We start from the raw sequence: 115,343 nt of genomic DNA on the forward strand, positions 1-115,343 counted from the left end.
GCGCGGCTCGACGCGGATCGCGCCGACGGACAAGCTCATCAGCGAATAAAACACTTTCTTGCCCTGGCGGTCTTCGCTGAGATAGCCGCCGCGCTCGCGGTCCTCGAGGCTGTAGAAGTCCAGCACGCTATGCCCGAACTGCTCCAGCACGGCCTGGCAGCGTTCCTCCCAATCCTCGCTCTGGAACAGCACCATGAAATCGTCGCCGCCGATATGGCCGACGAAGTCGCGGTTGGCGTCGCAGCGCTCGCTGAGCAACTGGCCGGTCAGCTGGATCACGTCGTCGCCGCGGCGGTAGCCGTAGACGTCGTTGAAAGGCTTGAAGTGGTCCAGGTCGAAATAGCAGACCCAGAACCGCGTGCCGCTTTCCAGCAGGCGGTCGATATGCTCGTTGATCGGCACGTTGCCCGGCAACTGGGTCAGCGGATTGGCGTAGCGCGCGGCGTTGATCTGCATCTGCGTGATCTCGCGCATCAGGTCGTGGCCGGTGCCCATGCCCAGGTAGCGGCCCTGGTCGGTGATGATGAAGCCGTTGAACAGGTGGTGGGCGTCGGCCTGCACCATGCGGAAGCTCAGGTCCTGCAGGCTGGTGTCCTTGTCGGCGATCAGCGGCTTGCGGTCCATGAACTGCTTGCACGATTTCTTGCCGTACAGCTCGCGCTGGTAGGGGCGGGCGAAGTGGTCGATCATGTCGAAGCGGCTGATCAGCCCCAGCGGCTCGCCGTCGTCGACCACCGGGATGATCAGCAGCTTGGGCTGCTTGACGAAGATTTCGTAGACGTCGTTGTTGTTCATGGAGGACGGCACGGCATCGACCTGGTTGAGCAGCTTGTAGATGCTGGCCGTGTTTTTTTCGGCGCCGCGCTGCGGATAGACCGCCACGCCGTTGCGCGCCAGCGCCTTGACCACCTCGGCCGGCGCGGTGCGGGCCGGTTGCGCGTTGGGCCGGCCCAGGTGGTAGCCCTGACCGAAGGCGACGCCGACGTCGCGCAGCACCAGCAGCTCGGCCTGGGTCTCGATGCCCTCGGCGATGACCAGCGTGTCGGACTTGTCGGCAATCTCCTGGATCGAGCGCACGAACTGCAGCTTGACCGGGTCGTTGTTGATGCATTGAATAAAATGCATGTCGATCTTGACATACTCGGGACGCAGTTCCGACCACAGCCGCAGGCTGGAAAAGCCTTCGCCAAGGTCGTCGATGGCGATCTGGAAGCCCATGTTGCGGTAATGCAGCACCGCCTCGCGCATCAGGTCGTAGTCGTAGGTCGGCTGGTTTTCGGTCAACTCGATGATCACGCGGTCCGGGTGGATGCCGATCTGGTGGATGTATTCCAGCGTTTCGCCATGCCGCGCGTCGCGCTGCAGCAGGCATTCCGGGCTGACGTTGAGGAACAGCTTGCCCGGCAGTTTGAGTTCGGCAAAGCGCTCCAGCACCACCTTACGGCACAGGTGCTCGACCTGCACCGTCAGGCCGTTGACGCGCGCCACCTTGAACAAGTTCATCGGCGAGTGCAGCGGGCTGTCGGACGGCCCCCGTATCAAGCCCTCATAGGCGATGATTTCGCCGCTCTGCATGTGTACAATGGGCTGGAACAGCGCACTCAGCTGGCGCCGCGCGAGGATGTCGTGCAGATGCGCGCGCAGCACGGCGTCGTCATCCTCTGCCAGAGGCTTGAGATAACTGACGGTAGCGCCTTGCGGCGGTTTGCGGCCGAGAACGGAATTCACGATGGCGGTGCTCAATAGGCTTCAACCGGCAGATCGTAGCGCGCTTTTGTGACCGCATGATGACGTATAGAAACAAATCTATTGCTCCGACGCTACCCCCGGTCGCTACAATCGGTACAATATGTGCTTGTCATAAATAAAGTTCAGGCTCCCCATGCGTCGTTGTGTCCGTCGATCCCTGTTGTTCTGTCTGCTGGCCTGGAGCGCCGCCGGCGCCGGCGCCAGCGGTCTCACCGTGCAGGTGCAGGACGCGACCGGCAAAGCCTTGCCCGACACCGTGATTTATGTCGAGCCCGAAGGCGGTCCGGCGGCCGGCAAGGCGCCCGCCACGGCGGAGATCGAGCAGAAGGGCCTGAAGTTCCTGCCCCTGGTCAGCGTGGTGCAGACCGGCAGCAAGGTATTCTTCCCGAACAATGACAAGGTGCGCCACCACATCTATTCCTTCTCGCCTGCCCATAAATTCGACCAGAAGCTGTATTCCGGCCAGTCGGCCGCGCCCCAGGTGTTCGACAAGGCAGGCACGGTTGTGCTCGGTTGTAACATCCATGACAAGATGCTGGCTTACGTCAAGGTGGTCGACACGCCGTACTTCGCCAAGACCGACGGCGCCGGCGCGGTCCGCATCGAGCTGCCCGCCGGCAAATACGTGGTCAAGGCCTGGCACTACAACACGGTCGGCGGCGCCACCCCCGAACAGCCGCTGACGGTGAAGGCGGGCGACAGCCTGGCGACCGCGGTGTTCAAGCTGCCGATGAAGGCGGCGTCGGCCGAAGACGCATCCTCGTCCAATTACTGAGGGATGGCCTGAGCATGCGCATTCGTTTTCGCAGCCTGGAAAGCCGGATCGTCACGCTGTTCCTGGTGTTGATCATCGCCGTGCAGGTGGCCGGCCTGCTGGTGATCCAGCGCGGCATCGACAACAACGCCCGGCTCAGCATCGGTAGCGAACTCAGCAACGGCGCCAAGGTGTTCCGCCGCCTGCTGGACCAGAACGCGCAAAGCCTGCGCTTCGGCGCCCGCCTGCTGGCGCGCGACACCGCCTTCGTGGCCGCCATCGGCAACAACGACGAGAGCGACCGCGCCACCATCGAGTCGGCGCTGGCCAACAGCGGGCGCCGCATCAAGGCCTCGCTGACGATGCTGATCAGCGCCGAGCGCAAGATCAGCGTATCGACCAACAACAGCCAGTCGGCCGGGCTGGAAAAACTGGTCGACAGCATGCTCGACGCCGCCGAAGCCTCCGACGGCGCCAACGGCATCGCCATCGTCGACCGCCGGCCGTACCAGATCGTCGTCATGCCGGTCAAGGCGCCGATCACCATCGGCTGGATCGTGATGACCTTCCCGATCGACCGCCAGCTGGCCACCGACATGCGCGAAGTCAGCTCGCTGCACACCACCGTGCTGACGCGCGACCCGCAAGGGCGCTGGATGGCCGTGGGCTCGACCTTCCTCGGCGCGTCGGCGCAAACCGTGGTCGACCAGCTGCAGGCCTTGCCGTCCACGCCGGAAGGGCCATTCGACATGACGGTCGAGAGCAGCCAGTACAGCGCGCGCCTGCTGTCGATCGGCAGCGACAACGGCCAAGCCGCCAGCGTGCTGCTGGCGCGCTCCATCGACGAGGCGACCGCCGAATACACCCGCCTCGAACACTGGCTGATCGGCCTGACGCTGGCCGGCATCGCCGTCTCGGCGCTGGCCATCGTGTTCACCGCCAAGCGCATCGCTCAGCCGATCAGCTCACTGGCGGAAACCGCCAAGCGTCTGGAACAGGGCGACTACAAGGGCCAGATCGACACCAGCCGCGAAGACGAAATCGGCGCGCTGGCGCATGCCTTCGACGCGATGCGCGAGGGGATCGCCAAGCGCGAACAGGAAATCCGCCGGCTGGCGTATTGGGACACGCTGACCGGGTTGCCGAACCGCGCCCAGTTCCTGCTGCTGCTGAACGACGCGCTGGCCGACGCGGGCAAGCGCGATGAAGCGGTGTTCGTGCTGATGATGGACCTGGACCGCTTCAAGCACGTCAACGACGTCATGGGCCACAACTTCGGCGATGCGCTGTTGCGCCAGGTGGCGGGCCGCCTGCAGCTGCTGCTGGCGAACCGGCGCCAGTCGTCGGCGCAGGTGGCGCGGCTGGGCGGCGACGAATTCGCCGTGCTGCTGCCGGCCTCCGACCTCGATTCGGCCCAGCGCATGGCTGCCGAGATCCTGCAGACGCTGGAGACGCCGCTGTCGCTGGAAGACCAGACGGTCGACATCGGCGCGGGTCTGGGCATCGCCGGCTATCCGGCCCACGGCAGCGACGGCGTCGCCTTGCTGAGCATGGCCGAGGTGGCGATGTACGCGGCCAAGCAGCGCAACGACGGCGCCGTGGTCTACGACGTGGCGATGGACAAGTCCAGCGAGAAGAGCCTGTCGCTGCTGACGGAGCTGCGCAACGCCATCGAGCGCAACGAGTTCCGCCTGCACGTGCAGCCGAAGATCATGCTCGATACCGGCAAGGTGGTGGGCATGGAGTCGCTGGTGCGCTGGGTCCATCCCGAGCGCGGCAACGTGTTCCCCGACGAGTTCATTCCGTTCGCCGAGCAGACCGGCTTTATCCGCGTTCTGACGCGCTGGGTGATGGAGAAGTCGGCGGAGTTGTGCCAGGAGCTGGCGGCCAAGGGCTATCCGCTGAAGGTGTCGGTCAACCTGTCGACGCGCGACTTGCTGGACCAGGACCTGCCGGCCAAGTTTGCCGACCTGCTGGAGCGCCACAAGCTCGCTCCCGGCTCGTTCTGCCTGGAGATCACCGAGAGCGCGATCATGGACGATCCGGTGCGCGCCCAGAACACGCTGGAGCGCCTGAGCGCGATGGGTGTGGACCTGTCAATCGACGATTTCGGCACCGGCTATTCGTCGCTGGCGTATCTGAAGCGGCTGCCGGTCAATGAACTGAAGATCGACAAGTCCTTCGTGCTGAACATGGAGAACGACATCGGCGACACCAAGATCGTGCGCTCGACCATCGACCTCGGTCACAACATGGGCCTGCGCGTGGTGGCCGAGGGCATCGAGAGCGAAGCCGTATGGCGCCTGCTGGCCGAACTGGGGTGCGACCAGGGGCAGGGTTACTTCATGAGCCGTCCTATCCCCGGCGACCAGCTCATTTCCTGGCTGGAGACGTGGCAGGCGCCGGCCGCCATCGCCGCCGACGACGTCAGCTACGCCAAATAAAAAATGTCCTGGCTTCCGGCCTAACGTTTCAAATTTGCTAAACTTCACGTTATGATCTGTGTTCCTGAACCTTACTTCGATACGGATCACACATGCAACGACGTTTATCGCTATTGGCCTCCCTGATATTGTCGCAAGCCGCCGCCCTGGCGCAAACCTGCCCGGTCCCCGGCGCAACGCTGAACTACCCGATCACCCGCACCGTGGACCAGCAGGACAACTACCACGGCACCACCATCGCCGATCCCTACCGCTGGCTGGAAGACGCCAACAGCGACGAGACCCACGCCTGGGTCGAGGCGCAGAACAAGCTGACGCAGGGCTACCTGTCGCAGATCCCGGGCCGCGACGCGATCAAGTCGCGCCTGACCAAGCTGTGGAACTTCGAGCGCTTCAGCGTGCCGTTCAAGGAAGGCGGCCGCTATTTCTACAGCCGTAACGACGGGCTGCAGAATCAGTCGGTGCTGTACACGATGAAGACGCTGGCCGACGTGCCGCGCATGCTGCTCGATCCGAACACGCTGGCCGCAGACGGCACCGTGGCGCTGGCCGGCCTGGCCGTCAGCCCGAACGGGCGTTACCTGGCCTACAGCACCGCGGCATCCGGCTCCGACTGGAACGAGATCAGGGTGCGCGACATCGACAGCGGCAAGGACACCGACGACATCATCAAGTGGGTCAAGTTCTCCAGCACCGCATGGCTGCACGACGGTTCCGGCTTCTTCTACAGCCGCTACGACGAGCCGAAGGAAGCGACCAAGCTGGCCGACGTCAACTACTTCCAGAAGCTGTACTTCCACAAGGTCGGCACGCCGCAAAGCGCGGATACGCTGGTCTACGACCGGCCGGACCACAAGGACTGGGGCTTCGGCGCCGAAGTGAGCGAGGATGGAAAATACCTGGTGATCACCGCGTCGCAGGGCACGGAGAACAAGAACCGCATCTACTACAAGGAGCTGTCGCGCAAGGACGCCAAGGTGGTGCCGCTGCTGGAGGACTTCGACGCGGCCTATAACTTCATCGGCAACGACGGTTCCGTGTTCTGGTTCCGCACCGAGCGCAACGCGCCGCGCGGCCGCATCATCAGCATCGACACCCGCAAGCCGGGCGTGTTGAACTGGAAGCAGATCGTGCCCGAGAGTGGCAACACGATGGTGTCCGCATCCATCGTCAACAACCAGCTGCTGGTTGATTACCTGAGCGATGCGCACAGCCTGGTCAAGGTGTTCGACCTCAAAGGCAAGCCGCTGCACGATATCGAACTGCCGGGCCTCGGCTCGGCCGGAGGCTTCAACGGCAAGCGCGCCGATACCGAAACCTTCTACTCGTACACCAGCTTCACCACGCCGTCGACCATCTACCGCTACGACCTCAAGGCCAACAAGAGCAGCGTGTACCGCCAGCCGAAGGTGGACTTCGACCCGGCTTTGTTTGAGACACGCCAGGAATTCTTCACCAGCCGCGATGGCACCAAGGTGCCGATGTTCATCGTGTCGAAGAAGGGTCTGAAGCTGGACGGCAGCAATCCTACTTACTTGTACGGCTACGGCGGTTTCAATATCTCGCTGACACCGTCGTTCTCGGTCGCCAACCTGGCGTGGCTGGAAATGGGCGGCGTCTACGTGATGGCCAACCTGCGCGGCGGCGGCGAGTACGGCGAATCGTGGCATGCGGCCGGCACCAAGCTGCAGAAGCAGAATGTGTTCGACGATTTCATCGGCGCGGCCGAATGGCTGATCGAGCACAAGGTCACGTCGCCGGCCAAGCTGTCCATCGGCGGCGGCAGCAACGGCGGCCTGCTGGTCGGTGCGGCGATGACGCAGCGTCCCGAATTGTTCGCGGCGGCGATCCCGCAGGTCGGCGTGATGGACATGCTGCGCTTCCACAAGTTCACCATCGGCTGGGCCTGGACTTCGGACTATGGCTCGTCCGACAACGCCGACGAATTCAAGGCGCTGGTCAAGTACTCGCCGCTGCACAACCTGAAGAAGGGCACCTGCTATCCGGCGACCATGATCACCACCGCCGATCATGACGACCGCGTGGTACCGGCCCACAGCTTCAAGTTCGCCGCGACCGCGCAGGCCGATCAGGCGCCGGGCGGCGCGCCCATCCTGATCCGTATCGACAGCAAGGCCGGCCACGGCGCCGGCAAGCCGACCACCAAGCAGATCGAGGAAGTGGCGGACCGCTGGGGCTTCCTGAGCCGCGCGCTGAAGATGGACGCCGCTGCTGAAGGCGTCAAAGCGGCGGGCCAGCAGTGAGGGCCGCGCCAGCCGCCGGGCCGCTGCTGCTCGCCATTTTGATGTCGGGCGCGGCGCCGGTGGTTGGCGCCGCCGCTTCGCCTTCGGCCGTTTCGTCCACGGCGCCGGCTGCCAGGCAGATCGCCGACGTCACGCGCGGCATGCAATCGCAGCCGGGCTTCATCGACGTCTGGCGCGATACCGACAAGGGCAGGGTGCTGCTGTCAGTGGCCGCGTTGAACCAGCCCTTCCTGCTACTGAGTTCCTTGCCTTACGCACTGGGCTCGAACGACGTCGGCCTCGATCGCGGCCAGCCGGGCGAGATGCGCATGGCGCACTTTGAAAAACGTGGCGCCAGGCTGTTCCTGGTCCAGGAAAACACCAACTTCATCGCCGCTTCGCCGGATAAGGACGAACGCGCCGCTGTGCAGGAATCCTTTGCCAGCGCGGTGCTGTGGTCCGGCGACATACTCGCCGCTGACAGTGAACATCATCTGGTCGACTTCTCCAGCTTCCTGCTGGCCGACCGCCACGGCGTCGTCGCGCGCCTGACGGCCGCCAAGCAGGGCGCCTACCAGGTCGATGCCACGCGTAGCGCCGTGCTGGCGGAAGAGGCCAAGGCCTTCCCGGACAACGTCGAACTGGAGTCGCTGCTGACCTTTGCCGGTCCCGGACAGGCCGAGTATGTGCGCCAGGTTGGCGCCGATCCCGCCAGCCTGTCGCTGCGCCAGCGCATCAGCATGGTGCGCCTGCCCGAGGTGGGTGAAAAAGCCGGCGGCTGGCAGCCACGCGCCTACCATCCATATTCCGGTGGCTTCGACACCAGCTACTACGACTTCGCCACGCCGCTCGCCAGCAGCATCGACGTTCACTGGCAAGTACGGCACCGCCTTGAAAAGACCGATCCGTCGGCGGCGGTCAGCACCGTCAAGAAGCCCATCGTCTACTACGTCGACCGCGGCGCGCCGGAGCCCGTGCGCTCGGCATTGATCGCCGGCGCCTCGTGGTGGGCCAGCGCCTTCGAGAAGGCCGGCTTCAAGGACGCCTACCGCGTCGAGCTGCTGCCCGAGGGCGTCGACGCGATGGACATCCGCTACAACGTCATCCACTGGGTGCACCGCGCCACGCGCGGCTGGTCCTACGGGAGCGCGCTGGCCGATCCGCGTACCGGACAGATTATCCGCGGCGCCGTCACGCTGGGTTCGCAGCGCGTGCGCCAGGACATCCTGATCGCCGAAAGCCTGCTTGCCCCGTACGGCAAGAACGCTCCGGCCGACAAGCAGAAGCTGGCCGAGGAAATGGCGCTGGCCCGCCTGCGCCAGCTGGCCGCGCATGAAGTGGGACACACGCTGGGCTTCGCCCATAATTTCGCGGCCAGCCGCATGGGCAACGGCAACGGCTCGGTGATGGATTACCCCCATCCGATACTGAAGCTTGACGCCAGGGGCAATGTCGATCTGGCCGATGCCTATGGCGTCGGCGTCGGTCCGTGGGACGACTACATCGTCAAATACATCTACGGCGACTTTGGCGGCGGCACTCAGGAGCAGTCGGCGCTGGCCAAGTTGCGCGCCGATGCGCGCGGCGCCGGCATGTTGTATTCCAGCGACCAGGACGACCGCTCGCCTGGCTCCAGCCATCCCGACGGTCTGCTGTGGGACTTCGGCCCGGACTCGATCAAGACCTGGGACCAGCTGGGCGCCGTACGCCGGCGCGCGCTGCAAACCTTCTCGGTGGATGTGCTGCCGGACGCCCGCCAGATCGGCGAGCTGGAAGCGCGGCTGGTCCCGGTCTACCTGCTGCAGCGCTACCAGGGCGAAGCGGTGGCGCGCCTGATCGGCGGCGGAGATTTCGATTACACCAGCGCGGGCGACGTCAAGGCCGGCCTGGCCAAGGCCGGCATCAAGGCCACGCCCGCGGCGATTCAGCGCCAGGCTTTGAACCGCCTGGCCGACAGCCTGCGCGCCGAATACCTGGCGCTGCCGGCCGGCGTGCTGGATGTCCTGACGCCGCCGGCGATGGGCCATGAACGCAGCCGCGAATACTTCGCCACCAATATGGGTTCGGTGTTCGACGCCTTCTCGATCGCCGAGGCGGGCGCCGCGCAAACGGCCGGCTTCCTGCTGGACGCCAGCCGCATCAACCGCGTCGCCTGGCAGCACGCGCGCGACGCGCAACAGCCCGGCGTGCAGGAAGTGCTGTCGTTGCTGCTGCAAAAAACCTGGAAGCGCGAGCCGGTGCCGGCCTCGGTCGTCGGCGGCGAAGCGGTGCAGCTGGCCGCAAACTGGGTGCTGGCAGACGCCATGCTGAACCTGCTGGACGGCGGCAAACTGCATCCGCAGGTGGCGGCGGAGGTGCGGCAATCGGTGCGCGAGCTGGCGCAGTGGCTGCAAAAGAACCCGGGCAAAGGTGTCACGGCCGACAGCCGCAAGCAGGCGGCCGAGCTGATCGCCGGCTATCTGGCCGATCCGCGCAGCGTCAAACTGCGGGCTTTGCCTGCTGTGCCTCCGGGAGCTCCGATCTGACCCGCACCAAAATGATGCCATCTTTCGGTGCGCACGACGGTGGTGCGAAGTATTCACCAAAATAAAACCCAGCGAAATCAGTCACTTAAAATTTGCACCAAAGTGGAACGAATATTGCTTTTACTCATATTCGTTTTTAACTTTTGCATTATTTTGGGGAGTAATCTTGATGGGTGGATACAAAGACGGCGCCGACGCATTGTTCATTTTGCTCGGCGCCATCATGATTTTGGCCATGCACGCCGGCTTCGCGTTTCTGGAGCTGGGCACGGTGCGCAAGAAAAACCAGGTCAACGCGCTGGTCAAGATCCTGGTGGATTTTGCGGTGTCGACGATTGCGTACTTTTTTGTCGGCTACAGCATCGCCTATGGCGTCAATTTCTTCTCCTCGGCCGACGTGCTGGCTGCCAAAAACGGCTATGAGCTGGTCAAGTTCTTCTTCCTGCTGACCTTTGCGGCGGCGATTCCTGCGATTATCTCGGGCGGCATCGCCGAGCGGGCGCGCTTCCATCCGCAGCTGATCGCCACCGCGCTGCTGGTCGGCTTTGTCTACCCATTCTTTGAAGGCGTCGTCTGGAACCACCGCTTCGGCGTGCAGCAATGGCTGGCCTCCGCCTTCGGCGCCGAGTTCCATGATTTCGCCGGTTCGGTGGTGGTGCACGCCGTCGGCGGCTGGGTCGCGCTGCCGGCCGTGCTGCTGCTGGGCGCCCGCCGTGGACGCTATATGAAAAACGGCGCCATCGCCGCCCATCCGCCGTCGTCGATTCCGTTCCTGGCGCTGGGCGCGTGGATTCTGACGGTGGGCTGGTTCGGCTTCAACGTCATGAGCGCGCAGGCGCTGGACAAGATGAACGGCCTGGTGGCCGTCAATTCGCTGATGGCGATGGTCGGCGGCACGCTGGTCGCGCTGTTGATGGGCAAGAACGATCCCGGCTTCGCCTACAACGGGCCGCTGGCCGGCCTGGTGGCGGTGTGCGCCGGCTCGGACCTGATGCACCCGCTGGGCGCGCTGGCCACCGGCGCCATCGCCGGCGGCGTGTTCGTCTGGATGTTCACGCTGGCGCAGAACAAGTGGAAGATCGACGACGTGCTGGGAGTGTGGCCGCTGCACGGCCTGTGCGGCGCCTGGGGCGGTATCGCGGCGGGCATCTTCGGCCAGAAAGCCCTGGGCGGCATCGGCGGCGTGTCGCTGGCGGCGCAGCTGGGCGGCACCTTGCTCGGCGTGGCGATCGCCCTGATCGGCGGCTTCGCCATTTACGGCCTGCTGAAAGCCACGCTCGGCCTGCGTCTCGATCCGGAGGAGGAGTTCCAGGGTGCCGACCTGTCGATCCACCGCATCACATCGACTCCGGAGCGGGAGTCGAATTGGTAACCAATTAACGGTGTATCACCACCAGCAGCGCCTTCGCCTCGGTCTTGCCGACGTTGCGGATGATGTGCTGCTGGTCACCCGGGTAGCGCGCCGTGCTGCCCAGCTTGACCTTCTTCTTGTCGGGCCCCACTTCCACTTCCACCGAACCGTGCAGCAGCGTCAGGTGTTCCTGCGCGCCAGGATCATGTCCCTGCGAGGCCAGTTCGCCGCCCGGCACCAGCGTCAGTTCATACCACTCATATTTGCTCGCCAGTTCCAGCGGGCCCAGGATGCGCAGCACGTAGCCGGCGTGATGGCCGGGCAGGGTAGGAATTTCGTGCGCCTCGATCACGCGGACGGTCTCCGTCTCCCGCTCGGCCGTTGCCAGCAGTTCCCCGATCTGCACTCCCAGCGCATTGGCCAGCCGCCAGGTGATGGCGATGGTCGGGTTGGCCTTCTCGCGCTCGATCTGCGACAGCATCGACTTGGAGACCCCCGCGATCCGGGACAGGTCTTCCAGGGTCAGGCCGCGCGCCAGGCGCAGCCGCTGCAGGGCGGCGCCGACTTCCGGTGGGGCGTTTGTCGAAACAGGTGTTTTCATTGTTTTATTCGGCAGATGGACTAAATTTCAATTGAATCGCCGCTGGTGCGCGGCTTGCAGAGTTCACTGGTTCTCTGTAATATTCGATATATTGAATTTGAGTTCGAAATAACGGATTTCGCATAAGGCAGTGTAAACGCGGTGAAATCGTACCACACACAAGGACTATCATGACCATCCAAGCCAAAACCTCCTTCTTCAGCGGCCTGCAGCAAAACCTCGACCAGCTGCGCGAGCAGGGCCTGTACAAGCCCGAGCGTGTGCTGGCGTCGCGCCAGGGCTCGGAAGTGGTGGGCGAGGATGGCCGCACCTTGATTAATATGTGCGCCAACAACTACCTCGGACTGTCCGGCCAGGAGTGGGTGGCCCAGGCCGCGATCGACGCCACCGAGAAATACGGCTACGGCCTGTCGTCGGTACGTTTCATCTGCGGCACGCAGACGGTGCACAAGCAGCTGGAACAGGCGATCTCGAAGTTCCTCGGCACCGAGGACACCATCCTGTACGCGGCGGCCTTCGACGCCAACGGCGGCGTGTTCGAGCCGCTGTTCGATGAAAACGACGCCATCATCTCCGACGCGCTGAACCACGCCTCGATCATCGACGGCATCCGCCTGTGCAAGGCCGCGCGCTTCCGCTACGCCCACAACGACATGGCCGACCTGGAAGTGCAGCTGCAGGCGGCGTCCGACAAGCGCCACAAGGTCATCGTCACCGACGGCGTGTTCTCGATGGACGGCACCATCGCCCAGCTGGACAAGATCTGCGACCTGGCCGACAAGTACGGCGCGCTGGTGATGATCGACGAATGCCACGCCTCCGGCTTCATGGGCGCGACCGGCCGCGGCACGCACGAGCACCACAACGTCATGGGCCGCATCGACATCATCACCGGCACGCTGGGCAAGGCGCTGGGCGGCGCGATGGGCGGCTTCACCTCGGCGCGCAAGGAAGTGATCGACATGCTGCGCCAGAAATCGCGTCCCTACCTGTTCTCCAACACGCTGGCGCCGTCGATCGCCGGCGCTTCGCTGGCGGTGCTGCAGCAGCTGTCGCAATCGACCGAGCTGCGCGACCGCCTGCATGAAAACACCGCTTACTTCCGCAAGGAGATCGAGCGTATCGGCTTCACCATCAAGCCCGGTACGCACCCTGTAGTTCCTGTCATGTTGTTCGATGCGCCCGTCGCGCAGAAATTCGCGGCACGAATGTATGAGCTGGGCGTTCTGCTCAGCGGCTTCTTCTACCCGGTGGTCCCGATGGGCCAGGCGCGCGTCCGTGTCCAACTGTCGGCGGCTCACACCCGCGAACAGCTGGATACCGTGCTCAAAGCATTCGAACAGGCGGGCCAAGAACTGGGCCTGCTGAAAAACTAAACATGAAAATCGTCAGGAACATAAAAATGGAACAACAACGCATCCTCGTTATCGGCGCCAACGGCCAGATCGGCAGTGAACTGGTGGAGGCCCTGGCCGCCCAGCACGGCGCGCAAAACGTCATCGCCAGCGACATCAGCCCGACCAACCTGTACAACGCGGCGCGCTACACGCCGCTGAACGTGCTGGACAAGGAAGCGCTGTCGGCGCTGGTCACGCAAGAGGGCATCACCCAGGTCTACCAATTGGCTGCCATGCTGTCGGCCACCGGCGAAGCGGCGCCGCTGAAAGCCTGGACGCTGAACATGGACGGCCTGCTCAACATCCTGGAAGTGGCGCGCGAACGCGGCGCCATCGGCAAGCCGCTGCGCATCTTCTGGCCGTCGTCGATCGCCGCCTTCGGCCCGAACACGCCGGCCGTCAATACGCCGCAAACCACGGTGATGGATCCGACCACCATCTACGGCATCAGCAAGCTGGCCGGCGAGCGCCTGTGCGAGTACTACTTCATCAAGTATGGCGTCGACGTGCGCTCGATCCGCTACCCGGGCATCATCAGCTTCAAGTCGCCACCGGGCGGCGGCACCACCGACTACGCCATCGCCATCTTCCACTCGGCGCTGCGCGGCGAGCGCTATGAATGCTTCCTCGGCCCGCAGACCACGCTGCCGATGATCTACATGCCCGATGCCATCCGCGCCACCATCGAACTGATGGACGCGCCGGCCGAACAGGTCAAGGTGCGCTCGGCCTACAACGTGGCCGGCGTCTCGTTCAATCCGGAGCAGCTGGCCGCCGCGATCACCCGCGCGCTGCCGGACTTCAAGATCGGTTACAAGCCGGACAGCCGCCAGGCCATCGCCGACACCTGGCCGCAAAGCCTGGACGACGCCACCGCGACCGCCGACTGGGGCTGGAAAGCCCGCATCGGCGTCGAGGAGATGGTGGCCGACATGCTGGCCAACGTCGATGTCCATCTGGGCAAAGCGGCGTAATTCAACACACTATAAAAAAGCGAGACAACTGATGGACATGAGCGTATTCGACCTGTTTAAAATCGGCATCGGGCCGTCGAGTTCCCACACGGTGGGACCGATGGTGGCGGCCCGCCGGTTTCTGCTCGATAGCGCTCCGCTGGACGACGTCACCGGCGTGACCGCCGAGCTGTATGGCTCGCTGGCGCTGACCGGCATCGGCCACGCGACCGACAAGGCCGTCATTCTCGGCCTGATGGGCGAAACTCCGCAGGACGTGGTGCCGACCAGCGTCGATGCGCAACTGGCGGCAGCCGAAGCCGCCGGCGAGCTGAAACTGCTGGGCAAGCACGCGGTGCCGTTCAAGCGCGGCGTCAACCTGGTGTTCCATATGGCCGAATCGCTGGCCGAGCATCCGAACGGCATGCGTTTCACCGTTACGCGCGCCGACGGCAGCACCTTCGGCAAGGTGTATTACTCGGTTGGCGGCGGTTTCATCAAGGAGGAGGGGGAGGCACACGAGGCCGCCCCGGTGTCCGGCAGCGCGCCCGCGTCGGCCATTCCTTATCCGTTCGACACCATGGACCAGTTGCTGGCCCACGGCGAGCGCAGCGGCCTGACCATCCCGCAAATGCTGCGCACGAACGAGAACGTCAAGCGCACCGACGCGGAACTGAACGCCGGTATCGACAAGATCTGGCAGGTCATGCGTGACTGCATCGCCCACGGCCTGGAAACGCCGGGCCAGCTACCGGGCGGCCTGAACGTCAAGCGCCGCGCCGCCAACTTGTGGAAGCAGGCCAGCGACGCCAAGGCGTCCGACAACCGCGCCAACGACTTGCCGCACGACGCGCTGCACCAGGTCAGCCTGTATGCGATGGCCGTCAACGAGGAAAACGCCGCCGGTGGCCGCGTCGTCACGGCGCCGACCAACGGTGCGGCGGGCATCATACCGGCCGTTCTGCGCTACTACGCGGAAGACTGCAAGCCCAGCGACCCGGTCACCGGCGTGCGCAATTTCATGCTGACGGCGGCCGCCATCGGCATGCTGTGCAAGCGTAACGCGTCGATCTCCGGCGCCGAAATCGGCTGCCAGGGCGAAGTCGGCGTGGCCTGCGCGATGGCGGCGGCCGGCCTGGTGGCGGCGCTGGGCGGCAGCAACAACCAGATCGAAAACGCGGCCGAAATCGGCATCGAGCACCACCTGGGCATGACTTGCGACCCGATCGGCGGCCTGGTGCAGATTCCCTGCATCGAGCGCAACGGTATGGGCGCGGTCAAGGCCATCACGGCCGCCTCGCTGGCCTTGAAGGGCGACGGCACCCACTTCGTCAGCCTCGACGAAGTGATCGAAACCATGCGCCAGACCGGCGCCGACATGCAGGCCAAGTACAAGGAAACCTCGCTGGGCGGCCTCGCCATCCACGTCATCACTGTCAATCACGCGGCTTGCTAATTCGGGCGTGCTGCGCCGCAACCAAAATACAACAGACCTTTTTTTCATAGTTGTTTTATGGAAAAGGTTTGTTGTACATATGCATCGTAAACTTTCCCCAAAAAAATTTTCAGGCCGAATTTTCGGCAAAAATTTCCGAGCAGAATCAGAAACTCATGCATTCGAGAAAAATTGTCTTAGGGGAAATTTAAAATTTAAAATTGATAACAAAAAATCTGTCCGCGATGATACATTAATCCTAATTCAGAAATTTTCAGGGCTTTAATATTGGCCGCGGTACTGGCCCCACTACTACTTAAAAGGTGTCTTTATGAAGATGTCGCTGAAAAAAGTCAGTGTTGCAGGCGTGTTGCTTGCGGGTGTGGTGGGATGGTCGGGCGCGCAAGCGACTACCTTGGATGTGAGTGCGCCGCTGGCCCTGACCGGCACCGTAGCGCACAACAGCGTCACTTATGGCCGCACCAGTCCTGCGGAAACCCTGTTCACCGACACCTTTACATTTGCGCTGGCCAGCCCGACCACTTGGTCTACCTTCAGCGATTTCAAGGTGTCGTCGACCAGCGCCACCGGCGGCCTCGACCTGTACTCCTTTACGTTGAGTGGTCCGACTGGCAGTTCCGGCAACCAGGTGCAGACCGGCGTCACCGAGCTCTGGACGCTGCCAACTTTGAACTTGGGCAATGGTAACTACACGATTACCGTGACCGGCAAATTCCACAGCCGCAGTTCGCTGACGCTGGATGGCAAGATCGTCACTGCGGTCCCTGAACCGGAAACCTACGGTATGTTGCTGGGCGGTTTGGGCGTACTGGGCCTGGTGGCCCGCCGCAAGCGCAATGCCGGCAAAAAAACCTGACGCGAGAATTTTCAGCCTCCTCCCATCCAACCTAAAGGCACAAACATGAATATGACCATGAAAGCGGCACTGGCTGCCGTAGCGCTCGCAGCGGGTATGTTTACCTCGTCGGCCCAGGCGACTGACTACGACCTGAATTCACTGGTTGTGGACTGGACCGCCGGTGTCGACAAGGCATTTACCGGTGCGGCGGGTACGTTCGTCGACCACTACACCTTCACCACGGATGGTTCCGGCTACCTGACCGACTCGCTGCTGCAGCAACTGGGCATCTCCATCACATCGTTCTCGATCCATGACGCCGCCAGCAATGCGCTGATCGGCCCGGCCGGATACGAGGTATCGGCCAGCGACTCCTCCGTTCCGCAGGCTGGCTCCGGCTTCTGGTATTTCTCCAATGTCGCGGTGACGGCCAATACCGCCTACTACCTGGAAGTGGCGGGCTCCAAAGCCGCCGGCGATACCACCTATGGCTTTACGGTCAATCTGACACCGGTGCCGGAACCTGAAACTTATGCCATGCTGCTGGCCGGCCTGGGTGTGATGGGCTGGATGCGCCGCCGCAAAAGCGCATAAAAGTGTCTAGGCCGCCAAGGCCGCGCAACGCCCCGGACCGGTTCCGGGGCTTTTTTTTGTGCCATCGGCTTGCTCGCACTATAATAACCGCTCCTTTGCACCGTTCTGCCCTTTAGCCGTCAGCCCAACCGGACTTTTCTAATCTATGCAATACGTGTCTACCCGCGCCGCCGCATCGGCCGCTTCCTCGTCTTCCCAACAATTCTCCGACATCCTCCTGGGTGGCCTGGCCGTCGATGGCGGCTTGTTCCTGCCGTCGGCCTACCCGCAGGTGACCGGTGCCGAGCTCGACGCCTGGCGCCAGCTGTCCTACGCCGACCTGGCGTTCGAGATCCTGAGGAAGTTCGCGACCGACATTCCGGAAGCCGACCTGCGCGCGCTGACCGCCAAGACCTACACCAAGGATGTCTACAGAAACGCCCGCAAAGGCGAGAAGGCCAGCCAGATCACGCCGCTGCGCGTGCTGGAAGAGGGCGACAACGGCACCAAGCTGGTGCTGCAGGCGCTGTCCAACGGCCCGACGCTGGCCTTCAAGGACATGGCGATGCAATTGCTGGGCAATCTGTTCGAATACACGCTGGCCAAGCAGGACGCGCAGCTGAACATCTTCGGCGCCACCTCCGGCGATACCGGCAGCGCCGCCGAATACGCGATGCGCGGCAAGAAGGGCATCCGCGTGTTCATGCTGTCGCCGCACAAGAAGATGAGCGCCTTCCAGACCGCGCAGATGTTCTCGCTGCAGGATCCGAACATCTTCAACATCGCCATCGAAGGCGTGTTCGACGACGCCCAGGACATGGTCAAGGCGGTGTCCAACGACCTGCCGTTCAAGGCCAAACAGAAGATCGGCACCGTCAACTCGATCAACTGGGCGCGCGTCGTGGCGCAGGTGGTGTACTACTTCCGCGGTTACCTGTCGGCCACCACGTCCAACGACCAGAAGGTGTCGTTCACGGTCCCTTCGGGGAACTTCGGCAATATCTGCGCCGGCCACATCGCCCGCATGATGGGCCTGCCGATCGACAAGCTGGTCGCCGCCACCAACGAAAACGACGTGCTCGACGAATTCTTCCGCACCGGCGTGTACCGCGTGCGCAAGTCGGCCGAGACCTATCACACCAGCAGCCCGTCGATGGACATCTCCAAGGCGTCCAACTTCGAGCGCTTCATCTACGACCTGGTGGGCCGCGACGGCGACCGCACCCGCGCCCTGTTCCAGAAAGTCGAGAGCCACGGCGGCTTCGACCTGTCCGGCAAGCCTGGCAGCGATGGTGACGAGTTCAAGCTGGTGGCCAAGTACGGCTTCAAGTCCGGCAAGTCGACGCACGAGGACCGCCTGAACACGATCCGCGACGTGGCCGACGACTATGGCATCGTCATCGACACCCACACCGCCGACGGCATCAAGGTCGCGCGCGAGAATCTGGAACCCGGCGTGACGATGATCGTGCTGGAGACCGCGCTGGCGGCCAAGTTCAACGAGACCATCCTCGATGCGCTGGGCGAGGACGCCGAACGTCCGGAAGGCTTCGAGAACATCGAGGACCTGCCGCAGAAGTTCGTCGTCATGCCGCCGGACGTGGAGAAGATGAAGGCCTACATCGCGGCGAACACTGGTCTCTGAAATGACTGAATACAAGCCCAAGCCGATGCTGGCGGTCAGCGAAGCGCTGGCCCTGATGGACGCCGCCGCGCGTCCATTGGCCGACACCGAAGTCGTGTCGACGCTGTCGGCCAACGGCCGCGTGCTGGCCAAGGCGCAGGTGTCGGGCATGAACGTGCCGGGCATGGACAACACCCAGATGGATGGCTACGCGGTGCGCGCGGCCGATTGCGCCGGCGGCAACGCGGCGCTGACGGTATCGCAGCGCATCCCGGCCGGCCATGTCGGCCAGCCTTTGCTGCCGGGGACCGCGGCGCGCATCTTCACCGGCGCGCTGATACCGGAGGGCGCGGACGCCGTCGTCATGCAGGAGCAGTGCGAGTTGGTCGGCAATATCGTCACCATCAAGCATGCGCCGAAATCCGGCGAGTGGATACGCCGCGCCGGCGAGGACATCACCAACGGCAGCGTGATCCTGCCGGCCGGCACGCGCCTGCGCAGCCAGGAACTGGGTTTGGCGGCTTCGGTCGGGCTGGCGGAGTTGCCGGTCAAGCGCAAGCTGCGCGTGGCCGTGTTCTTCACCGGCGACGAACTGACGATGCCGGGTGAGCCGCTGGCGCCTGGCGCCATCTACAACTCCAACCGCTTCACGCTGCGCGCGCTGCTGGAAAACCTGGGCTGCGAAATCAGCGATTTCGGCATCGTGCCGGACTCGCTGGAAGCGACCCGCTCGGTGCTGCGCGAATGCGCGCGGAAGAATGACCTGATCATCACTTCCGGCGGCGTCTCGGTCGGCGAGGAGGATCACATCAAGCCGGCGGTGGAGGCGGAAGGCAAGCTGAATATGTGGCAGATCGCCGTCAAGCCGGGCAAACCACTGGCGTTCGGCGAGGTGGGGCAGGCGTTCTTTGTCGGACTGCCCGGCAATCCGGTATCGAGCTTCATCACCTTCCTGATGTTCGTGCGCCCGTTCGTGCTGCGGCTGCAGGGCGTGGAGGGCGCGCTGGCGCCGCGCGCGTTTGCGATGCGGGCCGACTTCAACTGGCCGAAGGCGGACAAGCGCAACGAGTTCCTGCGCGTGCGGATCAACGCCGCCGGCGGCCTCGAACTGTTCAGCAACCAGAGCTCCGGCGTGTTGACGTCGACCGTGTGGGGCGATGGCGTGATCGACAATCCGCCCGGCCAGACCATCGCGGCCGGCGACACGGTTCGATTTATACCGTTTAGCGAGTTAATGCACTGATGGCCGTTACCGTAAAATTTTTCGCCAGCGTGCGCGAGGCGCTGGGTGCGTCGTCCGAGACGCTGGAGCTGCCGGCTGGCGTTGCCACCGTCGGCGAACTGCGTGCGCACCTGGCTGCGCGTGGCGAGGCATGGAACAAGGCGCTGGGCAGTCCGGCCCTGCGCATGGCCTGCAACCAGGTCATGTGCGGCGCCGATGCCGCCGTGGCCGACGGCGCCGAAGTGGCGTTCTTCCCGCCGGTCACCGGCGGCTGACCGCCTTCGGTCAGGCGCCCGGTTTTTTCGGCTTGGCGCCGGCGTCGAAGCTGTCGCACACGGCGCAGGCCTGGTTGCTGCGGTAGCGGCGCCAGGCGGCGTAGGTGAAGATGGCGGCGGCAACCAGCGCCCAGACGGCGGCGCTCAGGTAGTCGTCGCGCGAGGTCGAGCCCTTGAACCACTCCACGGCCGCCAGTATCGCAAACAACGGCACCGCCGCCAGCAGATAGCGTTTAATCCAGAATAGCGCGCCCATTTTGTCTCCTGTAATGAGTATCGGATCGAGTCCATGCAGTCTAGTTTGACACCTTTTCGCGTCGCCGTCATCGGCGGCGGTCCCGCCGGCCTGATGGCCGCCCAAACCCTGGCGCAGGGCGGGGCGCAGGTGGACCTGTATGACGCGATGCCTTCGGTCGGCCGCAAGTTCCTGCTGGCCGGTCGCGGCGGCATGAACATCACGCACGCCGAGCCGTATGCCGATTTCGTCACCCGCTACGTGGCGGAAGGAGGAGTGCCGGCGTTGCGCGGCATGCTCGACGCGTTCGACCCGCAGGACGTGCGCGACTGGGTGCACGGGCTGGGCGTGGACACCTTTGTCGGCACCTCGGGCCGCGTGTTCCCGACCGATATGAAGGCCGCTCCGCTGCTGCGCGCGTGGCTGCACCGCCTGCGCGAAAGCGGCGTGCAATTCCACATGCGCCACCGCTGGCTGGGCTGGCGCGACGACGCGCTGCTGTTGCAAACCCCGGACGGCGAGCTGCTGGTGCGCGCCGACGCGCTGGTGCTGGCCCTGGGCGGCGGCAGCTGGGCGCGGCTGGGCTCGGACGGCGCGTGGCTGCCTTTGCTGGCGGCGCGCGGCGTCGGCGTGGCGCCGCTGGTGCCGGCCAATTGCGGCTTCGACGTGGCGTGGAGCGAGCATTTCAGCAGCCGCCATGCGGGCGAGCCGCTGACCACGGTCGCCATCATCTCCACCGGCGCGGACGGCAAGCCGTTCCGCAAGCAGGGCCAGTTTGTCGTCACGCAGGGCGGCGTCGAGGGCAGCTTGATCTACGCCCTTTCGGCCGCCTTGCGCAACCAGATCGCCGCCGACGGCAGCACCATCATCCACCTTGACCTGCTGCCGGACCTGCCGGCGCAGCGCGTGGCGGACGAGGTGGCGCGGCCGCGCGGCGCGCGCTCGATGGCGAGCCATCTGCAAAGCCGTCTTGGCATCAAGGGCGTGAAAGCGGGGCTGCTGCGCGAGTGTTTGAGCAAGGAACAGTACGGCGACGAAGAGGAGCTGGCGCGCGCCATCAAGATGCTGCCGGTGCGCCTGCTGCGTCCCCGGCCCATCGATGAAGCGATCAGCAGCGCGGGCGGAGTGCGTTGGGAGGCGCTGCAGGGAACGATGCTGAAGGCTGCGCCGGGCGTGTTCGTCGCTGGCGAGATGGTCGACTGGGAAGCGCCGACCGGCGGCTATCTGCTGACAGCCTGCCTGGCCGGCGGCCAGGCGGCGGGGCGCGATGCCCTGGCCTGGCTGGCGGCTGGCTGAATTATTCCCAGGTCACGTCGCCCGAACCGGTGCGGCTGACGTTGCGGTTGTCCGGATTGCCGGACACGCGGATGTCGCCGCTGCCGCGCAGGGTCAGGTCGGCCGACTGCTTGGCGAACACCTGGCTGGTGCCCGAGCCCTTCAGGTTCACGGTCACCTTTTCGGATGCCAGGTGGCGCGCATCGAGGTCGCCGGAGCCGGTCAACTCCGCGTTCAGCGTCTTGCAGCTGCCCGACGAGGTGATCTGCCCCGAACCCACCATTTCCAGCTCGACGTTCTCGCTGCTGCCGGAGTTCAGGGTCAGGTGTCCGCTGCCATGGGTGCCGGCGCTCAGCTCGCGGTAACGGCCGTTGAAATTCAGATTGCCCGAACCGTGCAGCTGCAGGTCCAGCTTGTCGCCGTTGAAGCCGCTGACTTTGGTGTCGCCGCTGCTGCGCACCACCAGCTCCTCCAGCTGCGGCAGCACCAGCTCCACCTGCAGCGGATGGCGCGGGTTGAGCAGCATCCCCTTGGTGCCGATGTGCAGGTCGCGGCCATCCTGGATGGTCTCGATATTGGCCAGCGAGCGCTGCTCGCCGCGCACCTTCAGCGACGCCACCGGACCCTGGGTCAGCGTCAGGTCGATCGGTCCGCTCAACTCGATGGCGGTGGCCATGGCGTCGACCTTGCGCGTCTCGCCGCCCAGCGCTCGGCCGGCCGAACTGGTGGGGCTGGTGCTGCCGTAGGCTTTCAGCATGCTGTAGGACACGCCGATCAGCACAAACGACAGCACCAGCAGGCTGGTTCCGATTTTCAGTAAAGCGCGCATGTTCAAACCTCCTTAACGGCCGCGCAGCAGCGATACATTCATCGCCACGTAGCGTTTGATGCCTATCATCGTGTAGCGGGTCAGCACGATGCTGACCAGGCACAAGCCTATGCCGCCCAGGATCATGCCGAAGCCGATCAGCGACTGGCTGGTGCGGGCGCCGTTGTCAAAATCCGTGGTGATGTGCAGGTCGCCGCCGGCCACCGCCTCGGCGCGGTTCAGCAGGCGTCCGCTGCGGCTCAGGCCGTCGTCCTCGGCGGCCGCTTCCGGGCTGACCGGGTCCTTGCTGACCTGGAAGCCCATGCTGTTGATCGCCAGCCGCCAGCCTTCGGCCGCCTGTTCCTCTTCCTGGGTGTCGAAGCGCGAGTTGGTGAATTCGATCACGTGGCGCAGCGGGCCTTCCAGCGCCAGCTCGTTCTGGCCGGACAGGCCGCTGGCGACCAGCGCCACGCCGCCGATGTAGAACGCGAAGGCCGAGGCATACACCGCCGCCAGCAGGCAGCCGTACACCATCGCCGGGATTACCATGAACAGGTTGAAGATGGCCAGGCCGATGAAGGACACCACCACGCGGGCGGCGTTGACGGGGGTCTTTTTTTGCTCGAAGGCGGACAGGTGGGCGTTGGCGCGCAGCGTCATGGCGATCTTGCGCGGCTCGTCGAGCTCCTTGTAGACCTCTTCCTCGCTGCGGCCGGCCACCAGGCCGTCGATGAAGCGCTGCTCGTAGTAGGCCAGGGTCTTGGCCACCGTTTCCGGCGGCAGTCCCTGCATGGCCTGCTTGAGCGCGTCGAGGTATTGCTGCTTGTTCATGATGTCAAATGCCTAATGTTTCTACGGTTGCCACAGTGTGCGCCATGGCCATCGCGCTGTCGGCCACCGGCGTCGTCTTGACGATGGCCACCGTGCTGGCCACCACGAAGGCGACCAGGGCGAGGGTTTTAAGGCTGAGAGCGAGGTTCATGTTGATTCCAATATATTGCTTTTGTCGATGGTGCTACTGTACGCAGACGCTCGTCCAGATGCCACCGGCATGTGACAGGCTGCATAAATAGCGGATCAGGCGACAAAAACGGGGGACTAGATGGTAGTCCTCCTGAGCACGCCGGCGGCGGCGACGCCGCTGCGCACCGCCGATTCCAGCGTGGCCGGGTAGTCGCCGGCCGTGTAGTCGCCGGCGATGGCCAGTCCCGCCAGGCCGCTGGCGTTGCCCGGGCGAACCAGTCCCGGCGTGCAGGCGTAGGTGGCGCGCTTCTCGGTGATGACCTTGAACCACTCGGGCCGGCCCAGCTCCGGCCGCTGGAACACGGCCGCCAGCTGCACCGCGACCGCCTCGGCCAGCAAATCCTGGCTCTGGCCGGCCGCCTCGCCGGAGGCGCTGACGACCACCGCCAGCAGGCCGGCCTGGGCCTCGTCTAGCTGGCCGCGGTCGAACACGAACTGGCCCCACTGGTAATTGTGCGGATCGTCCAGCAGCGCGTAGAAGGGCAGTTCCAGCCGGGTGGCGCGGTCGTATTGCAGGTAGCAGGTGGTGATGGCTTCCGGCTCGAACGCGGTCAGCTGCCGGCACAGCGCGCTGGTGTCGGCGCCGGGCATGTCGTGCAGCAGCGTGGCGGCCTGGCTGGCGCCGGTGGCCAGCACCACGCCGCTGAAATAGGTGCTCCATTGTCCGCCGACCGCCGCGCCGCTCACTTCCAGCTGCCACAGGCGGTTTTCGATCGGGCGTATCGCCTGCACCTTGGCGCCGCCGCGCACCGAGCCGCCATGCGCCTCGACAAAGGCGCCGGCCGCTTCCGGCAGCAACGCGGACAGGTCGGCGCGCGGCAGCAGCATGTCCGAGGCGCTGCGTCCGGCGCCCAGGCTGTCGCGCAGCACGTTGAGGAAGATCTGCGCCGAGGCGCGTTCCGGCGGCGTGTTCAGCGCGGCCAGGCACAGCGGGCGCCACATCAGCTGGATCAGGCGCGGCGTCTGGTCGAAGCGTTGCAGCAGCTCGCTGACGCTGCAATCGGTGTGCAGGCGCCAGCCCATCCAGCGCGCGGTGGTCGAGAAGCGCGCCAGGCTGAGCTTGTCGTCCCGCCGCAGGCCCTTGGCGCGCAGCAGCGCCAGCGCCAGGTGCAGCGGCGCCGGCAGGCGCAGGGCGACGAAATCCATGCCGCCGCTGCCGGGCGGGTAGCGCATCTGCAGCGGCAGCGACAGCAGGGTCTGGTCGCGGTCGATGCCGGTCAGCTTCATCAGCCGCAGCGTTTCGCTGTAGGCGCCCAGCAGGATGTGCTGGCCGTTGTCGAGATGGGCGCGGTCGGTGTCGACGCGGCGGGCGCGGCCGCCGAGGGTGCGCGCCGCTTCAAACAGCGTGACCTTGTAGCCGGCGCGCGCCAGCTCGACGGCGGCGGCGCAGCCGGCCCAGCCGCCGCCGACCACCGCGACCGAGCGCGACGTCAGGCCCGGCTCGGTCCTGGCGTCGCCGCGCTTGTCCACGCCGTCGTTAGCCACGGATGTAGGTCTTCCACGCCAGCCAGAGCTTGCGGATGGGCGTGAGCGAGATGCGCTGCTTGAGCACGTGGTAGCCGTCGGCTTCCACTTCGGTCAGCAGCGTGCGGTAGATGGCGGCCATCATCAGGCCGGGACGCTGGGCGCGGCGGTCTTCCTTCGGCAGCAGCGCGAACGCTTCGTCGTAGGCCTTCTGGGCGCGGGCGACCTGGAAGGCCATCAGCTTTTCGAAGTTGTCCGTGTGGCGCGCGTTGAGCAGGTCGGCGGCGGTCACGTTGAACTGCTGCAGCTCGTTGATCGGCAGGTAGATGCGGCCCTTGCGCGCATCTTCGCCGACGTCGCGGATGATGTTGGTCAGCTGGAAGGCGTGGCCCAGCTTTTCGGCGTATTGCAGCGTCTCCGGCCGGGTCGCGCCGAAGATGCTGGCCGACAGGATGCCGACCACGCTGGCCACGTGCCAGCAATACGTGGTCAACGCCGGGTAGTCCAGGTAGCGGGTCTGGTTCAGGTCCATCTCCATGCCGTCGATGATGGCTTGCAGATGCTGCTGTTCCAGCTTGTAGACGCTCAGGTGCGGCTGCAGCGCCTGCGTGACGGGATGGGTTTGCTTGCCCTCGTACATGTTGGCGATTTCCTTGCGCCACCAGGCCAGCTTGATGCGGGCCACCGATTCGTCGGTGCATTCATCGACGGTGTCGTCCACTTCGCGGCAAAATGCGTACAGGGCGGTGATGGCGCGGCGACGTTCCGGCGGCAGGAACAGGAAGCTGTAGTAGAAACTGGAGCCGCTTTGGGCGGTCTTTTGCTGGCAGTAGTCGTCGGGAGACATGGATAAAAAAGCAAGGGTTACTCGAAGCCGCTATTCTATAGTGTTCAGTGCACGGATGGGGGCGATGCGGTAGAGTCTCAATTCCTTATTTGACGGTTTATCAAGAGGCAGGTTCAACATGATCCATATCCGGGAGATCGACCATATCGTTTTGCGAGTGAGCGATCTGCAGCGCATGCTGCATTTTTACTGCGAGGTGCTGGGCTGTCCGGTCGAGAAGCGGCAGGAGGAAATCGGCCTGATCCAGGTGCGGGCGGGCAGTTCGCTGATCGACCTGGTGCCGGTGGACGGCAAGCTGGGCAGGATGGGCGGCGCGGCGCCGGGCGCCGAGGGCCGCAATATGGACCATTTCTGCCTGCGCGTGGAGCCGTTCGACGCCGACGCGATCCGCGCCCATCTGAGCGCGCACGGCGTGCAGGCCGGCAAGGTCGAATCGCGCTACGGCGCGGAGGGTGAGGGGCCGTCGATCTACATTAGCGACCCGGAAAACAACGTGGTCGAGCTGAAAGGCCCGCCCGCGGGCAACGCAGCCTGATATTTCGCGACACCCACTGCCGACTTCAATACAATCGGTTGATGATTCCCGGCAGGAGAAGGCTATGCGTATCGAGCAATTCAAGGCCATGACGGTGGCGCAGGTATCCGATTTTGCACTACCCGCCGGAGCCGATCTGCTGCTGGTGTTCGGTGCCCGGGCGCTGCTGCAGTCCGGGGAACTGTTTCCCGTCTTGCGCGCGGCCTGTCCCGACGCGGTGATCGCCGGCTGCAGCACGGCCGGCGAGATTTGCGGTACCGAAGTGCTGGACGGCAGCATCGTGCTGACCGCCGTCAGCTTCTCCGCGACCCGGGTGGCCATGGTGGCGGTGCGGCTGGAACTGGCGGCGGACAGCCGCCAGGCCGGCGAGTCGCTGTCGCGCCAGCTGCTGGGCGAACACCTGCGCCATGTGCTGGTGCTGTCGGACGGCCTGGGCGTCAACGGTAGCGAACTGGTGCAGGGCCTGCGCGCCTCGCTGCCGTCCGGCGTCAACGTGACGGGCGGACTGGCCGGGGACGGCGCCGATTTCGGCGAGACCGTGGTGCTGGCCAATGCGGCCGCCGACGGCCACACCATCGCCGCCATCGGTTTTTACAGCGAGGCCTTGCATGTCGGCTACGGCTCGCTGGGCGGCTGGGATGCCTTCGGGCCGGAACGCCGCATCACGCGCGCCGACGGCAACGTGCTGTACGAACTTGACGGCGAGTCGGCGCTGAGCCTGTACAAGACCTACCTCGGCAAGCAGGCCGACGGCCTGCCTTCGTCGGCGCTGCTGTTCCCGCTGGCGCTGCACCTGCCCGGCACCGACACCTACGTGGTGCGCACCATCCTCGGCGTCGACGAGGCGCAGCAAAGCATGACCTTCGCCGGCGACATGCCGGTCGGTTCGCACGCGCAGCTGATGAAGGCCAATTTCAACCGCTTGGTCGACGGCGCCATCGCCGCGGCCGACGACACGCTGTCGCAGCTGGACGGCCGCGCGCCCGAGCTGGCGATCCTGATCAGCTGCATCGGCCGCAAGCTGGTGCTGCAGCAGCGCATCGAGGAGGAGACCGAGGGCGTGGCCGACGTGCTGGGGCCGCAGGCCACGCTGGCCGGCTTTTATTCCTACGGCGAGATCGCGCCGCACAGCGCGCTGACCCGCTGCGAGCTGCACAACCAGACCATGACCGTCACCACCTTCAGCGAGGATTGAGGCATGCATCCGCTGCTGGCGCGCCAGCTGAAGAAGTTTTGCCGCGACGGCCAGGTCGACCTCGAAGGCCTGAGCAAGGCGGTCGACGATGCCTACGCGGGTTTCGAGAACGACAGGCTGCTGATCGAGAATTCGCTGGAACTCATGTCGCAGGAGCTGGGCAAGCGCAACCGGCAGCTGGCCGAGCAGCTGGAAGACAAGCAGCGGATGATGGACCAGCTCAGCAGCAGCAACACCGAGCTGCGCGAGCTCAACAGCAAGCTGGAGGCGACCCGTAACCAGCTGCTGCAGTCGGACAAGATGGCGTCCATCGGCCAGCTGGCGGCCGGCGTGGCGCACGAGATCAACAACCCGATCGGCTACATCAATTCCAACTTCGCCACCTTGCAAAGCTACGTGGGCCAGCTGTTCGAGATGCTGCGCGCGTATGAGGACGCGGAAGGCGCCATCGCGGCGGCCGAGGTGCTGTCCCGGATCAGCGAGTTGCGTGATGCGATAGACCTCGGCTATTTGCGCACCGATATCCCGCAGCTGATGGCCGAATCGCGCGAGGGGCTGGAGCGGGTGCGCCGCATCGTGCAGGACTTGAAGGATTTCTCGCACGCGGATGCGCAGCGCGAGTGGCAATGGTTCAACCTGCACCACGGGATGGACTCGACCCTGAACATCGTCGCCAACGAAATCAAGTACAGCGCCGACGTGGTCAAGGAGTACGGCGACATCCCGGACATCGAATGCCTGTCCTCGCAGATCAACCAGGTGGTGATGAACCTGGTGGTCAACGCCGCCCACGCGATCCGGCCGGGGCGCGGGCAGATCACGCTGCGCACCGGTACCGAGGGCGACCATGTCTGGTTTTCCGTCAGCGACACCGGCAGCGGCATCGCGCCGGAACACCTGGACCGCATCTTCGATCCCTTCTTTACCACCAAGCCGATCGGCAAGGGCACGGGGCTGGGCCTGTCGGTGACTTACGGCATCGTGCAAACCCATTGCGGACACATCGAGGTCGACAGCGCGCCGGGCCAGGGCACCACCTTCCGCGTGGTGTTGCCGATACACCATCCCGTCCATCCCGCCGACCCGGAAGCGACGGCGGGGTGATACGCCGCACCTGGCACGTCGCCTGCGATACAATATGTGACGTTTTCAGTAGAGCGATTTCTTATGCGTACGTCGAATTTTGCCGCATTGCTGGTCATGCCGCTGTTTTGCGGATGCGATCGTGCGCCGGCGGCAAACAATGTCCAGACGAAGTCCGCCACCTACTACGCCCAGCACCTCGATGAGGCCGCCCGGGTGGCGGCGCATTGCGACCAGTTGAACGCGCAAAAGCAGCATGCGCTCAGTGTGGGGGATTACCAGGAATGGCAGATCTCGAAGGAGTGGGTCAACTGCGAGACCGCGATGTCGGTGACCGAGGCGGCGGCGATCCGCGAGTCGGTGAAGCAGCAGAATTCGGCGCCTTGATGGCGAAGATTTTAGCGGCGTAGCCCAGCGCGGCGGCGCCCGGGCGGGTCGGACAGCACACGGACGATAACGTTGACCGGAATATTCCTGCGCACCAGAAACTCGGACGCAAACGCGCGTCCCCGGCTCTGCGACAGACTCACACCCAGTTCCACCACCTTCGACATTTCCGCATTCGGCCGCAACGACCGCTCTCCCACTAACATGATCTTGCCTTTCAGTTTTCTTGAAAGGTAGCATGAAGAGTAAAAATTGTGCAGAGGCAACGATTTAATCGTGCGCGGCTATTTTTGAGGTGGCGAGGAGGGTGGATGTTCGCGCTCCAGCCGCCGTAACAGCGCCGCCGTGGCCTCAACCTGGCGCTGTACTTCCGCCTGAGTCGTTGCAACGTCTTTGCCAGCCTGAAAGGTGGCTGTCATATTGGACAGCAGCGTGGCATTGAATGTCGCCACACCGAATACGATGGCGATCACCGAGCTGATGCCGGTGACTATGACCGTGGTTTTGAGACTGCCGACGGCATGCTCCAACGCGTCGATGCGCTCCCCATGTCCATCCAGGCGTGCTGCCATGGCGTCAAGCCTGCCGTTCAACTGCGCGGCCATGGCGTCAAGCTTTCCGTTGAACTGGGCGGCCATGGCGTCAATTCTGGCGTTGAAATGGGTTGCTAGGGTGTCAAGTTTTGTGTCGAACTGGGTCGTGACGGCGTCAAGCCTGTCGTTGAACTGGTTTGATACGGCGTCAAGTTTGCCGTTAAATTGAGTTAAGACGGCGTCAAATTTACCGTTTAAGATGGCAAACTGCGTTTGTGATTTCGCTTCTGCCGCAGCGGTCTTCGCGTCGATTTCTTCACGGGTGATATCGGGCATGGCTGTACTCCGGAGCCTATCTCCGAAGTATAGCGCGGCAGAGAGCACTTTCAATTGAGAGGCATCAAGCGGCGCTGAACGCGGCCTTCATCTGCTTTTTCATGCGCACGGCCGCCCAGAAGATGGCCAGCCAGTCGCGCCGGGTCAGCTTGGGGCGGTGCAGGAAGACGTCGTACTCGACCGCCTCGATGGCGTCCAGGATGCGCAGGCCGCCTTGCACCACCATGCGCAGCTCGAAGCCGATGCGGCCGTTGAGCCGCAGGGCCAGCGGCGCGCCGCTCAGCAGCAGCGCGCGGGTGCGCTCCACCTCGAACTTCATCATCGACCGCCAGCGCGGCCGGGCGCTGGCGTGGTCCAGCGCGGCCGGCGAGATCGCGTAGCGGCTCAAATCCTCCAGCGGGATGTAAATGCGCTCCTTGTGGATGTCGATCGCCACGTCCTGCAGGAAGTTGATCAGCTGCAGCGCCGTGCAGATCGCGTCCGAGTCGCGGATGTTCTCTTCATCGGCCGCGCCGTACAGGTGCAGCATCAGGAAACCGACCGGATTGGCCGAGCGCGAGCAGTAGTCCAGCAGCGTGTCGTAAGTCTGGTAGCGGCTCACCAGCACATCCTGCTTGAAGGCCGACAGCAGCTCGTGCAGCGGCTTGACCGGCAGGCCGTGCTCGCGGATCACCTGCGCCAGGCGTTCAAACATCGGGTCTTTCCCGCTGCCGCCGGCCTCGATGTCGGCCAGCTCGGCCTCGTAGGCGTTCAGCGCGGCCAGCCGCTGCTCGGGCGTGGCGTCGCCTTCGTCGGCCAGATCGTCGGCGCTGCGGGCAAAGGCGTAGATCGCTTCTACCGCCGGGCGCAGGCGGCTCGGCAACAAAATTGAGGCGACGGGAAAATTTTCGTAGTGGTCAACCGACATATTACATGTAGCCTAAAAGCATTGTTAAAATTAATGACGCGAAAGTCATTTGCAAACGGATTTGCTCGGCTTATAATTAATTAACGGAAAGTCATTTATTTCCAACCCGTAATAGTAGTGCCATCTACACTCCAGAGCAAGCTAAAGGAATACACCGTGGTCGCCTTGAAAAAACAGCGTCAGATTTCCCCCTTCATATTGAGCCTCCTGGCCGCCGCCGCGCTGGCCGGCTGCTCCAAGCCGGTCGAAAAGACCGAGGACATCCGCCCGGTGCGCGCCATCGTGCTGGCCGGCAGCGACATCGACGTCAACGCCGAGTTTTCCGGCGAAGTGCGTCCGCGCGTGGAATCGCGGCTGGGCTTCCGCGTCGGCGGCAAGATCGTCACCCGCAAGGTCGACGTCGGCACGCTGGTCAAGCACGGCCAGGTGCTGATGCAGCTGGATCCGCAGGACTTGCAATTATCGCAAGCCCAGGCGCTGGCCGGCCTGCGCGCCGCCGAAACCAACCGCGACTTGGCCAAGGCCGAGCTGAAGCGTTATCAGGAATTGCGCAGCAAGAACTTCGTCAGCCAGGCCGTGCTGGACGCCAAGGATTCCACCTACAAGGCGGCGCAGGCCAATGTCGACGCTTCCCAGGCGGCGTACCGCGGCCAGTCCAACCAGGCCGGCTATGCCAGCCTGGTGTCCGATGTGGACGGCGTGGTGACGGCGGTGGACGCCGAGGTCGGCCAGGTGGTGCAGCCGGGCACGCCGGTGGTGCGCGTGGCCAGGCAGGGCGAGAAGGAAATCGTCATCGGCTTGCCGGAAGACAAGGTCGAGACGCTGCGCCGCATCACCGACGTGCAGGTGCGCCTGTGGGCCGACCCGAAAAACGCGGTGGCCGGCAAGATCCGCGAGATTTCGCCGGTGGCCGATCCGTCCACCCGCACCTACACCGCCAAGGTGTCGATCCCGGATTCGGTGGCCGAAGCCAAGCTGGGCATGACGGCCGTGGTGCAGTTCGCCTCGAAGTCGCCGGTGCCGCAGATCAAGGTGCCGCTGACCGCGCTGTACTATGAAAAATCCGCCTCCTCGGTCTGGGTGGTGGAGGGCGGAGCCGTCAAGCTGGTGCCGGTGACCATCGCCGGCGCGGCCGGCAACGATATCGTGCTGGGCAGCGGCGTCAAGGCCGGCCAGACCGTCGTCACGGCCGGCGTCAACCTGCTTAAGCCGGGCCAGAAGGTCAAGATCCTGGGCGATGACCTGCCTGCCGCTCCCGCGCCAGCCCCTGCCATCGCCGGGACCGCCAAATGAAGGGCGGCTTCAATCTCTCACGCTGGGCGCTGGAACACATTCCGCTGACGCGCTACCTGATCGCCGTGCTGCTGATAGGCGGCATGCTGAGCTATTCCAACCTGGGCCAGGACGAGGATCCGCCGTTCACCTTCCGCGCGATGGTGGTGCGGGCCAACTGGCCGGGCGCGACCTCGCTGCAGATGGCCGAGCAGGTCACCGACAAGCTAGAGAAAAAGCTGCAGGAAACGCCGGATATCGACGAGATATCGAGCTATTCCAAGCCGGGCGAGACCACCATCATCCTGAAGCTGCGCGAATCGGCGCCGCCGAAGGAAGTGGCGCAATCGTGGTACCAGGTGCGCAAGAAGATAGGCGACATCCGCGGCACCCTGCCGCCGGGCGTGCAGGGGCCGTTCTTCAACGACGAGTTCGGCGATACCTTCGGTTCGATCTTCGCGCTGTCCGGCGACGGCTTCACTTATGCCGAGATGAAGGACTACGCCGACTTCGTGCGCCAGCAGCTGCTCGGCGTGCCGCTGGTGTCCAAGGTCGAGCTGTTCGGCGTGCAGGACGAGAAGATCAACATCGAGTTCTCGCACAAGAAGTTCGCGCAGCTGGGCATACCGTTCGAGGCCATCGTCAACCAGATCGCCACGCAGAACAGCGTCGAATCGACCGGCGTGCTGGTGACGCCGACCGACAACCTGCAGGTGCGCGTGACCGGCGCGTTGAAGACCGTCAAGGACCTGGAGGACCTGGAGCTGCGCGCCAACGGCACCACCTTCCGCCTGGGCGACTTCGCCGCCATCAAGCGCGAGTACCAGGATCCGCCGGGTAACAAGATGCGCTTCAACGGCAAGGAAGTGATCGGCCTGGGCGTGTCGATGGAAAAGGGCGGCAACATCATCCAGCTCGGCAAGAGCATGGAGAAGACCGTGGCCGCGATGAAGGCCAAGCTGCCGGTCGGCATCGAGCTCGAGCGCGTGTCGGACCAGCCGGAGGCGGTCAAGGCCTCGGTCGGCGAGTTCGTGCACACGCTGATCGAGGCGGTGCTGATCGTGCTGGCCGTCAGCTTCGTCGCGCTGGGCCTGCACAGCAAGCCCAAGCTGCGGCTGGACGTGCGTCCCGGCCTGGTGGTGGCGCTGACGATACCGCTGGTGCTGTCGGTCACCTTCCTGTTCATGCGCATGTTGGACATCGATTTGCACAAGATTTCGCTGGGCGCGCTGATCATCGCGCTGGGCCTGCTGGTGGACGACGCCATCATCGCCGTCGAGATGATGGTGCGCAAGATGGAGGAGGGCATGTCGCGCTTCGACGCCGCCACCTTCGCCTACACCTCGACCGCGATCCCGATGCTGACCGGCACCCTGATCACCGTCGCCGGCTTCCTGCCGATCGGCCTGGCCAAGTCTGCGGCCGGCGAGTACACGTTTTCGCTGTTCTCGGTCAACGCGCTGGCGCTGGTCATTTCGTGGGTGGTGGCGGTGGTGTTCACGCCGTACATCGGCTATGTGCTGTTGAAAGTCAAGCCACACGCGGAGGGCGAATCCGAGCATGACCTCTTCGACACGCCGGGATTCCGAAAGTTCCGCGCCGTGGTCAACTGGTGCGTCGAATACCGCAAGACCACCATCGCGGCGACGCTGGTGATCTTCGCGCTGGGCGTGTATGGCTTCAAGTTCATCGAGAAGCAATTCTTCCCCGATTCCAGCCGTCCCGAGCTGATGGTGGAGCTGTGGACGCCGGAAGGCACGACCTTCGCCGCCAACGAAAAGCAGGTGAAGAAGTTCGAGGCCTTCATCCGCAAGCAGGAGGGCGTGGTCAGCGTGACCAGCTACGTCGGCACCGGCAGCCCGCGGTTCTACCTGCCGCTGGACCAGATTTTCCCGCAGACTAACGTGTCGCAGATCGTCGTGCTGCCGAAGGACCTGCACGCCCGCGGCGCGCTGCGCGACAAGATCGTCGCCATCTTCAAGCAGGACTTCCCCGAGGTGCGCGGCCGCGTCAAGCTGCTGCCGAACGGGCCGCCGGTGCCGTATCCGGTGCAGTTCCGCGTGACCGGTGGCGAGGTGGAGAAGGTGCGCGCCATCGCCGACCAGGTCAAGGACATCATGCGCGACAATCCGAACACGCTGGGCGTCAACGACAACTGGAACGAGTCGATCAAGGTGCTGCGCCTGGACCTGGACCAGGACAAGATGCGCGCGCTGGGCGTCACCTCGCAAACGGTGATGCGGGCGGCCAACACCATCCTGTCGGGCACCACCATCGGCCAGTTCCGCGAGGACATCAAGCTGATCGACATCCAGATCCGCCAGCCTATCGAGGAGCGCAACACGATCTCGATCCTGAACGACACCAACATCCCTACCGCCAGCGGCAAGTCGGTGCCGATCAGCCAGCTGGCCCGCGCGCATTTCGTGTGGGAGCCGGGCGTGGTGTGGCGGGAAGGGCGCGAATGGGCGATCACCGTGCAGTCCGACGTGGCCGACAACATCCAGGGACCGACCGTCTCCGGCCAGATCGAGCCCAAGCTGAAGGCGCTGCGCGACAAGCTGCCGGCCGGCTACGCCATCACCGTCAAGGGCGCGGCGGCCGACAGCGGCACGGCGGAGGCGTCGATCGCGGCCAACCTGCCGCTGGCGATCTTCATCATCTTCACGCTGCTGATGCTGCAGCTGCACAGCTTCTCGCGGGCGCTGCTGGTGTTCCTGACCGGTCCGCTGGGCGTGGCCGGCGCGGCGATGGCGCTGCTGGTGCTGGGCCGTCCGCTGGGCTTCGTGGCCAACCTGGGCATCATCGCGCTGTTCGGCATGATCATCCGCAACTCGGTGATCCTGGTCGACCAGATCGAGCAGGACATCAAGGCCGGCCACGATCCGTGGACCGCGATCGTCGAGTCGGCGGTGCGGCGCTGCCGTCCCATCATCCTGACCGCGGCGGCCGCGGCGCTGGCGATGATACCGTTGTCGCGCTCGGTATTCTGGGGGCCGATGGCGGTGGCCATCATGGGCGGGCTGATCCTGGCGACCGCGCTGACGCTGCTGTTCCTGCCGGCGCTGTACGCGGCCTGGTTCCGCGTCAAAAAACCGCAGGCGTTATGATATGCGCCGAGGACACGCGGGGCCGCGTGTCCAAAAAACTGCTGCTGCGCACGGAGCGTCATCATGCCTGTCTTCACCGCTGATCAACTGGTTACCGAGGTCAATCCGGTGGACGGATCCACCGAGCCGAATCAAACACTGTGGATCAGCGAGGCTGGAGGGCTGACGCAGTTCGGCGCCTTCATCGAAGTGCTGCAGCCCGGCTGCAGCACTTCGATCAAGCATTGGCACAGCGCCGAGGACGAGATGGTTTACGTCCTTGCCGGCGAGATCACCGTGGTGGAGGGGAGCGCCGAGACGCTGGTGCGTGCCGGCGGCGCCGCGACCTTCCGGGCAGGCGTCCAGGTCGGGCACTACCTGGAGAACCGGAGTGCCGGCGCGACGCGTTGCCTGGTGGTGGGAACCCGCGCGCCGGTCGATCACATCACCTATCCAGAGCATGATCGGGTGCGCCTGCGAGACCGCTCGCTGCCCGACGATATATGGACCGATTTGGCTGGACAGCCTGCGTCCAGCCCCTACTAACGGCCCGCTTTGCCGGCTAAATGGGCAAAAACCGCGCTAATGTTGGCGAGAGATTAAAAATCGCCACATTTCGCTAGAAAACCCGTTAGAATATCGCGTTGAAGTTGAAAGCCCCCGCGGGAAAAGTGGGGATAGGGCGACCGTTTTCACTTACGGGTCGCCCTTTGCTTTTGTGCAAACATGCCGCGAGGATGGCGAAATTGGTAGACGCACCAGGTTTAGGTCCTGACGCCAGCAATGGTGTGGGGGTTCGAGTCCCCCTCCTCGCACCAACTGTTTTTCTTATTTTTTGGACGATTTTTACATGGCAACTGCAGTCGAAACCTTAGGCAAACTCGAACGTCGTATCACGATCTCCTTCCCGCTGACCGAGGTCCGCGCTGAAGTTGAGAAGCGCCTGAAAGTGCAAGCCAAAACGGCTAAGGCACCAGGCTTCCGTCCGGGTAAAGTTCCTCTGAAAATGGTCGCGGCACAATACGGTTATCAGATCGAAACCGAAGTGCTGAACGATAAAGTTGGCCGCGCTTTCAACGACGCCGCAAACGAAAACCAGTTGCGCGTGGCCGGCTATCCGAACATCGAGCCCAAGGCCGAGTCGCCAGCCGGCGTGCTGACCTTCGACGCGACGTTCGAAGTCTACCCGGAAGTGGTCGTCGGCGACCTGTCGACGGTGGAAATCGAGACCGTCAAGGCCGATGTGTCGGAAACCGAAATCGACAAGACCATCGAAATCCTGCGCAAGCAGCGCGTGCACTTCCACACCAAGGGCGAAGCCGGTGAACACGGCGACGGCGGCGAGCCGGTTGCCGCCAACGGCGACCGCGTGACCGTGGACTTCGTCGGCTCGATCGACGGCGTGGAATTCCCAGGTGGTAAGGCTGACGACTACGCCTTCGTGCTGGGCGAAGGCCGCATGCTGCCGGAATTCGAAGCCGCCACCGTGGGCCTGAAGGTTGGCGAAGCCAAGACCTTCCCACTGGCTTTCCCAGAGGACTACCACGGCAAGGATGTCGCCGGCAAAACCGCGTCGTTCACCATCACGCTGAAAAAGCTGGAATGGGCGCACCTGCCGGAAGTCGACGCTGAATTCGCCAAATCGCTGGGCGTGGCCGATGGCGACGTCGCCAAAATGCGCGAAGACATCAAGGTCAACCTGGAACGCGAAGTTGCCGGCCGTGTCAAAGCCCGCAACAAGGAAGCCGTGATGGACGCGCTGGTGAAAACCGCGACCCTGGACGTGCCGCAATCGCTGATCGCCCAGGATACCGAGCGCCTGGCCGAAATGACCCGCCAGGACATGGCCAACCGCGGCATGAACGTCAAGGACATCCCATTCCCGCCAGAACTGTTCGCGGAAAAAGCCGAGCGTCGCGTGCGTCTGGGCCTGATCCTGTCGCAACTGGTCGGCGAGAACAAGCTGCAAGCCCAGCCAGAGCAGGTCAAGGCGCAAGTCGAAGACTTCGCACAGAGCTACGAAGACCCGCGCGAAGTGCTGAAGTACTACTACAGCGACCGTCGCCGCCTGGCCGAAGTCGAAGCCCTTGTATTGGAAGAAAACGTCGTCAACTACGTCCTGGGCCTGTCGAAAACTTCGTCCAAGGTCGTGGCCTTCGACGAACTGATGGGAAGCAACGCACAAGCGTAATCCAGCTAGGATAGAATAGAGACGGCGCCGTAGCCGCCGTCATTCCCGCGCAGGCGGGAATCCATACTGAGCATGCGTTCTATGGATCCCCGCTTGCGCGAGGATGACGGCTAAGCGGCAAACGATTTCTGACCCTAGCTGCTTCACAAGGAAATGGAATGACTGGTATGAACCGTAATCCGGCGCTGGACACTGAAATGCTCGGCCTGGTGCCGATGGTGGTGGAACAAAGCGGCCGTGGCGAGCGCTCCTATGACATTTACTCGCGCCTGCTGAAGGAACGCGTAATCTTCATGGTCGGCCCCGTCAACGACCAGATGGCGAACCTGATCGTCGCCCAGTTGCTGTTCCTCGAAAGCGAAAATCCCGACAAGGATATCTCGCTGTACATCAACTCCCCAGGCGGTTCGGTGTCGGCCGGCCTGGCGATCTTCGATACGATGCAGTTCATCAAGCCGGACGTCTCGACGCTGTGCACCGGCATGGCGGCCTCGATGGGCGCCTTCCTGCTGGCCGCCGGCGCCAAGGGCAAGCGCTTCTCGCTGCCGAACTCGCGCATCATGATTCACCAGCCGTCCGGCGGCTCGCAAGGCATGGCTTCGGACATTGAAATCCAGGCCAAGGAAATCCTGTATCTGCGTCACCGCCTGAACTCGATCATGGCCGAGCGTACCGGTCAAACGGTCGAGCAGATCGCCAAAGACACGGATCGTGACCGTTTCATGTCGGCGGAAGAGGCGGTAGAGTATGGTTTGATCGACAAAATGTTGTCAAACCGGGCTTGATGCTTCCTTCGCAGCATTGCTGAAAAAACGCCCGGGCGATTAATCGTTCGGGCGTTTCGTTTTTATTTCGGGTAGCATGTAGTCGTAGGCGGATTTTTCCGGACTCAAATATATGCTTCCTGGCATAGTCTAGCCATTCTGTAACCCAAAGAAAACTGCCCCATGTCAGACAAAAAATCCTCCAGCGGCGAAAAATTACTGTACTGCTCGTTTTGCGGCAAGAGCCAGCACGAGGTAAAGAAACTCATCGCCGGCCCGTCGGTCTTCATCTGCGACGAATGCATCGACCTGTGCAATGACATCATCCGCGATGAAACCTCGGCCATCGAGTCGGTCACGGGCGCCAAGTCGGACCTACCGACCCCGCATGAAATCAAGGACTTGCTGGACCAGTACGTCATTGGCCAGCAAACGGCCAAGCGCATCCTGTCGGTGGCGGTGTACAACCACTACAAGCGTCTGAAGCACCTGGGCAAGAAAGACGACATCGAACTGGCCAAGAGCAACATCCTGCTGGTCGGTCCTACCGGCTCCGGCAAGACGCTGCTGGCGCAAACGCTGGCGCGCATGCTCAACGTGCCGTTCGTCATCGCTGACGCCACCACGCTGACCGAGGCGGGCTATGTGGGCGAGGACGTAGAGAATATCATCCAGAAACTGTTGCAAAGCTGCAACTACGATGTCGACAAGGCCCAGCGCGGCATCGTCTACATCGACGAGATCGACAAGATCTCGCGCAAGTCGGACAATCCATCGATCACCCGCGACGTGTCGGGCGAGGGCGTGCAGCAGGCGCTGCTCAAGCTGATCGAAGGCACGATGGCGTCGGTGCCGCCGCAGGGCGGACGCAAGCATCCCAACCAGGACTTCGTGCAGATCGACACCACCAACATCATGTTCATCTGCGGCGGCGCGTTCGACGGCCTGGCCAAGGTCATCGCCAACCGCTCGGAGAAATCCGGCATCGGCTTCTCGGCCACCGTGAAGAGCAAGAAGGAGCGCAACGCCAGCGAAGTGCTGCTGGAAGCGGAACCGGAAGACCTGATCAAGTTCGGCCTGATCCCCGAGCTGGTGGGCCGCCTGCCGGTCGTGGCCACGCTGTCGGAGCTGACCGAGGAAGCGCTGATCCAGATCCTGGTCGAGCCGAAGAACGCGCTGGTCAAGCAGTACTCCAAGCTGCTGGACATGGAAGGCGCGGAACTGGAAATCCGTCCGGCCGCCCTGCACGCGATCGCCAAGAAAGCGCTGGCCCGCAAGACCGGCGCGCGCGGCCTGCGTTCGATCCTCGAGCACGCCTTGCTCGACACGATGTATGAGCTGCCGAATGAAACCAATGTCACCAAAGTGGTCATTGATGAAAATACGATCACCAGCGGCGCCAAACCTTTATTGATCTATCAAGACCAGGCCAAGGCATCTGGTGAGAATTAAATAACTTGTGCACACTTACCCGGCGGATGAGCAAAATTCATTTCGCATCCGTGGGGCAAGGCGGTACAATTTAAATCAATAAAAGAATGCAGGCTTCATTCGGAAAGCCACACGTGACAGCCTTGTCGCGCGTGGCTTTTTTATTTGATGTATTCTTTTAGAGCAGACTAGCTGGACTGGAAAAAACTCTTTTTTAGGAGAATTATTTCTTGCAGGTCGGTCTTGTGATTTGGCGAAACAGCGCCCACATCATAATCACGCTTTCACATAAGGTACGCCATGACAACTTCCAAATTAACTGAGCAAACTCAACTGCCGTTATTGCCGCTGCGGGACGTTGTAGTTTTCCCGCATATGGTGATACCGCTGTTCGTAGGGCGCCCAAAATCGATCAAGGCGCTGGAAGCCGCAATGGAGCAGGGCAAGAGCATTATGCTTGCCGCTCAAAAAGCCGCTGCCAAGGACGAACCTTCTGCTTCCGATATCTACGAGATCGGCTGCGTGGCCAATATTCTGCAAATGCTGAAGCTGCCGGACGGCACCGTCAAGGTGCTGGTCGAGGGCGCGCAGCGTGCGCGCATCAACCGCATCACCGATGCCCCGACGCACTTCGTTGCCGATCTGACGCCGCTCGATTCCGAGCTGGGCGACGATTCGGAAATCGAAGCGATGCGCCGCGCCATCGTTCAGCAGTTCGACCAGTACGTCAAACTGAACAAGAAGATCCCGCCTGAAATCCTCGCTTCGCTGTCGGGCATCGACGACGCCGGCCGCCTGGCCGACACCGTCGCCGCGCACCTGCCGCTCAAGCTCGAGCAGAAACAGGTGATCCTGGAAATCTTCAGCGTCGCCAAGCGCCTGGAGCATCTGCTGGGCCAGCTGGAAGGCGAACTCGACATTCTGCAAGTCGAGAAGCGCATCCGCGGCCGCGTCAAGCGCCAGATGGAGAAATCGCAGCGCGAGTACTATCTGAACGAGCAAGTCAAAGCCATCCAGAAGGAACTGGGCGAGGGCGAGGACGGCGCCGACCTGGACGAGCTGGAGAAGAAAGTCGCGCTGGCCAAGATGCCGAAAGAGGCGCTGGACAAGGCCACCGCCGAGCTGAAAAAACTCAAGCTGATGTCGCCGATGTCGGCCGAAGCCACCGTCGTGCGCAACTACATCGACACGCTGGTCAGCCTGCCGTGGAAGAAAAAATCCAAGGTCAACAACGACCTGGCCAACGCCGAGAAAGTGCTCGAGGGCGACCACTACGGCCTGGACAAGGTTAAGGAACGCATCCTGGAATATCTTGCAGTCCAACAGCGCGTCGACAAGCTGAAAGCGCCTATCCTGTGCTTCGTCGGTCCTCCGGGCGTGGGCAAGACCTCGCTGGGCCAGTCCATCGCCCGCGCGACGAACCGCAAGTTCGTGCGCATGGCGCTGGGCGGCGTGCGCGACGAAGCCGAGATCCGCGGCCACCGCCGTACCTACATCGGCTCGATGCCGGGCAAGGTGCTGCAGTCGCTGGCCAAGGTCGGCGTGCGCAATCCGCTGTTCCTGCTGGACGAGATCGACAAGATGGGCGCGGACTTCCGCGGCGATCCGTCGTCGGCCCTGCTGGAGGTGCTGGATCCCGAGCAGAACCACACGTTCTCCGACCACTACATCGAAGTCGATTTCGACCTGTCCGATGTGATGTTCGTGGCGACGTCGAACTCGTACAACATCCCGCCGGCGCTGCTGGACCGCATGGAAGTGATCCGCCTGTCCGGCTACACGGAAGACGAGAAGACCAGCATCGCCCAGCGCTACCTGCTGCCTAAACAGATCAAGAACAACGGTCTGAAGGAAGAGGAAATCTCGGTGGCCGAGTCGGCGCTGCGCGACATCATCCGCTACTACACCCGCGAGGCCGGCGTGCGTTCGCTGGAACGCGAAGTGTCGAAGATCTGCCGCAAGGTGGTCAAGATGCTGCTGCTGAAGAAGACCGAGAAAAAGGTCGCCGTCACCAGCAAGAACCTGGACAAGTTCCTGGGCGTGCGCCGCTACGATTTCGGCGTCGCGGAAAAGGAAAACCAGATCGGCCAGGTCGTGGGCCTGGCATGGACCGAGGTGGGCGGCGATCTGCTGACCATCGAAGCCGTGCAGATGCCGGGCAAGGGCGGCGTGATCCGCACCGGCACCCTGGGCGACGTGATGAAGGAATCGATCGAGGCAGCCCGCACCGTGGTGCGCAGCCGCGCCAATCGTCTCGGCATCAAGAACGAAGTGTTTGAGAAGAGCGACATCCACATCCACGTGCCGGAAGGCGCAACGCCGAAAGACGGTCCTTCGGCCGGCGCGGCGATGACGGTGGCGATGGTGTCGGTATTCACGGGCATTCCGGTCCGCGCCGACGTGGCGATGACGGGCGAGATCACGCTGCGCGGCGAAGTGCTGCCGATCGGTGGCCTGAAAGAGAAGCTGCTGGCGGCGCAGCGCGGTGGCATCAAGACCGTGCTGATACCCGAGCAGAACGTCAAGGACCTGGCCGACATTCCGGACAACGTCAAAAACAAACTGGAGATCGTGCCGGTGCGTTGGATCGACAAAGTGCTGGAAATCGCGCTGGAGCGCATGCCTGAAGCGGTGACGGAAACCGCGCCGGTGGAAGCCGTCGCGGCGGCTGCCGCCAAAGCCGACGGCCAGACGGAAGTAGTAAAACACTAACTTTAATTGACCGTTAATCTCCCAAACAGGCGCTTTTATAGCGCCTGTTTGTTATTTCACCCCATTTTTCTAGGGTGCGGTGCTTGACACAGAGGCGGGCTGGCTTGTTTAATACGGCCTGAGATTTTTCTCGGCCCGGTAACGGTATTCAAATACCTTAATTCCCGGGCTAAAACGATATAACCTTTGTGACGGGGAATTGCTTTGAATAAGACTGAATTGATCGACCATATTGCTACTACCGCTGATATCTCGAAAGCGGCTGCTGCACGCGCGCTGGACGCAGTGATCGACGGTGTAACCACCACCCTGCAAAAGAACGACAGCGTCACCCTGGTCGGCTTTGGCACCTTCTCCGTGAGCGAACGCGCTGCCCGCACCGGCCGCAATCCGCGCACCAAGGAAGAGATCACCATCGAAGCAGCTAAAGTTCCTAAATTTAAAGCTGGTAAAGCTTTGAAAGATGCTGTAAACTAACGGACTTCGGTGAGCGGCTCAACGCTTGAGCAGCTCGCCAAAGGCAAAACGGGCGGTTAGCTCAGTTGGTAGAGCGGAGCCCTTACAAGGCTTAGGTCGGGAGTTCGAGCCTCTCACCGCCCACCAGTTTTGCAGTAGTGAGTAGTACCCAGTGTTTTGTTGGAGCGGTAGTTCAGTTGGTTAGAATACCGGCCTGTCACGCCGGGGGTCGCGGGTTCGAGTCCCGTCCGCTCCGCCAACAAAATACAATATTTAGTTTGACCAAGGAGCGGTAGTTCAGTTGGTTAGAATACCGGCCTGTCACGCCGGGGGTCGCGGGTTCGAGTCCCGTCCGCTCCGCCAAGAACAAGATACCCCGCAGCTTATAATGAGCTGCGGGGTTTTTCTTTTTATGGCATATTAATTCCGATTATCTGTATTTGAATATCGGCGGATAGTTTCGCCACCGCCTTATTCAAGCCGGAGCCGCTTATCGACCACAAGTCGGGCAGCCGCCGCCGCGCCGTCCGCCGGCGCCGGCAACGTGTCCGTTTTGCCAATGATTTGCGCTTGCTATAGAGGGGGCCTCCCTGTAAAATCCGGCAACCGGAATCGGCGAACGCGTGTTCGCCTTTTTTGTATGTGCAAGTTCCACTCAATCCGAATTGGCAGACCATGTTTGAATTTATTCGTACCCATCAGCGCTTGATGCAGATTCTCCTGGCGATCATCATCGTCCCATCGTTTGCATTCGTCGGTATCGGCAGTTACAAAAGCTTCGGCGACGACGCCAACACGATCGCCAAGATCGACGGCAAACCCCTGAGCCAGCTCGAGTTCGACAACGCCATCCGCACCCAGCTGGACAGCTACCGCCAGCGTATGGGCGCGCAGTTCGACCAGAAGCTGTTCGATACCCCGGAATTCAAGCAAAACATCCTGGACCAGCTGATCGCCGAGCGCGCAGTGGCGGCGGAAGTGGTGCGTTCGCACCTGAGCGTTTCCGACGCCCAGCTGCAGAAGGCCATCAAGGACCAGTTCGGCGGCGAAGGCGCCTTCGACATGGAGCGCTACAAGGCCATCCTGGCCGCGCAAGGCATGACGCCGACCATGTACGACCAGCGCATGCGCAGCGAAATGACGCTGCTGCAGCTGGGTAACGCCATCCAGAACACCGGCTTCGCGCCGCGCACCGTGGCCAGGACGCTGTCCGACATCGGTTCGCAGGAACGCGAAGTGCAGGAACTGCTGCTGCCGGTGACCGACTTCGTGCCGCAGGTCAAAGTGACCGACGAGATGGTCAAGGCTTACTACGAAAAGAACGCCAAGTTCTTCGAAGTGCCCGAGCAGGCCAAGATCGAATACGTGGTCTTCAACAGCGACGCCGTGATGAGCCAGGTGGCCGTCACCGACGCCGAAGTCGCCGCCTACTACGAAGCCAACAAGGCCGGCTTCACCGCGCCGGAAAGCCGCCGCGCCGCGCACATCCTGATCGCGCTGAAGAAGGGCGCCAGCGCCGCCGACGTGGCCGCCGCCAAGGCCAAGGCCGACGCCATCGTGGCCGAACTGCGCAAGACCCCGGGCGACTTCGCCAAGGTGGCCAAGGCCAAGTCGGAAGATCCGGTATCGGCCGAGCAGGGCGGCGACCTCGACATCGTGACCAAGGGCGCGCTGCCTGCGCCGGTGGAAGCGGCCGTGCTGAAACTGAAGCAGGGCGAGATCAGCGACGCCGTGCAGTCGGACTTCGGCTTCCACGTGCTGACCGTGACCGCGCTCAAGCCGGCCGTCGTCAAGCCGCTGGACGAAGTGAAGACCGAAGTGGCCGACGCGCTGAAAAAGCAGAAGGCCGCGAAGAAGTATTCGGAAATGGCCGAAGCCTTCACCAACACCGTCTATGAACAGTCCGACAGCCTGAAGCCGGTGGCCGACAAGCTGGGCCTGAAGATCGAAAGCGCCGCCAACGTATCGCGCACGCCTTCGCCGATGGCCGGCCCGCTGCCGTACAACAACGCCAAGTTCCTGGCCGCGCTGTTCTCCAACGAATCGATCAGCAGCAAGCGCAATACCGAAGCGGTCGAGACCGCGCCGAGCACGCTGGTTGCCGGCCGCATCGTCGAGTTCAAGCCTGCGTCCAAGCGTCCGCTGGCTGAAGTCGACGCCGCCATCCGCCAGCGCGTGACGATGGAAGAAGCCGCCAAGCTGGCCGCCAAGGCCGGCGCCGACAAGCTGGAAGCGCTGAAGAAATCCGGCGACGCCACCGGCTTCGCCGCCGCCAAGCTGGTATCGCGTTCGAAGACGGAAGGCTTGAACGGCCTGGCCGCGCAAGCCGTGTTCAAGGCCGACGCGACCAAGCTGCCGGCCTACGTCGGCGTGGACGTGCCGGGCATGGGCTACGGCATCTACCGCATCGGCAAGGTGCAGCAGCCTGCGGAGCAAGACGAAGCGCGCCGCAAGTCCGAAGCCGAGCAGATCAACGGCATCGTCGCCCAGCAGGAAATGCACGACTACATCGAACTGCTGAAGCAAAAAGCCAAGGTGAAGATCCTCAAGCCGATCACGAAAACCACCGTGACCGAAGTGAAGTAAAAAGAAGGGCCGCGAAATTCGCGGCCCTTTTTGCATCCACTGATTTTTTAGAACGTGTAGTTCACGCGGCCGTAGTAGTAGCCGCCGTTGATGCCGATCGGCGAGAACGATGGGTATTGCGTCACCGCGGCCGTGTTCAGCGCCGCGCGCGCCGCCGTGACGTAGGCCTGGTTCACCTTGTCCGGATACTTGTTGAACAGGTTGTTGGCGCCCAGCGAGAAGGTGACCGACTTCATCCAGCGGTACGACACTTCCAGGTCGGTGGTGAACAGCGTGTCGATCTTGGTTTCGTAGTAGGTCACGTTGTCCAGCGAGCTGTACGACGACGACGGGCCATACACCGACTCGCGCAGGTTGACCGTCCACGAACCCTTCTTCCACAACGCGCCCAGGTTGATGCGCATCTTCGGCGACGATTTCTCCAGCGAGGCGATGGCCGCCTGGTCCAGCAGCTTTTGCGGCAGCAACTGCGACGGCGCCTGGTTGATCTTGGTCACTTCGACCTTGTTCAGGTTGGCCGAGGCCGACCAGTCGACCTTGCCCAGCTCGTCGAAGTTGCTGGCGTACGAGTACACCGCTTCGATGCCCTGGTCCTTGGTGTTGGCGGCGTTGGAGAAGATGCTGATGCCGGTCTTGGTCACCGTCGGATCAAGCACGTTGCCGTTGGCCTTGATCGCCGCCACCACCGCTGGCGCGTTGACCGCGTTGCCCGAACCGAACACCGTGCCGCTGCCGATGATGCGGTCGTGGATGTTGATGCTGTAGGCGTCGATCGTCACCGTCGCCTTCGGCACCGGATGCAGCACCAGGCCGATGCTGTAGTTCTGCGACTTCTCGGGCTTCAGGCCGTTGATGCCGACCAGCGCGGCGGCCGGCGAGTTCGGCGCCAGCTGCACCGAGGCCTGGGTCGGCGACACGTTGGTGGCCGAGTAGTACTGCTCGGCCATGGTCGGCGCGCGGAAGCCGTTGCTGACCGTGCCGCGCAGCGCGAACGCCGGCGTGAAGTCGTAGCGGCCGGTCAGCTTGCCGACCTTGGCGCTGCCGAAGTCCGAATAGTCCTCGTAGCGGGCGGCGGCGTCCAGCTTCAGGTTGGCGATCGGCGAGCCGGCGATGTCGATGTACACCGACTTGTTGTTGCGGCTGTGGCTGCCTGCGTCGGTCAGCGAGAAGCCCGGATACGATTGCGAACCTTCCTTGTAGCGCGAGGCCGGGTCGCCGGCGCCGATCTCGTAGGTGTCGCGGCGGAACTCCAGGCCCCCGGCCACCGACAGCGGGCTGGCCCAGCCGACGTTGTACTCATGGCTCACGTCGAGCGAGGTGGTCCACTGGCTGGCGGTGAAGGTGCCGGCGTGGAATTGCGTCGGCGTGGCGCCGGTGTCGTTGAACAGCGAGATGTTGCCGGAGTTGACCACGCCGATGTCGGCCTTGTCCTTGCCGTAGGTGGTGCTCAGGTCCCAGTTCCAGTCGGCCAGCACGCCCTTGGCGCCGGCGGTGAAGCCGAAGTCCTTCTCGTCCATCGCCTCCAGCGGGTTGAAGCCGTTCGGGTAGACCTTGGGCAGGCGGCTCGGCACGCGGTAGTTCTCGAACGATTGCGCCTTTTTCTCGCCGTAGGTGGCGGTGGTGTACAGCTCGACGCCGCCGACGTCGATGCCGGCGTTCAGGGCCAGCAGCGAGATGTGGTAGGCGGCGTCGCCGGAGATGTGGTTGGCGTACGGGTAGCCGTCGGCCTTGGTCAGGTTGGGCATCGATGCCAGGTTGGCGGCGCTGGTCACGCGCGGGTCGATGTCGCCGCGGTCGCTGTGGCCGTGGTACTTGTGCTCGCCGCTGACGTTGATGTAGGCCTTGTCGGTGGGTTCGAAGCCGATGTTGAACGAGCCGTCGCCGGTCTTGCCGCCCTGGTCGATATAGGCGCCGCCGGTGCCGGTCAGCGAGCCGCCGGACGAGTCCTTCTTCAGGATGATGTTGATCACGCCGGCGATGGCGTCGGTGCCGTACTGGGCGGCGGCGCCGTCCTGCAGCACTTCGACGTGGTCGATGGCGGACACGGGGATGAAGTTCAGGTCGGTCGCGGCGCCGCCCTGGAACGGTCCGGCCAGCACGGCCAGGTTGGCGGTGGTGTGGCGGCGCTTGCCGTTGACCAGCACCAGCGTGTCGTTCGGGCTCAGGCCGCGCAGGCGGGCCGACAGGGTCAGGTTGGCGGTGTCGCCGCCGAAGGCCTGGGCGGTGAAGGAGGGCAGGTTCTGCGCCAGCGCCTGGATCAGGTCCGGCTGGCCGGTGCGCTCCAGCGAGCCGGAGTCCAGCACCTGGATCGGCGAGGCGCTGTCGACCGCCTTCAGGCCGCTGCGGCGGGTACCGGTGACGATCACGGCTTCGACATTGTCGGCCACGGCGGCGGTGGGTGTGACCGGCGCACCGTCGCCGTCGGCTGCGATGGCGGATACGGCGACGCCGGCCTGCAGGGCCAGCAATACGGCTTGCGTCATCAAACGTCTTTTCATTTGCATCGGATGCTTCATGTGTACCGCTCCCTTAGTTTTTGGTGGATCGCTTGCGCCATGAAACTGGCATAACGATACTTACCTCAACGCAAATTGCATGCCTGAAAGGAAAATGAAAGTTGTGTAAGAACTTTGCGCAAACTGGCGGGGCGGCGGCAGAATGAAATGGGTGCCCAAAAGCAAGCGCCGCCGAATAACAAAGTTATTTCGGCGGCGCCGGGGTGCTGCACTGTTTTGGGTCAGGCGGTGCTGGCGATCAAACTCCGGGCGGCGTCGAGGAAGGCCTGTTCGCCGATGTGGTCCAGCTCCAGCAGCCTGGCCTGGCCGAATTTGACGAAGTTGCGGTCGATCGAACGCACATAGGCGGGGTCGTAGTGATGGATCAGCAGTTCCTCGACCAGCTGCGCCATCGCGCCGCCGCTGGCCATGGCCTGCCAGTGCTTGATCTTCTCGCGGCCGTGCAGTGCCGCCAGGAATTCCAGCTGTTCGTTGAGCGACCCGGGGCTGGCGGTGAAGTGCGCGTAGTCCTCCATCAGCAGCCGCACGCGGTTGGCGCGCGACAAGGTCAGCGAGATGCACTCGGAGGCGCGCATGGCCTCCATCAGCGCGGCCGGCACGCGCAGGTTGCCGACCTTCTTGCTTTCCGACTCGACGAACACCGGACGGGCCGGATCGAAGCGGCGCAGCGTGTCCCAGATGCGCGTCTCGAAGGCTTTCTGGCTGGGCTGCGGCTGGCTGGGCAGGTTGCCCAGCACCGAGCCGCGGTGCGCGGCCAGCTTTTCCAGGTCCAGCACCTGGGCCCCTTGCGCGTGCAGCACTTCCAGCAGGCGGCTCTTGCCGCTGCCGGTGGTGCCGCACATGACCTGGAAGCGCAGCGGCGGCGCCTGCTCCAGCGCGGCGGCGACATGGGCGCGGAAGGCCTTGTAGCCGCCGTCCAGCTGCGCCACCGGCCAGCCTATCTTGGCCAGGATGTGCGCCATCGAGCCGCTGCGGTTGCCTCCGCGCCAGCAGTAGACCAGCGGCCGCCACTCGCGCGGCTTGTCCAGCCACAGCGCCTCGATATGACTGGCGATGTTTTTGGCCACCAGCACCGCGCCGACCTTCTTGGCCTCGAACGAGTTGACCTGCTTGTACATGGTGCCCACGGTGATGCGCTGCGCGTCGTCCAGCACCGGCGCGTTGATGGCGCCGGGCAGGTGGTCGAGCGCATATTCGGACGGGCTGCGCGCGTCGATGATGGCGTCGAAGCTGTCCAGTTGCAGGAGCGCGTCTTCGAAGCTGAGAATTTCCGGATACTTCATTTGGCCTTGATGGTTTTTTGCAGCGTCGGCCAGATATTGGCCAGGATGGTTGGATGGGCTTCGGCCAGCGGATGCAGCCGGTCGGCCTGGAACTGCTTGTCGGCGACGCCGTCAAGCATGAACGGCACCAGCGGCGCCTTGATTTCCTTGCTTAAGGCGCCGTACATGGCGAAGAATTTGTCGGCATAGTCGCGGCCGTAGTTGGGCGGCATGCGCATGCCGATCAGCATGACCTTGGCGTCGGCCTTGGCGGCGGCGTCGGCCATCGCCAGCAGGTTGGCGCGGGCGGCGGCCACCGGCAGGCCGCGCAGGCCGTCGTTGGCGCCCAGTTCGATGACCACCAGCGCCGGCTTGTATTTCTGCAGCAGCGCCGGCAGGCGCGAGCGGCCGCCGCTGGTGGTCTCGCCGCTGACGCTGGCGTTGACGACGGTGGCGTCCATCTTCTGGTCCTGCAGTTTCTTCTCGGCCAGCGCGACCCAGCCGGCGCCGCGCGCCAGGCCGTATTCGGCCGACAGGCTGTCGCCGAGCACCAGCACGGTTTTTGGTGCAGAATAGGCGCTTGCCGCTGCCGACAACAGGAGCAGGGCGAACAGACCGTGTACACTCAGTTTTTTTGATAAATCATTCAACACATTCAGCATGCCCGATTTCCCTAAAGCGTCTTCCAATTTCATACCGGACGGCCCGGCCCTTGCCGCGACGGCGGCGCCCGTGGCGCAGCCAGCCGGGCAGCCGGCCATCGTCGTCAGCGGACTGGCCAAGCGCGTGGCCGACGCCAGCGGCGAACTGACGATTTTGCACGAGGTGGATTTTACCGTGCAAAAGGCCGAGACGCTCGCCATTGTAGGCGCTTCCGGCTCGGGCAAGTCGACTTTGCTCGGCCTGCTGGCCGGTCTCGACACGCCCAGCGCCGGCAGGGTGGTGCTGGACGGCGTCGACATCTATGCGCTGGACGAGGATGGCCGCGCCGCGCTGCGCAAGGAAAAGCTGGGCTTTGTGTTCCAGTCCTTCCAGCTGCTGGCGCACCTGACGGCGGTGGAGAACGTCATGCTGCCGCTGGAGCTGAGCGGCGCCACCCATGCGCGCGAGAAGGCCGAATTCATGCTGGGCAAGGTCGGGCTGTCGAGCCGGCTGAAGCATTATCCCAAATACCTGTCCGGCGGCGAGCAGCAGCGCGTGGCGCTGGCGCGCGCCTTCGTGACGGAGCCGCCGCTGCTGTTCGCCGACGAGCCGACCGGCAGCCTGGACGCTGCCACCGGCGAGGCGGTGATCAAGCTGATGTTCGAGCTGAACCGCGAGCACGGCTCGACCTTGGTGCTGGTCACGCACGACCAGGCGATGGCGGCGCGCTGCGGCCGCACCATCACCATCGCGGCGGGCCGGCTGGTTTGACGTTGCGGCTGAAACGCTAGCGGCCGTGGTGCTGGACCATGCGGTTCAGCGCCACGCGGATGGCCGGTATCAGCTCGCCGGCGGTCAGGCCGATCGGGCCGCTGCCTTCGGTGACCAGCACGTCGGCCGCCATGCCATGCAGCCAGACGCCGGCCAGCGCGGCTTCCCACTGCGGCCAGCCTTGCGCCAGCAGGCTGCCGATCAGACCGGCCAGCACGTCGCCGGTGCCGGCCGTGGCCAGCGCCGGGTTGCCGGTGGTGTTGATGACGGCGTCGCCATTCGGCGCGGCGATCACCGTGCCGGAACCCTTGAGCGCCACCACCGAGTTCAACTTGACGGCCAGCTTGCGGGCGGCGCCGACGCGGTCGGCCTGCACCTCGGCGATGCTCGCGCCCAGCAGCCGCGCCGCCTCCAGCGGGTGCGGCGTGACGACCGCCGTGGCGGCGGCGCCTTCGGCGGAACGCCGCGCCAGCGCCGACTGCAGCCCGGCATCGGCCGCCAGCAGGTTGAGCGCGTCGGCATCGGCCAGCAGCGCGCTGCCGCTGGCGATCGCGTGCGTCAGCAATTCGACGGCCTGGCGCGCGGCGCCGAGGCCGGGACCGATCACCAGCGTCGCCGTGCCCAGGTCGAAATCGCCGGCCAGGCGGCACATCAGTTCCGGTTGGCCGCTGTCGCACGCCGGCGCATCCTCGGCAAACAGCGCATAGACGCGGCCGGCGCCGCTGTGCAGCGCGGCCCGCGCCGCCAGCAGCGGCGCGCCGCCCATGCCGCGCGCGCCGCCGATCACGGCGACGTTGCCGTAGCTGCCCTTGTGCGTGTTGTGCCGGCGCGCGCGCAGATGGCGCGAGAAGAACTTGACGTCGTTCAGGTGCAGCCGCGTCGGCGCGAAATGGGCGGCGTCGATATCGAGCCGCGAGACGTCGACCAGGCCCGCGTAGTCGCGGCCGTCGCAGGTGTGCAGGCCCGGCTTGTCGCCGATGAAGGTGATGGTGTGGGTGGCGTGGATCGCCACGCCGTCCGGCCCGACGATGGCGCCGGTGTCGGCGTCGAGACCGCTGGGCAGGTCCAGCGCCAGCACCTGGCACTTGAGCCGGTTGACGGTTTCCGCCAGCGTGCGCATGGCGCCGCTCAGCGGTCGCTTCAGGCCGATGCCGAACAGGCCGTCGACGACCAGGTTCCATTCCGTGGTGGCGACGGCGGCCTGCTCGAATTCGGCAAAGCGGGCGTCGCTGGTCTGCGCGCGCTGCATGGCGGCCGCGCGTTCGGGCGAAGGCTCGGCCGCAGGCGCATAATGCAGGATGGTGACCTGGGCGCCGGCGTAGGCGAGGTGGGCCGCTGTTTCCAGCGCGTCGCCGCCGTTATTGCCGGGGCCCGCCAGCACCAGCACCTTGGCGTGCGCGGTGGAGAACGGCAGCAGGTCCAGCGCCGCGTTGGCGCCGGCCTGTCCGGCTCTTTGCATCAGGACGCCGTCCGGCAGCGCGGCGGCGGCGGCTTGTTCTATGGCGCGGATCTCGGCGCAGGAGTAGAGTGGGTTCATCGTGTAATTTTAACATTGAAATATGTTGTAAGGCCGCTATGCCACCCGCCATGGAGCCTCTACAATATACGCTTCCGAAAGTTGACGAGGCAGGTATGGATTGGCAGTTCTGGATAGACCGGGGTGGTACGTTCACCGACATCGTGGCGCGTCCGCCCGATGGACGCTTGCGCACCCTGAAGCTGCTGTCCGAAAATCCCGAGCACTACGCCGACGCGGCCATCGCCGGCATCCGCCAGCTGATGGGCGTGGCCAAGGGCAAGCCGATACCCGTGGCGCAGATCGGCGCCGTCAAGATGGGCACCACCGTGGCCACCAACGCGCTGCTCGAGCGCAAGGGCGAGCCGACCGCGCTGGCCATCACGCGCGGCTTTCGCGACGCGCTGCGCATCGCTTATCAAAATCGTCCGCGCCTGTTCGACCGCCATATCCTGCTGCCGGAGCTGCTGTACAGCCACGTCGTCGAAATCGACGAGCGCATGGATGCGCATGGCGACACCGTGATCGGTCTCGACATGGCCACCGCGCGCGCCGGACTGGCGCACGCCTACGACATGGGCCTGCGCTCGCTGTCCATCGTCTTCATGCACGGCTACCGTTATCACGCGCACGAGGTCAAGGTGGCCGAGATGGCGCGCGAGATGGGCTTTACGCAGGTGTCGGTGTCGCACGAGGTCAGTCCGATGATGAAGCTGGTGGCGCGCGGCGACACCACCGTCGTCGATGCCTACCTGTCGCCGATACTGCGCCGCTACGTCGACCAGGTGGCCAAGGAATTGCCTGGCGTGAGCCTGCAGTTCATGCAGTCCAGCGGCGGCCTGACCGACGCGCGCGCCTTCCAGGGCAAGGACAGCATTCTCAGCGGCCCGGCCGGCGGCATCGTCGGCATGGTCCGCGCCAGCAAGCTGGCCGGCTTCGACAAGGTGATCGGCTTCGACATGGGCGGCACCTCGACCGACGTGTCGCATTATTCCGGCGAGTTCGAGCGCGTGTTCGAGACCCAGGTGGCCGGCGTGCGCATGCGCGCGCCGATGATGAGCATCCACACCGTGGCGGCCGGCGGCGGCTCCATCCTGCATTTCGACGGCAGCCGTTATCGCGTGGGGCCCGACAGCGCCGGCGCCAATCCGGGACCGGCCAGCTATCGCCGCGGCGGACCGCTGGCGGTCACCGACTGCAATGTCATGCTGGGCAAGATCCAGCCGCACCATTTCCCGCAGCTGTTCGGCGCGCAAGGCCGGCAGTCGCTCGATGCGCAGGCGGTGAAGGCGAAGTTCGCCGAGCTGGCCGCGCAAATCGGCGCCGCCACCGGCAAGGAGACCACGCCGGAACAGGTGGCCGAGGGCTTTGTCGAAATCGCAGTCGGCAATATGGCCAATGCGATCAAGCAGATCTCGGTGCAGCGCGGCCACGACGTGACCGAATATGCGCTGACCAGTTTCGGCGGCGCCGGCGGCCAGCACGCCTGCCTGGTGGCCGATGCGCTGGGCATGACGACGGTGTTCGTGCATTCGCTGTCGGGCGTGATGTCGGCCTACGGCATGGGACTGGCCGACCAGACGGCGATGCGCGAGGCGGCCGTCGAGGTGCGCCTGTCCGAAGACGCGCACGTGGACCTGGAGGCGCGCCTGCATGCGCTGGGCCGCCAGGCGCGGGCCGACCTGCATCACCAGGGTGTGGACGACGCGCGCATCGCGCTGATCGGCCGCGTGCACCTGCGTTACGAGGGCACCGATTCGGCGCTGATCGTGCTGTTCGATACCGTCGACAGCATGAAGGCGCAGTTCGAAACGGCCTACCGCAAGCGCTATTCCTTCCTGATGCCGTCCAAGGCGCTGATCGTCGAAGCGGTGTCGGTGGAGGCGCTCGGCAAGTCCGATGCGCCGGCGGAGACGGTGGAGCCGGCGCCGCGCCGCATCTCCGGCCTGATGCCCAATGCGGTGGTGCCGATGTACACCGGCGGCAAATGGCGCCAGACCAACCTGTATCAGCGCGCCTCGACCCGCATCGGCGATGTGGTCAAGGGCCCGGCCATCATCGCCGAGGCCAATGCCACCACCATCGTGGAGGCGGGCTGGCAGGCCGAGGTCTCGCTGCATGACCACCTGGTGCTCAGGCGCGTGACGGCGCTGCCGGAGCGGCGCGCCATCGGCACCAGCGCCGATCCGGTGATGCTGGAAATCTTCAACAACCTGTTCATGTCGATCGCCGAGCAGATGGGGCTGCGGCTGCAGAACACCGCATACTCGGTCAACATCAAGGAGCGGCTGGACTTCAGCTGCGCCATCTTCGACGCCGACGGCAACCTGATCGCCAACGCGCCGCACATGCCGGTGCACCTGGGCTCGATGGGCGAGTCGATCAAGACCGTGATGCGCGAGAACGCGGGCCGGATGCGCGCCGGCGACGTCTTCATGCTCAACGATCCATACAACGGCGGCACCCATTTACCGGATGTGACGGTGATCTCGCCGGTGTTCGACGAGGCTGGCGCGCAGATCCTGTTCTACGTCGGCTCGCGCGGCCACCATGCGGATATAGGCGGCACCACGCCCGGTTCGATGCCGCCGGATTCGCGCGTGATCGAGGAAGAGGGTGTGCTGATCAATAACTTCAAGCTGGTGGACGGGGAAGCCGGCGGCCAGTTGCGCGACGCCGAGACGCGCGCCTTGCTGGCGGCCGCGCGCTACCCGGCGCGCAATCCGGAGCAGAACATGGCCGACCTGCGCGCGCAGGTGGCGGCCAACCAGAAAGGCGTCGAGGAGTTGCGCAAGATGGTGGCGCATTTCGGGCTGGACGTGGTGCAGGCCTACATGGGCCACGTGCAGGACAACGCCGAGGAGGCGGTGCGCCGCGTGATCAGCGCCTTGAAGGACGGCAGCTACACGCTGCAGCTGGACAACGGCGCGCAGATCCAGGTCGCGGTGCGGGTCGACCACGCCAGCCGCAGCGCGGAGATCGATTTCACCGGCACTTCGGCGCAGCTGGAGAACAACTTCAACGCGCCGTCGGCGGTATGCATGGCGGCGGTGCTGTACGTGTTCCGCACCCTGGTCGACGACGAGATCCCGCTGAACGCCGGCTGCCTGAAACCGCTGAAAGTCCTTATTCCGCCTGGCTCCATGCTCAATCCGCATTATCCGGCGTCTGTCGTGTCGGGCAACGTGGAGACGTCGACCTGCATCACCAACGCGCTGTATGGCGCGCTGGGCGTGATGGCGGCGGCGCAGGGCACGATGAACAATTTCACGTTCGGCAATGAGCGGTATCAGTACTACGAGACCATCAGCGGCGGCTCGGGCGCGGGGCCGGGCTTCGACGGCACCAGCGTCGTGCAGACCAATATGACCAACTCGCGCCTGACCGATCCGGAGATACTGGAGTTCCGCTTCCCTGTGCGGCTGGAGAGCTACGAGATCCGCGAAGGCAGCGGCGGAGCGGGGCGCTGGCGCGGCGGCGACGGCGGCGTGCGCAAGGTGCGCTTCCTGGAAGCGATGACGGCGGCGATCCTGTCCAACAACCGCATCCACGCGCCGTTCGGCATGGCCGGCGGCGGGCCGGGCGCCTTGGGCCGCAACACCGTGGTGCGCGCCGACGGCAGCGTGGAGGAACTGCCGCACATCGGCAAGACCACCATGCAGCCGGGCGACATGTTCGTCATCGAAACCCCCGGCGGCGGCGGCTACGGACCGCCGTCGGCCTGACGGGCAGGGCTACAGACGCTGCCGATTATGCGGCGGTTCTTGGCAGGCGGATGGTGAAGGTGGTGCCGTCCGCGGCGCTGGAGGCGACGCCGAGCGTGCCGCCGTGCGCCTCGACGATGTCCTGGGCGATGTACAGCCCGAGCCCGATGCTCCTGGACGGCGGCCCGTCGGCGCTGGCTTCGACCGACAGCCTGACCATCGGAGCGAAGATCGCCGCCAGCGATTCGGCCGGAATGACATTGCCCCGGTTGTTCACCGCGATCACCACCTGCCCGGCCGTGCCGCTGGCGTCCATCGTCACCGGACCGTCGTTGGTGCCGTAGCGCGCGGCGTTGTTGAGAAGGTTGGACAGCACCTGCTGCATGCGGTGCTGGTCGAAGCTGATGGTCAGGTCGCCGGAGCCGCTCCAGCGGAACTGGCGGTTCGGATGTGCCGCCTGGGCGTCATCGAGCGCCGTGCGGCAGGTCGCGCCGATGTCGGCCATCACCGGCGCCACCGGCATCTCGCCGTCCAGCTGTGTTCTCGCGTAGTCGAGCAGGTCGTTGACCATGGAACTCATGGTGTCGACGCTGCGCTGTATCCGCGCCGCCGTCTGGTCGATCTTCAGCTCGCCCGGCGGCAAGCGCGCCAGGTAGGCCGCCGCCATCGACATCGTGGCCAGCGGGGTGCGCAGGTCATGGCCGAGTATGGCGAGGAAGGTGTCGCGCGTCTTGGCCGATTTGTTCGAATACGTCAGCACCGATTCGGCCAGCGCCTGGTCGATCGCTTCGTTGAAACGCATCATGTCGCCGGCGATTTCTTCGTTGACCGCCGACAGCTTCGGCAGCCACAGCCGCAGTACCGTGGCGCGCAGCGCGCGGTACTCGGCGGTCAGCTGGATCAGCGTAAAGCCGCTGGTGTGGCGCAGCGTGCCGTGGGTCGCGGCGGCGCTTTCCGGTCCGGTGGCCTCCGGCGCCTCGCCACGCGACTTGTCGTACTGCTCGTCCGGCGTCTCCTTGACATCGATCCCGTCCGCGATCGCCAGCAGTATCAGCTTGGCGTGGTCGCGCAGCGCCAGCGGCGACATTTGCCCATCCTTCGGTTGCAGCGTCCGCGCGAACGATTCCCACTCCACCAGGATGGTTTCTATGTTGCTGCGGATAAAGGTGGAAAGTTTCATTTGTAAGGCCTGTTCGGTAGCGCGCAAGGTGCAGCGAACCATGATAGCTTGCGCCGCTCGCAATAGCCATAGCCGTCCGCCTGCCGATACCTGGGGCACCGGAATCCGGTACCACGGATTCGTCGCTTGTCCGCCATCGGGCCGGCGCGTACAGTCCAGGTTTTCAGGAGGCGGGTGAATCGGATGGAAGGAGAAATCACAATGCGAACGCTATTCAAGCTGCTGCGTGGACGCAAATCGCCCAGCGCGGCGATCTGGTCGGCCTTTCTGCTGTGCGCGCTGTACTTCGTCTCGTGGTACATGATCGCCCACTGGTCCAACTTCCCCGGCTCGGTAATCTGAGCTAGGCGACCGTCGCGATACCGTATTTGCGCTGGGTGTGGGCGTACTGCGCCTGCAGCGCCTCCAGCGATGGATGGGCGGGGTCGATCTTGCGCATGCGTTCCAGCAGGAACGCGCATTGCTCGCCCAGCGGTACTTCCCAGCCCAGGTCGTCGAGCTGCTTGAGGATGGCCGATGTCGCCGCCGGCAGCAGCGCCATGTTGGCCGGCGCCTTGCGCAGGGCCGCGTTCAGCGTATCGACCGCCGCCCGCAGGTCGCCCTGGCTGCGCTGATCGTGCGCATGGGCGATCAACTCGTCCACCTGGTGCTTGATCTGTTCGCCCATGCCCTCGGCCAGGTCGTGGCGGCCGGCCTTTTCAAACACGTCCACCGCGTCGTCCATCGACACGCCGCTGTCGGTGTCGTTCATCAGGTTGAGCATCAATTCCGACGCCTGCTGGTCCAGCTTGACGTTCAGGCAACTGTGCACCAGGCCAATCTTCAGCCCGGTCGACAGGCCGCGCGTGGCGCCGATGGCGTTGACGGCGTTGGTCAGCTCGGTCGCCGCGCCGGCCAGGTTGCCGGCCATTTCCTGCAGCATGCCGGCCGCGATCGCGCGGCAGGCCTCCACGTTGGCGCCGCCGCGCAAGGAGCGTTCCATGTCGCGGATCACGCCGCTGGCCTGGTTGGCGTCGCCTTTCTTGACCAGCGTCTTGACCAGCTTGACGTGATCCTCGGGGTCGCGGAATTCCGAATACTTGGCCTTGGCCACCACCTGCTTGAACGCCTTCTCGGCCATGCCGACGTCGCCGGTCTCGAATGCCACTTCGCCCAGGTGCCGCAGCCGGCTGACCATGTTGGGCGAGATGGCCACCGCGTCCTCCAGGATCTTCTTGGCTTCCTCCTGCTGGCCCATGGCCTCGTGGGTACGCGCCAGCAGGTCGTAGGCCGCCATGAACTTGGGATTGTCGGCCAGCAGTTCCTGCAGGGTCTGCTGCGCCTCGACCAGCTTCTGCTGGCCGAACTGGCAGCGCGCCATGCCCAGATGCGCCCACGCGATCGGCTTGGCCATCAGGATCACCTGGTACACGATCTCGGCCTCGGCCAGCTCGCCGATGGACACCAGCAGCTCGGCGCGCAGGCGGGCGAAGTCGATCGCGTAGCGGGGATTCTTTTCCTCGCCGCCCACGCAGTCGGCGATGGCCTTGCGCACGTTGCCGTTCTCCACCAACTGGTAGACCGGCAGGAACACGTCGCGCTTGTCGACGGCCTTGCGGATGCGCTGCAGCAGCGCGTCGACGGTGAAGGGCTTGAGCACGTAGTCGGTCGGCGTCAGTTCGGCCGCGCCGATCACCTTGCTGTAGACGCCCTCGGAGGTGAGCATGATGAAGATGGTCCACGGCGCGATCAGCTTGTGCAGGCGCAGGTCCTCGAGCAGCTGCTGGCCATCCTGGCCGTTGTTCTCTCCGCTGCCGTTGCCCAGGTCGTACTCGCACAGCACGATGTCGAACGGTTTCTTGGCCAGTTGGCGGATGGCCGTGCCGGAGCTCACCGCGTATTCGATCCTGGTGATGCCCGCCTGGTTCAGCATATTGTGCAGGCTGCCGCGCATCCCAGGGTTCGGGTCGACGATCAGCACCGACAATTCACTATATTCCGCCATGTTACGTGCCTCATCTAAAGTTAAATCTAGGATACTCCATGGAAAATCAAAATGTATGAATTCAAGGCCTTAGGAGACGAAATAGACTGAAAATGTTGCTTCGCCGGCAGTTTTTGGCCGTAATTGGCGCTGTATAGAGACAACGGTAAGGGGTATAATGCGCGCAAAGGAATTCTGCAAGACAAGTATCTCGTGCTCCATCACCCTTTAATCCGCAGCCACGCTGCATCAACCATCCTCCAAATATGTTGATTCTGCCGGGCTCCAACGCCCTGTCCGCATTCCGTAGCCAACGCCTGTTAACTCAACTGCAAGCCGCGCTGCCTGCCGTCGCCGCCGTCCAGGCGCGCTATGTCCATTTCATCGACGCCGCCGCGCCGCTGTCGGCCGACGACACCAGCCGCCTGGGCGCGCTGCTGACCTACGGTGAGCCGGCCCACGCCGACAACACCGACGGCGCAGTCGAAGAGTTCTTCGTCATCCCGCGCTTCGGCACGATCTCGCCGTGGGCCTCGAAGGCCACCGACATCGTCCACAACTGCGGCATGGCGCACGTCAAGCGCGTCGAGCGCGGCATCGCCTTCCGCATCAACCTGAAGACCGGCATTTTGGGCAGCAGCATCGGCGCCGCCAAGAAGCTGTCGGAAGAAGAAGCGCAGGCTGTCGCCGCGCTGCTGCACGACCGCATGACCGAATCGGTGCTGCGCTCGCCGGACGACGCGGCCGGTTTGTTCCGCACGCTGGACGCCAAGCCGCTGGAATCGGTGGACGTGATCGGCATGGGCAAGGCCGCGCTGGAGAAGGCCAACACGGACCTGGGCCTGGCCATGTCCGACGACGAGATCGAGTACCTGGACGCCGCCTTCACCAAGGCCGGCCGCAATCCGACCGACGTCGAACTGATGATGTTCGCGCAGGCGAACTCGGAGCACTGCCGCCACAAGATCTTCAACGCCGACTGGACCATCGACGGCGTGGCGCAAACCAAGTCGCTGTTCGGCATGATCAAGAACACCCACCAGCTGCAGCCGAAAGGCACGATCGTCGCCTACAGCGACAACTCGTCGATCATGGAAGGCGCCGAAGTGATGCGCTTCTTCCCGCAGGGCGACGCGCACCAGTACGCGCCGACCACCGAGTTGACGCACACGCTGATGAAAGTGGAAACCCATAATCACCCGACCGCGATCTCCCCGTTCCCCGGCGCCTCCACCGGCGCCGGCGGCGAGATCCGCGACGAGGGCGCGACCGGCCGCGGCGCCAAGCCCAAGGCCGGCCTGACCGGCTTCACCGTATCGAACCTGATGCTGCCGGGCGCCGTGCAGGCCTGGGAAAACGATGCCGACGTCACCGCGCCGGTCAGCGATTACCGCGACAGCACCAAGGCCTACGGCAAGCCTGACCGCATCGCCTCGGCCTTGCAGATCATGATCGAAGGCCCGCTGGGCGGCGCCGCGTTCAGCAATGAATTCGGCCGTCCGGTGCTGGGCGGTTACTTCCGTACCTATGAACAGAACATCGGCAAGCAGTTCGCCGGCGCGCAGGACACCGTGTTCGGCTACCACAAGCCGATCATGATCGCCGGCGGCATCGGCAACATCTCCGGCCAGCACACGCACAAGAACGACATCCCGGTCGGCAGCCTGCTGGTGCAGCTGGGCGGTCCCGGCATGCGCATCGGCATGGGGGGCTCGGCCGCGTCGTCGATGGCCACCGGCACCAACACCGCCGACCTGGACTTCGACTCGGTCCAGCGCGGCAACCCGGAAATGGAACGCCGCGCCCAGGAAGTGATCAACGGCTGCTGGCAGCTGGGCGCCAAGAATCCGATCATCTCGATCCACGACGTCGGCGCCGGCGGCTTGTCGAACGCCTTCCCGGAAATCACCAACGACGCCAAGCGCGGCGCGATCTTCGACCTGCGCAAGATCCCGCTGGAAGAAAGCGGCATGGCGCCGAAGGAAATCTGGTCCAATGAATCGCAAGAGCGCTATGTGCTGGCGATCGCGCCGGACAGCCTGCCGATGTTCAAGGCGCTGTGCGAGCGTGAACGCTGCCTGTTTGCCGTGGTCGGCACCGCGACCGAAGAGCGCCAGCTGAAACTGATCGATCCTGAACTGGGCAACGAGCCGGTCGACATGCCGATGGACGTCCTGCTGGGCAAACCGCCGAAGATGCAGCGCGACGTACACCACGTGCAGAACGACCTGCCGGCGATCGACCTGACCGGCATGGACCTGGAAGAAGTGGCCAAGCGCGTGCTGCTGCTGCCTACCGTCGGCGACAAGTCCTTCCTGATCACCATCGGCGATCGCACCGTGGGCGGCATGTCGGTGCGCGACCAGATGGTCGGCCCATGGCAGGTGCCGGTGGCCGATTGCGCCGTCACCGCGATGAGCTTCGAGGGCTACCTGGGCGAAGCGATGGCGATGGGCGAGCGTACGCCGCTGGCCGTCATCGACGCCGCAGCGTCGGGCCGCATGGCGGTCGCCGAGGCGATCACCAACATCGCCGCCGCGCCGATCAAGGATATCTCCGACATCAAGCTGTCCGCCAACTGGATGGCCGCCTGCGGCCAGCCGGGCCAGGACGCCGCGCTGTTCGACACCGTCAAGGCGGTCGGCATGGAGCTGTGCCCGGCGCTGGGCATCAGCATCCCGGTCGGCAAGGATTCGCTGTCGATGCGCACCACGTGGAAAGACGAAAGTGACGAGAAGGCCGACAGCTTTGGCATTGCCAAAGCCGTCACTTCGCCGGTATCGCTGATCGTCTCGGCCTTCGCGCCGGTGCACGACGTGCGCAAGTCGCTGACGCCGCAGATCAAGACCGATGCCGGCGACACCGCCATCATCCTGATCGACCTCGGTCGCGGCAAGAACCGCCTGGGCGCCTCGGCGCTGTCGCTGGTCATGGGCCAGCTGGGCAACGAGACGCCGGACGTCGACAGCGCTGAAGACCTGAAAGCCTTCTTCACCGCGATCCAGCAACTGAACAACGACGGCAAGCTGCTGGCCTACCACGACCGCTCCGACGGCGGCCTGTATGGCACGCTGACCGAGATGGCCTTCGCCGGCCGCGCGGGCCTGTCGATCAACCTCGACATCCTGACGCTGGAAGAGGGCCATGGCGCCGACCAGGGCGACGCCAAGAACTGGGCCGGCCAGATCGCCGAACGCCGCAACGAGCAAACGCTGCGCGCGCTGTTCTCCGAAGAGCTGGGCGCGGTGATCCAGGTGCGCGCAGAAGAGAAGTCGCTGGTGATGGACGTGCTGCGCACCTTCAACCTCGGCGCCTGCAGCCACATCATCGGCAAGCCGAACGACCGTGGCGTGATCGAGTTCACCCGCGACGCCAAGATCATCTACGCCAAGCCGCGCGCCGAACTGCACCGCCTGTGGAGCGAGACCAGCTGGCGCATCGCCCGCCTGCGCGACAACCCGGCCTGCGCCGACGCCGAATACGACCGCATCCTGGACGTCACCGATCCCGGCATCACGCCGAAGATCACCTTCGACCTGGCGGAAAACGTGGCCGCGCCGTTCCTGGCCACCGGCGTGCGTCCGCGCGTCGCCATCCTGCGTGAGCAGGGCGTCAACTCGCACATCGAGACCGCGTACGTGATGCACCAGGCGGGCTTCAACGCCGTCGACGTGCACATGAGCGACCTGATTGCCGGCCGCGTCAAGCTGGACGACTTCCAGGGCATCATCGCCGTCGGCGGCTTCTCGTACGGCGACGTGCTGGGCGCCGGCGAGGGCTGGGCCAAGACCATCCTGTTCAACGCCGCGCTGTCCGAGCAGTTCGCCCGCTTCTTCGCGCGCACCGACAGCTTCGGCCTGGGTGTCTGCAACGGCTGCCAGATGATGAGCAATCTGAAATCCATCATCCCTGGCGCACACGCGTGGCCGAAGTTCACCACCAACAAGTCGGAGAAGTTCGAAGCCCGCTTCGCGATGGTGGAGGTGCTGGATTCGCCGTCGATCTTCTTCAACGGCATGGCCGGCACGCAAACCGCGATCGCCATCGCCCACGGCGAAGGCTATGCCGACTTCACGCAGACCGGCAACATCAGCGAAGCCGTGGCAGCGATGCGCTTCGTCGACAATCGCGGCGCCGCCACGGAAGCCTATCCGTACAATCCGAACGGCTCGCCGCAAGGCTTGACGTCGGTGACGACGGCCGACGGCCGCTTCACGGTTATGATGCCGCACGCCGAACGCGTATTCCGCTCGGTGCAGCAATCTTGGCATCCAGAATCGTGGGGTGAGGATTCGCCGTGGATGCGTATGTTCCGCAATGCCCGTAAATTCGTCGGTTAATTTAACGGCGTGCCAAATAAAAAGCCGGAGCGATCCGGCTTTTTATTTGGATAAATGCTTATTGGCCTCTCGGAAGCTAAGTGCGGATAAGCGCGGTTTTACTTTCAAGATAAATTCCCGGACTGCGTCCGGATCGTGGCGTGCATAATCCCTCAACGCCCAGCCAATTGCCTTTTGTATGAAGAATTCTTTTTCGTGCGATAACGTCAGCGCGTAATTGAATAATCGATTCGTGTCGACTTTATCGCGCCAACCTAATTGATGAAGCAAGGCGATGCGCCGCACCCACATATTATCGTGGGTGAGCGCAGCGTCCATTTCATCATGTTTATGTCGCAGCACGTCGCTGATTACCGCGGCCAGCGCGTCCACGGTATCCCACCACGATTTATTCTGTGCCAATGCAAGCAGTCGTGGAATATGCAGGATATCCATTTCTTTCCAGTGCATCGCCAGTAAATCGATCGCCACATATTGATATTCACGCTGCGGCAACTCCCATAATGCGCATGCATAATCCAGCAGATTATCCGGACCTGAGCCTTTTAAAGTCTTTAAAAGCGGCTTGGCCGCCAGCCGGCGTTGCGGCGTGCCGACGCCCAGATAATCGAATTGATCGCGCATGTAGGCGCGCATGGCAGGTGCGCGGGCGGCATCGGTGACGGCGGCGAGGGCCGCTTCAAGGTCGGCCTGGAACTGTGGATTCATGCTGCAGATTATAGCCGACTCCACGTTTTGCCCCGTAGATAAGCCGGTTCCTGGCATGAATAAGCTAAAAATTGGCATATTCAAGGTGTAAAAAAGGCGCCTCAAGAGGCGCCTTTTATAACCGCGAAACCAGTATTACTGGATCTTGGCTTTCTTGCTCAGCTCGTCGCGATAAGCGGCGATTTTGCGCTGTTGCAGGGCTTCTGCAACCTGGCCTTTAACTTCTTCCAGTGCCGGCAGTTTGGTCGCGCGGGATTCTTCCAGCTTGATCACGTGATAGCCGAATTCGGTTTTAACCGGGGTTTGGGTAATCTCGCCGTTTTTCAGTGCGACCATCGCATCAGCGAAAGGCTTGACCAGTTTGCCTGGGGTCATCCAGCCCAGGTCGCCGCCGTTATTGGCCGAACCGTCTTTCGACACTTTAGCCAATTCTTCGAATTTACCGCCGGCTTTCAGCTTGGCGATAATATCCTTGGCTTCCTGTTCGGTGGCGACCAGGATATGACGCGAGTGATATTCTTTGTCGCCCATCGCTGCTTTATACTTGTCGTATTCAGCTTTGATTTCAGTATCTTTGACTGGGTTTTTCTTTACGTAATCAGCCAGCATCGCATTGATGATAATGCTTTGACGGGCGTTTTCAATCGCGGCCTTGACTTCCGGCTTGGTGCCGAAGCCTTGCTTGTCCGCTTCCTGGATCATCACTTCGCGGCCGATCAGTTCTTTCTTGACCATTTCACGCAGTTGCGGGCTGTCAGGCTGCTGGCCTTGGGCGACGACTTGCTTGACCATCTGGTCTACCTTGGAGGCAGGAATAGCCTTGCCATTGACGGTCGCGACGTTTTGCGCGAATACCGGAGCTGCAACGACAGCGATCAGTGCTAACAACAGGCGGGCTGGCTTCAACATCATTATTAAATCCTATAAAAAATCAAGAAATCGCACTCGGGCGGTGCATTGTACCAACGCAAAATCAAAAACGGCGCCCCGCAGGGCGCCGCCTTTTGTAACATTACTGCACTTTTGCTTTCTTGACCAGTTCTTCCTGGTAAGCCTGCAGTTTCTTCTGGGTCAGCGCTTCCGCGATTTGCGGTTTCACTTCTTCCAGGGTAGGCAGCTTGGCTGGACGGATGTCGTCCACTTTGATGACGTGGAAGCCGTTCTGGGTCTGCACTGGTTTCTCGGTGACCTGGCCTTTTTGCAGGGCCACGAAGGCGGCCGAGAACGCTGGTGGGAAGGACGAAGGCGAGGCCCAGTCCAGATCGCCGCCATTGGCTGCCGAACCGGTGTCTTTCGAGGTTTTTGCCAGGTCTTCAAACTTGGCGCCGCCCTTGATCTTGGCGATCACGTCGTTGGCTTCGGCTTCGGTGCCCAGCAGGATGTGGCGGACGTGGTATTCCTTGTCGCCGGCCTGAGCGGTGAAGCGGTCGTATTCAGCCTTGATGTCGGCGTCCGACACCGGGTTTTTCTTGACGTAGTCGCCGATCAGCGAGTTGATGATGATGGCTTGACGGGCGTTTTCGATTTGCGCCTTGACCGCTGCGTCCTTGCCGAAACCTTGTTTTTCCGCTTCCTGCATCATCACTTCGCGGCCGATCAGGTCTTTCTTGATCAGTTCGCGCAGTTGTGGCGAATCAGGCTGCTGGCCTTGAGCAACGACTTGCTTGACCACGGCGTCGACGCGCGACGTTGGGATGGCTTTGCCATTAACTACGGCAACGTTTTGTGCGAAAGCAGGTACGGCGATAACGGCGAGAAGTGCAATCAGCAAACTGGCTGGCTTGAAAGTCATTATTAATTCCTGTAAGGGGAAAGTTTTAGCGAAATTGCCGGGCGGTAGGAGTTGGATCAGCTATCTGTCTTTGTGCTCAATTATTTTCGACGACGCCAACCGTTCCCACACCAAGCGTTACATCATACTTCGGACGGAGCCAATGCGGTAATGGCCAATGCATGAATTTCTTTATGCATCATATCGTGCACGGAATCATACACGAGTCGATGTCTTGTGACGAGTTTGAGGCCCTCGAATTGTAACGAAACAATTCTGACGTTGTAATGACCCCCACCGGAGGCGGCCCCGGCATGGCCGGCGTGCAGGGCGGAATCGTCTTCCAGCGTCAGCTCCACCGGCGTCAAAGCGGCCTCGAAGCGGCTGCGCATGCGCTCCATGCGCGTGTCCTTGGTCAGGTCGCTCATGCTTCATCCTTCATGTGGCGCGACAGATAAATCGTTTGCGCAACAATAAACACAAACATCAGGGCGGTCGAGCCGAAGGCTTTAAAGCTGACCCATGAACTGGTGTCGCCTTTAAACAAGACGAAGGCGACATACCAATTCAGGAAGCCCATTGCGATAAAGAAACATATCCAGGCCAGATTCAGGCGGGCCCAGATCAGGTCCGGCAATTGGATGATTTCTTCCATCGATTTGCGCATCAGGTTCTTTTTAAAGACGAACTCGCTCACCAGCAGGCCCGAGGCAAAGAACCAATACACGATACTCAGTTTCCATTTGATGAAATCCTCGTCGTGCAGGTATATCGTCAGGCCGCCGAAGAAGACAAACATGGCCAGCGAAAACCACAGCACGAAGTCGACCTTGCGGCCGCGCGCCTTGACGTAGCCGATCTGGCCCATCGTCGCCACGATGCCGACCAGCGTGGCGATGACGATCGGCGACTGCTCGGTGGTGACCGTGCCGCCAGAGACGATGCCGCTCAGGTAGGTGTTGATGAAGTGCTGGGCTGCGTCCGCGTTCCAGCCCGACAGCTTGTAGGCGACAAAGAACAGCAGCAGCGGGATCAGGTCGAACAGAAATTTCATAATGTCTTATTAGTCTTGTGGATCAAAGCGTAAAGAGGCGGAATTGATGCAATAACGCAGCCCGGTCGGCGGCGGGCCGTCCGGGAACACGTGACCCAAGTGCGCATCGCAGACCGCGCAAATGATTTCGGTGCGCAGCATACCATGCGTACGGTCGGTTTTTTCAATGACATTGGCCGGATCGAGCGCCTCGAAGTAGCTGGGCCAGCCGCAGCCCGAGTCGAATTTGGCGTCGGAACGGAACAACGGCGTATTGCAGCATACGCAGGTGTAGATGCCGTGTTCGTGATGATCCCAGAACTTGCCGGTGAAAGCGCGTTCGGTAGCCGCGTGGCGCGTGACTTGATATTCCATCGGATCCAGCATGGCGCGCCATTCGGCGTCGGATTTGGTGACTTTATTTGTCATGGCTTAGTGCTCGCTTAAGAGGAACAGCTGACTTCGAGGTGGCTTGCCCAGTCTGGGGGCAAGGCTGCGTATTGTTCGTGCTCGGGCTGTTCGTCGTATGGGCGCTGCAAAACTGACAGCAGGCGCTCAACTTCAGTAAAGTCCTTATTTTGCGCTTTTTCAATAGCCACTTGGGCCAGGTAGTTGCGCAGCACGTATTTGGGGTTGACCCGGTCCATCGCAAGCTTGCGGCTTGCATCGTCGCTGGACTCGGCCTGCAGGCGGGCGCGATATTGCAGCGCCCAGACGTCGAAGGCAGGACGGTCGATGAACAGGTCTCGCAGCGGTTCGTCGCCGCTGGCGTCGGTCGCCTTGATGCCGCTCAAACGACGGAAGAAGAGGGTGAAATCGACGCTGTTGGCGTGCATAAGCGCGAACATGGCGTCGAATAGCGCGCGGTCGGCGTCGGCGTGCTGCTCCAGCGTGGCCAGGCCCAGCTTGGCGTGCAGCAGTTCGTCCATTTTTGCGGCGAACTCGGGCTGGTAAACGTCCAGCGCGGCCTGCGCCGCTTCCACTTCGCCGATCAGCGGCAGCAGCGCCTGGCCCAGCGCGTAGCAATTCCAGTGGCCGACCTGCGGCTGGTTCGAGTACGAATAGCGGCCCTGCTGGTCGGTGTGGTTGCAGATGTGGTCGGAATCGAAAGCTTCCATGAAGCCGAACGGGCCGTAGTCCAGCGTCAGGCCGAGGATGGACATGTTATCGGTGTTCATCACGCCATGCATGAAGCCGACCGCCTGCCATTGCGCGATCATGTGCGCGGTGCGGCGCGAGACTTCGGCCAGCAAGGCCTGGTACGGATTTTCCGCGTCGCGCAGCTCGGGATAGAAGCGGTCGATGACGTAATTGGCCAGTATCTTCAATTCTTCCGGCTTCTTGCGGTAAAACCAGTGCTCGAACGAGCCGAAGCGCACGAAGGTCGGCGCCATGCGCACCACCACGGCCGACGTCTCGACCGTCTCGCGCATCACGCCCTGGTCGGAACCTGCCACCGACAACGCGCGCGAGGTGGGAATGCCCAGCGCATGCATCGCCTCGGAGCACAGGAATTCGCGGATCGACGAGCGCAGCACGGCACGGCCGTCGCCCATGCGCGAGTAGGGCGTCAGGCCGGCGCCTTTCCATTGCAGTTCCATCGGCCCTTCGTTGGTGGCGACGTCGCCAAACAGCATGGCGCGGCCGTCGCCCAGCTGGCCGGCCCAGACGCCGAACTGGTGGCCGGAATACACGGCAGCCAGCGGCAGCGCGCGCTCCGGCGCGGCGTTGCCGATCAGGACGTCGAGGCCGTCGGCGACCTGGGCCGGCGTGAGTCCGATCAAGTCGGCGGCGGGCGCGCTGACGGCGACCAGATACGGCGCCGGCAGCGGCGTCGGCATCAGGCGGGTGTAGAAGGCGGGCGGCAGGGACGCGAAGGAATTGTCCAGCGGCAGTTTTGAGGCAGTAATGGCGGTTCCCGTTCTGTGTAAGGGCGTAAGCCGTCAATTTTACCGCACGCCATGGCTGCTGCAATGCAGCATCGAAAACCATTGACGCTGAGCGCGGCCGCGCCACAAACTTGTTCATATAAAATTAACTTTTCCCGAGGCAGCCATGTATCCCCAGAGTCCATTGATGGGCCAGATGATGAACCAGCCACTGCTGGTGTCCGGCATCCTCGAATTCGCCGCCCGCCACTACGCCAACAGCGAGATCGTCTCGCGGCGCGTCGAGGGCGACCTGCACCGCTACACCTTCCGCGACTGCCACCAGCGCGCCAAGCGCCTGGCCAACGCGCTGCAGGGCCTGGGCGTGCGCATGGGCGAGCGCGTCGGCACGCTGGCGTGGAACGGCTACCGCCACCTGGAGGCCTACTACGGCGTGTCCGGTTCCGGCGCCGTGCTGCATACGATCAATCCGCGCCTGCATCCCGAACAGCTGGCCTACATTTGCAACCACGCCGAAGACCAGTACCTGCTGTTCGATTTTTGCTTCCTGCCGCTGGTGGAAGCGTTCGCGCCCCACTGCAAGACCATCAAGGGCTTCATCCTGCTGGGCGAGGCCGACCGCCTGCCGGCCGACAGCCAGATCCCCAACCTGATGTCCTACGAGGACCTGATCAACGCCCACTCGGACGATTACCGGTGGCCGCTGTTCGACGAGAACTCCGCCAGCACGCTGTGCTACACCTCCGGCACCACCGGCAATCCGAAGGGCGTGCTGTACTCGCACCGCTCCACGGTGCTGCATGCCTACGCGTCGGCGCTGCCCAACGTGCTCAACGTGTCGTCGCGCGACACCGTGATGCCGGTGGTGCCCATGTTCCACGTCAACGCCTGGGGCTTGCCGTATTCGATGCCGCTGTCGGGCGCCAAGATGGTGTTCCCCGGCGGCGCGCTGGACGGCAAGTCGGTCTACGACCTGATGGAAAGCGAAAAGGTCACATTCTCGGCTGGCGTGCCGACCGTGTGGCTGGGCCTGCTCAACTACGCGATCCAGAACAAGCTGAAGTTCTCCACCTTCCGCCGCACGGTGATCGGCGGTTCGGCCTGTCCGCCGGCGATGATGAACACGCTGATCGACGAGTTCGGCGTCGAGGTCATCCATGGCTGGGGCATGACCGAGATGTCGCCGCTGGGCACCACCGGCGGCCTGCTGTGCAAGCACCTGGAACTGCCGAAGGCGGAGCAGCGCAAGATCCTGCAAAAGCAGGGCCATGCGATCTACGGCGTCGACATGAAGATCGTCGACGACGACGGCAAGGAATTGCCGTGGGACGGCGTCAGCTACGGCCACCTGCTGGTCAAGGGGCCGTGGGTGGTGGCACGCTACTTCAAGGACGAGGGCGGCGACGTGCTGGAGGATGGCTGGTTCCCGACCGGCGACGTAGCCACCATCGATGTCGATGGCTTCATGCAGATCACCGACCGCAGCAAGGATGTCATCAAGTCCGGCGGCGAATGGATAGGCACCATCGACCTGGAAAACGTCGCCATGTCGCACCCGGCGGTGATGCAGGCGGCCTGCATCGGCGTCGCCCATCCGAAATGGGACGAGCGGCCGCTGCTGGTGGTGGTGCGCCGGCCCGGGCAGGAAGTAACCCGTGAAGAGTTGCTGGCCCATTTCACCGGCAAGGTGGCCAAGTGGTGGCTGCCGGACGACGTGGTGTTCGCCGATGCCTTGCCAGTCGGCGGCACCGGCAAGATCCAGAAAAACAAGCTGCGCGAGCAGTACCGCGACCACAAGCTGCCCGGCGCCTGATCCAATTTATTTTGCCATCCCGGCGTGCTCCGCGGTGTGGGTCGCCAGCGGCAGCTCGGGCAGGAAATACAGCATCAGCAAGCCCAGCCCGACCAGCACGGTGCCGGTGGCGAAGATGCTGGCGATCGCATGGCGATAGACGTCGGCGGTCGCCGCCTGTCCGTGCAGCCGCTGCGCCAGGATCGCGCCGGACCCCGTCACGCCGACCAGGCCGCCCAGCGAACGGAAGAAGGCCAGCATCGCCGTGCCGACGCCGCGCCGCGTGGCGGGCAGGGCGTTCTGCACCGCCATCGTCATGTTAGGCATCACCAGCCCCAGGCCGGCGCCGAGCACGAAAATGGCCGGCTCCAGCACCATGTAGCCGGCCGAGGTCGAGATGGACCAGGCCAGCACGCCGAACGACAGCGTCGCCAGGCTCAGGCCGATGATTTGCGCCGGCTTGTAGCGGCCGCCCGACTTGGCCAGCACGCGGCCGTTCAGCGTGGACGAGATCACCAGGCCGACCATCATCGGCATCGTCAGCAGGCCCGAGTTGGCGGGGCTGACGCCCATCACCATCTGGAACAGCAGCGGGAAGAACACGCTGGAGCCCATCATGCCGACGAAGGTCAGCGCCAGCACGATGCTGGCCACGTTGAACACGCGGTTCTGGAACAGGTCAGGGGGCAGCACCGGCTCGGGCACGCGGCGCACGTGGGCCAGCAACGCGGCCGCCAGTGCCGCCGACAGCAGGCTCAGGAACTTCACTTCGTGCGAATCCCACGGCCATTCGGTGCCGCCCAGCGCCAGCACCAGCAGCGCAGCCGTCACGGCGCCGGTCATCAGCGCCGATCCCAGGTAGTCGATCTTGTGCGCGTGGTGCGGACGGTCGCCGTGCATGGACTTGGCGATGACGTACAGCGCCAGCGCGCCGACCGGCAGGTTGACGTAGAAGATCCAGTGCCATGACAGCCAGTCGGTCAGCAGGCCGCCCAACACCGGCCCCAGCACGCTGGTCACCGCGTACACGGCGGCGATGCTGCCCTGGCGCTTGCCGCGTTCGGCCGGCGGTATCAAATCGCCGATGACGATCTGCGCCAGCGGCAGGAAACCGCCCGCGCCCAGGCCCTGTATGGCGCGGAAGGCGATCAGCTGGAACATGTTCTGCGCCAGGCCGCACAGCATCGAGCCGGCCAGGAAAGTGATGATGGCGGTGTACAGCAGCGGCTTGCGGCCGTACTGGTCGCTGAGCTTGCCGTACAGCGGCATGGTGGCGGTCGATGCCAGCACATAGGCCGTCACCACCCACGACAGATGGGTCATGCCGCCCAGGTCCGATACGATGCGCGGCAACGCGGTGGCGACGATGCTCTGGTCCAGCGCGGACAGGGCGATCATGATGACCAGCCCCAGGTAGATGACGCGGATTTCTTTTGCCGTGGCAGGTGCGGTGGAAGTGGTCATTCGCCGATCTCGTTGAGGTAAATAAGTGCGTCGCGCAGCGCCTGCGCGCCTTCCGGCGGCAGCTGCGCCAGCTTGCGCGCCAGCCAGTCGCGGCGGCGGTTGCGGATGTCTGCCAGCACGGCGGCGCCGTGTTCGCTCAGCAGCAGGCCGCTGCGGCGGCGGTCTTCCGGATCGGGCGTATCGCGCCGTATCAGTCCGGCCGCTTCCAGTGCCTTGATGTGGCCGCTCATGGTCGGCCCGCGCAGCTTTTCCATGCGCGCCAGCTCGGCCACGCCGATGCCCGGCGTCTGGCTGATGGTCGACAGCAGCATCCTGTGCTGCAGCGACAGGCCGGACGGATCGCTGTCGCCCTCATGGCGGATGCGGCGAAATACGTGATGCAGGACGTTGCGCAACTCGTCGGCCAGCGCGATGGCTTCTTGCGGAACAGGTTTTTCCATGGGATAGAGTAAAGATAGGTAGGTTACCTATCTATCTTAACGCTGACGCCGCCGGATTTCAAGGCAAAAAAAGCCCGGCGGCGGCCGGGCGAGGGGAGGAGACGTTCTTTACTGCTTCATTTGAGGGCGCCGAACACTTTTCCTATGAGCTTGCTGCCCTGTCCGAGAGGATCGGCGCGGATGGCTTTTTCTTCTTCACCTATCATCGTGTACAGGCCGTCCAGCGCGCGCTGGGTGACGTAGCCTTCGACCGTGCTCTGGTCCTTGGCCAGCATGCCCATTTTCGGCGCCAGCGCCATCGTGGCGTTGTACTTGTTGGCCAGGTCGGAGCGGTCGGTGACCTTCTTCACGATCGGCAGGAACTGCACCGCCAGCTTGGGCGAGGTCTTCTCGCGGAAGAAGTCGGTCACCGAAGTGTCGCCGCCGGTCAGGATGTTCTTGGCGTCGGTGACCGTCATCGACTTGACCGCGTCCAGCAGCAGCGGCTTGGCCATCGGCACGGCCGCCTCGGCCGCGTGGTTCATCTGCACCACCAGGTCGTCGAGCTGCTGCCCCTTGCCGGTCATCTTCAGCAGCGGGCGCGCCTGCTCCAGGATCTTCGGCAGCGGAATGCGCACCTTGGCGTTGTTCAGGAAACCCCCGTCCGTGCCGAGCTTGGAGACCGCCATCGAAGAGCCCTGTTCCAGCGCCGCCTTCAAGCCGCCGGATGCGTCCTGGTTGGTCAAATCGGCCAGCGACAGCGCATAGGCGCTGGCGGCCAGCAGGCTCAGGGGAATCAACACGGCGATGGCGCGGCGTGGCATGGACATAGTCAACCTCGGAAAAAGTAAGCCGCCGGCGGCTGCCGGCACGGTCCCACTTTACTCCAGCGGCGCTCATGCCGCCAGCGCCGGAATCTCGCGTGCCAATCGTTGCAGCAGGCGGCCGCACTCGAACACGCTGAGCGTCTGGTGGTTGTCGCCGTCGCCCTCGATATCGATGACTTCCTCCATCTCGCTGCGCGGATCGCCTTGCGCGCTGGTGTTGCGCATCATCTTGGGCGCCGTGAAGCGCCGGCTGTCGTTGACCGTCATGATGTTCTCGACGGCGTCCACCATCAGGCCGTAGAGTTCTTCGCCGCGCTCGATGACCAGGATCTTGGCCTGGCCGCTGTGCTCCAGCGCGGGCATCCGGTACAGGCTGCGCAAGTCGATCACGCTGATCATTTGCTGGCGCAGGTTCAGCATGCCGCGCATGAAGTCCGGCATGCCCGGCGGCCGCGTGATGTCGTCGGAAAAATCGATAATCTCGCGCACCTGCTTGATCTCCACCGCGTAGGTGTTCTCCAGCGCGAAGGTGATGTAGACCTGGCGCTGGCTGCGCTTGGCATCCTGCTGCCGCGCCGGCGTCGTGCCGGTTTGGTCCTTGGGATACAGGTTGGCGTGGCCGGTGCGCATTTCCTGGATCTCGGTGCTGCTGAAGATTTCACGGTGATTGAGGAAGATGATGTCGCCCAGCCCCGGCTTGGCGATGCAGCCGCCGAACATGCCGGCGCGCGCCTTGCTCAGCAGCGGTATCGCCATCAGCTCTTCGCTGTAGAAGTTGACGATGCTGTCGACCGAGTCGACCAGGAAGCCGATGGTTGCGTCGTCGATGCGGGCGATGACGATGCGCTGGTCGGCATGGAGCTCGCGCGTGGTTGGCGCTGCGCTCAGCAGGGCGGTGAAATCGACCACCGCCACCTGGCTGCCGCGAAAATTGATGCGGCCCAGGCACAGCGCGCTGTTCAATATCGACGCCTGCAGTTCCGGCACGCGGATGATCTCCTGGATCGCGCTCATCTCGAACGCGAACGACGACGCGCCGACGCGGAAGCTGACGCACTGGCGCCGCTCGCCCTGGCTGCGCTGCGCCGCCTGCCTGCCGGCTCCCTGCAGCGCCAACACCTGCGGCACGTTCTCGATGCGCACCAGCGCGGCCGGATCCAGCACCTGCACCAGGCGGGCGCCGTCGCTGAGCAGGATGGTGCCGGCCACCACGCCGTGGGCGTCGCCGTTGGCGTAGCTCAGCGTGCTGCGCTGCTCGCGCCGCACGCGCAGGATCTCGCCGGTGGCATGGAACAGGATGCCGACCAGCACGCCCTGGAAGTCGAGGATGGCGATCTTGTCGCTGGCTTCGGCGCCGCGCGCGTCCGCGCTGAACACGCGGCCCAGGTTGACCACCGGGATCACCGCGCCGCGCAGGGTGAACACGCCTTCGAGGAACTTCGGCGACAGCGGCAGCGCGCTGACCTTGTCCGGGAAATTGACCACCTCGCGGATACAGCTGGCGGGCAGCGCGAATTCATCCGCGCCGAGCACAAAGGAGCCGAACAATTCGGTGGCGCTGTCAGTTGCTTGCATGGCGGAGGTCCTGTGGATGGTTGCCGATCTCGCAGATGGCGTAGCTGTGGGTGGCGCAATCGATGGTCATGGTGCGGCCGCACTCGCCGCCGACGCGGCAATAGCGCACGGTCAAGCCGTGCAGGCTCAGGTATTTGTGGGCGGCTGCGGCGTTTTGCGTGCCAATCTGCAAGCGGCTGGTGTAGTTGCCGAGCATGTTGGCACCGCCCGCCACGATCACCTCGATATCGGGATAGTCGGCTTCGGTGGCGCCCATCATCATCAGCAGCGACGGCACCGCCTGGCTGACGTAGCGCGCGCCCAGTTCAGCCTGCAATTCCGGCGCTTCCGGCAGCAGGCAATGGGCCAGTCCGCAGCGGCCGCGCTTTCTCCAGATGAAGCCGATGCCGATGCAGGAGCCCAGCAGGGCTTGCAGCTGGCCGGTGCGGGCGCCTATCTTCAGTTTGCCCATGGTCACCTGCAGGCATTGCGGCGGCACCGCCGGGCCGGGGCCCAGCGCTCCGGCGCGCGGATTGGGAATGATGTGGTGTGTGATCACGGCGTTGCTCGCTTATCCATCGTATAAACCATCGGCCGCTCGCAGTGGTAGGGCAGGTTGAGGCCGCGGATCGACTCGGACTCGCCCAGGATCAGGCGCGAATCGGGCGTCATGCTGTGGCGGACCTGCTGCAACACCGTTTCCTGGTGCTCCTGGTCAAAGTAGATCAGCACGTTGCGCAAGAACACCAGGTCGAATTTCTTGTGCGGCTTGAGCGGCGCCAGCAGGTTGTGCTGCGCCAGCTCGACGTTCCTTTTCAATGCATCCACCACTTGCAGGCCTTTGCTGCCGGGCTTGAAATATTTTTTCACCCAGTCCGGATGCGTGCTGAGGATGCGTTCGACGGAACGCCCGGCATAGTCGCCGGCGCGCGCCTGCTCCAGCACCTGCCGCGAAATGTCGGTCGCATGGATGCGGTAGGTGAAGCCGGGGTGGGCCGCCTGGAATTCCTCGCACAGCATGGCCATCGAATACAGTTCCTCGCCGCTGGACGCCGCCGCCGACCAGACCTTCAGGCATCCGCCCGGCTGCGCCTGCCACCATTGCGGCAGGAACACCTGCTCCACGTAGTCCCACACCTGCGGCGTGCGGAAGAACAGCGTGTCGTTGGTGGTCACCAGGTCGATAAAGTGCGGAATCTCCGAACGGTCCTGTTCCACCTTGTCCAGGTAGGCCTGGTAGCTGCCTATCGCCAGCGCCTGCATCCTTGGCCGCAGGCGCCCCTCCAGCAGCACGCTTTTGCGCTCCGTCATCGCGATGCCGGTGTGTTTGCGCACCAGCGCGATCAGCGCGCTCAGCGTCGCCGGGTTCAGTCCGGCGCTGCTGTCCACGGTTAGACCACGAAGCCGGCGACGGTTTTATTCAGGTCCCCGGCGCGTTGGTTGAGCCCCTCGGTCGAGCGGGCGATGCTGTCGCAGGCGGCCGCCGATTTTTCCGCTTCCTCGGCGATGTATTGCACCGCCGTGCTCACTTCGCGCGCCGTCAACAGCTGCTCGTTGGTGGCTTTGGAGATGTCGGAAATGGCCACCGTGGTCTGGGCGACGCCGGCCACGATCTTGTCGAACGCGTCGCTGGCCTGGCGCGAGATCTCGCTGCCGGCCGAGACCCGCTTGACCGACTCGTTGATCAGCTTGGAGATTTCCTTGGTCGCCTGCGACGAGCGCTCGGCCAGCTTGCGCACCTCGTCGGCCACCACCGAGAAGCCCAGGCCGTGCTCGCCGGCGCGCGCCGCCTCGATGGCCGCGTTGAAGGCCAGCATATTGGTCTGGTTGGCGATCTCGCTGATCACCTTGACGATCTCGCCGATGTCTTCCGACGAGCGGTTGATCAGGTCCATCGCCTCGATCGACTTGGCCACCGCCTTGGCGCCGGCCTCGGCCTCGCGCTGGGTGGTCTTGGCTAAGGTATCGGCGCCGGTGGTGCTGTTGGCGATCGAATTGATGGAGTTGGTCAGGCCGTCGATGGAGGCGTTCATCTCCTCGACCGTGGCGCCCAGCGCCTGGGTGCCGACGGCGACGCCGTTGCAACGCTCGGCGATGGTGGTCGAGGCCTCGGACAGGCCGCCGGCCGAGGCCACCACGTCGCCGATCACCTTGCGCAGGTCGGCGATCATCTTGCTGATGCCTTCGGCCAGATGGTCCAGCGGCTCATCGCCATCGACGGCGATCTTGCTGGTCAGGTCGCCATGCGCGGCGCGCTCGACCGACTCCAGCAGGCGCTTGATCTTGGCGCCGTCCGATTCCGCCTTGGCCGCCACCGAGACTTCCAGGTTGACCTGGGCCGTGATATCGGTCGCGAATTTGACAATCTTATAAGGTTTGCCATTCAAATCGAGTATCGGATTATAAGTCGCCTGTATCCATATGGTTTTGCCATTATTGCCGATTCGTTTATATCGGCCGCTGTCGAATTCGCCACGATTCAATTTTTGCCAGAACCGTTTATATTCTGAACTATTAATATATTCGGGCTCGCAGAACATGCGATGGTGCTCGCCCTTAATATCCTCCAGCGTATAACCCATGACATTCAGGAAATTATCGTTGGCATTCAGCACATGCCCGCCCATGTCGAACTCGATCACCGCCTGCGCCTTGGAGATGGCGTCGACCTTGCCTTCGTATTCGGAGCTCTTGAGCTTGCTGTCGGTGATCACTGTGGCGAACTTGATGACTTTGTAGGCCTTGCCATCGGCGTCGATGATCGGGTTGTAGGATGCGTTGATCCACACCTCGCGGCCGCCCTTGGCGAAGCGCTTGTAGTCGCCGCGGTCGAACTCGCCGCGCCCCAGGCGGGCCCACAGGTCCTTGTACTCCGCCGTCTTGACGTACTCGGGATCGCAGAAGATCGAGTGATGCTTGCCCTGGACTTCCTCCAGCGTGTAGCCGACAGTGGCGAGGAAATTGTCGTTGGCATGCAGGATGGTGCCGTCCAGTCCGAACTCGATCAGCGCTTGCACGCGGTTCAGCGCGGTGTTAATAGCTTGAATATCCAGATCCTGCGATTTGATTACCTGGCTATGCGCGTCCATATGGAGTCCTGTTATATTTGGAGAGAATTTAATCCAAGAAGTTATTGGATTTTCCGCATTAATATTCAGCCGAATTCCCATAAAACACAAGAGCTTGCCGAAAGTTTTAATTGGCCGTGTACTTTATTTGCCACGTGGAATTAATGGTGGCTTATGTTTTAAGCAGTGTTTTCTCTTATTCACAAAGCGCTATCGCCGCATTCAAAAGCGGTGGCCGGAAAGACAAGTTTGCATGGCTGGCTGGCGGGCCATCCTGTACCATGTAAGAACGCCAACAAAAAAAATAATACGATCGTTCTTTTATGCGGTATAGTGAGCGGGCTGAGGTTCCCACTAAAACATAAGGAAGAGACATGACTGCTGAATATCAAGTCCACGGCGCCGTTGCCGTCATCACGCTGAACAATCCGCCGGTCAACGGCCTGGGCCTGGCCACCCGCACGGCGGCCGTGCAGGGCATCCAGCAGGCGCTGGCCGACGATGCCGTCAAGGCCATCGTCATCACCGGCGCCGGCAAGGCGTTTTCCGGCGGCGCCGACATCAAGGAATTCAATTCGCCCAAGGCGCTGACCGAGCCCAGCCTCCACACGCTGATCGCCACCGCCGAGGGCTCGACCAAGCCGGTGGTGGCCGCCATCCACACCGTGTGCATGGGCGGCGGCCTGGAACTGGCGCTGGGCTGCCACTACCGCGTGGCGCTGCCGGGCGCGCAGATCGCGCTGCCGGAAGTCAAGCTGGGTCTGCTGCCGGGCGCTGGCGGCACGCAGCGCCTGCCGCGCGTGCTGGGCCTGGAAATGGCGCTGAACATGATCGTCTCCGGCACGCCGGTGGCGTCCGAAAAGCTGGCCGGCACCGCCTTGTTCGACCAGGTGTTCGCCGCCGATGCCGACCTGGTGCAGTCCGCCGTCGCCTTCGCCGGAACGATCGCCGACGCGCGTCCGCTGCCGAAAGTGCGCGACCGCAAGGTGGACTACCCGAACCACGAAGCCTTCCTGCAATTCTCGCGCAACACGGTCAAGGCCATGTCCGGCCCGTTCCCGGCGCCGCTGGAATGCGTGGAAACGGTGGCCGCCTCGGTCACCATGAAATTCGAAGACGGCATGAAGTTCGAGCGCGAACGCTTCCTGCACTTGATCCAGACCACCGAGTCGAAAGCGCTGCGCCACGCCTTCTTCGCCGAACGCGTGGCCAGCAAGGTGCCGGACGTGCCGGCCGACACCCCGGTGCGCGCGATCAAACAGGCGGCCGTGATCGGCGCCGGCACCATGGGCGGCGGCATCGCGATGAACTTCCTCAACGCCGGCATTCCGGTGGTCATGCTGGAAACCCGCCAGGAAGCGCTGGACAAGGGCATCGCCACGATCCGCAAGAACTATGAAAACACGCTGAAGAAGGGCAAGCTGACGCAGGAGAAGTTCGACCAGCGCATGGCGCTGCTGAGCGGCACCCTGGCGTATGAAGAGATCGCCCAGGCCGACATCGTGGTCGAAGCCGTGTTCGAGGAAATGAGCGTCAAGGAAACCGTGTTCCGCAAGCTGGACGAGGTGATGAAGCCGGGCGCTATCCTGGCCACCAACACCTCCACGCTGGACGTCGATCAGATCGCCGCCTTCACCAGGCGTCCGCAGGACGTCATCGGCACCCACTTCTTCTCGCCGGCCAACGTCATGAAGCTGCTGGAAATCGTGCGCGGCGCGCGGACCGGCAAGGACGTGCTGGCCACCGCGCTGGCGCTGTCGAAAAAGCTGAAGAAGACCGGCGTGGTGTCGGGCGTGTGCGACGGCTTCATCGGCAACCGCATGATCGAGCAATACAGCCGCCAGGCCGGCTTCCTGCTGGAGGAGGGCGCGCTGCCTGAGCAGGTCGACAAGGCCGCCGAGAAATTCGGCTTTGCCATGGGCCCGTTCCGCATGGGCGACCTGGCCGGCAACGACATCGGCTGGGCCATCCGCAAGCGCCGCTACGTCGAGAAGCCGGAAATCAGCTACTCGAAGACCGCCGACCTGCTGTGCGAAATGGGCCGCTTCGGCCAGAAGACCGGCGCCGGCTGGTACGACTACAAGGCCGGCGACCGCAAGGCCTATCCGAACGAGCAGGTCAACGCGATGATCGTCCAGCACTCGGCCGACATCGGCGTCGAGCGGCGCAAGATCAGCGACCAGGAAATCGTCGAGCGCCTGGTGTATTCGATGGTCAATGAGGCGGCGCGCATCCTGGAAGAGGGCATCGCCCTGCGCGCCTCGGACATCGACATGGTCTACCTGACCGGCTACGGCTTCCCGCTGTTCCGCGGCGGCCCGATGTTCTACGCCGACACCGTGGGCTTGCCGAACGTGCTGGCAGCGATCAACAAATATGCCCGCGGCCACCACGGCGAGGCCTGGAAGCCGGCGCCGCTGCTGGTCAAGCTGGTCGAAGAAGGCAAGGGCTTCAACAGCTGATGTCGGCAAAATCTCACATGCCGTGTGGGAATTAACATGGCATGTGCGTATTCGGGTTTATCCGGGCAAAAAAATAGCCGCCATCGCTGGCGGCTATTTTCGTTACGCGGCGACGGTTAGTCGGCGGCGTAGATGTTGTTGTCCTTGGTTTCGCTGACGAACAGCGCGCCGATCACTGCCGTGATCAGGGCGATGATGATCGGATACCACAGGCCGTAGTAGATGTCGCCCTTGAACGCCACCAGCGCGAACGAGATCGTCGGCAGCAGGCCGCCGAACCAGCCGTTGCCGATGTGGTAAGGCAGGGACATCGAGGTGTAGCGTATGCGGGTCGGGAACATTTCCACCAGCATCGCGGCGACCGGGCCGTACACCATGGTCACATACAGCACCAGGATGAACAGGATCAGTACCATCATCGGCTTGTTCATCTGCGCTTCTTCAGCCTTGGCAGGATAGCCCGCAGCCTTGATGGTGCCGCCGACTTCCTTCTTCAGCGCCGCTTCGGCCTTCTTGCTGTCTGCATCGAAGTTCAGGCCGTCAGGCGTCATCACCGCGTTGAACGAGGTGATTTCCTTGTCGCCGACTTTGACCTTGGCCAGGCTGCCGGCCGGCGCGTCCTGCTTGGTGTAGGCCACCGAAGCGTTGGACAGGATGCCGGTCGCGATATCGCACGACGATGGGAATTTCTTGGTGCCGGTCGGGTTGAACTGGAAGTTGCACGAAGCAGGATCGGCGATCACCACCACCGGCGAATTTTTCAGCGCGGTTTCCAGCGCCGGGTTGCCGTAGTGGGTCAGCGCGCCAAACAGCGGGAAGTAGGTCGCCGCAGCCAGCACGCAGCCGCCCAGGATGATCCACTTGCGGCCGATCTTGTCCGACAGCGTGCCGAAGAAGATGAAGAACGGGGTGGCCAGCGCCAGCGAGATCGCGGTCATGATGTTGGCGTTGGGACCGTCGATCTTCAGCACCTGGGTCATGAAGAACAGCGCGTAGAACTGGCCGGTGTACCAGACCACCGCCTGGCCCATGGTCAGGCCGACCAGCGCCAGGATCACGACTTTGAGGTTTTTCCACTGGCCGAATGCTTCGCTCAGCGGTGCTTTCGAGGTCTTGCCTTCGGCTTTCATCTTGGCGAAGGCCGGCGATTCATTCATCGACAGGCGGATCCACACCGAAATGCCCAGCAACAGCACCGACACCAGGAACGGCACGCGCCAGCCCCAGGCGTTGAATGCGTCTTCGCCGATGGCGGTACGGGTGCCCAGGATCACCAGCAGCGACAGGAACAGGCCCAGGGTCGCCGTGGTCTGGATCCACGAGGTGAAGGCGCCGCGCTTGCCGTTCGGTGCGTGCTCGGCCACGTAGGTGGCTGCGCCGCCGTATTCGCCTCCCAGCGCCAGGCCCTGCAGGATGCGCAGCGTGACCAGGATAATCGGCGCGGCAATGCCGATCGCCGCATAGCCCGGCAGCAGGCCGACGATGAAGGTGGAGCCGCCCATGATCAGGATGGTGATCAGGAAGGTGTATTTACGACCGATCATGTCGCCCAGGCGGCCGAACACCAGCGCGCCGAACGGACGCACGATAAAGCCGGCGGCAAACGCCATCAGTGCGAAAATGAAGGTGGTGGTCGGATCGCCGATGAAGAACTGCTTGGCGATGATGGCGGCGAGCGAGCCGTACAGATAAAAGTCGTACCATTCAAAGACGGTACCGAGCGACGACGCAAAGATGACCTTGCGTTCTTCCGGCGTGATCGCGCCGGACTTCGGCAGGTTACGCGGGTCTGCGGTGCCTGATGTTGATGCCATGTCTGTCTCCTGTAATTTTTGGATTTCCCCAGCCGAGAGGTGTACGTTGCTTCGTTACTCCTTCGTCAGCATGGATGCAGTGTGGCCGTTGAACCTTACACAATACTTGCTCGAAACTTACATGAAACTGACATAAATATTTGCGAACGACCGTACTAAAATATGCTATTCTGGGTTCATCAAAACATCATCCATATAGGAGACTTCCATGATCGACGCCGTCATTGTTTCAACCGCCCGTACCGCACTTGCCAAATCGTGGAAAGGCGCGTTCAACATGACGCACGGCGCCACGCTGGGTGGCCATGCGCTGGCCGCCGCCATCAGCCGCGCCGGCATCGAGTCCGGTGAAGTGGAGGACGTGCTGGTCGGTTGCGCCAATCCGGAGGGCGCCACCGGCGGCAACATCGCGCGCCAGATCGCCATCCGCGGCGGCTGCCCGGTGACCACCGCCGGCATGACCATCAACCGTTTCTGCTCGTCCGGCCTGCAGACCATCGCCACCGCCGCCCAGCGCATCATCGCCGGCGAAGGCGACATCTACGCCGCCGGCGGCGTCGAGTCGATCTCCTGCGTGCAGCAGGAAATGAACATGCATATGTACAAGGAAGTCTGGCTGTCCGAGCACAAGCCGGAAATCTACTGGCCGATGCTGCAGACGGCCGAGACCGTCGCCAGGCGCTACAACATCAGCCGCGAGCGCCAGGACGAATACGGCGTGCAGAGCCAGCAGCGCGCCGCCGCCGCCCAGGCCGCCGGCCTGTTCGACGCGGAAATCGTGCCGATGACCACCGTCATGGGCGTGGCCGACAAGGCCAGCGGCATGCTGCTGTCGAAGGAAGTGACGATCTCGGCCGACGAAGGCATCCGCGCCGACACCACCTATGAGGGCGTGTCCAAGATCCGCAGCGCGGTGCCGGGCGGCGTCATCAGCGCCGGCAACGCCAGCCAGTTCTCCGACGGCGGTTCGATGTCCATCCTGATGAGCGCGCAGACCGCCGCCGCCAAGGGCTTGACGCCGCTGGGCATCTTCCGCGGCTTCGCGGTGGCCGGCTGCGAGCCCGATGAAATGGGCATCGGCCCGGTGTTTGCGATTCCCAAGCTGCTGAAGAAAGCCGGCCTCAAGGTCGAGGACATCGGCCTGTGGGAATTGAACGAAGCCTTTGCCGTGCAGGTGCTGTACTGCGCCGACAAGCTGGGCATTCCGATGGACCGCCTCAACGTCAACGGCGGCGCGATCGCCGTCGGCCACCCGTACGGCGTGTCGGGCGCGCGCCTGACCGGCCATGCGCTGCTGGAAGGCAAGCGCCGTGGCGTCAAATATGTGGTCGTCACCATGTGTATCGGTGGCGGCCAGGGAGCCGCAGGCCTGTTCGAAGTGGTGTAAGCGCGATGCAGTCGAAAATCCTGTCGCGCCGCGACATCGCCTTCATGCTGTACGAATGGCTGGACGCGGAGGCGCTGAACAAGCGCGCCCGTTTCCAGGATCACAACCGCGAGAGCTTCGACGCCGCCATCGATACCGCCGAGCAGATGGCGACCGAGCTGTTCGCGCCGCACAATAAAAAGAGCGACGGCGAGGAGCCGCATGCGGTGGCCGGCGAGCACTGCCTGAACGTCAGGATCATTCCGGAAGTGAAGACCGCGCTGGACGCTTTCTCCGCCGCAGGGCTGATGGCGGCCGGGCAGGACTTCGAGCGCGGCGGCATGCAGCTGCCGCTGGTGGTGGAAAAGGTGCTGGCGTCGTACTTCACGGCCGCCAACGTCGCCACCAGCGCCTACACCTTCCTGACGATGAGCGGCGCCAAAACCCTGCTCAAGGCCGGCACGCCGGCGCAGGTGCGGCGCTATGTCGAGCCGATGTTTGCCGGACGTTTCTTCGGCACCATGTGTCTGAGCGAACCGCAGGCCGGCTCCAGCCTGTCCGACATCACCAGCCGCGCCGTGCCCGATCCGGTCGGCGGCGTGGAAGGCGAGCGCCAGTTCCGCCTGAGCGGCAACAAGATGTGGATCTCCGCCGGCGAGCACGAGCTGTCGGACAATATCGTGCACCTGGTGCTGGCCAAGATTCCCGGGCCTGACGGCAAGCTGATTCCCGGCGTCAAGGGCATCTCGCTGTTCATCGTGCCGAAATACCTGGTCAACGAAGACGGCAGTCTCGGCGAGCGCAACGACGTTGTGCTGGCCGGCCTGAACCACAAGATGGGCAATCGCGGCACCACCAACTGCCTGCTCAATTTCGGCGAAGGCAAGTTCAAGCCGCAAGGCAAGGGCGGTGCCATCGGCTACCTGGTCGGCAATCCGCACCAGGGCCTGGCCAATATGTTCCACATGATGAACGACGCGCGCATCGCCGTCGGCCTGGGCGCGGCGGTGCTGGGCTACACCGGCTACCTGCATGCGCTCGACTACGCCCGCAGCCGTCCGCAAGGCCGCCATCCGGCGCAGAAGGACCCGGCCCAGCCGCAGCTGCCCATCATCGAACACACCGACGTGCGGCGCATGCTGCTGGCGCAAAAGGCTTACGTTGAAGGCGGCCTCGGCCTGGTGCTGTACAGCGCCCGCCTGGTCGACGAACAGCAGACGGCGGAAACGCCGGAAGCGCGCGAACACGCGGCGCGCCTGCTGGATTTCCTGACGCCGATCACCAAGTCGTGGCCGTCGCAATGGTGTGTCGAAGCCAACAGCCTGGCGATCCAGGTGCACGGCGGCTACGGCTACACGCGCGAATATAACGTCGAGCAGTTCTACCGCGACAACCGCCTGAACGCCATCCATGAAGGCACGCACGGCATTCACGGCCTCGACCTGCTGGGCCGCAAGGTGGCGGCGCAGGACGGCGCCTTGTTCAGGGCCTTCGGCGCCGAGCTGCGCAAGACGGTGCGCAAGGTGCGCGGCAGCGTCGGCGCGCCGGATGCGGTCGGCGCTCACCTGAGCGACATCAGCAGCGAACTGCTGGCGCACGCAGCTGCGCTGGACGCCGCCTGGCAGGTAGTGGAACAAGTGACGCAAAAGCTGTATGCTGCCGGCGACATGAACAAGACCCTGGCCAACGCCAGCACCTATCTGGAAGCCGTCGGCCACGTGGTGGTCGCGTGGATCTGGCTGCAGCAGGCCTTGGTGGCCGCAGCCTCGCTGGACCTGGACAGCGCCGACGCCGATTTCTACCGCGGCAAGCTGCAGGCCTGCCGCTACTTCTTCCGCTGGGAACTGCCGAAAGTCGAACAGCAGCTGGAACTGCTGGCCAGCATAGACACCACCACGCTCGACATGCGCGACGCGTGGTTTTAACCTGGAGAGAACAATGCTCAAGCACATCGTGATGTGGAAACTGAAGGAACACGCCGAGGGTGGCGACCGCGCCACCAACGCCGCCAAGATGAAATCCATGCTGGACGGCTGCGCCAAGCTGGTGCCCGGCATCCTAAAATTCGAAGCGGCCGTGGCCCAGCCCGGACTGGAAGCGACCTACGACGTGATCCTGTATTCCGAATTCACCGACAAGGCCGCGCTCGACGCCTACCAGGAACACCCGGACCACGTGGCCATCAAGCCATTCTTCGGCGCCGTGCGCGACCAGCGCCAGTGCATGGACTACGAAATCTAAGGACCGACCCCAATGCGTACAACTCAAGAACTGTTTTCACTGGCCGGCAAGACCGCGCTGATCACCGGCGGCTCGCGCGGACTGGGCCTGCAGATGGCGCTGGCGCTGGGCGAGCAGGGCGCCAAGGTCGTCATCTCGTCGCGCAAGCAGGCCGACCTGGATGAGGCGGTCGCCTTCCTGACCGGCCACGGCGTCGCCGCCCACGCCATCGCTGCCGACCTGTCGCAGGACGCGCATGCGGAGGCGCTGGTCAGCGCCGCGCTGGAACAGCTGGGCCATATCGACATCCTGATCAACAACGCCGGCGCCAGCTGGGGCGCGCCCGCCGAAGACCATCCGGTCGAAGCGTGGGACAAGGTGATGAACCTGAACATCCGCAGCATCTTCGTGGTGTCGCAGCTGGTCGGCAAGCGCTCGATGATCCCGCGCAAGTACGGCCGCATCATCAACATCGCCTCGATCGCGGGCCTGGCCGGCAATCCGCCGGGGACCATGCAGACCATCGCCTACAACACCTCGAAAGGCGCGCTGGTCAACTTCACCCGCACCCTGGCGGGCGAGTGGGGCCGTCACGGCATCACCGTCAACGCGCTGGCGCCGGGCTTCTTTCCATCGAAGATGACCAAGGGCTTGCTGGAAAAGCTGGGCCCGGACGAGATCTCCAAGGACGCCCCGCTGGGCCGACTCGGCGACGACGAAGACCTGAAAGGCGCGGTCGTGCTGTTCGCGTCCGATGCGGGCAAGCACATCACCGGCCAGATCCTGGCGGTGGACGGCGGCGTCTCGGCGGTCTGACGATGGCCGAGATTCCTCAGACTTACCGGCGCATGGTGCTGGCGGCGCGTCCGCGCGGCCCGGTGGCGCCGGAGAATTTTCGGCTGGAGACAGTGCCGGTGCCGGCGCTTGCCGATGGCGAACTGCTGATCCGCAACCACTACCTGTCGCTGGATCCGTACATGCGCGGACGCATGAGCGCGGCCAAGAGCTACGCCACGTCGCAGCAGCTGGACGAGACCATGATAGGCGGCACGGTCGGGCAGGTGGTCGCCTCGCGCAACGAGTATTACAAGGTCGGCGAGTTCGTCGGCGGCATGCTGGGCTGGTCCGAAATGGGCGTATCCGACGGCCTGTTGCTGCGCAAGCTCGACACCACGCGCATACCGCTATCGGCCTTCCTCGGCGTGGTCGGCATGCCGGGCATGGCCGCTTGGTACGGCTTCAACCAGATCATGGAGGCGGGCAGCGGCGATACGGTGGTGGTGTCGGCCGCCAGCGGCGCGGTCGGCAGCGTGGTCGGCCAACTGGCCAGGCTGCGCGGCTGCCGCGTGGTCGGCATCGCCGGCGGAGCGGAGAAGTGCGACTACGTTGTCAAGGAACTGGGCTTCCACGCCTGCGTCGACTACAAGGCCGGCAACCTCGAGGCCGACCTGGCCGCCGCCACGCCGGACGGCGTCGACGCGATCTTTGAAAACGTCGGCGGCGCCTGCCTGGATGCCTCGCTGGCGCGCACCAACGCCTTCGCCCGCGTGGCGCTGTGCGGCATGATCGCGGGCTACAACGGCCAGGAAATGCCGATCAAGAATTCGCGGCTGCTGCTGATCAACCGCTTGACGGTGCGCGGCTTCATCATCACCGAACACATGGAATTCTGGCAGCAGGGCTTGCAGGAACTGGCCGTGCTGGTGGCCAATCACCAAATCAAATACCGCGAATCGGTGGCGGACGGCCTGGCTGCCGCCCCGCAAGCGTTTATCGGCCTGCTTCAGGGGCACAACTTCGGCAAACAACTGGTGAAGCTAATCTAATAATGAAAACATTCAGAGACAAAGTCGTCGTCATTACCGGCGGTGCAAGCGGTTTGGGCCGCGAGTTCGCCAACGTGGCGGCGCGCGAGGGCATGAAGCTGGTGCTGGCCGATGTGCAACGCGACGCGCTGGACCGCGCGGCCGCGGAGCTCAGGGGACAGGGCGCCAGCGTGATCGCCATGATCTGCGACGTGCGCAAAGGCGAGCAGGTGCAGGCGCTGGCCGACGCGGCCGTGGCCGAATTCGGCGCCGTGCACCTGCTGTTCAACAACGCCGGCGTCGGTTCGGGCGGGCTGATCTGGGAAAACACGGAAGCCGACTGGGAATGGGTGATGGGCGTGAACGTGTGGGGCGTGATCCATGGCGTGCGCATCTTCACCAAACTGATGCTCGATGCGGCGTCGCGCGATCCGTCGTTCGAAGGGCATATCGTCAACACGGCGTCGATGGCGGGGCTGCTGAATGCGCCGGCGATGGGCGTGTACAACGTCTCCAAGCATGCGGTGGTGTCGCTGTCGGAAACGCTGTACCAGGATTTGCAACTGGTCGGCGCGCCGATCGGCGCCTCGGTGCTGTGCCCGTACTTTGTGCCGACCGGCATCAGCCAGTCGCACCGCAACCGGCCGGAAGACGTGCGCATGACGCAGGGGCCGACCGCCAGCCAGCTGGCCGCGCAGGCGATGACGGACAAGGCGGTCTCGTCCGGAAAGGTCACCGCCGTGGAGGTGGCCGAGATCACCTTCAAGGCCATCGCCGACGGCCAGTTCTACATCTACTCGCATCCGGGCGCGCTGGCCGGCGTGCGGGAGCGCATGGAGCACATCGTCGCCGCCACCAATCCCGGCGACCCGTATGCCGCCACGCCGCACGTGCGCGAAGCCTTGCGCGCCAAAATGAAACTGGGTTGAGACGAATGCATACGCTTGCCTGATCATCCTCGCAGTGCTCGCCATCGGCAACGCATGGTCGCGCGAATGGTTGTACGCGTGCTGGTTTTCATTGGCGATTTTCTATAACCTGTATCCCACGGTCCTGTCGTCGTGGGTGTTCGGAATAGCCAGCATAGTGCTCGTGGTGGCCGCGCTGACGCGGTGGATACGAAAACGTCGCCGTAGTGGCGGCGCGGCGCCCTGAAAGGCATCTTGCGTGCGACAATCGTGTTCCGCCAACTTGATTGCACGCCGATGACCGACACCGCCAAGCACGATATCCGTTTCGGAGACTGGAACGCCCCGCTCAACGCGGACGCCAGGCTCATTCGTTTTGAAGTCTTCGTCGAAGAACAGAAGGTTCCCGCCGAACTGGAGATGGACCACATGGACGCGGTCTGCCTGCACGCCGTGGCCTACGACAGCGCCGGCACGCCGATCGGCACCGGCCGCTTGCTGCCGGACGGCCACATCGGCCGCATGGCCGTGCGCCAGGGCGCGCGCGGCACCGGCATCGGCGGCGCCTTGCTGCAAGCGCTGATGGAGCAAGCGCGCGCCCGCGGCGACAAGCAGGTGGTGCTGAGCGCGCAAACCCATGCCGCGCCATTTTACGAGCGCCATGGTTTCGCCATCGACGGCGACGAATTCTTCGAGGCCGGCATCTCGCACATCAACATGCAGTACACCTTTTAAGGAACGCCGTCATGACCAACATCGTTGAGAATTTCGATCCTGAGCTGGACCTGGTGTTCTAGCGCGACATCGACATCTCGCCGGAGCAAGTCTGCGCTGGATGGACCAGGCCCGAGCATCTGGTGCACTGGTTTACGCCGGCGCCGTGGACGACGCTGGAAGCCGAATGCGACCTGCGGCCGGGGGGCCTGTTCCGTTCGGTGATGGCCGGACCGAACGGCGAGCGCCACGACAACTTTGGCTGCTATCTGGAGGTGGTGGAAAACCGCCGGCTGACATGGACGCCTACATGAAGCAGTTGGGTTAGGCTGCTGGCGCCAACGGCGGGCGCGCAAGGCCGGCTTCGGTGGTCTCTTGGGGCAGTTCCCCGGGAACCGGGCGGGTGGCCAGTTCCAGCTCTTCGAAAGCGTCGTAGGTCAGCGCCATCAGGCGCTCGGGATCGGGCACCAGGTCGGTGTCGACGAACAGGGCCAGCTGGATCTGGCCGGCGTAGGAGATGAACGCCAGTCCCACACCCAGCTTGCCCGCCTGCGGCACCCAGCAGATCAGGTCCGTCATGCGCGAGCCGGCCAGGTAGCGGCGGCTGCCGGGACCTTCGATATTGGTCAGCACCACCGAGCCCTTGGACGTGAACAGATTCAGCGCGAAGTGCTGCAGCGCCGTCGGCAGGCAACCGGCGATCGACAGGAAGGCCATCGTGGCGCGCGGCTGGTGCGAGCGCTTGATGGCCGTCATGCGGTCGCTGGACTGGCGCAGCCGCACGCGCGGGTCGTCGACATTGGTCGGCAGGTCCACCGCCACCAGACCGAACTCGTTCCCCAGCTGGAAGGCGTTGGCCTTCTCGCGCAGGTTGAAGGTGACGGCGGCGCGCAGCGCGCGGCCGTCGGGCCGCTGGCCGTGCTCGTCCAGGTAGCGCCGCAGCGCGCCGGAAACGGCCGCCACCCACACATCGTTCAAGGTCACGCCCATGCGCTTGGACATGGCGCGCACCCGGTCCATCTGCAGCGGCGGCAGCCAGACCAGCTGCTTGGCGCCGGTCATCGGCGCCTTGAAGCGGCTGTGCGCGTCTGGCCACAATACCGACAGCCGCGCCACGTGGGCGGCGATCTTCAGCCAGGACACGCTGCGCGCCACCGCCGAGCACACGGCGTTGTGTGCGACCGTGGCGCGGTGCGGATGGCCGACCGGCGAGGGCGTGCGGCCATGCACGCCGTTGTCGTCGGTCAGGTGGTTGAGCACATGCACCAGGCCCAGGCCGTCGGTGATGCAGTGGTGGACGCGGAACACGATGGCGTGGCCGCCGTTGACGCGGTCCAGCACCGTCATGTGCCACATCGGCCGGTCGCGTTCCAGCGGCAGGTGGGCGATGCGCGTCATGTGGGCCTGCAGCTGTTCGCGGCTCACTTCCTGCGACAGCTGTTCCAGCTTGATGTGCTGGGTGATGTCGAACCGCTCGTCCTCCACCCAGTGCGGGCGGCCGTGCCGCTGCAACACCTTCTGCGTAAAGCGCGGATAGTTGGGCAGGCGATGCGCGATGGTGGACGTCAGCCGCTCCATGTCGACCGCGCCTTCGAACAGCAGGATGCTGTTGATGACCATCAGGTTCTTGTCGGTGTCCATGCGGTGCCATGCATAGTCGCGACGCGTCATCGCCGCCGGTGCTGCGGTTGGTTTGCTCATGTGATGCCGTCTCCTCGTGCGGCGCCGGATCTTTGCCGGCGTCCGCTTATATTTTTACAGGTGTCGCTTTTGCCCGTGCTTCCGTTGACGGCGATGGCGCAGCCGCGGCTGCCGCCTCCACCGATTTGGGTGAGCGCGGCCGCAGCGCATAACGGTTCAGGCCCGCCATGTGGATGCGGCACAGGTATTCCTTCCAGTCGATGGCGCTCGGGTCCACCATGTAGCGCGCCCGGTCTTCGCTGCCGAAGCGCTGCGCCAGCGCCATCAGCGACGTGTTGTGGAACACGTAGCGCGGCGCGGTGTAGAACGAGAACGTCAGGGCCAGCAGTTGCGTGGTGCGCAGCGCCTCGAGCTTCGGCGATTCGCCGGCGCCCAGCAACCGCCGCACGCCGCTCCACGCCCTGGCGCCGATGCGCATCGCCCGCAGCATCAGCAGGAACGCGGGACGGCTGACGACCCGGAAGTCGTGTTTCGGCTCGTGGTAGAACAGGCGCTCGTAGCTGCGCCAGTTGCGCTTCGATTCGGTTTGTATCAGGTCGATCACGCGGCCGACGGTGATCGGGTTGGCCGATCCGGTGCAGGCCTGGTAGATGCGGGTGGCGCCCGGATCGGCCAGCGCTTCGGCGGCGGCCAGCACGATGCTGTTGGCGACCAGGTCGGCCGGCACGATGTCGACGATTTCATTCGGCTTGGCCGGGAAGAAGCTGGTCTTGCCGCGCGCGTAGGCCAGGATGATGGCGTCCGCCACCTTGACGCCTTCGAGCCAGCCGGGCGCCGGTTCCTGCAGCGTGCTTTCGATGATGGACGGCCGCACGATGGTCAGCGTCTTGCCGCGCATGGCCTGCATCGCCAGCTGTTCCCCCATCCACTTGGTGAAGGTGTAGGTGTCGTTCCAGCCGTGGTAGTTGGCCTCGGCGATGCCCAGTTCCGTCAGGCGGCGCTCCAGCTGCTCCGAGCCGATGGTCTCGGCCTCCACCACCGCGATGCGGTGCTGCAGGTGCTTGAGCAAACCATATAAATCGAAGTGGCCGTCGGCATGGCGCGGGATGGCGGCGCGTGCCGGCGTGACGTTCTGTTCGAGCATGTCGCCGCGGTTGTAGCCGTTGACGTAGCAGGTCGAGACCTGGATCAGCGGCGCGTTGCCGGTGCGAGCCAGTTCGCAGATGTTCTGCACGCTGAGCGCGTTGATGGCCAGCGCCTCGTCCAGCGCCTCGCGGAAGTTGACGCTGGCGGCGGCGTTGATCACCACGTCGACGCGGTGCGCCAGCGCGGTGAAGTCCGGCAACAGCAGGCCGAAGCAGGGCTCGGTCACTTCGCCGGTCACGCATTCGATCTTCTCGGCGAAAAATTCGGCCAGGAACGCGGGCCGCTCGGCGCGCAGGCGGTCGAACACCGACGAGGTGGCGATGTCGCGGTCGAAGCGCTGGCGCGCGTCGGCGCCATGCTTGCCGCCGCGTATCAGCAGCACGATGCGGCCGATGTCCGGCACGCTGCGGATGAGTTTTTCCAGCACCACCTTGGCCAGGAAGCCGGTGCTGCCGGTAATCAGGATGCGCTTGCCCGACAGCGCCGCTTGCACATTCAATGCTGGTTTCATAGGGTTCTCAGAAACGGTGTCATTACTACAATGATCCGATCTTAGAGCGAAACCCGGGAGTGACTGGCGACTTTGCAGTGGCTTTGGAAGCCAAACGCATGGCGGCGCGAGTCATGCGGCTGTGGTGCCGGGGGAAAGTGGTGTGGCAGCGTTTACAACATTGAGGCATTTGCGCAACGAACTATGTTCTTGCGGAACTCAGTCCAGTCCTACAGCGGAGTGGGCGGTGCTCCTATATCGTGCCGTATCGCGTGGGCAGATGATTTGTTACCGGCTGCGGCCGGCAATTTAACCACCTGAACAGGAGACCACCATGAACCAAGGTAAAAACAATCCATCGCCATCGGAAAATTCCAAACAGTCGGGCACTCCAGGCTCGCAGCAAAGCGGCACGCGCGGCGGCAGCCAGCAGCAGAGCGTCGACACCAGCCGCGATAGCAAGAACAAGGAAAACAGCAATCCTGGCCAGCGCCAGTCCGGCAGCCGCGACGAGCGCGGCAACCGCGACGATTGATTAAGGTTTGCCCGGCAACAGACCGCCACAGGCCTCCTTGATCGCTGCGGCAACGATGTCCACGCGTCCGGGCGCCCCAGGCAGGGCGCGGCGGATGCGTGGTTTGCGCCACACATTGCTTGCAAATGGGAAATTATAATCCTACACTTGTAGCCAGAATCTCGCGCTGTGCCACCACGCGCAGCCGTTCTCATCAGATCACCTCTTCGGCCCAGCCCCGCCGGAAAATCCCCTTTTTCCGTCAACCCTTACCCGGTGGAGCGACTGCTATGAACAATCTGAAAATCGGCACCCGCCTGAATATCGCCTTTGGCGCCATGTTGGCGCTGTTGGTCATCATCGCCTACATCGGCTGGTCGTCGCTGTCGGCCACCAAGGCGCGCATGGATACGGTCGTCAACGAGAACAACGCCAAGATCGCGCTGTCGAACCGCATGCTGATGGACCTGAACCTGATCGCGCGTTCGGCTCGCAACTACATCCTTTACACGGACAAGGATGTGCAGGGCAAAATGGTGGGCCGCATAGACGGTGCCGAAAAGAGTTTTAACGCCAGCTTCGAACAACTGGGAACGCTGGTGCGCAGCGTCAAGGCCAGGCAACTGCACGCCGACATCAAGACGCAGGCGCCCGAGACGCTGAAGCTGCTGCGCACCGTGTTGACTCTGGTCAATGACGGCAAGCGGGACGAGGCGCCGAACTTCCTGCGGGACTCCGTCCAGGCGCAGCAGGATGGCAGCTTCGCGCTGATCAACGCGATGATCGATCTGCAGGAAAAACAGAACAAGGATCTGATCGAGGAAATGCACGTCGAATACGTGTTCGCGGTCAGATTCCTGCTGATGACCGCCGTGCTGGCCTGCGTTGCGGCGACCGGGCTGGCATGGTCGATCACGCGCTCGATCACGCACCCCATCAATGAGGCCGTGTCGATCGCGCAAACCGTCGCCGCCGGCGACCTGACCCGCCGCATCGACGTCGAAGGCAAGGACGAGGTCAGCAAGTTGCTGACGGCGTTGAAGGGCATGACCGACAGCCTGGCCGCCATCGTTGGCGAAGTGCGTTCCGGTACCGAGACCATAGGCACCGCGTCGCGCCAGATAGCGGTCGGCAACCAGGACCTGTCGTCGCGCACCGAGGAGCAGGCCAGTTCATTGGAGGAGACCGCGTCGTCGATGGAGGAACTGACTTCCACCGTCAAGCAGAATGCCGACAACGCGCGCCAGGCCAATGTGCTGGCCAACTCCGCGTCCGAGGTGGCGCTGCGCGGTGGCGCGGTGGTGTTCGAGGTGGTGCAGACGATGGGGTCGATCAACGACTCGTCGAAGAAAATCGTCGACATCATCGGCGTGATCGACGGCATCGCTTTCCAGACCAATATCCTGGCGCTGAACGCGGCGGTCGAGGCGGCGCGCGCCGGCGAGCAGGGGCGCGGCTTCGCGGTGGTGGCGTCGGAAGTGCGCAACCTGGCGCAGCGCTCGGCATCGGCCGCGAAGGAAATCAAGGAGCTGATCGGCGATTCGGTGGAGAAAGTGGAACTGGGCGCGAAGCTGGTCGATCAGGCCGGCGCGACCATGGGTGAGATCGTCGACAGCGTCAAGAGGGTGACGGACATCATGTCCGAAATCGCCTTTGCCAGCCAGGAGCAGAACGCCGGCATCGAGCAGATCAACCAGGCCGTCACGCAGATGGACCAGGTGACCCAGCAAAATGCCGCATTGGTGGAGGAGGCTGCGGCGGCGGCCGAATCGATGCAGGACCAGGCGGTCAAACTGGCGCAGGTGGTCGGCGCCTTCAAGCTGGGCGCGCATCGGGGCGCTTCGGCCGCCGGCAAGCCTGCTGTCCGCCGGCCGCTGAAGGTGGTCAAGGCGGTGGCGAAAATCGCCGCAAGCCCGCGCGCGCCGGCGGCGCGGCCGGCCAGGGTCGCCGCGGTTGCCGGCGGCGACTGGGAAGCGTTCTGACTGTTTAGCCTGCCGCCGGCGGATACAGGCCGTGAACGCGGCCGAACAGGCGCGTGAGGCCAAGCAGGGCGTCGATGTGCGGCGTGGCCAGTTGCAGGCGCTGGCCTATCTCGCGCACGGCCGCCACCAGCGCATCGAGTTCCAGCATGCGGCCGGCCTCGGCGTCCTGCAGCATCGAGCTTTTGAAGGCACCCAGCTTGCGCGTGACCAGGTGGCGCTGCTCGGGCGTTTCGGCGATGCGGCAGGCGATGCGCTCGCCGATGACGGCCGCCTCGCGCATCGCGGCGCGGCAGAATTCGGCCACCAGCTGGTCGTCCAGGATGCGGTCCGCCGTCGCGCCGGTGATGGCCGATACCGGATTGAGCGTCATGTTCCCCCACAGCTTGTACCAGATGTCGTAGCGGACGTCGGCCGACACGGTCACGTCGAAGCCGCCCAGGCGCAGCAGCGCCCCCAGCTCGTTCGCCCGGTCCGATAGTGCGCCGGCCGGTTCGCCGATGATCAGGACATTGCCCATCATATGGCTGACCAGTCCCGGCTCGGGCGTCGAGGTGCTGGCGTGCACCACGCAGCCCAGCACCTGCGCGTAGGGCAGCGCCGCAGCGATCGCGCCACCCGGGTCGATGCTGGCCAGCGGCTCGTCGCCGATGGCCGGCACGCCCTGGCAGAACCACCATGGCACGCCGTTCATGGCCGGCAGGATGACGGTGTGCGGGCCTATCAGCGGCGCGATCTGCCGCGCCACGGCGGCCAATGCCTGGCCCTTGACGGCGATGATGACGACGTCCTGCGGTCCCAGTTCTGCGGCGCTGTCGCTGGCGCGGGCGGGTGCCTGGAGCAGCGTGTCGTCTTGTTGCAGGCGCCAGCCGCGGGCGCGCAGCGCGGCCAGCGTGACGCCGCGCGCCAATGCGCTCAGGTCGCAGGCCTTGGCCGCGGCCAGGCGCGCGCCGATAAAGCCGCCGATGGCGCCGGCGCCGACGATACATACTTTCATGGGATGCTCCGCGAGAGGGAAGTGCGGAATATTAGCAGAGATGCAAGCCCGGCGGACAGCGCCGCCGGGCCGGTGCTACATTGGTCGCAAATTTAGTTGCGAATGTCCAGCGCGCGGTTCAGGCTCAGCGCCGCCAGCGAGCAAACCGCGCCCGACAGCAGGTACAGGCCGACATACGCCAGGCCGAACTGCGACGACACGCCCAGCGCCACCAGCGGCGCGAAGCCCGCGCCCACCAGCCACGCCAGGTCGGACGTGAAGGCCGCGCCGGTGTAGCGGTACTGCGCCGGGAAGTTGGCGGTCACCGCGCCGGCGGCCTGGCCGTACGACAAGCCCAGCAAGGCGAAGCCCAGCATGATGAAGGTGTCCTGCGCAGCCTCGCCGCCGTTGAGCAGCATCGGCACGAAGCCGCTGAACACCGCGATCAGGATGGCCAGCGAGCCCAGCGTGCGGCGGCGGCCGATGCGGTCGGCGATCAGGCCGGAGGCGACCACGCCCACGGCCATCAGCACCACGCCCACCATTTGCGTGCCGAGGAAGCCGGTGATCGAACGCGGCGAGTAGATCGTGATCCACGACAGCGGGAACACCGTCACCAGGTGGAACAGCGCATAGCTGGCCAGGGCGGCGAGGGCGCCGATGATCAGGTTGCGGCCCTGCGAGCTGGCCATCTCGACCACGCTGGTCGGCTGCAGTTCGCGCTCTTCCAGCAGCTTCGCATATTCGCTGGTGGAGGTCAGGCGCAGGCGGGCGAACAGCGCCACCACGTTGATGGCGAAGGCCACGTAGAACGGATAGCGCCAGCCCCAGTCCATGAAGTCCAGGTCGTTCAGGTTGCCGATCAGGTACCAGAACAGGCCGGCGGCGATGAAGAAGCCGGTCGGCGCGCCCAGCTGGCCCAGCATCGCGTACCAGCCGCGCTTGTTTTCAGGCGCGTTCAGCGCCAGCAGCGACGGCAGGCCGTCCCACGAGCCGCCCAGCGCCAGGCCCTGGCCGATGCGCAACGCCGACAGGATAATGATGGAGTTGAAGCCGTTGTCGGCATATGATGGCAGGAAAGCAATCCCGGCCGTGGTCGATCCCAGCAGCAGCAGCGCCCCGGTCAGCTTGGCTTCGCGCCCGTAGCGGCGCTGCACGGCCATCGAAATGACGGTGCCGATGGGCCTTGCAATAAAGGCAAATGAAAAGATGGTGAACGCGTACAAAGTACCTTCCAGCCGCCCGTCGAACGGGAACAGCAGCGAAGGGAACACCAGTACGGAAGCAATTGCGTAGACAAAGAAATCGAAATACTCGGAAGCGCGGCCGATGACCACGCCTACCGCTATTTCGCCGGGGGAAATATGTTCGTCGTCCCGGGTATTGATGTTGCGTGCATCGTTACCGGCCTGAGATGGTTCTTGGGCGCCAACATGGACGCCGTTTGGTGTAGTCGTAGTGGCCATAATCTCTGTCTCTGTGTCTCTGTTACGTTGATATTGTTATCACGGTCATGCCCTGGCCACCCTAGGACAAAGTGTCCAATGGCAAGAACATTCCGTGATTGGTACAGTACCATGTTATCCATATTCTGTAACGTACATTACCGCATGATTCCTCCTATCGCTCGTCGTGGACTGTTCCTCGCACCGCTGTTGTGGCTTGCCGGCTGCAATACGGTCGTGCTGAACCCGTCCGGGGATATCGCAGCCCAGCAGGCACACCTTGTTGTTGTGTCAACCTTGCTGATGCTGTTGATTATCGTTCCCGTTATGTTCTTGATCTGTTTGTTCGCCTGGCGCTACCGCAAGTCCAATACCGCCGCCGAATACAAACCGAACTGGGATCACTCGACCAAGCTCGAACTGCTGATCTGGGGCGCGCCGCTGCTGATCGTCATCGTGCTGGGCCTGATCACCTGGATCTACACCCACCTGCTGGACCCGTACCGTCCGCTGAGCCGCATCGACGAGAACCGTCCCGTGGCCGCCGGCGTCAAGCCGCTGGAAGTGCAGGTCGTGGCGATGGACTGGAAATGGATGTTCATCTACCCGGAGCAGGGCATCGCCACCGTCAACGAGCTGGTGACCCCGATCGACGTGCCGGTGCGCTTCCACATGACGTCGTCGTCGGTGATGAACGCGTTCTACATCCCCGCGCTGGCCGGCATGGTCTACACCATGCCAGGCATGGAAACGCAGCTGAACGCGGTGATGAACAAGGTCGGCGTGTATGACGGCTTCTCGTCGAACTACAGCGGCGCCGGCTTCTCGGACATGAAGTTCAAGTACCACGGCGTCAGCCAGGCCGACTTCGACAGCTGGGTCGAGAAGACCCGCGCCGGCGGCGCGCTGACCCGCGCAGAGTTCAGCGCGCTGGACAAGCCGACCATCAAGCATCCGATCATGCACTTCGGCAGCGTCGACAAGGGCCTGTACGACCTGGTGCTGAACCGCTGCGTGGCCGAAGGCTCGGTCTGCATCAACGCGCAGATGGAGCAGGACGCCATGCGCATGCAGGCTGCCGCCGCCGCGAAAGAATTGCCGAAAGACGTGTGCACGCCGAAAGTCGCCGCCGCCACGCCCCAACCACTCCGTAAAGAATGACCATGTCTGATCTCAACCTGACCAAACTGATCTTTGGGCGGCTGTCGCTGGAAGCAATTCCATACCACGAGCCCATCCTGATCGGCACCTTCGCCATGGTGGCGATCGGCGGCCTCGCGCTGCTGGCCGCCATGTTCAAATTCCGCCTGTGGGGCCCGCTGTGGCGCGACTGGATCACCTCCATCGACCACAAGAAGATCGGCATCATGTACATGGTGCTGGCCATCGTCATGCTGCTGCGCGGCTTCGCCGACGCGCTGATGATGCGCATGCAGCAGGCCATCGCCTTCGGCGACAACGCCGGCGTGCTGCCGCCGCACCACTACGACCAGATCTTCACGGCCCACGGCACGATCATGATCTTCTTCGTGGCGATGCCGCTGGTGACCGGCCTGATGAACTACGTGGTGCCGCTGCAGATCGGCGCGCGCGACGTGTCGTTCCCGTTCCTGAACAACTTCTCGTTCTGGATGACCACCTTCGGCGCGATGCTGACCATGGTGTCGCTGTTCGTCGGCGAATTCGGCCGCACCGGCTGGCTGGCGTTCCCGCCGCTGTCGGGCATCGCCGCCTCGCCGGACGTCGGGGTCGACTACTACATCTGGTCGTTGCAGGTGGCCGGGGTGGGGACCACGCTATCGGGCGTCAACCTGATCGCCACCATCGTCAAGATGCGGGCGCCGGGCATGAGCATGATGAAAATGCCGGTCTTTACCTGGACCGCGCTGTGCACCAACGCGCTGATCGTCGCCACCTTCCCGATCCTGACCATCACGCTGGCGATGCTGTCGCTGGACCGCATGGTCGGCACCAACTTCTTCACCAACGACCTCGGCGGCAACCCGATGTTGTACGTCAACCTGATCTGGATCTGGGGCCACCCCGAGGTCTACATCCTGGTGCTGCCGGTGTTCGGCGTGTTCTCGGAGATCGTCTCGACGTTCTCGTCCAAGCGGCTGTTCGGCTACACCTCGATGGTGTATGCCACCATCGTGATCACCATCCTGTCCTACCTGGTCTGGCTGCACCACTTCTTCACCATGGGCTCGGGCGCGTCGGTGAACTCGTTCTTCGGCATCACGACGATGATCATCTCGATCCCGACCGGCGCCAAGATCTTCAACTGGCTGTTCACCATGTACAAGGGCCGCGTGCGTTTCGACGTGCCCATGCTGTGGACCGTCGGCTTCATGCTGACCTTCACCATCGGCGGCATGACCGGCGTGATGCTGGCAGTTCCACCGGCCGACTTCGTGCTGCACAATTCGCTGTTCCTGATCGCCCACTTCCACAACGTCATCATCGGCGGCGTGGTGTTCGGCTGCTTCGCCGGCTTGAACTACTGGTTCCCCAAGGCCTTCGGCTTCAAGCTCGACGAGTTCTGGGGCAAGGTCTCGTTCTGGTGCTGGCTGGTGGGCTTCTGGGTCGCCTTCACGCCGCTGTACGTGATGGGCTTCATGGGCGTGACCCGCCGCATGAACCACTTCGACGATCCGTCGCTGCAAAAATGGTTCGTCATCGCCGCCATCGGCGCGCTGATCATCGCCGCCGGCATCGGCGCCATGCTGGTGCAGTTCTACGTCAGCTGGAAGAACCGCGAGAAGCTGCGCGACGTCACCGGCGACCCATGGGGCGGCCGCACGCTGGAGTGGGCCACCTCGTCGCCACCGCCGGACTACAACTTCGCCTTCACGCCCGTGGTGCACGAGAGCGATACCTGGGCCGACATGAAAGCCAACCACTATCAGCGTCCGACCAGCGGTTTCGTGTCCATCCACATGCCGAAGAACACCGCCGCCGGCTTCATCATCTCGGCGCTGTCGTTCGCGCTGGGCTTCTGCATGATCTGGCAGATGTGGATCCCGGCCGGCCTGTCGTTCATCGCCATGATGGCCGCCATCATCACGCACACCTTTAACTACAAGCGCGATTACTACATCCCTGCGGAAGAAGTCGTCCGCACCGAAGAAGCGCATACTCGTTTGCTGGAAGCCCATGTCTGAAACTATCGCTAACGGCGCCGTGAGCGCCGACCCGAGCGCACGCTACTACGTGCGCGAACACCACCCGGAGAACGGCACGCTGCTGGGCTTCTGGCTCTACCTGATGAGCGACTGCCTGCTGTTCGCCGGCCTGTTCGCCGCCTACGCGGTCCTGGGCCGCAACTACGCCGGCGGCCCGACCGGCGCCGAGCTGTTCGACCTGCCGACCGTGGCGATCAACACCGGCTTCCTGCTGATGTCGTCGATCACCTACGGCTTCGCGATGATCGCCTCGCAGCGCAAGAACGTGAAGGCGACCATCGGCTGGCTGCTGGTCACCGGCCTGTTCGGCCTGGCCTTCCTGTACCTGGAGCTGGACGAATTCGTTCACCTGATCCACGAAGGCGCCGGTCCGCAGCGCAGCGCGTTCCTGACCTCGTTCTTCGCGCTGGTCGGCACCCACGGCCTGCACGTGACCTTCGGCTCGATCTGGCTGGTCACGCTGGTGTGTCAGCTGGCCAAGCACGGCCTGACGCCTGAAAACAACCGCCGCCTGATGTGCCTATCGATGTTCTGGCACTTCCTGGACGTGATCTGGATCGGCGTGTTTACCTTTGTCTACCTGATGGGAGTCCTGCCATGAGCGCACACAATCACGACCACCACGGCCACGACGACCATGGCCATGGTCACGAACAAGGCGCCCACGGCAGCCTGAAGGATTACGCGATCGGCTTCGTGCTGTCGGTGATCCTGACCGCGATCCCGTTCTGGCTGGTGATGCACAAGGTGTTCGACAAGTCGAGCACCACCGCCGCCGTCATCCTCGGCTTCGCCGCGGTTCAAGTAGTGGTGCACATGGTGTACTTCCTGCACATGAACGGCAAGATCGAAGGCGGCTGGTCGCTGCTGGCGACGATGTTCACGCTGGTGCTGCTGGTCATCGTGCTGGCCGGTTCGATCTGGGTCATGTACCACATGAACGTCAACATGATGCCGTCCATGGGTACGGACGTGCACAACATGCGCGACATGCAATGACAACAGGCGCGCAGCGCCCACGTTCCCGCGCCCTGCGCGTCAGCCTGGCCATCGCGGCCGGGTTGATGCTTGCAGGGTTTTTTGCTTTGGGGACGTGGCAGTTGTTCCGCCTGCAGTGGAAGCTGGCGCTGATCGAGCGCGTCGAACAGCGCGTGCACGCGGCGCCGGTGGAGGCGCCCGGCGCGGCGCTATGGCCGCAGCTGAGCGCCGAGGCGGACGATTATCGCCGCGTTAAGCTCAGCGGTTTCTACCTGCGCGGCTCGGACACGCAGGTGCTGGCGTCGCTGGACCGCGGCATCGGCTACTGGGTGCTGACGCCTTTGTGCCGCGACGACGGCGGCATCGTCATGGTCAACCGCGGCTTTATCCGCGCCGGCTCCGGCGGCTGGGCGCCGCAGCCCGCGCCGCCGGCCGCCGCGGCCAATCCGTGCGCCGCCGGCGGCGATCCCGTCACCGTCACCGGCTTGATGCGCCTGAACGAAGTCTCCGGCCGCCTGCGCCAGAACGAGCCGGCCCGCAACTACTGGTACACCCGCGACGTGCAGGCCATCGCCCGCGCGCGCGGACTGCCGGCCGTGGCGCCGTACTTCGTCGACGCCGATGCGGGTGCGGCCGCCGCCGAGGGCGGGCCGCTGGGCGGCCTGACCGTGGTTTCCTTCCCCAACAACCATTTGGTTTATGCTGTCACCTGGTACGCGCTGGCGCTGATGATCGCCGGCGCTGCCGCATGGGTCGTCCGCGACGGACGCCGATCACAGACAGCTGAAGCGTAAATGGCCAGGAAAAACGACAATCCGTACGACCGGGGGCGGCCCAACGCGCCGGTCATCGAGCCGCTGGCGGCGGTGAATGCCCACGCCAACACCATCTCCCACGCGGCCGGCCACAAGAACATGCAGCAACTGATCCAGCTGCGCTGGATCGCGGTGGTCGGCCAGATCACCACCATCTTCGCCGTGACGATGATCTTCGACGTGCGGCTGCCGCTGCCCGCCATGCTCGACGTGCTGGCCTGCCTGATCGCCTTCAACATCGCCAGCACGCTGCGCTGGCAGGAAAACCAGGTGGTCTCCAACAGCGAGTTGCTGCTGGCGCTGACGGTGGATGTCGCCAGCCTGACGGCGCAGCTGTACCTGAGCGGCGGCGCCAGCAATCCCTTTGTATTCTTATACCTGCTGCATGTGATCCTGGGTGCGGTGCTGCTGGAGGCATGGTCGACCTGGACCATCGTCGGCGTCACCGGCACCTGCATCGCCGGGCTGGCGCTGTTCTCGGAACCGCTGCCGCTGCCGCTGGACCATTCGCGCGGCATCTTCAGCCTGTACGTGCAGGGGATGCTGATCTGCTTCGTGCTTGATGCGGCGCTGCTGGTCATCTTCATCACCCGCATCACGCGCAATATGCGGGTGACGGCGACCAAGCTGGCCGATCTGCGCCAGCGCGCCGCCGAGGAGGACCACATCGTCCGTATGGGATTGCTGGCGTCGGGCGCGGCGCACGAACTGGGCACGCCGCTGGCCACGCTGGCGGTGATCCTGGGCGACTGGCAGCACATGCCTGAGTTCAAAGGCAACCCGGTGCTGCTGGAGGAGATCGGCGAGATGCAGACGCAGCTCAAGCGCTGCAAATCCATCGTCAGCGGCATTTTGCTGTCGGCCGGCGAGACGCGCGGCGAATCGTCGGCCGCCACCACCGTCAACACCTTCCTGGCCGACCTGGTGGCGGAATGGCGCGTCGGCCGGCCGGTGGTGGAATTCGAATTCGAGAACCGCATCGCGCCGGATCATCCGGTGGTATCCGATTCGACGCTGAAGCAGATGATCTGCAATGTGCTCGACAACGCGCTGGAGGCGTCGCCGCACTGGCTGCGCATGGAGGCCGGCGTGGAAGAGGGTGCGCTGGTGCTGCAGGTGACGGACGCCGGTCCCGGCTTCGCGCCGGACATCCTGGCGCAGCTGGGCAAGCCATACAACTCAAGCAAGGGCCGGCCGGGCGGGGGATTGGGCCTGTTCCTGGTCGTGAACGTCGCGCGCACGCTGGGCGGCGCGGTCACGGCGTCGAACCGGCCGCAGGGCGGGGCGCAGGTGCGCCTGACGCTGCCGCTGTCCGAGATCGAAATCAAACCGGAATCGAATCAATATGACTACTGAAGAAGAACGCGTGTTGCTGCTGGTCGAGGACGACGCCGCCTTCGCGCGCACCTTGAGCCGCTCGTTCGAGCGGCGCGGCTATAGGGTGCTGCTGGCCGAGAACGTGGACGAAGCCAGCGCGCTGCTGGTCGACAATGCGCCGGGCTACGCGGTGGTGGACCTGAAGTTGAAGGGCAATTCCTCCGGACTGGCCTGCGTGCAGATGCTGCACCAGCACGATGCCGAGATGCTGATCGTGGTGCTGACCGGTTTCGCCAGCATCAACACGGCGGTGGAAGCGATCAAGCTGGGCGCCTGCCAGTACCTGGCCAAGCCGTCGAACACCGACGACATCGAAGCCGCCTTCGAGCACGTGGCCGGCGCGGCCGGCCTCGAACTGAGCAACCGCACCACCTCGGTCAAGACGCTGGAGTGGGAGCACATCCACGCGGTGCTGGCCGAGACCGATTTCAACATCTCCGAAGCCGCGCGCCGCCTCGGCATGCACCGCCGCACGCTTGCGCGCAAGCTGGAAAAGCAGCGCGTCAAATAACTACTTGGCCGGTGCCTCGGTGACGACGATTTTCATCTCCAGCGCACCACCGTTGTCGGTGGCGACCTTGATCCCGGCCTGATCGCCAAGTGCGACGAGCAAGCCATGCTGGCCGACCTGTTCCCCGCCGTGGACGGTGGTTGTGGCGACGTACACCGTGCCCGGCTTCTGCGCGGTGACCAGAAAACTCGCTTTCCATTGTTGCGCGCCCTCGCCGACGGCGAGCGCCGCCTTCTCGCCTGCATGGACGAGCAGGCGGGGCGAAATGTCCAATCCGTCGGCATTCAGTTTCAGCGCGATGTTATAGAGCTGGCTTGCGGACGCTTGTTGCTGCGCGGCCCATGACGCGTAGCTGGCGCCTATCATGACGGCGGCGAGCAGAATGCGGCCAGTCGCGCGAGCGGCGAAGGTGGTGCGGCGATTCAGGTTCATGACTCTCTCTTTCAGTGGATGGTTGGACTGCCATTGACATGCCAGCGGAAAGCTGTCCGCCGCCAGCTGTGACTTCATCATCGCGCCGGCGTAGGCGCGGCGGGAGCGGGGATGGCTGCGCACTACGTCGGCATCGCACGCCAACTCCTGGTCGATGCGCATCAGGCGTGCCCCCAGGTGTATCAGCGGATTGAACCACCAAAGGCATTGCAGCGCCGCGCATGCGGCGTTGGCCAGCGGGTCGTGCCTGCGCGCGTGGGCACGCTCGTGCGCCAGGATTAATTCCCGCTCCGTCGCCGAATAGCGGCGATCGAAATCGGCCGGCACCACCACCAGCGGGCGCAGTATGCCGACCAGCGCCGGTCCGGTGCAGCCTTGGCCGGTGTAGGCGCCGTCGTTGCGAAGACTCAGGCGGCCGATCCCGCGCGCAAAGCGGAGCTGCAGACTGGCCTGTCGCATGGCGGCGGCAATCGCGCCGGATAGCCAGATGAACAGTAGCGCCGGGACGGTAAACGGCCGCGCGCCGGCGGCAATCACCGGCGCGGCCGCCTGGCCCAGCGCCGGCAGGATGGACACTGGCGCGTACACGGCGACGGTGGCTGGCGTCGGCAGCAACGTGGCCAGCGCGCACAAGGGCACGACAAGCCAGAGCGCATAGGCGGTGCCGGCGCCCGCCAGACCGCGCAAAGGCCGTCGCATCGCCATGACGACAAGCACGGCCAGGCTGGCCGCAACGGTGGAGCGGCCCAGTGCGGCGAGCAGCGGCGACAACTCATTTGTCGTCATCAAGCTCCCCAATCAGCCGCTTGAGTTCCGCGATATCGGCCTTGCTCAGCTTGCGATGGCGGCTGAAATGCGCGACCAGCGGCGCGACCCGCCCGTCGAACAGCCTGTCGAGAAAGCCCTTGCTTTCGCTGTGCAACCACTGCTCGCGGGTCATGGCCGCCGAATACAGGTAACGCCGTCCATCCTTCACAACCTTGACGGCGTGTTTGCGCAGCAGCCGGTTCAGCAACGTCTTGACGGTCGATTCCTGCCACGCGCGCTCCGGTCCGATCGCTGCCGCGACCTCGTCGGCGCTGCGCGGACTATGCGACCACAGCGCCTCCATCACGATCGATTCTGCCTCGCTGATGTGCGGTAGAGCTTTCATCATTATTCGTTTACAGTTGTAATCGCTAAAATGATTACATGTGTAATCGATGCCGTCAAGCGTTATACTAAGTCCATGACACAACAGACTTTACTGCCGGGCTTTGAACCGGAACCGCAGCTGACGGACCGCATCTTTTTCGCGGCGCTGCCGGACGCCGGCGCCGTCGCGCGCATCAAGACGCTGACGGCTGAACTGAAGCAGCAGCACGGCCTGCGCGGCAAGCCGATTGCCGATGGCAAGCTGCATGCCACGCTGTGCAACCTCGGCGACTTTCCGCACATGCCCGATGCGCTGGTTGCGCGGGCGGGGCAGGCCGCCGCTTCGGTGGCGTCGGCCACCGCGCCGTTCACCGTCCGCTTCGACATGGTGCAAACCTTCGTCAACCGCAGTCGCCACCGGCCGTTCGTGCTAAGCGGCGTCGACGGCGTGGTCGGCCTGGGCGCGCTGTACAAGCAGCTGGCGCAGGCGCTGCTGAAGGCCGGCCTGCCGGGCAATCCACCCGGCTATACGGCGCACATCACGCTGCTGTACGACGATGCGACTGTCAAGCCGCAAGCCATCGCGCCGGTCGAATGGACGGTGCGCGAACTGGTGCTGGTGCACAGCCAGATAGGCCAAAACCTTCCCTACACCACGCTGGCGCGCTGGACGCTCGAAGGCTGAGGTTTTTTGTGATACTTTAACCTTGTCGATATCCACAAGGTGAGTGTCCATCATGCTGATCAGACGTTGCGCTGTGTTGTTCCTGGAACCCCGCGAGGATCTCGATATCGACTGGACCTCGCTGTTCGCCGGCGAGGGCGCGCTGGGCGCGACCATGCGCTGGGTCGCGCTGGCGCCGCACCTGGGCGAGGAGGTCGAGGTGACGTTGCCGGAGATGGCGGCGCTGGGCGGCATCGGCTTTACGCTGTGGCAGGATCGCGCCGGCTGCGAAGAGCGCCACGGCGCGGATCACGTGGCGCGGCTGTTGCAGGCCGGCCTGCTGATCGGCGATGACGCCGATGACGCCACCGGCGCGGCCTTCCGCGAACGCGACGAGACGCTGCGCTCGCAGCACTGGCGCCCCTTGTCCGCCGCCGCCCATATGTTCAGCCGCTGGGGCGACATGCGGGTCGACAAGGGCATGCAATTCCCCAGCTTCGAAGAACTCGTGGTGTCATATGGCACGCCGCCCGGTCCGGCGATCGAGCGCTGCGCCGACGGCCAGGCCATCATGCTGCCGCCGCCCGAACGCGCGCGGCTGGACGACACGCTGTTCCAGCGCTACACCGGCCGCAATTTCGACGGCGCCGCCGTGCTGGCCCTGACCACCGCCTCGCGCCTGCTGCAGCGCGCCTTCGGCTCGCAGGGCGAGCGCGAAATGGCGCCCGACGCCTTCGTGCTGAAAAAACTCAGTCCCTCTGCCGGCGGCCTGCATCCGACCGAAGTGTATGTGATGGCGCAGCGCGTCGAGGGCGTGGCGCCGGGCCTGTATCACTATCATCCGGTACGTCACGCGCTGGAGCCGCTGGCGGCGATGGATACCGCGCAAACGGCGGAACTGGCGATGCGCATGGTGGCCGACCAGGACTGGTTTGTCGATGCGCCGATGATGATCGTGCTGGCCGCGCGCGTGGAGCGCAATTTCTGGAAGTACCGCAATCACGCCAAGGCGTATCGCGCCTTGCTGCTGGATGCGGGCCATCTGTCGCAGACCTTTTATCTACTGGCGACCGAAGCGGGGATGCCGGCCTTTGTGACGGCGGCGGTGAACGAGGTGGATATCGAGCGGGCGTTTGGGCTCGATCCCTTGAAGGACATGGTGGTCGCCGTCTGCGGCTGCGGAATGGCGTCCGGGGCGCAGGATACGGTGGAGATGCGTTACGAGCCTTGACCCCGCGCTACCATGCGGGGCCGATGGCCGTTCAACGCTGACCGGACAGGAAGAATGGAATCGCGCCGGCGGCGTTTTCCAGCTTGCCCTTGATGGCGTGGCGGCTGGCGGCGAACACTTCTTTCGACGGCAGGCTGCGCAGCGATGGGATGCTGGCGGCGTCGAGCTGGATGCCCAGCGTGCCCAGCGCCATTTGCGGATCGTTCAGGAAGCTCATTCGGAAGCCGTCGTCGCCGGACAGTTTGGACAGCAGCAGATCGAGATCTTGCGGGGAATGCGTGGCCATGTCTAACCTTTCGTGTGGTAGTGGTTGGATACGTCGCGTTCAAAACGCAAGTTCATCGTAGGCCAAAGATTGCCGAAGCTCAAGCCTTATTGCACCTAGCGTCTTGCTAGGGACTCTGCACCAATTCGGCCGCCACCGATTCTTGTTCGGCCAGATCGATGCGCGCGCTTTCCATAACGACATCAAAAGCTTGCATGAAAGCAGCCAGTAAATCAGGGTGGGTGGATGGCTGCTCTCTGAGGCCGGTCTCCAGTGTGCTTGCCGCTTCGAACAACTCCGTTGCCGAAATATTACCGGCCGCGCCGCGGATTTTATGCACCAAATCGGCCGCCGCCGCAAAGTCGCCGGAGTGGATTGCATGTTGAATCTGTTGCAAACCGGTGCCGGCGTCGTGGGCGAACTGGATCAGCAGGCGTGACAACAGCAGGTCGTTGCCGCCCAGCCGCGCCAATGCCGCGTCGACGTCGATGCCGGCGCGCAGCCTGGCCGGTTCTGCCGCCGCGGGCGGCGGCGGCTGCGGCTCCGGCGGTGCGCGCTCGGCGTGCGGCTCGACCCAGGTGGCCAGCACCGCATACAGGGTGTCGGGATCGACAGGCTTGGTGACGTAGTCGTTCATCCCCATCGCCAGGCAGCGTTCGCGATAGCCGGCCACCGCATGCGCGGTCATCGCGATGATCGGCAGCCGGGCATGGGCTTCGTCTTCGCGTATCAGGGCGGTGGCTTGGTAGCCGTCCATGTCCGGCATCTGGATATCCATCAGCACCGCGTCGTAGGCGCCGGCGGCGGTCATGCGCACCGCCTCGGCGCCGCTGCCGGCCAGCTCGACGCGCACGCCGGCGCGCTGCAGCACCTCGCTGGCGACCTGCTGGTTGATCGAATTGTCGTCCACCACCAGCACCAGCGAACCGCGGATGCGCTGCACCGCCAGCGACGGCGCCGCCGGTATCTTGACGGCCGGCTGGCCGGCATCGAGCCCCAGCGCGGACAGCAGCGCCGTGCGCAGCAGATAGGGATTGGCCGGCTTGTCGAGGAAGGGCATGACGCGGCTTTGTTCGGCGGCCTGCGCGTTGTGCTCGCGCGCATAGGCGGTCACCATCAGCACCGCCGGCGGCGGCTGTCCGCCGTTCTGCTCACTGTCTTGCTCACTGAGCTGCGCGATGCGGCGCAGCGTTTCGATGCCGTCCATGTCCGGCATGTCGGCGTCCATCATCAGCAGGTCGTACTGATCGAGCTGCAGCGCCGCCAGCGCCGCCGCGCCCGACGCCACGGTGCGCGCACGCAGTCCCAGGCTGGCCAGCTGGATCCGCATCATGTGGCGGGCCGCTTCGCTGTCGTCCACCACCAGCACGCGCTTGCCGTGCACGGCGGACGGCAGCGACGGCAGGCGCGGACTCTGGTCTGCGGCGGGCTGCAGCCGCACGGTGAAGCTGAAGCTGCTGCCGACGCCGGGTTCGCTGTCGACCTGGATCACGCTGCCCATCTTGCGCACCAGTTGCTGCGAGATTGCCAGTCCGAGGCCGGTGCCGCCGTACAGCCGCGTGGTGCTGGCGTCGGCCTGGGCGAAGGCCTGGAACAGGCGCTCCTGCTGCTCCTGGCTGATACCGAGGCCGCTGTCCTCGACGGTGAAGCGCACGCCGATCTGGCCGTCGCCGCCGTCGATCAGGTCGAGGCCGTCGGCGTTGTCCAGCTCCACGCGCAGCTCGATGTGGCCGCGCGCGGTGAACTTGAGCGCGTTGCCGACCAGGTTGACCAGGATCTGGCTCAGGCGCAGCGGATCGCCCAGCAGGTTGGACGGCACGTCCGGCGCGGCCCAGATCACCAGCTCCAGCCCGCGTTCGGCGGCGCGCCACGAGAACAGGTCGGCCAGCTGGTTGAGCGTGTCGGGCAGGTCGAAGGGCAGCGCCTCCAGTTCCAGCTTGCCCGACTCGATCTTGGAGAAGTCCAGCACGTCGTTGATGATCTCCAGCAGGCTCTGGCCGGCGCGGCCGATCTTGCGGAAGTAGTCCAGCGGCTGCGGCGGCAGGTCGAGATGGGTGCCGAGGCCGGCGAAGCCGAGGATGGCGTTCATCGGAGTGCGGATCTCGTGGCTGATATTGGCCAGGAACTCGCTCTTGGCGCGGGTGGCCGCTTCGGCGTTGGCGCGTGCCTGCTCGATCATGCGCAGCGCGCGCGCCTTCTGGTAGGCCGAGACGAAGGGTTCCTTCAGTGCCTTCAGCAGATCGAGATCGCTGGCCTCGAAGCTGGCCTGGTATTGGTAGTTTTCGAAAATCAGATAGCCTTCGACCTGGCCGTCGATCACCACGCGCACCGCCAGCAGCGCGCACACGTCGCCCGGCAGCGATTGCTTGTGATGGACTTCGAAGATGTCGGGCGCGATCATGCAGTCGGGCGGAGCGTAGCGCAGCTCGGCCTGGCGCAGGTCGATGCGGTAGGCGTCGGATGCGGCGTCGATGCGGCCCCAGGCCGCGCGCAGGCTCAGGGTTTCGGTGCCGGCTTCGCGCACCAGCGCCAGCGCCGTATCGACGCCCTTGATGACGGTCGATTCGTGCAGGATGGTGTGCAGCAGCGCGTCGAAATCGAGCTGCTCGTTGATCGACTTGACGATGGCGTTGAGTTTTTCCAGGTGCTGCGTGCGCGAATACACCAGCGCCTGCAATGCGATGCCGGTGCGGTGCAGCTGCCGCACGCGCCAGCGCACCAGCGCCCAGGTCAGCGCGCAGGCGGCCAGGAAGTAGCCGGCATAGGCCCACCAGGTCTGGTGCCATGCCGGCAGCACCACCACCCGCAGCGACAGCTCGGCGGCGTTCCACAAGCCTTCGCGGTTGCTGCCGCGCAGGCGCAGCAGATAGCTGCCCGGCGGCAGACGGTTGTAGCTGGCGATCCGGCGGCTGGCGTCGGTCTCCACCCATTGGCTGTCGTAGCCTTCCAGCATATAGGCGTAGCGGTTGCGCTGCGGCGCCGAGTAGTCCAGCGCCGCCAGCTCCACCTCGAAGCTCTGGTTGTGCGGATGCAGCGTCAGCGTCGGTCCCTGCAGGTTGTCCAGCTGGTCCGGCGTGAGCACGTGCTGGTCCAGCCGCACCGCGCTGATGACCAGCGGCGGACGGTAGCCCCAGTCGTTCAGGCGGCCGGGATAGACCACCGCCATGCCGGAGGTGGCGCCGAACACCAGGTCGCGTTCCGCCGTGACGGTGCTGGCGCCGATGAAGAAGGTGCGGAAGGCCAGGCCGTCGGCGCGGGTCAGCGCGCGCGCCTTGAGCGTGCCGGCGTCGATCACGGCGATGCTGTCCGAGGTGGCGGCCCAGATCCGGCCCACCGGGTCCGCCTGCAGCGACATGATGGTGCCGGCGGTCAGCCCGTCGGCCATGCCGATGCGTTCGAACTGCGGCACGCCGCGCGGATCGCGCCCCGTCATCACGCAGATGCCGCCGCCGTAGGTGCCGACCCACAGCCGGCCGCGCGTATCGAGCACCAGGGAACTGATCACCGGCTCCGACAGCGCGCCGGGCAGGCCGGGATTGGCGCGGATCTGTTCGACCTTGCCGGTGTCCGGATCGAGCCGGTTCAAGCCGTTGCGGGTGGCCACCCACAGCGTGCCGTCGGCGTCGGTGATGACGGCGTGGATGCGGTTGTCGGTCAGGCCGCCGCTTTCGGCGGGGCCCTGGACGTAGCGCTGAATGGTGCCGGCGGCAGGATCGTAGCGCAGCAGCCCTTCGAAAGTGCCCAGCCACAGCTCGCCCTTGCGCAGCAGGATGGTGCCGATGCGCGGATACGGGTTGTTGGCCTGCGGCAGAGCCACGCGCCTGACGCTGTGCGCCTTGCCGGAAGTGCGGTAGAGGCCAAGCTGGGTGCCGATCCACGCCTCGCCGGGGTCGGCTTCGGCCAGCGCCAGCACCATGCGGTTCGGCAGCGCCCTTTCCGGCTGGGAGGGGTCGGGCCGCAGCGCGGCGCGGCGGCTGCCGTCGGGGAGCACGATGTCGATGCCCTGGTCGGCCAGCGCGATCCAGACCTGGCCGTGCTGGTCGTTCATCAACGCGCTGACGGCCGACTCCTGCGCGCCTTCGCCGCCAAAAACGGAATCGATGCTCTCGCTGTGCGGATCGTAGATGTCGACGCCGCGCTCCGTGGTCACCCACACCATGCCGCTGCGGTCGCGCAGCAGGGCGGCGGTGCGGTCGTTACTGAGGCTGAACGACACGGCCGGCTGGTGCAGGATGCGGCTGCCCTGGCCGCTGGCGGGGATATATTCGACCACGCCGCCGCCGTAGGTGGTGGCCCACCAGGTGCCTGGCACGGTCTCCGTCACGGCCAGCACCATGTTGGCCTGGGGATCCCTGACGCCTTTGATGCCGACGATGCGGCCGCTGTCGGCATCGGCGTCGACCACGCCGATGCCGCTTTTCAGCGTGCCGAAGGCGATCTGGCCGCGGCTGTTTTCACCCAGCGACATCACGGTGTCGCTCCAGCCGCCATGACCCTCGGCGGCGATGGCGATGGTGGCGATGGTGGGGGAGAGCGGCTCGGCGCCGGCCTTCAGGCGCGACAGGCCGGTGCCGGAGCCTATCCACAGATTGCCGGCGCGGTCCATCAGCAGCGCGCGGATCTGGTTGTCGGGCAGTCCCGGATATTCCTCGTGGGTGTAGCGCCGCACCGTGCCCTGGATCGCGTCGTAGTATTTGAGGCCGGACGACGTGCCCACCCACAGGTTGCCCCTGGCGTCGCTGGCGATCGCGCTGACGGCGCCCCGGCTCAACTCATCGTTGACACGGACGAAGTGCTCGTTGTGCCGGTCGAACATGGCCAGGCCGGAAGCGGCGGTGCCTATCCACAGGCGGCCGCGCGCGTCGGCGTGCAGGGCCTGGATGAAATCGCCGGGGAGCGAGGTGGAGACGCCGGCATCGTGGCGGAAGCTGCGCATATGGTAACCGTCCCAGCGCGCCAGGCCGGCCTGGGTGCCGATCCAGATAAAGCCGTCGCCGTCCTGCGCCAGCGCCATGCCGACGGGATTGGGCAGGCCCTGTTCCAGGCCCAGGTGCTCGAACAGCGGCGTGGCCAGCTTGCCCCAGCGTTCCGGACTGGCGGCGGCATAACCGCAAGCGAGCAGCCAGCACGCCAGCGCGGCCGCCAGCCAGCGCCGGGCGCTTGTACAGACATGCGGTGTGAGGGCGTGAATGTTCAAATCGGGGCGCACTCCGGAAGGTAGCTTCCAGCATACGGAATCGGCGACAGAAAGTCCATGCAAAGCAACGGGATCGCCGTGGTGCTTGTACAATCGACAAATGGATAAAGATATCAATATGAAACCAGAATTGCTGGTGCTGGCGGCCAGCCCGTCGGCCGACGTCATGGCCCAACTGGAGCGGCATTTTCACTGCCATCATCTGTGGCGCCAGCCCTGCGAGGCCCAGCCGGACTGGCTTGCCGGCGTGGCGCCCGGGGTGCGCGGGGTGCTGACCACCGGCGTGATCGGCATCGGCCCGGCGCTGCTGGAGCAGTTGCCGCGGCTGGAAATCGTCGCCGTCAACGGCATCGGCGTCGACGCGGTGGCGCTGGACGTGACCCGCGCGCGTGGTATTTTTGTTACCAATACTCCCGGTGTGCTGACCGAGGATGTGGCGGATCTGGCACTGACGCTGCTGCTGGCGGCGGCGCGGCGGCTGCCGGCGCTGGACCGCCATGTGCGCAGCGGCGCGTGGGAACGCGGCATGCCGCTGGCGCCGACGCGGGCACTGCGCGGCAAGGTATGCGGCGTGTTCGGCTTCGGCCGCATCGGGCAGGCGGTGGCGGCGCGGGCATCCGCGTTCGGCATGCGGACCATGTATTTCCAGCCGCGCGCGATCGAAGGCGCGGCGGTGGAGCGTTGCGCTTCGTTGCTGGAGCTGGCGCAGGCCAGCGACTACCTGGTGGTGTGCGCACCGGGCGGCGCGGCCACCCGGCATGCGGTGAACGCCGAAGTGCTGGCGGCGCTGGGACCGGAGGGAACGCTGGTGAACATCGCGCGTGGCTCCCTGGTCGACCAGGCGGCGCTGATCACGGCGCTGGAGGAGGGCACGCTGGGCATGGCGGCGCTGGACGTGTTCGACAACGAGCCGCATGTGCCGGCGGCGCTGCGTGAACTGGACAACACGGTGCTGGCGCCGCACGTCGGCAGCCTGACCGTGGAGACGCGCCACGCGATGGGACAACTGGTGGTGGACAACCTGCGCGCCTATTTCAGCGGCCAGCCGCCGCTTACGCCGGTTCCTTAGCCGGGGCGCACGCCGGCGGCAGCTGGCAGTGCAGTTTCACGCAATTGCGGCCGGCGCGCTTGGCGGCGTACAGCGCTTCGTCGGCGCGGCCGTAGGCCAGTTCGAAGCTGGTGCCGGCTGGGTTCCAGCTGACGCCGACGCTGGCGGTGATCTGGCGGTTGATCGGGGGCGCGAACACCTGGTCGGCGATGGCGTCGCAGACCGATGCCGCCACGGCCTTCGCCTCGTCGGCGGAGCTGGTCGGCCATACCACCGAGAATTCCTCGCCGCCGACGCGGCCTATCGCCACCTCGGGGCCGAGCAGCGCCTGCAGGCAGGAGACCACCGTCTGGATCACGGCGTCGCCGGCCGGGTGGCCGAAGTCGTCGTTGACCCACTTGAAATGGTCGATGTCGAGCACGATCAGCGCCATGTCGCCGCGCTGCAGGCAGCCGGTGGCCTGCTCGATGACGGCGGCGCGGTTCAGCGCCCCGGTCAGCGGATCGTGGGTGGCGCGGTATTCCAGCTGCTGCGCCAGTTCGTGCAGCTGGCGGTTCATCTGGTTCATATCCAGTTCGGCGCGGTCGCTGCGGCGTATCAGGCGGCGGCTCTCGCGCATCAGGCGCTCGTAGTGGACGATCATCTCGGACAGCGCCGCGCGCGCGTCGGCTTGCGGATCGGCGTGGGCCGCCCTGGCGTTGGCCAGGGCCGCGCTTTCCAGCGCGAACAGGTCGGCTTCTTCGCGGCCCGGGATGGTCATCATCAGTTGCTCACAGCATGATCGTGGAAATCGAGGGCGTCGAAATCGTCCCGCAGTTCCTGGCCGAATTCGAGGATGGTGTCGTCGTCCTCGTCGTGGTACCAGTTCAGCCGCACGTGGTTGCCGGCGATGGCGGCCTTGTTCAACGCATCGAAGAAGGCGAACAGCATCTTGGTGCTGGAGCTGTTGAAGTAGGCCAGCGAGACGTTGACGGTGATGCTGCTGTCCTTGCAGCCGTCGAGGAAGGCCTGCACGCGGGCGATCAGCGGGCCATAGAAGGCGGCGGCGTTTTCCGGATAGGATTCGCCCTTGATCGACAGCGTGTGCTGGTCGAAGCGGAAGTCGATTTCCGGCGAGGTTGGCGAGGCGCCGATGAATAGTGGTTCCATAACTGTTCCAGTACTTTCTAGATTATCGCTTTGATGCAGAACACCGTGGTGCCGGGGTTGTGCGCTTCCTGGACGAACTCGAACTCCAGCGGTTCGCTGGCGTCGCGCGCCATGGTCAGGAAGCCCAGGCCGGCGCCCTTGCTGTCGGCCGGCGTTTCGTCGCGCAGCGCTTTTTTATAGGCGGACTTGATCTCGTCCATGGTCATCGTGTGCAGCGGTTCGAGGCGGTCGCGGATCAGCCCCACGTTGGCGCTGGCGACCGGATTGGCGCACAGCAGGAAGAAGCTGTCGTCCTTCATGCCGATGCAGAACGAGCCGCGACGC

General features: G+C 64.1%; 95 protein-coding genes, 4 tRNA genes and 1 pseudogene (2 of these 100 only partly in view). 57 read left to right on the forward strand and 43 right to left on the reverse strand.

Features of this window, described 5'->3' with window-relative positions; all coding sequences use genetic code 11:
• On the reverse strand, nucleotides 1-1,644 hold the 5' portion of the coding sequence (locus ABWW33_RS02200; protein ID WP_353399222.1) for a GGDEF domain-containing protein. 108 nt of this gene lie to the left of the window's left edge; only the first 1,644 of its 1,752 coding nucleotides appear in the window; it begins with the start codon at nucleotides 1,642-1,644; its stop codon lies off the left edge, out of view.
• Between the two features lie 238 nt (nucleotides 1,645-1,882).
• Between ABWW33_RS02200 and ABWW33_RS02205 the strand changes: the two genes are divergently transcribed.
• The 5 genes from ABWW33_RS02205 (at nucleotide 1,883) to ABWW33_RS02225 (ending at nucleotide 11,087) form a co-directional block, all read left to right on the forward strand.
• Entirely contained in the window at nucleotides 1,883-2,524 is a 642-nt protein-coding gene (locus ABWW33_RS02205; protein ID WP_176650586.1) for a methylamine utilization protein, read from the forward strand.
• A gap of 14 nt (nucleotides 2,525-2,538) precedes the next feature.
• The gene (locus ABWW33_RS02210) at nucleotides 2,539-4,947 is read left to right on the forward strand and encodes a putative bifunctional diguanylate cyclase/phosphodiesterase (RefSeq protein ID WP_176650587.1); all 2,409 of its coding nucleotides are present in this window, start codon (nucleotides 2,539-2,541) and stop codon (nucleotides 4,945-4,947) included.
• Nucleotides 4,948-5,039: 92 nt separating this feature from the next.
• Nucleotides 5,040-7,211, forward strand: coding sequence for a prolyl oligopeptidase family serine peptidase (locus tag ABWW33_RS02215; RefSeq protein ID WP_353398384.1), 2,172 nt, complete (start codon nucleotides 5,040-5,042; stop codon nucleotides 7,209-7,211).
• Nucleotides 7,208-9,715 (forward strand): zinc-dependent metalloprotease, encoded by a 2,508-nt coding sequence (locus ABWW33_RS02220; protein ID WP_353398387.1) that lies wholly within the window; start codon nucleotides 7,208-7,210, stop codon nucleotides 9,713-9,715. Before ABWW33_RS02215 ends, ABWW33_RS02220 begins: the two co-directional genes overlap by 4 nt.
• 169 nt (nucleotides 9,716-9,884) lie before the next feature.
• The gene (locus tag ABWW33_RS02225) at nucleotides 9,885-11,087 is read left to right on the forward strand and encodes an ammonium transporter (protein ID WP_353398390.1); all 1,203 of its coding nucleotides are present in this window, start codon (nucleotides 9,885-9,887) and stop codon (nucleotides 11,085-11,087) included.
• 4 nt (nucleotides 11,088-11,091) lie between these two features.
• On the opposite strand, the gene ABWW33_RS02230 is transcribed toward ABWW33_RS02225, so the two are convergent.
• Entirely contained in the window at nucleotides 11,092-11,667 is a 576-nt protein-coding gene (locus ABWW33_RS02230; protein WP_176650590.1) for a helix-turn-helix domain-containing protein, read from the reverse strand.
• A 170-nt stretch (nucleotides 11,668-11,837) separates the two neighbouring features.
• Here ABWW33_RS02230 and kbl point away from each other — a divergent pair, with 170 nt between their 5' ends.
• The 8 genes from kbl (at nucleotide 11,838) to moaD (ending at nucleotide 20,005) form a co-directional block, all read left to right on the forward strand.
• Complete coding sequence (gene kbl, locus ABWW33_RS02235) at nucleotides 11,838-13,043, forward strand: glycine C-acetyltransferase (RefSeq protein WP_353398393.1); 1,206 nt, start codon at nucleotides 11,838-11,840, stop codon at nucleotides 13,041-13,043.
• A gap of 26 nt (nucleotides 13,044-13,069) precedes the next feature.
• A complete protein-coding gene (locus ABWW33_RS02240; RefSeq protein WP_176650592.1) occupies nucleotides 13,070-14,038 on the forward strand; it encodes an NAD-dependent epimerase/dehydratase family protein in 969 nt (322 codons plus the stop codon).
• A gap of 31 nt (nucleotides 14,039-14,069) precedes the next feature.
• A complete protein-coding gene (locus ABWW33_RS02245; RefSeq protein ID WP_176650593.1) occupies nucleotides 14,070-15,473 on the forward strand; it encodes an L-serine ammonia-lyase in 1,404 nt (467 codons plus the stop codon).
• A gap of 310 nt (nucleotides 15,474-15,783) precedes the next feature.
• Nucleotides 15,784-16,329, forward strand: a complete 546-nt coding sequence (locus ABWW33_RS02250) for an FxDxF family PEP-CTERM protein (RefSeq protein WP_353398398.1) — start codon at nucleotides 15,784-15,786, stop codon at nucleotides 16,327-16,329.
• 45 nt (nucleotides 16,330-16,374) lie between these two features.
• Entirely contained in the window at nucleotides 16,375-16,905 is a 531-nt protein-coding gene (locus ABWW33_RS02255) for an FxDxF family PEP-CTERM protein (protein WP_353398400.1), read from the forward strand.
• Nucleotides 16,906-17,050: 145 nt separating this feature from the next.
• The gene (gene thrC, locus ABWW33_RS02260; RefSeq protein ID WP_353398403.1) at nucleotides 17,051-18,529 is read left to right on the forward strand and encodes a threonine synthase; all 1,479 of its coding nucleotides are present in this window, start codon (nucleotides 17,051-17,053) and stop codon (nucleotides 18,527-18,529) included.
• Nucleotide 18,530: 1 nt separating this feature from the next.
• Entirely contained in the window at nucleotides 18,531-19,751 is a 1,221-nt protein-coding gene (locus ABWW33_RS02265; protein WP_353398406.1) for a molybdopterin molybdotransferase MoeA, read from the forward strand.
• Nucleotides 19,751-20,005 carry a molybdopterin converting factor subunit 1 gene (moaD, locus tag ABWW33_RS02270; protein ID WP_176650598.1) on the forward strand — a complete coding sequence of 85 codons (255 nt, stop codon included), beginning with the start codon at nucleotides 19,751-19,753 and terminating at the stop codon, nucleotides 20,003-20,005. Before ABWW33_RS02265 ends, moaD begins: the two co-directional genes overlap by 1 nt.
• Before the next feature lie 10 nt (nucleotides 20,006-20,015).
• Here the strand turns inward: moaD and ABWW33_RS02275 are convergent, their stop codons facing one another.
• A complete protein-coding gene (locus ABWW33_RS02275; RefSeq protein ID WP_353398409.1) occupies nucleotides 20,016-20,261 on the reverse strand; it encodes a hypothetical protein in 246 nt (81 codons plus the stop codon).
• A gap of 33 nt (nucleotides 20,262-20,294) precedes the next feature.
• Here ABWW33_RS02275 and ABWW33_RS02280 point away from each other — a divergent pair, with 33 nt between their 5' ends.
• Nucleotides 20,295-21,536, forward strand: a complete 1,242-nt coding sequence (locus tag ABWW33_RS02280) for a TIGR03862 family flavoprotein (protein ID WP_353398412.1) — start codon at nucleotides 20,295-20,297, stop codon at nucleotides 21,534-21,536.
• Between the two features lies 1 nt (nucleotide 21,537).
• On the opposite strand, the gene ABWW33_RS02285 is transcribed toward ABWW33_RS02280, so the two are convergent.
• The 5 genes from ABWW33_RS02285 to hpnD form a co-directional block, all read right to left on the reverse strand.
• A complete protein-coding gene (locus ABWW33_RS02285; protein WP_176650601.1) occupies nucleotides 21,538-22,344 on the reverse strand; it encodes a head GIN domain-containing protein in 807 nt (268 codons plus the stop codon).
• A 12-nt stretch (nucleotides 22,345-22,356) separates the two neighbouring features.
• Nucleotides 22,357-23,154 (reverse strand): DUF1700 domain-containing protein, encoded by a 798-nt coding sequence (locus ABWW33_RS02290; RefSeq protein WP_176650602.1) that lies wholly within the window; start codon nucleotides 23,152-23,154, stop codon nucleotides 22,357-22,359.
• Between the two features lie 4 nt (nucleotides 23,155-23,158).
• Entirely contained in the window at nucleotides 23,159-23,305 is a 147-nt protein-coding gene (locus tag ABWW33_RS02295; protein WP_353398416.1) for a hypothetical protein, read from the reverse strand.
• A 116-nt stretch (nucleotides 23,306-23,421) separates the two neighbouring features.
• A complete protein-coding gene (hpnE, locus tag ABWW33_RS02300) occupies nucleotides 23,422-24,831 on the reverse strand; it encodes a hydroxysqualene dehydroxylase HpnE (protein ID WP_353398419.1) in 1,410 nt (469 codons plus the stop codon).
• Nucleotides 24,824-25,657, reverse strand: coding sequence for a presqualene diphosphate synthase HpnD (hpnD, locus tag ABWW33_RS02305; RefSeq protein ID WP_176650605.1), 834 nt, complete (start codon nucleotides 25,655-25,657; stop codon nucleotides 24,824-24,826). Before hpnD ends, hpnE begins: the two co-directional genes overlap by 8 nt.
• Nucleotides 25,658-25,775: 118 nt before the next feature.
• Here hpnD and ABWW33_RS02310 point away from each other — a divergent pair, with 118 nt between their 5' ends.
• The 4 genes from ABWW33_RS02310 to ABWW33_RS02325 all read left to right on the forward strand — a co-directional run bounded on the left by ABWW33_RS02310 (nucleotide 25,776) and on the right by ABWW33_RS02325 (nucleotide 28,857).
• Nucleotides 25,776-26,192, forward strand: a complete 417-nt coding sequence (locus ABWW33_RS02310; protein ID WP_353398423.1) for a VOC family protein — start codon at nucleotides 25,776-25,778, stop codon at nucleotides 26,190-26,192.
• Nucleotides 26,193-26,256: 64 nt separating this feature from the next.
• A complete protein-coding gene (locus ABWW33_RS02315) occupies nucleotides 26,257-27,387 on the forward strand; it encodes an FIST signal transduction protein (protein WP_353398426.1) in 1,131 nt (376 codons plus the stop codon).
• Between the two features lie 3 nt (nucleotides 27,388-27,390).
• A complete protein-coding gene (locus ABWW33_RS02320) occupies nucleotides 27,391-28,491 on the forward strand; it encodes an ATP-binding protein (RefSeq protein WP_353398429.1) in 1,101 nt (366 codons plus the stop codon).
• Nucleotides 28,492-28,554: 63 nt separating this feature from the next.
• On the forward strand, nucleotides 28,555-28,857 hold the full coding sequence (locus ABWW33_RS02325) for a hypothetical protein (protein WP_353398432.1): 303 nt from the start codon (nucleotides 28,555-28,557) through the stop codon (nucleotides 28,855-28,857).
• Nucleotides 28,858-29,141: 284 nt separating this feature from the next.
• On the opposite strand, the gene ABWW33_RS02330 is transcribed toward ABWW33_RS02325, so the two are convergent.
• Nucleotides 29,142-29,726 (reverse strand): hypothetical protein, encoded by a 585-nt coding sequence (locus ABWW33_RS02330; protein WP_353398435.1) that lies wholly within the window; start codon nucleotides 29,724-29,726, stop codon nucleotides 29,142-29,144.
• A 64-nt stretch (nucleotides 29,727-29,790) separates the two neighbouring features.
• A complete protein-coding gene (gene hpnC, locus ABWW33_RS02335; RefSeq protein ID WP_353398438.1) occupies nucleotides 29,791-30,633 on the reverse strand; it encodes a squalene synthase HpnC in 843 nt (280 codons plus the stop codon).
• Nucleotides 30,634-30,789: 156 nt separating this feature from the next.
• On the opposite strand from hpnC, the gene ABWW33_RS02340 reads away from it, so the two are divergent.
• The 13 genes from ABWW33_RS02340 to ABWW33_RS02400 all read left to right on the forward strand — a co-directional run bounded on the left by ABWW33_RS02340 (nucleotide 30,790) and on the right by ABWW33_RS02400 (nucleotide 45,134).
• Nucleotides 30,790-31,926 carry an efflux RND transporter periplasmic adaptor subunit gene (locus ABWW33_RS02340; protein WP_176650611.1) on the forward strand — a complete coding sequence of 379 codons (1,137 nt, stop codon included), beginning with the start codon at nucleotides 30,790-30,792 and terminating at the stop codon, nucleotides 31,924-31,926.
• Nucleotides 31,923-35,015, forward strand: coding sequence for an efflux RND transporter permease subunit (locus ABWW33_RS02345; protein WP_353398441.1), 3,093 nt, complete (start codon nucleotides 31,923-31,925; stop codon nucleotides 35,013-35,015). The genes ABWW33_RS02340 and ABWW33_RS02345 overlap by 4 nt, the downstream gene beginning before the upstream one ends.
• A gap of 63 nt (nucleotides 35,016-35,078) precedes the next feature.
• On the forward strand, nucleotides 35,079-35,540 hold the full coding sequence (locus tag ABWW33_RS02350) for a cupin domain-containing protein (protein ID WP_353398444.1): 462 nt from the start codon (nucleotides 35,079-35,081) through the stop codon (nucleotides 35,538-35,540).
• A 185-nt stretch (nucleotides 35,541-35,725) separates the two neighbouring features.
• Nucleotides 35,726-35,812 (forward strand) — tRNA-Leu (locus ABWW33_RS02355).
• Between the two features lie 32 nt (nucleotides 35,813-35,844).
• On the forward strand, nucleotides 35,845-37,185 hold the full coding sequence (gene tig, locus ABWW33_RS02360; protein ID WP_176650614.1) for a trigger factor: 1,341 nt from the start codon (nucleotides 35,845-35,847) through the stop codon (nucleotides 37,183-37,185).
• Between the two features lie 167 nt (nucleotides 37,186-37,352).
• The gene (gene clpP / locus ABWW33_RS02365) at nucleotides 37,353-37,970 is read left to right on the forward strand and encodes an ATP-dependent Clp endopeptidase proteolytic subunit ClpP (protein ID WP_020703301.1); all 618 of its coding nucleotides are present in this window, start codon (nucleotides 37,353-37,355) and stop codon (nucleotides 37,968-37,970) included.
• 162 nt (nucleotides 37,971-38,132) lie between these two features.
• Nucleotides 38,133-39,401, forward strand: a complete 1,269-nt coding sequence (clpX, locus tag ABWW33_RS02370) for an ATP-dependent Clp protease ATP-binding subunit ClpX (RefSeq protein WP_176650615.1) — start codon at nucleotides 38,133-38,135, stop codon at nucleotides 39,399-39,401.
• Between the two features lie 279 nt (nucleotides 39,402-39,680).
• Entirely contained in the window at nucleotides 39,681-42,092 is a 2,412-nt protein-coding gene (gene lon / locus ABWW33_RS02375; protein ID WP_176650616.1) for an endopeptidase La, read from the forward strand.
• A gap of 204 nt (nucleotides 42,093-42,296) precedes the next feature.
• A complete protein-coding gene (gene hbs, locus ABWW33_RS02380; RefSeq protein WP_070266615.1) occupies nucleotides 42,297-42,569 on the forward strand; it encodes a non-specific DNA-binding protein Hbs in 273 nt (90 codons plus the stop codon).
• Nucleotides 42,570-42,619: 50 nt separating this feature from the next.
• Nucleotides 42,620-42,695: transfer RNA gene (locus ABWW33_RS02385), tRNA-Val, on the forward strand.
• 35 nt (nucleotides 42,696-42,730) lie between these two features.
• A tRNA-Asp gene (locus ABWW33_RS02390) sits at nucleotides 42,731-42,807 on the forward strand.
• 27 nt (nucleotides 42,808-42,834) lie between these two features.
• Nucleotides 42,835-42,911 (forward strand) — tRNA-Asp (locus ABWW33_RS02395).
• A gap of 312 nt (nucleotides 42,912-43,223) precedes the next feature.
• Nucleotides 43,224-45,134: a SurA N-terminal domain-containing protein gene (locus ABWW33_RS02400; protein WP_353398452.1), complete on the forward strand. Its 1,911-nt coding sequence runs from the start codon at nucleotides 43,224-43,226 to the stop codon at nucleotides 45,132-45,134.
• 47 nt (nucleotides 45,135-45,181) lie between these two features.
• On the opposite strand, the gene ABWW33_RS02405 is transcribed toward ABWW33_RS02400, so the two are convergent.
• The 3 genes from ABWW33_RS02405 to ABWW33_RS02415 form a co-directional block, all read right to left on the reverse strand.
• Nucleotides 45,182-47,617: a TonB-dependent receptor plug domain-containing protein gene (locus tag ABWW33_RS02405; protein WP_218087700.1), complete on the reverse strand. Its 2,436-nt coding sequence runs from the start codon at nucleotides 47,615-47,617 to the stop codon at nucleotides 45,182-45,184.
• Nucleotides 47,618-47,871: 254 nt separating this feature from the next.
• Nucleotides 47,872-48,933 carry a tRNA 2-selenouridine(34) synthase MnmH gene (mnmH, locus tag ABWW33_RS02410; protein ID WP_353398455.1) on the reverse strand — a complete coding sequence of 354 codons (1,062 nt, stop codon included), beginning with the start codon at nucleotides 48,931-48,933 and terminating at the stop codon, nucleotides 47,872-47,874.
• Nucleotides 48,930-49,574 (reverse strand): arylesterase, encoded by a 645-nt coding sequence (locus ABWW33_RS02415; RefSeq protein WP_353398458.1) that lies wholly within the window; start codon nucleotides 49,572-49,574, stop codon nucleotides 48,930-48,932. Before ABWW33_RS02415 ends, mnmH begins: the two co-directional genes overlap by 4 nt.
• 31 nt (nucleotides 49,575-49,605) lie before the next feature.
• On the opposite strand from ABWW33_RS02415, the gene ABWW33_RS02420 reads away from it, so the two are divergent.
• Nucleotides 49,606-50,325, forward strand: coding sequence for an ABC transporter ATP-binding protein (locus tag ABWW33_RS02420; protein ID WP_353399225.1), 720 nt, complete (start codon nucleotides 49,606-49,608; stop codon nucleotides 50,323-50,325).
• 16 nt (nucleotides 50,326-50,341) lie between these two features.
• Here ABWW33_RS02420 and ABWW33_RS02425 read toward each other — a convergent pair whose 3' ends face one another.
• The gene (locus tag ABWW33_RS02425) at nucleotides 50,342-51,862 is read right to left on the reverse strand and encodes an NAD(P)H-hydrate dehydratase (RefSeq protein ID WP_353398461.1); all 1,521 of its coding nucleotides are present in this window, start codon (nucleotides 51,860-51,862) and stop codon (nucleotides 50,342-50,344) included.
• A 95-nt stretch (nucleotides 51,863-51,957) separates the two neighbouring features.
• Here ABWW33_RS02425 and ABWW33_RS02430 point away from each other — a divergent pair, with 95 nt between their 5' ends.
• The gene (locus tag ABWW33_RS02430; RefSeq protein WP_353398464.1) at nucleotides 51,958-55,566 is read left to right on the forward strand and encodes a hydantoinase B/oxoprolinase family protein; all 3,609 of its coding nucleotides are present in this window, start codon (nucleotides 51,958-51,960) and stop codon (nucleotides 55,564-55,566) included.
• A gap of 25 nt (nucleotides 55,567-55,591) precedes the next feature.
• Here ABWW33_RS02430 and ABWW33_RS02435 read toward each other — a convergent pair whose 3' ends face one another.
• On the reverse strand, nucleotides 55,592-56,725 hold the full coding sequence (locus ABWW33_RS02435; RefSeq protein ID WP_353398467.1) for a sensor histidine kinase: 1,134 nt from the start codon (nucleotides 56,723-56,725) through the stop codon (nucleotides 55,592-55,594).
• A 201-nt stretch (nucleotides 56,726-56,926) separates the two neighbouring features.
• Between ABWW33_RS02435 and ABWW33_RS02440 the strand changes: the two genes are divergently transcribed.
• Nucleotides 56,927-57,067 (forward strand): hypothetical protein, encoded by a 141-nt coding sequence (locus tag ABWW33_RS02440; protein ID WP_176650624.1) that lies wholly within the window; start codon nucleotides 56,927-56,929, stop codon nucleotides 57,065-57,067.
• A gap of 1 nt (nucleotide 57,068) precedes the next feature.
• Here the strand turns inward: ABWW33_RS02440 and ABWW33_RS02445 are convergent, their stop codons facing one another.
• A complete protein-coding gene (locus ABWW33_RS02445) occupies nucleotides 57,069-58,709 on the reverse strand; it encodes a response regulator (protein WP_176650625.1) in 1,641 nt (546 codons plus the stop codon).
• 245 nt (nucleotides 58,710-58,954) lie between these two features.
• Here ABWW33_RS02445 and purL point away from each other — a divergent pair, with 245 nt between their 5' ends.
• Complete coding sequence (purL, locus tag ABWW33_RS02450; RefSeq protein ID WP_353398471.1) at nucleotides 58,955-63,028, forward strand: phosphoribosylformylglycinamidine synthase; 4,074 nt, start codon at nucleotides 58,955-58,957, stop codon at nucleotides 63,026-63,028.
• 42 nt (nucleotides 63,029-63,070) lie between these two features.
• Here the strand turns inward: purL and ABWW33_RS02455 are convergent, their stop codons facing one another.
• The 7 genes from ABWW33_RS02455 to ABWW33_RS02485 all read right to left on the reverse strand — a co-directional run bounded on the left by ABWW33_RS02455 (nucleotide 63,071) and on the right by ABWW33_RS02485 (nucleotide 68,450).
• Nucleotides 63,071-63,736, reverse strand: coding sequence for a DNA alkylation repair protein (locus tag ABWW33_RS02455; RefSeq protein ID WP_353398474.1), 666 nt, complete (start codon nucleotides 63,734-63,736; stop codon nucleotides 63,071-63,073).
• Nucleotides 63,737-63,871: 135 nt separating this feature from the next.
• Nucleotides 63,872-64,648, reverse strand: a complete 777-nt coding sequence (locus ABWW33_RS02460; protein ID WP_176650628.1) for a foldase protein PrsA — start codon at nucleotides 64,646-64,648, stop codon at nucleotides 63,872-63,874.
• Between the two features lie 100 nt (nucleotides 64,649-64,748).
• Nucleotides 64,749-65,528 (reverse strand): peptidylprolyl isomerase, encoded by a 780-nt coding sequence (locus ABWW33_RS02465; protein WP_176650629.1) that lies wholly within the window; start codon nucleotides 65,526-65,528, stop codon nucleotides 64,749-64,751.
• 122 nt (nucleotides 65,529-65,650) lie between these two features.
• On the reverse strand, nucleotides 65,651-65,935 hold the full coding sequence (locus ABWW33_RS02470) for a BolA family protein (protein ID WP_353398479.1): 285 nt from the start codon (nucleotides 65,933-65,935) through the stop codon (nucleotides 65,651-65,653).
• On the reverse strand, nucleotides 65,932-66,561 hold the full coding sequence (locus ABWW33_RS02475) for a septation protein A (protein WP_176650631.1): 630 nt from the start codon (nucleotides 66,559-66,561) through the stop codon (nucleotides 65,932-65,934). The genes ABWW33_RS02470 and ABWW33_RS02475 overlap by 4 nt, the downstream gene beginning before the upstream one ends.
• 9 nt (nucleotides 66,562-66,570) lie before the next feature.
• Nucleotides 66,571-66,969 carry a peptide-methionine (R)-S-oxide reductase MsrB gene (gene msrB, locus ABWW33_RS02480; RefSeq protein ID WP_176650632.1) on the reverse strand — a complete coding sequence of 133 codons (399 nt, stop codon included), beginning with the start codon at nucleotides 66,967-66,969 and terminating at the stop codon, nucleotides 66,571-66,573.
• 14 nt (nucleotides 66,970-66,983) lie between these two features.
• Nucleotides 66,984-68,450 (reverse strand): protein adenylyltransferase SelO, encoded by a 1,467-nt coding sequence (locus ABWW33_RS02485; protein WP_444550979.1) that lies wholly within the window; start codon nucleotides 68,448-68,450, stop codon nucleotides 66,984-66,986.
• A 145-nt stretch (nucleotides 68,451-68,595) separates the two neighbouring features.
• Between ABWW33_RS02485 and ABWW33_RS02490 the strand changes: the two genes are divergently transcribed.
• The gene (locus ABWW33_RS02490; RefSeq protein ID WP_353398483.1) at nucleotides 68,596-70,242 is read left to right on the forward strand and encodes a 3-(methylthio)propionyl-CoA ligase; all 1,647 of its coding nucleotides are present in this window, start codon (nucleotides 68,596-68,598) and stop codon (nucleotides 70,240-70,242) included.
• 6 nt (nucleotides 70,243-70,248) lie between these two features.
• Here the strand turns inward: ABWW33_RS02490 and ABWW33_RS02495 are convergent, their stop codons facing one another.
• The 8 genes and pseudogenes from ABWW33_RS02495 to ABWW33_RS02525 form a co-directional block, all read right to left on the reverse strand.
• Nucleotides 70,249-71,685, reverse strand: a complete 1,437-nt coding sequence (locus ABWW33_RS02495) for an MDR family MFS transporter (RefSeq protein WP_353398486.1) — start codon at nucleotides 71,683-71,685, stop codon at nucleotides 70,249-70,251.
• Nucleotides 71,682-72,125: a MarR family winged helix-turn-helix transcriptional regulator gene (locus ABWW33_RS02500; protein ID WP_353398489.1), complete on the reverse strand. Its 444-nt coding sequence runs from the start codon at nucleotides 72,123-72,125 to the stop codon at nucleotides 71,682-71,684. Before ABWW33_RS02500 ends, ABWW33_RS02495 begins: the two co-directional genes overlap by 4 nt.
• Before the next feature lie 116 nt (nucleotides 72,126-72,241).
• The gene (locus ABWW33_RS02505; RefSeq protein WP_353398492.1) at nucleotides 72,242-72,934 is read right to left on the reverse strand and encodes a DUF4197 domain-containing protein; all 693 of its coding nucleotides are present in this window, start codon (nucleotides 72,932-72,934) and stop codon (nucleotides 72,242-72,244) included.
• 66 nt (nucleotides 72,935-73,000) lie between these two features.
• Complete coding sequence (locus tag ABWW33_RS33105) at nucleotides 73,001-73,540, reverse strand: chemotaxis protein CheW (RefSeq protein WP_444550980.1); 540 nt, start codon at nucleotides 73,538-73,540, stop codon at nucleotides 73,001-73,003.
• A 51-nt stretch (nucleotides 73,541-73,591) separates the two neighbouring features.
• Nucleotides 73,592-74,506, reverse strand: a pseudogene (locus ABWW33_RS33110) (chemotaxis protein CheW); the annotation flags it as partial.
• Nucleotides 74,493-75,044, reverse strand: coding sequence for a chemotaxis protein CheD (locus ABWW33_RS02515; RefSeq protein WP_353398497.1), 552 nt, complete (start codon nucleotides 75,042-75,044; stop codon nucleotides 74,493-74,495). The pseudogene ABWW33_RS33110 and the gene ABWW33_RS02515, both read right to left, overlap by 14 nt.
• Entirely contained in the window at nucleotides 75,041-75,874 is an 834-nt protein-coding gene (locus ABWW33_RS02520; protein ID WP_353398500.1) for a CheR family methyltransferase, read from the reverse strand. Before ABWW33_RS02520 ends, ABWW33_RS02515 begins: the two co-directional genes overlap by 4 nt.
• Nucleotides 75,875-75,876: 2 nt before the next feature.
• A complete protein-coding gene (locus ABWW33_RS02525) occupies nucleotides 75,877-77,574 on the reverse strand; it encodes a methyl-accepting chemotaxis protein (protein WP_353398503.1) in 1,698 nt (565 codons plus the stop codon).
• A gap of 353 nt (nucleotides 77,575-77,927) precedes the next feature.
• Here ABWW33_RS02525 and ABWW33_RS02530 point away from each other — a divergent pair, with 353 nt between their 5' ends.
• Nucleotides 77,928-80,015: a 3-hydroxyacyl-CoA dehydrogenase NAD-binding domain-containing protein gene (locus ABWW33_RS02530; protein WP_353398506.1), complete on the forward strand. Its 2,088-nt coding sequence runs from the start codon at nucleotides 77,928-77,930 to the stop codon at nucleotides 80,013-80,015.
• Nucleotides 80,016-80,131: 116 nt separating this feature from the next.
• On the opposite strand, the gene ABWW33_RS02535 is transcribed toward ABWW33_RS02530, so the two are convergent.
• Nucleotides 80,132-81,829, reverse strand: a complete 1,698-nt coding sequence (locus ABWW33_RS02535; RefSeq protein WP_353398509.1) for an MFS transporter — start codon at nucleotides 81,827-81,829, stop codon at nucleotides 80,132-80,134.
• A gap of 208 nt (nucleotides 81,830-82,037) precedes the next feature.
• On the opposite strand from ABWW33_RS02535, the gene ABWW33_RS02540 reads away from it, so the two are divergent.
• From ABWW33_RS02540 to ABWW33_RS02575, 8 genes are all read left to right on the forward strand, one after another.
• On the forward strand, nucleotides 82,038-83,216 hold the full coding sequence (locus ABWW33_RS02540; RefSeq protein ID WP_176650642.1) for an acetyl-CoA C-acyltransferase: 1,179 nt from the start codon (nucleotides 82,038-82,040) through the stop codon (nucleotides 83,214-83,216).
• A gap of 5 nt (nucleotides 83,217-83,221) precedes the next feature.
• Complete coding sequence (locus ABWW33_RS02545) at nucleotides 83,222-85,120, forward strand: acyl-CoA dehydrogenase (RefSeq protein WP_353398512.1); 1,899 nt, start codon at nucleotides 83,222-83,224, stop codon at nucleotides 85,118-85,120.
• A 13-nt stretch (nucleotides 85,121-85,133) separates the two neighbouring features.
• Entirely contained in the window at nucleotides 85,134-85,436 is a 303-nt protein-coding gene (locus ABWW33_RS02550) for a Dabb family protein (RefSeq protein WP_176650644.1), read from the forward strand.
• A 12-nt stretch (nucleotides 85,437-85,448) separates the two neighbouring features.
• Entirely contained in the window at nucleotides 85,449-86,231 is a 783-nt protein-coding gene (locus ABWW33_RS02555) for an SDR family oxidoreductase (protein WP_353398515.1), read from the forward strand.
• A gap of 11 nt (nucleotides 86,232-86,242) precedes the next feature.
• Complete coding sequence (locus tag ABWW33_RS02560; protein WP_176651245.1) at nucleotides 86,243-87,241, forward strand: NADP-dependent oxidoreductase; 999 nt, start codon at nucleotides 86,243-86,245, stop codon at nucleotides 87,239-87,241.
• A gap of 2 nt (nucleotides 87,242-87,243) precedes the next feature.
• Nucleotides 87,244-88,149, forward strand: a complete 906-nt coding sequence (locus ABWW33_RS02565) for an SDR family oxidoreductase (protein ID WP_353398518.1) — start codon at nucleotides 87,244-87,246, stop codon at nucleotides 88,147-88,149.
• Between the two features lie 276 nt (nucleotides 88,150-88,425).
• Nucleotides 88,426-88,863 (forward strand): GNAT family N-acetyltransferase, encoded by a 438-nt coding sequence (locus ABWW33_RS02570; RefSeq protein ID WP_353399232.1) that lies wholly within the window; start codon nucleotides 88,426-88,428, stop codon nucleotides 88,861-88,863.
• Between the two features lie 74 nt (nucleotides 88,864-88,937).
• The gene (locus tag ABWW33_RS02575) at nucleotides 88,938-89,156 is read left to right on the forward strand and encodes an SRPBCC domain-containing protein (RefSeq protein ID WP_353399235.1); all 219 of its coding nucleotides are present in this window, start codon (nucleotides 88,938-88,940) and stop codon (nucleotides 89,154-89,156) included.
• A 10-nt stretch (nucleotides 89,157-89,166) separates the two neighbouring features.
• Here ABWW33_RS02575 and ABWW33_RS02580 read toward each other — a convergent pair whose 3' ends face one another.
• A complete protein-coding gene (locus ABWW33_RS02580) occupies nucleotides 89,167-90,543 on the reverse strand; it encodes a wax ester/triacylglycerol synthase family O-acyltransferase (RefSeq protein ID WP_353398521.1) in 1,377 nt (458 codons plus the stop codon).
• A gap of 46 nt (nucleotides 90,544-90,589) precedes the next feature.
• Nucleotides 90,590-92,140 carry an SDR family oxidoreductase gene (locus tag ABWW33_RS02585; RefSeq protein ID WP_353398524.1) on the reverse strand — a complete coding sequence of 517 codons (1,551 nt, stop codon included), beginning with the start codon at nucleotides 92,138-92,140 and terminating at the stop codon, nucleotides 90,590-90,592.
• Nucleotides 92,141-92,453: 313 nt separating this feature from the next.
• Here ABWW33_RS02585 and ABWW33_RS02590 point away from each other — a divergent pair, with 313 nt between their 5' ends.
• Nucleotides 92,454-92,654 carry a hypothetical protein gene (locus ABWW33_RS02590; RefSeq protein ID WP_176650959.1) on the forward strand — a complete coding sequence of 67 codons (201 nt, stop codon included), beginning with the start codon at nucleotides 92,454-92,456 and terminating at the stop codon, nucleotides 92,652-92,654.
• 269 nt (nucleotides 92,655-92,923) lie between these two features.
• Nucleotides 92,924-94,615 carry a methyl-accepting chemotaxis protein gene (locus tag ABWW33_RS02595; protein ID WP_353398527.1) on the forward strand — a complete coding sequence of 564 codons (1,692 nt, stop codon included), beginning with the start codon at nucleotides 92,924-92,926 and terminating at the stop codon, nucleotides 94,613-94,615.
• A gap of 4 nt (nucleotides 94,616-94,619) precedes the next feature.
• Here the strand turns inward: ABWW33_RS02595 and ABWW33_RS02600 are convergent, their stop codons facing one another.
• Entirely contained in the window at nucleotides 94,620-95,609 is a 990-nt protein-coding gene (locus ABWW33_RS02600) for a 2-dehydropantoate 2-reductase (protein ID WP_353398530.1), read from the reverse strand.
• Between the two features lie 92 nt (nucleotides 95,610-95,701).
• Nucleotides 95,702-97,054: an MFS transporter gene (locus ABWW33_RS02605; RefSeq protein ID WP_176650956.1), complete on the reverse strand. Its 1,353-nt coding sequence runs from the start codon at nucleotides 97,052-97,054 to the stop codon at nucleotides 95,702-95,704.
• A 144-nt stretch (nucleotides 97,055-97,198) separates the two neighbouring features.
• Here ABWW33_RS02605 and cyoA point away from each other — a divergent pair, with 144 nt between their 5' ends.
• Genes cyoA through ABWW33_RS02640 form a run of 7 tightly spaced genes read left to right on the forward strand, consistent with a single transcriptional unit; the run spans nucleotide 97,199 to nucleotide 103,899 of the window.
• Nucleotides 97,199-98,194 (forward strand): ubiquinol oxidase subunit II, encoded by a 996-nt coding sequence (gene cyoA / locus ABWW33_RS02610; protein ID WP_176650955.1) that lies wholly within the window; start codon nucleotides 97,199-97,201, stop codon nucleotides 98,192-98,194.
• A gap of 2 nt (nucleotides 98,195-98,196) precedes the next feature.
• On the forward strand, nucleotides 98,197-100,197 hold the full coding sequence (gene cyoB / locus ABWW33_RS02615; protein ID WP_176650954.1) for a cytochrome o ubiquinol oxidase subunit I: 2,001 nt from the start codon (nucleotides 98,197-98,199) through the stop codon (nucleotides 100,195-100,197).
• Nucleotides 100,190-100,819, forward strand: coding sequence for a cytochrome o ubiquinol oxidase subunit III (gene cyoC / locus ABWW33_RS02620; protein ID WP_176650953.1), 630 nt, complete (start codon nucleotides 100,190-100,192; stop codon nucleotides 100,817-100,819). The genes cyoB and cyoC overlap by 8 nt, the downstream gene beginning before the upstream one ends.
• A complete protein-coding gene (gene cyoD, locus ABWW33_RS02625; RefSeq protein ID WP_353398535.1) occupies nucleotides 100,816-101,217 on the forward strand; it encodes a cytochrome o ubiquinol oxidase subunit IV in 402 nt (133 codons plus the stop codon). The genes cyoC and cyoD overlap by 4 nt, the downstream gene beginning before the upstream one ends.
• Nucleotides 101,214-101,990: an SURF1 family protein gene (locus ABWW33_RS02630; protein ID WP_353398537.1), complete on the forward strand. Its 777-nt coding sequence runs from the start codon at nucleotides 101,214-101,216 to the stop codon at nucleotides 101,988-101,990. Before cyoD ends, ABWW33_RS02630 begins: the two co-directional genes overlap by 4 nt.
• The gene (locus tag ABWW33_RS02635; RefSeq protein ID WP_176650950.1) at nucleotides 101,991-103,367 is read left to right on the forward strand and encodes an ATP-binding protein; all 1,377 of its coding nucleotides are present in this window, start codon (nucleotides 101,991-101,993) and stop codon (nucleotides 103,365-103,367) included. It begins immediately after the preceding gene.
• Nucleotides 103,357-103,899 carry a response regulator transcription factor gene (locus ABWW33_RS02640; RefSeq protein ID WP_176650949.1) on the forward strand — a complete coding sequence of 181 codons (543 nt, stop codon included), beginning with the start codon at nucleotides 103,357-103,359 and terminating at the stop codon, nucleotides 103,897-103,899. Before ABWW33_RS02635 ends, ABWW33_RS02640 begins: the two co-directional genes overlap by 11 nt.
• Here ABWW33_RS02640 and ABWW33_RS02645 read toward each other — a convergent pair whose 3' ends face one another.
• Nucleotides 103,900-105,117 carry a M56 family metallopeptidase gene (locus tag ABWW33_RS02645; protein WP_353398540.1) on the reverse strand — a complete coding sequence of 406 codons (1,218 nt, stop codon included), beginning with the start codon at nucleotides 105,115-105,117 and terminating at the stop codon, nucleotides 103,900-103,902.
• Entirely contained in the window at nucleotides 105,104-105,487 is a 384-nt protein-coding gene (locus ABWW33_RS02650) for a BlaI/MecI/CopY family transcriptional regulator (RefSeq protein WP_353398543.1), read from the reverse strand. Before ABWW33_RS02650 ends, ABWW33_RS02645 begins: the two co-directional genes overlap by 14 nt.
• A 72-nt stretch (nucleotides 105,488-105,559) precedes the next feature.
• Here ABWW33_RS02650 and ABWW33_RS02655 point away from each other — a divergent pair, with 72 nt between their 5' ends.
• Both ABWW33_RS02655 and ABWW33_RS02660 read left to right on the forward strand, forming a co-directional pair.
• Complete coding sequence (locus tag ABWW33_RS02655) at nucleotides 105,560-106,150, forward strand: 2'-5' RNA ligase family protein (RefSeq protein ID WP_353398546.1); 591 nt, start codon at nucleotides 105,560-105,562, stop codon at nucleotides 106,148-106,150.
• A 52-nt stretch (nucleotides 106,151-106,202) separates the two neighbouring features.
• On the forward strand, nucleotides 106,203-107,360 hold the full coding sequence (locus ABWW33_RS02660) for a putative peptide maturation dehydrogenase (RefSeq protein WP_353398549.1): 1,158 nt from the start codon (nucleotides 106,203-106,205) through the stop codon (nucleotides 107,358-107,360).
• Nucleotides 107,361-107,391: 31 nt separating this feature from the next.
• Here the strand turns inward: ABWW33_RS02660 and ABWW33_RS02665 are convergent, their stop codons facing one another.
• The gene (locus ABWW33_RS02665) at nucleotides 107,392-107,646 is read right to left on the reverse strand and encodes an NHLP-related RiPP peptide (protein ID WP_176650944.1); all 255 of its coding nucleotides are present in this window, start codon (nucleotides 107,644-107,646) and stop codon (nucleotides 107,392-107,394) included.
• 106 nt (nucleotides 107,647-107,752) lie between these two features.
• Nucleotides 107,753-112,822, reverse strand: a complete 5,070-nt coding sequence (locus tag ABWW33_RS02670; protein ID WP_353398552.1) for a hybrid sensor histidine kinase/response regulator — start codon at nucleotides 112,820-112,822, stop codon at nucleotides 107,753-107,755.
• Nucleotides 112,823-112,940: 118 nt separating this feature from the next.
• Between ABWW33_RS02670 and ABWW33_RS02675 the strand changes: the two genes are divergently transcribed.
• On the forward strand, nucleotides 112,941-113,891 hold the full coding sequence (locus tag ABWW33_RS02675) for a 2-hydroxyacid dehydrogenase (protein WP_176650942.1): 951 nt from the start codon (nucleotides 112,941-112,943) through the stop codon (nucleotides 113,889-113,891).
• Here ABWW33_RS02675 and ABWW33_RS02680 read toward each other — a convergent pair.
• The 3 genes in view from ABWW33_RS02680 to ABWW33_RS02690 are tightly spaced (at most 17 nt apart) and all read right to left on the reverse strand, a layout consistent with a single transcriptional unit that may run on beyond the window.
• The gene (locus ABWW33_RS02680; protein WP_176650941.1) at nucleotides 113,875-114,633 is read right to left on the reverse strand and encodes a GGDEF domain-containing protein; all 759 of its coding nucleotides are present in this window, start codon (nucleotides 114,631-114,633) and stop codon (nucleotides 113,875-113,877) included. The genes ABWW33_RS02675 and ABWW33_RS02680 overlap by 17 nt on opposite strands.
• Entirely contained in the window at nucleotides 114,633-115,019 is a 387-nt protein-coding gene (locus tag ABWW33_RS02685; protein ID WP_176650940.1) for a DUF1987 domain-containing protein, read from the reverse strand. The genes ABWW33_RS02680 and ABWW33_RS02685 overlap by 1 nt, the downstream gene beginning before the upstream one ends.
• Before the next feature lie 17 nt (nucleotides 115,020-115,036).
• On the reverse strand, nucleotides 115,037-115,343 hold the 3' portion of the coding sequence (locus ABWW33_RS02690) for a SiaB family protein kinase (RefSeq protein ID WP_353398560.1). Its footprint extends 251 nt past the window's final position; 307 of the gene's 558 nt are visible here — the last part of the coding sequence; its start codon lies beyond the right edge, outside the window — the gene reads right to left on this strand; the stop codon is at nucleotides 115,037-115,039.

Source organism: Duganella hordei (assembly GCF_040369125.1).
Taxonomy (GTDB): Bacteria; Pseudomonadota; Gammaproteobacteria; order Burkholderiales; family Burkholderiaceae_D; genus Rugamonas; species Rugamonas hordei.

Coding starts and splice junctions, on each gene's coding strand:
- ABWW33_RS02205 (WP_176650586.1), top strand. CDS start 1,883: ATGCGTCGTTGTGTCCGTCGATCCCTGTTGTTCTGTCTGCTGGCCTGG.
- ABWW33_RS02210 (WP_176650587.1), top strand. CDS start 2,539: ATGCGCATTCGTTTTCGCAGCCTGGAAAGCCGGATCGTCACGCTGTTC.
- ABWW33_RS02215 (WP_353398384.1), top strand. CDS start 5,040: ATGCAACGACGTTTATCGCTATTGGCCTCCCTGATATTGTCGCAAGCC.
- ABWW33_RS02225 (WP_353398390.1), top strand. CDS start 9,885: ATGGGTGGATACAAAGACGGCGCCGACGCATTGTTCATTTTGCTCGGC.
- ABWW33_RS02230 (WP_176650590.1), bottom strand. CDS start 11,667: ATGAAAACACCTGTTTCGACAAACGCCCCACCGGAAGTCGGCGCCGCC.
- kbl (WP_353398393.1), top strand. CDS start 11,838: ATGACCATCCAAGCCAAAACCTCCTTCTTCAGCGGCCTGCAGCAAAAC.
- ABWW33_RS02240 (WP_176650592.1), top strand. CDS start 13,070: ATGGAACAACAACGCATCCTCGTTATCGGCGCCAACGGCCAGATCGGC.
- ABWW33_RS02245 (WP_176650593.1), top strand. CDS start 14,070: ATGGACATGAGCGTATTCGACCTGTTTAAAATCGGCATCGGGCCGTCG.
- ABWW33_RS02250 (WP_353398398.1), top strand. CDS start 15,784: ATGAAGATGTCGCTGAAAAAAGTCAGTGTTGCAGGCGTGTTGCTTGCG.
- ABWW33_RS02255 (WP_353398400.1), top strand. CDS start 16,375: ATGAATATGACCATGAAAGCGGCACTGGCTGCCGTAGCGCTCGCAGCG.
- thrC (WP_353398403.1), top strand. CDS start 17,051: ATGCAATACGTGTCTACCCGCGCCGCCGCATCGGCCGCTTCCTCGTCT.
- ABWW33_RS02265 (WP_353398406.1), top strand. CDS start 18,531: ATGACTGAATACAAGCCCAAGCCGATGCTGGCGGTCAGCGAAGCGCTG.
- moaD (WP_176650598.1), top strand. CDS start 19,751: ATGGCCGTTACCGTAAAATTTTTCGCCAGCGTGCGCGAGGCGCTGGGT.
- ABWW33_RS02275 (WP_353398409.1), bottom strand. CDS start 20,261: ATGGGCGCGCTATTCTGGATTAAACGCTATCTGCTGGCGGCGGTGCCG.
- ABWW33_RS02280 (WP_353398412.1), top strand. CDS start 20,295: ATGCAGTCTAGTTTGACACCTTTTCGCGTCGCCGTCATCGGCGGCGGT.
- ABWW33_RS02285 (WP_176650601.1), bottom strand. CDS start 22,344: ATGCGCGCTTTACTGAAAATCGGAACCAGCCTGCTGGTGCTGTCGTTT.
- ABWW33_RS02290 (WP_176650602.1), bottom strand. CDS start 23,154: ATGAACAAGCAGCAATACCTCGACGCGCTCAAGCAGGCCATGCAGGGA.
- ABWW33_RS02295 (WP_353398416.1), bottom strand. CDS start 23,305: ATGAACCTCGCTCTCAGCCTTAAAACCCTCGCCCTGGTCGCCTTCGTG.
- hpnD (WP_176650605.1), bottom strand. CDS start 25,657: ATGTCTCCCGACGACTACTGCCAGCAAAAGACCGCCCAAAGCGGCTCC.
- ABWW33_RS02310 (WP_353398423.1), top strand. CDS start 25,776: ATGATCCATATCCGGGAGATCGACCATATCGTTTTGCGAGTGAGCGAT.
- ABWW33_RS02315 (WP_353398426.1), top strand. CDS start 26,257: ATGCGTATCGAGCAATTCAAGGCCATGACGGTGGCGCAGGTATCCGAT.
- ABWW33_RS02320 (WP_353398429.1), top strand. CDS start 27,391: ATGCATCCGCTGCTGGCGCGCCAGCTGAAGAAGTTTTGCCGCGACGGC.
- ABWW33_RS02325 (WP_353398432.1), top strand. CDS start 28,555: ATGCGTACGTCGAATTTTGCCGCATTGCTGGTCATGCCGCTGTTTTGC.
- ABWW33_RS02330 (WP_353398435.1), bottom strand. CDS start 29,726: ATGCCCGATATCACCCGTGAAGAAATCGACGCGAAGACCGCTGCGGCA.
- hpnC (WP_353398438.1), bottom strand. CDS start 30,633: ATGTCGGTTGACCACTACGAAAATTTTCCCGTCGCCTCAATTTTGTTG.
- ABWW33_RS02345 (WP_353398441.1), top strand. CDS start 31,923: ATGAAGGGCGGCTTCAATCTCTCACGCTGGGCGCTGGAACACATTCCG.
- ABWW33_RS02350 (WP_353398444.1), top strand. CDS start 35,079: ATGCCTGTCTTCACCGCTGATCAACTGGTTACCGAGGTCAATCCGGTG.
- tig (WP_176650614.1), top strand. CDS start 35,845: ATGGCAACTGCAGTCGAAACCTTAGGCAAACTCGAACGTCGTATCACG.
- clpP (WP_020703301.1), top strand. CDS start 37,353: ATGAACCGTAATCCGGCGCTGGACACTGAAATGCTCGGCCTGGTGCCG.
- clpX (WP_176650615.1), top strand. CDS start 38,133: ATGTCAGACAAAAAATCCTCCAGCGGCGAAAAATTACTGTACTGCTCG.
- lon (WP_176650616.1), top strand. CDS start 39,681: ATGACAACTTCCAAATTAACTGAGCAAACTCAACTGCCGTTATTGCCG.
- ABWW33_RS02400 (WP_353398452.1), top strand. CDS start 43,224: ATGTTTGAATTTATTCGTACCCATCAGCGCTTGATGCAGATTCTCCTG.
- ABWW33_RS02405 (WP_218087700.1), bottom strand. CDS start 47,617: ATGACGCAAGCCGTATTGCTGGCCCTGCAGGCCGGCGTCGCCGTATCC.
- mnmH (WP_353398455.1), bottom strand. CDS start 48,933: ATGAAGTATCCGGAAATTCTCAGCTTCGAAGACGCGCTCCTGCAACTG.
- ABWW33_RS02415 (WP_353398458.1), bottom strand. CDS start 49,574: ATGCTGAATGTGTTGAATGATTTATCAAAAAAACTGAGTGTACACGGT.
- ABWW33_RS02425 (WP_353398461.1), bottom strand. CDS start 51,862: ATGAACCCACTCTACTCCTGCGCCGAGATCCGCGCCATAGAACAAGCC.
- ABWW33_RS02430 (WP_353398464.1), top strand. CDS start 51,958: ATGGATTGGCAGTTCTGGATAGACCGGGGTGGTACGTTCACCGACATC.
- ABWW33_RS02435 (WP_353398467.1), bottom strand. CDS start 56,725: ATGAAACTTTCCACCTTTATCCGCAGCAACATAGAAACCATCCTGGTG.
- ABWW33_RS02440 (WP_176650624.1), top strand. CDS start 56,927: ATGCGAACGCTATTCAAGCTGCTGCGTGGACGCAAATCGCCCAGCGCG.
- ABWW33_RS02445 (WP_176650625.1), bottom strand. CDS start 58,709: ATGGCGGAATATAGTGAATTGTCGGTGCTGATCGTCGACCCGAACCCT.
- purL (WP_353398471.1), top strand. CDS start 58,955: ATGTTGATTCTGCCGGGCTCCAACGCCCTGTCCGCATTCCGTAGCCAA.
- ABWW33_RS02455 (WP_353398474.1), bottom strand. CDS start 63,736: ATGAATCCACAGTTCCAGGCCGACCTTGAAGCGGCCCTCGCCGCCGTC.
- ABWW33_RS02460 (WP_176650628.1), bottom strand. CDS start 64,648: ATGATGTTGAAGCCAGCCCGCCTGTTGTTAGCACTGATCGCTGTCGTT.
- ABWW33_RS02465 (WP_176650629.1), bottom strand. CDS start 65,528: ATGACTTTCAAGCCAGCCAGTTTGCTGATTGCACTTCTCGCCGTTATC.
- ABWW33_RS02470 (WP_353398479.1), bottom strand. CDS start 65,935: ATGAGCGACCTGACCAAGGACACGCGCATGGAGCGCATGCGCAGCCGC.
- ABWW33_RS02475 (WP_176650631.1), bottom strand. CDS start 66,561: ATGAAATTTCTGTTCGACCTGATCCCGCTGCTGCTGTTCTTTGTCGCC.
- msrB (WP_176650632.1), bottom strand. CDS start 66,969: ATGACAAATAAAGTCACCAAATCCGACGCCGAATGGCGCGCCATGCTG.
- ABWW33_RS02490 (WP_353398483.1), top strand. CDS start 68,596: ATGTATCCCCAGAGTCCATTGATGGGCCAGATGATGAACCAGCCACTG.
- ABWW33_RS02495 (WP_353398486.1), bottom strand. CDS start 71,685: ATGACCACTTCCACCGCACCTGCCACGGCAAAAGAAATCCGCGTCATC.
- ABWW33_RS02500 (WP_353398489.1), bottom strand. CDS start 72,125: ATGGAAAAACCTGTTCCGCAAGAAGCCATCGCGCTGGCCGACGAGTTG.
- ABWW33_RS02505 (WP_353398492.1), bottom strand. CDS start 72,934: ATGTCCATGCCACGCCGCGCCATCGCCGTGTTGATTCCCCTGAGCCTG.
- ABWW33_RS02525 (WP_353398503.1), bottom strand. CDS start 77,574: ATGGACGCGCATAGCCAGGTAATCAAATCGCAGGATCTGGATATTCAA.
- ABWW33_RS02530 (WP_353398506.1), top strand. CDS start 77,928: ATGACTGCTGAATATCAAGTCCACGGCGCCGTTGCCGTCATCACGCTG.
- ABWW33_RS02535 (WP_353398509.1), bottom strand. CDS start 81,829: ATGGCATCAACATCAGGCACCGCAGACCCGCGTAACCTGCCGAAGTCC.
- ABWW33_RS02540 (WP_176650642.1), top strand. CDS start 82,038: ATGATCGACGCCGTCATTGTTTCAACCGCCCGTACCGCACTTGCCAAA.
- ABWW33_RS02545 (WP_353398512.1), top strand. CDS start 83,222: ATGCAGTCGAAAATCCTGTCGCGCCGCGACATCGCCTTCATGCTGTAC.
- ABWW33_RS02550 (WP_176650644.1), top strand. CDS start 85,134: ATGCTCAAGCACATCGTGATGTGGAAACTGAAGGAACACGCCGAGGGT.
- ABWW33_RS02555 (WP_353398515.1), top strand. CDS start 85,449: ATGCGTACAACTCAAGAACTGTTTTCACTGGCCGGCAAGACCGCGCTG.
- ABWW33_RS02565 (WP_353398518.1), top strand. CDS start 87,244: ATGAAAACATTCAGAGACAAAGTCGTCGTCATTACCGGCGGTGCAAGC.
- ABWW33_RS02570 (WP_353399232.1), top strand. CDS start 88,426: ATGACCGACACCGCCAAGCACGATATCCGTTTCGGAGACTGGAACGCC.
- ABWW33_RS02580 (WP_353398521.1), bottom strand. CDS start 90,543: ATGAGCAAACCAACCGCAGCACCGGCGGCGATGACGCGTCGCGACTAT.
- ABWW33_RS02585 (WP_353398524.1), bottom strand. CDS start 92,140: ATGAAACCAGCATTGAATGTGCAAGCGGCGCTGTCGGGCAAGCGCATC.
- ABWW33_RS02590 (WP_176650959.1), top strand. CDS start 92,454: ATGAACCAAGGTAAAAACAATCCATCGCCATCGGAAAATTCCAAACAG.
- ABWW33_RS02595 (WP_353398527.1), top strand. CDS start 92,924: ATGAACAATCTGAAAATCGGCACCCGCCTGAATATCGCCTTTGGCGCC.
- ABWW33_RS02600 (WP_353398530.1), bottom strand. CDS start 95,609: ATGAAAGTATGTATCGTCGGCGCCGGCGCCATCGGCGGCTTTATCGGC.
- ABWW33_RS02605 (WP_176650956.1), bottom strand. CDS start 97,054: ATGGCCACTACGACTACACCAAACGGCGTCCATGTTGGCGCCCAAGAA.
- cyoA (WP_176650955.1), top strand. CDS start 97,199: ATGATTCCTCCTATCGCTCGTCGTGGACTGTTCCTCGCACCGCTGTTG.
- cyoB (WP_176650954.1), top strand. CDS start 98,197: ATGTCTGATCTCAACCTGACCAAACTGATCTTTGGGCGGCTGTCGCTG.
- cyoC (WP_176650953.1), top strand. CDS start 100,190: ATGTCTGAAACTATCGCTAACGGCGCCGTGAGCGCCGACCCGAGCGCA.
- cyoD (WP_353398535.1), top strand. CDS start 100,816: ATGAGCGCACACAATCACGACCACCACGGCCACGACGACCATGGCCAT.
- ABWW33_RS02630 (WP_353398537.1), top strand. CDS start 101,214: ATGACAACAGGCGCGCAGCGCCCACGTTCCCGCGCCCTGCGCGTCAGC.
- ABWW33_RS02635 (WP_176650950.1), top strand. CDS start 101,991: ATGGCCAGGAAAAACGACAATCCGTACGACCGGGGGCGGCCCAACGCG.
- ABWW33_RS02640 (WP_176650949.1), top strand. CDS start 103,357: ATGACTACTGAAGAAGAACGCGTGTTGCTGCTGGTCGAGGACGACGCC.
- ABWW33_RS02645 (WP_353398540.1), bottom strand. CDS start 105,117: ATGACGACAAATGAGTTGTCGCCGCTGCTCGCCGCACTGGGCCGCTCC.
- ABWW33_RS02650 (WP_353398543.1), bottom strand. CDS start 105,487: ATGATGAAAGCTCTACCGCACATCAGCGAGGCAGAATCGATCGTGATG.
- ABWW33_RS02655 (WP_353398546.1), top strand. CDS start 105,560: ATGACACAACAGACTTTACTGCCGGGCTTTGAACCGGAACCGCAGCTG.
- ABWW33_RS02660 (WP_353398549.1), top strand. CDS start 106,203: ATGCTGATCAGACGTTGCGCTGTGTTGTTCCTGGAACCCCGCGAGGAT.
- ABWW33_RS02665 (WP_176650944.1), bottom strand. CDS start 107,646: ATGGCCACGCATTCCCCGCAAGATCTCGATCTGCTGCTGTCCAAACTG.
- ABWW33_RS02675 (WP_176650942.1), top strand. CDS start 112,941: ATGAAACCAGAATTGCTGGTGCTGGCGGCCAGCCCGTCGGCCGACGTC.
- ABWW33_RS02680 (WP_176650941.1), bottom strand. CDS start 114,633: ATGATGACCATCCCGGGCCGCGAAGAAGCCGACCTGTTCGCGCTGGAA.
- ABWW33_RS02685 (WP_176650940.1), bottom strand. CDS start 115,019: ATGGAACCACTATTCATCGGCGCCTCGCCAACCTCGCCGGAAATCGAC.